At 72.4% G+C, this 115,343-nt stretch carries 87 protein-coding genes, 1 tRNA gene and 1 pseudogene (2 of these 89 running past the window's edge); 35 read left to right on the plus strand and 54 right to left on the minus strand.

Translation table 11 applies throughout. The features are described from left to right. The 5 genes from QUY26_RS06265 to QUY26_RS06285 all read right to left on the minus strand — a co-directional run. Positions 1-1,461: the 5' portion of a tetratricopeptide repeat protein gene (locus tag QUY26_RS06265; RefSeq protein WP_289944118.1), read on the minus strand. 801 nt of this gene lie to the left of the window's left edge; the window shows 1,461 of its 2,262 coding nt (coding positions 1-1,461); it begins with the start codon at positions 1,459-1,461; the stop codon falls past the left edge of the window. Positions 1,462-1,564: 103 nt separating this feature from the next. Further along, on the minus strand, positions 1,565-3,208 hold the full coding sequence (gene qcrB / locus QUY26_RS06270) for a cytochrome bc1 complex cytochrome b subunit (protein WP_289944119.1): 1,644 nt from the start codon (positions 3,206-3,208) through the stop codon (positions 1,565-1,567). A 102-nt stretch (positions 3,209-3,310) separates the two neighbouring features. After that, entirely contained in the window at positions 3,311-4,456 is a 1,146-nt protein-coding gene (gene dgoD / locus QUY26_RS06275) for a galactonate dehydratase (protein ID WP_289944120.1), read from the minus strand. A gap of 96 nt (positions 4,457-4,552) precedes the next feature. Next, entirely contained in the window at positions 4,553-5,344 is a 792-nt protein-coding gene (locus tag QUY26_RS06280) for an SDR family NAD(P)-dependent oxidoreductase (protein ID WP_289944121.1), read from the minus strand. Positions 5,345-5,732: 388 nt separating this feature from the next. Beyond that, complete coding sequence (locus QUY26_RS06285; RefSeq protein ID WP_289944122.1) at positions 5,733-6,602, minus strand: metallophosphoesterase family protein; 870 nt, start codon at positions 6,600-6,602, stop codon at positions 5,733-5,735. Between the two features lie 132 nt (positions 6,603-6,734). Between QUY26_RS06285 and QUY26_RS06290 the strand changes: the two genes are divergently transcribed. From QUY26_RS06290 to QUY26_RS06325, 8 genes are all read left to right on the plus strand, one after another. After that, on the plus strand, positions 6,735-9,965 hold the full coding sequence (locus tag QUY26_RS06290) for an NACHT domain-containing protein (RefSeq protein ID WP_289944123.1): 3,231 nt from the start codon (positions 6,735-6,737) through the stop codon (positions 9,963-9,965). Between the two features lie 506 nt (positions 9,966-10,471). Continuing rightward, positions 10,472-12,556 (plus strand): ATP-binding protein, encoded by a 2,085-nt coding sequence (locus QUY26_RS06295; RefSeq protein WP_289944124.1) that lies wholly within the window; start codon positions 10,472-10,474, stop codon positions 12,554-12,556. A gap of 6 nt (positions 12,557-12,562) precedes the next feature. Beyond that, the gene (locus QUY26_RS06300; protein ID WP_289944125.1) at positions 12,563-14,182 is read left to right on the plus strand and encodes an ABC transporter substrate-binding protein; all 1,620 of its coding nucleotides are present in this window, start codon (positions 12,563-12,565) and stop codon (positions 14,180-14,182) included. 325 nt (positions 14,183-14,507) lie between these two features. Then, complete coding sequence (locus tag QUY26_RS06305) at positions 14,508-15,608, plus strand: radical SAM protein (RefSeq protein WP_289944126.1); 1,101 nt, start codon at positions 14,508-14,510, stop codon at positions 15,606-15,608. A gap of 270 nt (positions 15,609-15,878) precedes the next feature. Beyond that, on the plus strand, positions 15,879-18,386 hold the full coding sequence (locus QUY26_RS06310) for a DegT/DnrJ/EryC1/StrS family aminotransferase (protein WP_289944127.1): 2,508 nt from the start codon (positions 15,879-15,881) through the stop codon (positions 18,384-18,386). Then, positions 18,383-19,714 carry a hypothetical protein gene (locus QUY26_RS06315; protein ID WP_289944128.1) on the plus strand — a complete coding sequence of 444 codons (1,332 nt, stop codon included), beginning with the start codon at positions 18,383-18,385 and terminating at the stop codon, positions 19,712-19,714. The genes QUY26_RS06310 and QUY26_RS06315 overlap by 4 nt, the downstream gene beginning before the upstream one ends. Next, positions 19,711-20,859, plus strand: a complete 1,149-nt coding sequence (locus QUY26_RS06320) for a hypothetical protein (RefSeq protein WP_289944129.1) — start codon at positions 19,711-19,713, stop codon at positions 20,857-20,859. The genes QUY26_RS06315 and QUY26_RS06320 overlap by 4 nt, the downstream gene beginning before the upstream one ends. Before the next feature lie 168 nt (positions 20,860-21,027). After that, on the plus strand, positions 21,028-21,885 hold the full coding sequence (locus tag QUY26_RS06325) for a phytanoyl-CoA dioxygenase family protein (RefSeq protein WP_289944130.1): 858 nt from the start codon (positions 21,028-21,030) through the stop codon (positions 21,883-21,885). Here QUY26_RS06325 and QUY26_RS06330 read toward each other — a convergent pair. Both QUY26_RS06330 and QUY26_RS06335 read right to left on the minus strand, forming a co-directional pair. Then, positions 21,825-22,904 (minus strand): Gfo/Idh/MocA family protein, encoded by a 1,080-nt coding sequence (locus QUY26_RS06330; RefSeq protein WP_289944131.1) that lies wholly within the window; start codon positions 22,902-22,904, stop codon positions 21,825-21,827. The genes QUY26_RS06325 and QUY26_RS06330 overlap by 61 nt on opposite strands. Positions 22,905-22,926: 22 nt before the next feature. Beyond that, a complete protein-coding gene (locus QUY26_RS06335; RefSeq protein WP_289944132.1) occupies positions 22,927-23,949 on the minus strand; it encodes a zinc-dependent alcohol dehydrogenase in 1,023 nt (340 codons plus the stop codon). Between the two features lie 389 nt (positions 23,950-24,338). On the opposite strand from QUY26_RS06335, the gene QUY26_RS06340 reads away from it, so the two are divergent. Both QUY26_RS06340 and QUY26_RS06345 read left to right on the plus strand, forming a co-directional pair. After that, positions 24,339-25,898 (plus strand): glycoside hydrolase family 3 protein, encoded by a 1,560-nt coding sequence (locus QUY26_RS06340; RefSeq protein ID WP_289944133.1) that lies wholly within the window; start codon positions 24,339-24,341, stop codon positions 25,896-25,898. 740 nt (positions 25,899-26,638) lie between these two features. Then, positions 26,639-27,862, plus strand: a complete 1,224-nt coding sequence (locus QUY26_RS06345; RefSeq protein WP_289944134.1) for a cytochrome P450 — start codon at positions 26,639-26,641, stop codon at positions 27,860-27,862. A 209-nt stretch (positions 27,863-28,071) separates the two neighbouring features. On the opposite strand, the gene QUY26_RS06350 is transcribed toward QUY26_RS06345, so the two are convergent. Then, positions 28,072-28,156 (minus strand) — tRNA-Leu (locus QUY26_RS06350). Positions 28,157-28,304: 148 nt separating this feature from the next. Here QUY26_RS06350 and QUY26_RS06355 point away from each other — a divergent pair. After that, positions 28,305-29,639: a DUF2254 domain-containing protein gene (locus QUY26_RS06355; RefSeq protein WP_289944135.1), complete on the plus strand. Its 1,335-nt coding sequence runs from the start codon at positions 28,305-28,307 to the stop codon at positions 29,637-29,639. A 102-nt stretch (positions 29,640-29,741) separates the two neighbouring features. Here the strand turns inward: QUY26_RS06355 and QUY26_RS06360 are convergent, their stop codons facing one another. The 3 genes from QUY26_RS06360 to sucC form a co-directional block, all read right to left on the minus strand. After that, entirely contained in the window at positions 29,742-31,367 is a 1,626-nt protein-coding gene (locus tag QUY26_RS06360; RefSeq protein WP_289944136.1) for an aldehyde dehydrogenase family protein, read from the minus strand. 133 nt (positions 31,368-31,500) lie between these two features. Then, positions 31,501-32,415 carry a succinate--CoA ligase subunit alpha gene (gene sucD / locus QUY26_RS06365; RefSeq protein ID WP_289944137.1) on the minus strand — a complete coding sequence of 305 codons (915 nt, stop codon included), beginning with the start codon at positions 32,413-32,415 and terminating at the stop codon, positions 31,501-31,503. 11 nt (positions 32,416-32,426) lie between these two features. Then, positions 32,427-33,566, minus strand: a complete 1,140-nt coding sequence (sucC, locus tag QUY26_RS06370; protein WP_289944138.1) for an ADP-forming succinate--CoA ligase subunit beta — start codon at positions 33,564-33,566, stop codon at positions 32,427-32,429. A gap of 167 nt (positions 33,567-33,733) precedes the next feature. On the opposite strand from sucC, the gene QUY26_RS06375 reads away from it, so the two are divergent. From QUY26_RS06375 to QUY26_RS06395, 5 genes are all read left to right on the plus strand, one after another. Beyond that, a complete protein-coding gene (locus QUY26_RS06375) occupies positions 33,734-35,425 on the plus strand; it encodes a thiamine pyrophosphate-binding protein (RefSeq protein ID WP_289944139.1) in 1,692 nt (563 codons plus the stop codon). 12 nt (positions 35,426-35,437) lie between these two features. Further along, the gene (frc, locus tag QUY26_RS06380; protein WP_289944140.1) at positions 35,438-36,667 is read left to right on the plus strand and encodes a formyl-CoA transferase; all 1,230 of its coding nucleotides are present in this window, start codon (positions 35,438-35,440) and stop codon (positions 36,665-36,667) included. Further along, positions 36,668-38,824, plus strand: coding sequence for an acetate--CoA ligase family protein (locus QUY26_RS06385; protein WP_289944141.1), 2,157 nt, complete (start codon positions 36,668-36,670; stop codon positions 38,822-38,824). 122 nt (positions 38,825-38,946) lie between these two features. After that, positions 38,947-40,335 carry an OFA family MFS transporter gene (locus QUY26_RS06390; protein ID WP_289944142.1) on the plus strand — a complete coding sequence of 463 codons (1,389 nt, stop codon included), beginning with the start codon at positions 38,947-38,949 and terminating at the stop codon, positions 40,333-40,335. 1 nt (position 40,336) lies between these two features. Then, entirely contained in the window at positions 40,337-41,725 is a 1,389-nt protein-coding gene (locus QUY26_RS06395) for an OFA family MFS transporter (protein ID WP_289944143.1), read from the plus strand. A gap of 80 nt (positions 41,726-41,805) precedes the next feature. On the opposite strand, the gene QUY26_RS06400 is transcribed toward QUY26_RS06395, so the two are convergent. From QUY26_RS06400 to QUY26_RS06495, 21 genes are all read right to left on the minus strand, one after another. Beyond that, positions 41,806-42,870, minus strand: a complete 1,065-nt coding sequence (locus tag QUY26_RS06400; protein ID WP_289944144.1) for a sugar phosphate isomerase/epimerase family protein — start codon at positions 42,868-42,870, stop codon at positions 41,806-41,808. Positions 42,871-43,040: 170 nt separating this feature from the next. Continuing rightward, positions 43,041-44,441, minus strand: coding sequence for a nucleotide pyrophosphatase/phosphodiesterase family protein (locus QUY26_RS06405; protein WP_289944145.1), 1,401 nt, complete (start codon positions 44,439-44,441; stop codon positions 43,041-43,043). Next, complete coding sequence (eboE, locus tag QUY26_RS06410) at positions 44,438-45,646, minus strand: metabolite traffic protein EboE (RefSeq protein ID WP_289944146.1); 1,209 nt, start codon at positions 45,644-45,646, stop codon at positions 44,438-44,440. The genes QUY26_RS06405 and eboE overlap by 4 nt, the downstream gene beginning before the upstream one ends. 3 nt (positions 45,647-45,649) lie before the next feature. Then, entirely contained in the window at positions 45,650-46,498 is an 849-nt protein-coding gene (locus QUY26_RS06415; RefSeq protein WP_289944147.1) for a TatD family hydrolase, read from the minus strand. Continuing rightward, positions 46,498-47,352: an EboA domain-containing protein gene (locus QUY26_RS06420; RefSeq protein ID WP_289944148.1), complete on the minus strand. Its 855-nt coding sequence runs from the start codon at positions 47,350-47,352 to the stop codon at positions 46,498-46,500. The genes QUY26_RS06415 and QUY26_RS06420 overlap by 1 nt, the downstream gene beginning before the upstream one ends. Further along, positions 47,349-48,290, minus strand: a complete 942-nt coding sequence (locus QUY26_RS06425) for a sugar phosphate isomerase/epimerase family protein (RefSeq protein WP_289944149.1) — start codon at positions 48,288-48,290, stop codon at positions 47,349-47,351. Before QUY26_RS06425 ends, QUY26_RS06420 begins: the two co-directional genes overlap by 4 nt. Continuing rightward, positions 48,287-49,735, minus strand: a complete 1,449-nt coding sequence (locus QUY26_RS06430) for a UbiA family prenyltransferase (protein WP_289944150.1) — start codon at positions 49,733-49,735, stop codon at positions 48,287-48,289. Before QUY26_RS06430 ends, QUY26_RS06425 begins: the two co-directional genes overlap by 4 nt. Before the next feature lie 316 nt (positions 49,736-50,051). Next, a complete protein-coding gene (locus tag QUY26_RS06435; RefSeq protein ID WP_436840491.1) occupies positions 50,052-51,347 on the minus strand; it encodes an inositol-3-phosphate synthase in 1,296 nt (431 codons plus the stop codon). Positions 51,348-51,996: 649 nt separating this feature from the next. Beyond that, entirely contained in the window at positions 51,997-53,517 is a 1,521-nt protein-coding gene (locus QUY26_RS06440) for a ThuA domain-containing protein (protein ID WP_289944151.1), read from the minus strand. A gap of 15 nt (positions 53,518-53,532) precedes the next feature. Beyond that, positions 53,533-55,992, minus strand: a complete 2,460-nt coding sequence (locus tag QUY26_RS06445) for a PQQ-dependent sugar dehydrogenase (RefSeq protein WP_289944152.1) — start codon at positions 55,990-55,992, stop codon at positions 53,533-53,535. Between the two features lie 243 nt (positions 55,993-56,235). Further along, the gene (locus tag QUY26_RS06450; protein ID WP_289944153.1) at positions 56,236-57,240 is read right to left on the minus strand and encodes a sugar phosphate isomerase/epimerase family protein; all 1,005 of its coding nucleotides are present in this window, start codon (positions 57,238-57,240) and stop codon (positions 56,236-56,238) included. A gap of 12 nt (positions 57,241-57,252) precedes the next feature. After that, positions 57,253-58,668, minus strand: coding sequence for a Gfo/Idh/MocA family protein (locus QUY26_RS06455; protein ID WP_289944154.1), 1,416 nt, complete (start codon positions 58,666-58,668; stop codon positions 57,253-57,255). Positions 58,669-58,788: 120 nt separating this feature from the next. Next, positions 58,789-59,832, minus strand: a complete 1,044-nt coding sequence (locus QUY26_RS06460; protein ID WP_289944155.1) for a substrate-binding domain-containing protein — start codon at positions 59,830-59,832, stop codon at positions 58,789-58,791. Positions 59,833-59,845: 13 nt separating this feature from the next. After that, positions 59,846-60,865 (minus strand): ABC transporter permease, encoded by a 1,020-nt coding sequence (locus tag QUY26_RS06465; protein ID WP_289944156.1) that lies wholly within the window; start codon positions 60,863-60,865, stop codon positions 59,846-59,848. Then, a complete protein-coding gene (locus QUY26_RS06470) occupies positions 60,862-62,448 on the minus strand; it encodes a sugar ABC transporter ATP-binding protein (protein ID WP_289944157.1) in 1,587 nt (528 codons plus the stop codon). The genes QUY26_RS06465 and QUY26_RS06470 overlap by 4 nt, the downstream gene beginning before the upstream one ends. A gap of 136 nt (positions 62,449-62,584) precedes the next feature. Continuing rightward, positions 62,585-63,766, minus strand: a complete 1,182-nt coding sequence (locus QUY26_RS06475; protein WP_289944158.1) for an ROK family transcriptional regulator — start codon at positions 63,764-63,766, stop codon at positions 62,585-62,587. Positions 63,767-64,153: 387 nt separating this feature from the next. Next, the gene (locus tag QUY26_RS06480; RefSeq protein WP_289944159.1) at positions 64,154-64,831 is read right to left on the minus strand and encodes a GntR family transcriptional regulator; all 678 of its coding nucleotides are present in this window, start codon (positions 64,829-64,831) and stop codon (positions 64,154-64,156) included. Between the two features lie 123 nt (positions 64,832-64,954). Continuing rightward, positions 64,955-65,902 (minus strand): beta-ketoacyl-ACP synthase III, encoded by a 948-nt coding sequence (locus QUY26_RS06485; protein WP_289944160.1) that lies wholly within the window; start codon positions 65,900-65,902, stop codon positions 64,955-64,957. 141 nt (positions 65,903-66,043) lie between these two features. Continuing rightward, positions 66,044-66,208: an MFS transporter small subunit gene (locus tag QUY26_RS41120; protein WP_436840274.1), complete on the minus strand. Its 165-nt coding sequence runs from the start codon at positions 66,206-66,208 to the stop codon at positions 66,044-66,046. Beyond that, complete coding sequence (locus tag QUY26_RS06490) at positions 66,159-67,511, minus strand: OFA family MFS transporter (RefSeq protein ID WP_289944161.1); 1,353 nt, start codon at positions 67,509-67,511, stop codon at positions 66,159-66,161. The genes QUY26_RS41120 and QUY26_RS06490 overlap by 50 nt, the downstream gene beginning before the upstream one ends. Before the next feature lie 90 nt (positions 67,512-67,601). Beyond that, a complete protein-coding gene (locus QUY26_RS06495; protein WP_289944162.1) occupies positions 67,602-68,531 on the minus strand; it encodes a LysR family transcriptional regulator in 930 nt (309 codons plus the stop codon). An 84-nt stretch (positions 68,532-68,615) separates the two neighbouring features. On the opposite strand from QUY26_RS06495, the gene QUY26_RS06500 reads away from it, so the two are divergent. From QUY26_RS06500 to fdhD, 8 genes are all read left to right on the plus strand, one after another. Continuing rightward, positions 68,616-69,368, plus strand: coding sequence for a sulfite exporter TauE/SafE family protein (locus QUY26_RS06500; protein ID WP_289944163.1), 753 nt, complete (start codon positions 68,616-68,618; stop codon positions 69,366-69,368). A 4-nt stretch (positions 69,369-69,372) separates the two neighbouring features. Continuing rightward, entirely contained in the window at positions 69,373-69,660 is a 288-nt protein-coding gene (locus QUY26_RS06505) for a hypothetical protein (RefSeq protein ID WP_289944164.1), read from the plus strand. Positions 69,661-69,853: 193 nt separating this feature from the next. Then, entirely contained in the window at positions 69,854-71,281 is a 1,428-nt protein-coding gene (gene rox / locus QUY26_RS06510) for a rifampin monooxygenase (protein ID WP_289955519.1), read from the plus strand. 165 nt (positions 71,282-71,446) lie between these two features. Continuing rightward, entirely contained in the window at positions 71,447-72,427 is a 981-nt protein-coding gene (locus tag QUY26_RS06515; protein WP_289944165.1) for a 2-dehydropantoate 2-reductase, read from the plus strand. Then, positions 72,424-74,403 (plus strand): molybdopterin oxidoreductase family protein, encoded by a 1,980-nt coding sequence (locus QUY26_RS06520; protein ID WP_436840275.1) that lies wholly within the window; start codon positions 72,424-72,426, stop codon positions 74,401-74,403. The genes QUY26_RS06515 and QUY26_RS06520 overlap by 4 nt, the downstream gene beginning before the upstream one ends. 6 nt (positions 74,404-74,409) lie before the next feature. Next, positions 74,410-76,269, plus strand: coding sequence for an NADH-ubiquinone oxidoreductase-F iron-sulfur binding region domain-containing protein (locus QUY26_RS06525; protein ID WP_289944166.1), 1,860 nt, complete (start codon positions 74,410-74,412; stop codon positions 76,267-76,269). Then, the gene (locus QUY26_RS06530; protein ID WP_289944167.1) at positions 76,266-77,126 is read left to right on the plus strand and encodes a 2Fe-2S iron-sulfur cluster-binding protein; all 861 of its coding nucleotides are present in this window, start codon (positions 76,266-76,268) and stop codon (positions 77,124-77,126) included. The genes QUY26_RS06525 and QUY26_RS06530 overlap by 4 nt, the downstream gene beginning before the upstream one ends. A 5-nt stretch (positions 77,127-77,131) precedes the next feature. Continuing rightward, positions 77,132-77,992 carry a formate dehydrogenase accessory sulfurtransferase FdhD gene (gene fdhD / locus QUY26_RS06535; protein WP_289944168.1) on the plus strand — a complete coding sequence of 287 codons (861 nt, stop codon included), beginning with the start codon at positions 77,132-77,134 and terminating at the stop codon, positions 77,990-77,992. A gap of 149 nt (positions 77,993-78,141) precedes the next feature. Here the strand turns inward: fdhD and QUY26_RS06540 are convergent, their stop codons facing one another. Continuing rightward, positions 78,142-78,630: a MarR family winged helix-turn-helix transcriptional regulator gene (locus tag QUY26_RS06540; protein ID WP_289944169.1), complete on the minus strand. Its 489-nt coding sequence runs from the start codon at positions 78,628-78,630 to the stop codon at positions 78,142-78,144. Positions 78,631-78,725: 95 nt separating this feature from the next. Here QUY26_RS06540 and QUY26_RS06545 point away from each other — a divergent pair, with 95 nt between their 5' ends. The 3 genes from QUY26_RS06545 (at position 78,726) to QUY26_RS06555 (ending at position 83,090) form a co-directional block, all read left to right on the plus strand. Continuing rightward, positions 78,726-79,649: a quinone oxidoreductase family protein gene (locus tag QUY26_RS06545; protein WP_289944170.1), complete on the plus strand. Its 924-nt coding sequence runs from the start codon at positions 78,726-78,728 to the stop codon at positions 79,647-79,649. A 146-nt stretch (positions 79,650-79,795) separates the two neighbouring features. Further along, entirely contained in the window at positions 79,796-81,748 is a 1,953-nt protein-coding gene (locus QUY26_RS06550; RefSeq protein WP_436840276.1) for an exo-alpha-sialidase, read from the plus strand. Positions 81,749-81,758: 10 nt separating this feature from the next. Continuing rightward, positions 81,759-83,090 (plus strand): hypothetical protein, encoded by a 1,332-nt coding sequence (locus QUY26_RS06555; protein WP_436840277.1) that lies wholly within the window; start codon positions 81,759-81,761, stop codon positions 83,088-83,090. On the opposite strand, the gene QUY26_RS06560 is transcribed toward QUY26_RS06555, so the two are convergent. After that, positions 83,026-84,099, minus strand: a complete 1,074-nt coding sequence (locus tag QUY26_RS06560) for a bile acid:sodium symporter family protein (protein WP_289944172.1) — start codon at positions 84,097-84,099, stop codon at positions 83,026-83,028. The two genes, QUY26_RS06555 and QUY26_RS06560, sit on opposite strands and share 65 nt — an antisense overlap. A gap of 171 nt (positions 84,100-84,270) precedes the next feature. Here QUY26_RS06560 and QUY26_RS06565 point away from each other — a divergent pair, with 171 nt between their 5' ends. Further along, positions 84,271-85,161 carry a LysR substrate-binding domain-containing protein gene (locus QUY26_RS06565; protein ID WP_289944173.1) on the plus strand — a complete coding sequence of 297 codons (891 nt, stop codon included), beginning with the start codon at positions 84,271-84,273 and terminating at the stop codon, positions 85,159-85,161. Here the strand turns inward: QUY26_RS06565 and QUY26_RS06570 are convergent. Continuing rightward, a complete protein-coding gene (locus QUY26_RS06570) occupies positions 85,130-86,113 on the minus strand; it encodes an Lrp/AsnC family transcriptional regulator (protein ID WP_289944174.1) in 984 nt (327 codons plus the stop codon). The genes QUY26_RS06565 and QUY26_RS06570 overlap by 32 nt on opposite strands. Before the next feature lie 124 nt (positions 86,114-86,237). On the opposite strand from QUY26_RS06570, the gene QUY26_RS06575 reads away from it, so the two are divergent. Beyond that, positions 86,238-87,743, plus strand: a complete 1,506-nt coding sequence (locus tag QUY26_RS06575) for an MFS transporter (RefSeq protein WP_289944175.1) — start codon at positions 86,238-86,240, stop codon at positions 87,741-87,743. 204 nt (positions 87,744-87,947) lie between these two features. Next, positions 87,948-89,771 carry an AMP-dependent synthetase/ligase gene (locus tag QUY26_RS06580; RefSeq protein WP_289944176.1) on the plus strand — a complete coding sequence of 608 codons (1,824 nt, stop codon included), beginning with the start codon at positions 87,948-87,950 and terminating at the stop codon, positions 89,769-89,771. Positions 89,772-89,858: 87 nt separating this feature from the next. On the opposite strand, the gene QUY26_RS06585 is transcribed toward QUY26_RS06580, so the two are convergent. The 10 genes from QUY26_RS06585 to pqqA all read right to left on the minus strand — a co-directional run bounded on the left by QUY26_RS06585 (position 89,859) and on the right by pqqA (position 98,476). Further along, positions 89,859-91,445 carry a glycoside hydrolase family 28 protein gene (locus QUY26_RS06585; protein ID WP_289944177.1) on the minus strand — a complete coding sequence of 529 codons (1,587 nt, stop codon included), beginning with the start codon at positions 91,443-91,445 and terminating at the stop codon, positions 89,859-89,861. 154 nt (positions 91,446-91,599) lie between these two features. Continuing rightward, on the minus strand, positions 91,600-92,724 hold the full coding sequence (locus QUY26_RS06590; protein ID WP_436840278.1) for a PQQ-dependent sugar dehydrogenase: 1,125 nt from the start codon (positions 92,722-92,724) through the stop codon (positions 91,600-91,602). Between the two features lie 257 nt (positions 92,725-92,981). Then, positions 92,982-93,116 (minus strand): hypothetical protein, encoded by a 135-nt coding sequence (locus tag QUY26_RS06595; RefSeq protein ID WP_289944179.1) that lies wholly within the window; start codon positions 93,114-93,116, stop codon positions 92,982-92,984. A 14-nt stretch (positions 93,117-93,130) separates the two neighbouring features. Then, positions 93,131-93,925 carry a Tat pathway signal sequence domain protein gene (locus QUY26_RS06600; RefSeq protein WP_289944180.1) on the minus strand — a complete coding sequence of 265 codons (795 nt, stop codon included), beginning with the start codon at positions 93,923-93,925 and terminating at the stop codon, positions 93,131-93,133. 7 nt (positions 93,926-93,932) lie between these two features. After that, complete coding sequence (locus QUY26_RS06605; protein WP_289944181.1) at positions 93,933-95,186, minus strand: glycoside hydrolase family 88/105 protein; 1,254 nt, start codon at positions 95,184-95,186, stop codon at positions 93,933-93,935. Beyond that, complete coding sequence (gene pqqE, locus QUY26_RS06610; RefSeq protein WP_289944182.1) at positions 95,186-96,280, minus strand: pyrroloquinoline quinone biosynthesis protein PqqE; 1,095 nt, start codon at positions 96,278-96,280, stop codon at positions 95,186-95,188. The genes QUY26_RS06605 and pqqE overlap by 1 nt, the downstream gene beginning before the upstream one ends. After that, a complete protein-coding gene (gene pqqD, locus QUY26_RS41125) occupies positions 96,277-96,660 on the minus strand; it encodes a pyrroloquinoline quinone biosynthesis peptide chaperone PqqD (protein WP_436840279.1) in 384 nt (127 codons plus the stop codon). Before pqqD ends, pqqE begins: the two co-directional genes overlap by 4 nt. Next, entirely contained in the window at positions 96,653-97,420 is a 768-nt protein-coding gene (gene pqqC / locus QUY26_RS06620) for a pyrroloquinoline-quinone synthase PqqC (RefSeq protein ID WP_289944183.1), read from the minus strand. The genes pqqD and pqqC overlap by 8 nt, the downstream gene beginning before the upstream one ends. Then, positions 97,417-98,328 carry a pyrroloquinoline quinone biosynthesis protein PqqB gene (gene pqqB, locus QUY26_RS06625; RefSeq protein WP_289944184.1) on the minus strand — a complete coding sequence of 304 codons (912 nt, stop codon included), beginning with the start codon at positions 98,326-98,328 and terminating at the stop codon, positions 97,417-97,419. Before pqqB ends, pqqC begins: the two co-directional genes overlap by 4 nt. 10 nt (positions 98,329-98,338) lie before the next feature. Continuing rightward, positions 98,339-98,476, minus strand: coding sequence for a pyrroloquinoline quinone precursor peptide PqqA (gene pqqA / locus QUY26_RS06630; RefSeq protein WP_289944185.1), 138 nt, complete (start codon positions 98,474-98,476; stop codon positions 98,339-98,341). Positions 98,477-98,801: 325 nt separating this feature from the next. Here pqqA and QUY26_RS06635 point away from each other — a divergent pair, with 325 nt between their 5' ends. Further along, positions 98,802-99,584 carry an aldo/keto reductase gene (locus tag QUY26_RS06635; RefSeq protein WP_289955527.1) on the plus strand — a complete coding sequence of 261 codons (783 nt, stop codon included), beginning with the start codon at positions 98,802-98,804 and terminating at the stop codon, positions 99,582-99,584. A gap of 333 nt (positions 99,585-99,917) precedes the next feature. Here QUY26_RS06635 and QUY26_RS40905 read toward each other — a convergent pair. Next, positions 99,918-100,499 (minus strand): annotated as a pseudogene (locus QUY26_RS40905) (tetratricopeptide repeat protein); the annotation flags it as partial. 285 nt (positions 100,500-100,784) lie between these two features. Continuing rightward, positions 100,785-101,123 carry a CU044_2847 family protein gene (locus QUY26_RS06640; protein WP_289944186.1) on the minus strand — a complete coding sequence of 113 codons (339 nt, stop codon included), beginning with the start codon at positions 101,121-101,123 and terminating at the stop codon, positions 100,785-100,787. 192 nt (positions 101,124-101,315) lie between these two features. Here QUY26_RS06640 and QUY26_RS06645 point away from each other — a divergent pair, with 192 nt between their 5' ends. Further along, positions 101,316-102,017 (plus strand): bleomycin resistance protein, encoded by a 702-nt coding sequence (locus tag QUY26_RS06645; RefSeq protein ID WP_289944187.1) that lies wholly within the window; start codon positions 101,316-101,318, stop codon positions 102,015-102,017. Positions 102,018-102,094: 77 nt separating this feature from the next. Here the strand turns inward: QUY26_RS06645 and QUY26_RS06650 are convergent, their stop codons facing one another. The 4 genes from QUY26_RS06650 to QUY26_RS06665 form a co-directional block, all read right to left on the minus strand. Further along, positions 102,095-103,006 (minus strand): class I SAM-dependent methyltransferase, encoded by a 912-nt coding sequence (locus QUY26_RS06650; RefSeq protein ID WP_289944188.1) that lies wholly within the window; start codon positions 103,004-103,006, stop codon positions 102,095-102,097. Positions 103,007-103,372: 366 nt separating this feature from the next. Then, a complete protein-coding gene (locus tag QUY26_RS06655; protein WP_289944189.1) occupies positions 103,373-104,116 on the minus strand; it encodes a class I SAM-dependent methyltransferase in 744 nt (247 codons plus the stop codon). Between the two features lie 232 nt (positions 104,117-104,348). Next, positions 104,349-104,708 (minus strand): 4a-hydroxytetrahydrobiopterin dehydratase, encoded by a 360-nt coding sequence (locus QUY26_RS06660; protein ID WP_289944190.1) that lies wholly within the window; start codon positions 104,706-104,708, stop codon positions 104,349-104,351. 167 nt (positions 104,709-104,875) lie between these two features. Then, complete coding sequence (locus QUY26_RS06665; RefSeq protein ID WP_289955530.1) at positions 104,876-105,991, minus strand: ADP-ribosylglycohydrolase family protein; 1,116 nt, start codon at positions 105,989-105,991, stop codon at positions 104,876-104,878. Between the two features lie 28 nt (positions 105,992-106,019). Between QUY26_RS06665 and QUY26_RS06670 the strand changes: the two genes are divergently transcribed. Then, positions 106,020-106,907, plus strand: coding sequence for a helix-turn-helix domain-containing protein (locus QUY26_RS06670; RefSeq protein WP_289944191.1), 888 nt, complete (start codon positions 106,020-106,022; stop codon positions 106,905-106,907). Positions 106,908-106,967: 60 nt separating this feature from the next. On the opposite strand, the gene dnaK is transcribed toward QUY26_RS06670, so the two are convergent. Together dnaK and QUY26_RS06680 are read right to left on the minus strand one after the other, a co-directional pair. Next, a complete protein-coding gene (gene dnaK, locus QUY26_RS06675; protein WP_289944192.1) occupies positions 106,968-108,956 on the minus strand; it encodes a molecular chaperone DnaK in 1,989 nt (662 codons plus the stop codon). A 322-nt stretch (positions 108,957-109,278) separates the two neighbouring features. Beyond that, positions 109,279-109,704, minus strand: a complete 426-nt coding sequence (locus QUY26_RS06680; protein ID WP_289944193.1) for an OsmC family protein — start codon at positions 109,702-109,704, stop codon at positions 109,279-109,281. A gap of 348 nt (positions 109,705-110,052) precedes the next feature. On the opposite strand from QUY26_RS06680, the gene QUY26_RS06685 reads away from it, so the two are divergent. Beyond that, positions 110,053-113,352 carry a S8 family peptidase gene (locus QUY26_RS06685; protein WP_289955531.1) on the plus strand — a complete coding sequence of 1,100 codons (3,300 nt, stop codon included), beginning with the start codon at positions 110,053-110,055 and terminating at the stop codon, positions 113,350-113,352. 313 nt (positions 113,353-113,665) lie between these two features. Next, complete coding sequence (locus QUY26_RS06690; RefSeq protein WP_289944194.1) at positions 113,666-115,306, plus strand: DUF6345 domain-containing protein; 1,641 nt, start codon at positions 113,666-113,668, stop codon at positions 115,304-115,306. A 15-nt stretch (positions 115,307-115,321) separates the two neighbouring features. On the opposite strand, the gene QUY26_RS06695 is transcribed toward QUY26_RS06690, so the two are convergent. Further along, positions 115,322-115,343: the final stretch of an amino acid permease gene (locus QUY26_RS06695; protein ID WP_289944195.1), read on the minus strand. The gene runs 1,364 nt beyond the window's last position; 22 of the gene's 1,386 nt are visible here — the last part of the coding sequence; its start codon lies beyond the right edge, outside the window — the gene reads right to left on this strand; it ends in the stop codon at positions 115,322-115,324.

Below are 115,343 nucleotides of genomic sequence, written 5' to 3' on the forward strand. Positions count from 1 at the left end.
CCTCACGGCCCGCTCCGCCACCTCCACCCACAGCGTGTGGTGCTTGCGGCGGAAGAAGAAGCCGCGCAGGGCCTCCGCGAGGTCGCAGACGGTGCGGTCGTGGCCGCGGGCGTACTCGAGGCCGGTGAGGGCCGCGGCGTTCTCGCGGTCCGGTTCCAGGGCGTCCAGGGCCTCGGTCTCGTCGGCGAACACGCCTTCCAGGAAGGCGGGTCGGCGAAAGATCTCGGCGCGGCGCCAGCGGCCCGACACCAGGTGCTCGGCCGCCGCGGCCCGCCGCAGGTACCAGCCGGTGATGCGGGCCGCCACCGCGGCGGCCTCGTCGGTGTCCGTGCGGGCGAGGGCGCCCGCGTACTCGTGGAGGAGGCCGTTCATGCGGCAGCGGCCGGGGGCGGGGCGTTCGAGGAGGTTGCCGTTGAGGAGGGTGCGCCGCGCCCGCGCGCCCGCGTCGGGGCCACCCGCCAGCTCGTCGACGAGGGCGTCGGCGAACTCGGGCGTCGGGTTCAGGCCGAGGCCGCGGAAGACGGCGGCGCTCGCGGGATCGAGGGCCGCGTAGGAGTCCTCGAAGACGGACCGCAGGGAGTACGTGTGCGGGTCGTCGGGCACGGTCAGCGCCTCCTGGAAGGTGGGCAGGGCCAGGAGTCGGCGGACGAACTCCTCGACGCCGCCCTCCAGCGGGTCCGCGGCGCGCGCCCCGGCGAGCCGGGCGGCGGCGGGCAGGCCCGCGAAGGCGGGGATGACGGACCGGAGCAACTCCTTTCCCTGAGTCGTGAGTTCGGCGGTCACGGCGCGGCCCGCCGTGTCCAGGAACAGCTCCTGGCAGGACGCGTCGTCGAGCCCCGCGAGGCGCACGTACACCGGTTCGGACCCCGGCAGGACGGTGCGCAGGCCGTTGAGCAGCAGGCGGCTGGTGAGGACGACCATGCTCCCGGGGTGCCCGGGGAGCAGCGGCGGGACCTGACCGGCCGTCACGACGTCGTCGAGCAGCACCAGGCAGGGTTCGTGCGCGGTGAGGTGGCGGTAGTACGCGGCGAGCGGCGCGGGCTCCGCGGGCATCTCGGCGCGCGGGGTGCCGAGCGCGGCGACGAACGACTCCAGGACGGAACGGGTGTCGGCGGGGTCCAGGGCGCCGCGCGGGCTCATGTCGGCGTAGAGGACACCGCCGGGGAAGTCCCCGCGCCGCAGCGCCGACCAGTGCAGGACGGCGCCGCTCTTGCCGATGCCGGGCGGCCCCGTCACCACGACGACCTCGGCGGCGGCGCGGTCGGCCCCGGCGTCGGCGAGGCGGTCGAGGGCGGCGCGCACCGGCAGCCGGTCCACGAGCCGTCCGGGTGCCGCGGGCGCCATGAACGGAACGCGCGGGGCGCGAACTTGACCGCTCACGCAGCCTCGGACCGTGACGTGCTCCGCCTGGATGACGTCACGGAAGGTCCCGCCCGAGATGTTGTTGGCCACCGAATCCACGCGGGCAGTCTTCCAGGGCACGGCGCCTGACGGAACGCCACCTCGCTTTCCCCGGGCGGTCCGTCCGACCGGCGCGTCCCGGTGGCGCCCGCCCCGAAGCGCCTCAGGGGTGCCCGTCGCCGCTGTGGATCCGCCGGTACTCCTCCGCCGTGGCCTTCGGCACCTGGGCGCCGGGGCCGTACATCGCCCGGGAGAGCCGTGTCCGCAGCCGCTCCGAGCGGGGCACCTTGCGGGCCACGCCGTTCGCGTCGACCAGGGGCTCCACCTCGTGGGGCCGGGGCTGTTCGTGCGCGGTGAGCCGGTACCGCTCGGCCTGGCTGAGGGGCTCGTGGACCTCCACGTACTCGCCGTGCGGGAGGCGTTTGATGCGGCCGCTCTCGCGTCCGTGCAGGACCTTGTCGCGGTCGCGGCGCTGCAGCCCCAGACAGATCCGGTGGGTGACGACGAAGGCGAGCGGCGGGGCGACGAAGAAGGCGACGCGCACGAACCAGGTGATGGCGTTGATGGAGAGGTGGAAGTGCGTGGCCCACAGGTCGTTGCCGCCGCCGACCATCAGCACGCCGTACAGCGTCAGCCAGGCCACGCCGAGGCCCGTGCGGACGGGGGCGTTGCGCGGGCGCTCGGCGATGTGGTGCTCGCGTCTGTCCTTGGTGATCCAGGCCTCGATGAACGGATACGCCCCGATCGCCGCCATGATGAGCGGGAACAGCGCGAAGGGAATGAAGACGCCCAGTTGCAGGGTGTGGCCCCAGGCGTTGATCTCCCAGCCGGGCATCACCCGGATCAGCCCTTCGGAGAAGCCGAGGTACCAGTCGGGCTGGGCGCCGGTGCCGACGAGGTCGGGCCGGTAGGGTCCGAGGGCCCATACGGGGTTGATGGTGGCGATGGCGCCCATCAGCGCGAGGACGCCGAAGACGAGGAAGAAGAAGCCGCCCGCCTTGGCGACGTAGACGGGCAGGAAGGGCGCGCCGACCACGTTCTTCTCGGTCCGCCCCGGCCCGGCGAACTGGGTGTGCTTGTGGTAGAAGACCAGGATCAGATGGGCGACGACCAGGCCCAGCATGATGCCGGGAAGCAGCAGGACGTGCACGGCGAAGAGTCTCGGGATGATGTCGTGTCCCGGGAACTCCCCTCCGAAGAGGAAGAAGGAGAGGTACGTGCCGACGACCGGGATCGACAGGATGGCGCCCTGCGCGAAGCGGATGCCGGTGCCCGACAGCAGGTCGTCGGGGAGCGAGTAGCCGGTCAGGCCGGTGATGAGGCCGAGCATCAACAGGGTCCAGCCGAACACCCAGTTGATCTCGCGCGGCTTGCGGTACGCGCCGGTGAAGAACACCCGCATCATGTGCACGAGCATCCCGGCGACGAACACGAGGGCCGCCCAGTGGTGGATCTGCCGGATGAGCAGTCCGCCGCGCACCTCCATGCTGATGTCGACGGTCGACTCGAAGGCGCGGGTCATCAGCACGCCCTTGAGCGGTTCGTAACTGCCGTTGTACTCGACCTCGATGCCGCTCGGCTCGAAGAACAGGGTGAGCCAGACGCCGGTGAGGATCAGGATCAGGAAGCTGTAGAGACAGATCTCGCCGAACATGAAGGACCAGTGGTCCGGGAACACCTTGCGCATCTGGGTCCTGGCGAGGGTGTGCACGCCGAGGCGGCCGTCCGCCCAGTCGGCGACGCGTTCACCCTTGCCGGGACCGGCGTCCCGTTTGCCGGGGCCGGTGCTGCGGGCACGTTCGCTCATGCGGCTCCCCCCTCGGGCGGCTATCCAGGGTAGGTGTGCCGCGCGCTCACGCAACAGGGCCGTGCGGCGCCCCGGGACGAGCCCGCTGTCGACCCCCGGGCCTCACCATTCGGCGAACGATCCGTCCGGGTGCCGCCACACGGGGTTGCGCCAGGCGTGCCCGCTCCGGTCGGCCGCCCGCACCGCCGCCTCGTCGACCGTGACGCCGAGCCCGGGCAGGTCCGTGCGGTGGGCGTGCCCGTCGGTGAAGCGGAACGGCTCGGTGTCCACGACGTACGACAGGAGGTCGGCGCTCTTGTTGTAGTGGATGCCGCGGCTCTGCTCCTGGATGAGGAAGTTCGGGGTGGTGAAGGCCAGTTGGAGGCTCGCGGCGAGCGCGATCGGACCGAGCGGGCAGTGCGGGGCGAGCAGCGCGCCGTGGGTCTCCGCGAGGGCGGCGATGCGCTGGACCTCGGTGATGCCGCCCGCGTGCGACAGGTCGGGCTGGGCGACGGCGATGCCCGCGGTGAGGGCGGGCAGGAACTCGGCGCGGCTGTAGAGGCGTTCGCCGGTGGCGACGGGGACGGGGCTGGCAGCGACCAGGGCGGGCAGCAGGTGGCTCTGGTCGGGCAGGAGCGGCTCCTCCGCGAACAGCGGGTGCAGCGGGGCGAGTTCGGCGAGGGCGCGGCGGGCGCTCGCGGGGGTGAAGCGGCCGTGGAAGTCGACGGCCACGTCCCGATCGGGCCCGAGGGCCTCGCGGGCGACGGCGACGCGGTCGACGACGGCGGCGGTCTCGGCGGGCGTGGTGAGCGGCGAGGTCGCTCCGGCCGCGTTCATCTTCACGGCGGTGAAGCCCGCCTCGACCTGCTCGGCGATGTGCTCGGCGAGCACGGCGGGCTCGTCGCCGCCGACCCACGCGTACACCCGCGCCCGGTCCCGCACGGGCCCGCCGAGCAGGGCGTGCACGGGGGCGCCGTACGTCTTGCCCGCGATGTCCCACAGGGCCTGGTCGATGCCCGCGACGGCGCTGGAGAGGACGGGGCCGCCGCGGTAGAAGCCGCCTTTGGTGAGCACTTGCCAGTGGTCCTGGATCCGCAGCGGGTCCTTGCCGATCAGGTACTCGGCGAGTACGTCCACGGCGGCGCGCACCACCTCGGCGCGGCCCTCGACGACGGGTTCGCCCCAGCCGATCACGCCGTCGTCGGTCTGCACCCGGCAGAACAGCCAGCGGGGCGGGACGAGGAAGGTCTCCACGCGGTCGATCTTCATGGTGTGTCGGTCTCTCCTCGCTCGGTGCGGCGGGCGGTGGCGGACGCGGGGGGCGCCGAGGGCGGGATCGGGCGGGTCCGGCGCGTGGCGGACCGCTCAGGCGGAGTCCTTGACCACGCTCCAGCCGCCGTCCACGGTCAGGCTCGTCCCGGTGACGTACGACGCCTCGTCGGCGGCGAGGAACGCGATGGCCGCCGCGACCTCTCCCGGTGCGCCGAACCGCCCGGCCGCCGTCCCCTCGACGCTGCGCGCCCGGTCCGCCTCGCCCACGTCCCCCCACGCGGGCGTGAGGATCGGCCCCGGGACGACGGCGTTGACCCGCACCTCGGGGCCGTAGTCGACGGCGAGCTGTCCGCACAGGGAGAGCAGGGCGCCTTTGCTCGCCGCGTAGGCGGGGCGGCCCGGGATGCCGGTGTGGGCGTGCACCGAGGAGGTGAGGACGACGGCGCCGCGGTGGGCGCGCAGGTCGGGCAGGACGGCCTTGAAGCCGAGGAACGCGCCGGTGAGGTTCACCGCGAGCTGGTGCTCCCAGGAGGCCCGGGTCATGGCGTGGGCCGGGGCGACCTCGCAGGCGTAAGCGTTGCTGGAGAGGACGCCGACGGGGCCGAAGCCGTGCGCGGCCGCGACGACCTGCTCCCAGTCGCCGGCCTCGGCGACGTCCGCGCGGACGAACACCGCGCTGCCGCCCTTGGCCCGGATGCCCTCCGCGACCGGCTCACCCCGGCCCGCGTCCACGTCGCAGACGACGACGGCCGCGCCCTCGGCGGCGAGGCGCACGGCCGTGGCGGCGCCGATGCCGGAGGCGCCGCCGGTGACCACGGCGACCCTGCCGGTGAAGCGGGCGCCGGACGGGGCGGCGGGGCGCTCCGCGTGTGCGCTTGGGTTCACGGGCTGCGTCCCCTCGTGCGGGTGGGCGGCGCGACCGCTCCCCGGGGCCGTGCCACACGTCCGTACCGCGCGGACGGCCCGCCGGGGAGCGGCGACCGCTGATGGCATGCGCCATCCACTGTATGTCCGGTCCTGCGTCCGGACACCTGCCGACTCCGCCGTCAACGCACGCGCCTCCGCGCGCGTACGTACCCCCATGAACGTGAGTGACCGCGTGAACCTTCGTATCGGACCGCATCAAGCCGCTCCCCTGTCGCATCCCTCGGTCTGGGCACTCGGTCCGCAGTGGGCTCAGACTCGGCGAGGGACGCCGACAGCCCCCTGACGCACACGACGCGGATCGCCGGAGGCGACGGGTGGTGCGGGGAGGGTGGGGAGAGGGGCGCGGTCAGCTCCCGGCGGGGCGCGGTGCGGGCAGGATCTGGCGCAGCCGCGGCGAGGGGTGGCGCTCGCGCTGCCACTCGCGCGGATAGCCGACGGAGACCTCCACGTGCGGAACGCCCTCGTGCCAGATGGTGCGCGGGATGTGCAGGTGGCCGTAGACGACGGCCGCGGCGCGGTAGCGCACGGGCCAGTCGGCGGTCGCCTCGGTGCCGCACCACAGGGCGAACTCGGGGTAGTGCAGGATGCGCGTGGGTTCGCGGACGACCGGCCAGTGGTTGATGAGGACGGTCGGCAGTTCGGGGTCGAGGGCGTCGAGCCGGTCCTTGGTGAGCGCGACGCGGGCGCGGCACCAGTCCTCGCGGGTCGCGTACGGATCCGGGTGCAGGAGCACCTCGTCCGTGCAGACCACGCCGGTCTCGTACGCGTACGCGAGCGCGTCCTTCTTGGTGTGCTTGCCGGCGGGCCGGAACGTGTAGTCGTACAGCAGGAACAGCGGGGCGAGCACCGCGGGGCCGCCCTCGCCGCGCCACACCGGGAACGGGTCCTCGGGGGTGTGCACGCCGAGGCCCCGGCAGAGTTCCACGAGGTGGCGGTAGCGGGCCTCGCCGCGCAGTTGGTTCGGGTCGTCGCGGGGCGTCCACAGCTCGTGGTTGCCGGGCGACCAGATCACGGTGTCGAAGCGGTCGGTGAGGGTGCGCAGCGCCCACTCGATGTCGCTCATCATCTCGCCGATGTCACCGGCGACTATCAGCCAGTCGCCCTCGTGTTCCGGCCAGAGCTCGTCGACGAACTTCCGGTTCTCGGCATAGGCGATGTGCAGGTCACTGATGCCGAACAGCCTCGGCGTCCGTCGGGATGCGGCAGATGTCGTCACCACGTGAGGCTAACCGACGCGCGCCGTCGCCCCGCAGTCGCGCCCCGGGTGCTCCGCGCGACCTCGGTGCGCGGTCGGCGACCACGGTCTAAGGTGCCCGAAGGGCGGTTCTGGTCATGGACGGGGGCTTGAGTGGACGCCGGCACGGTGGGGCTGCGGATCGCGTCGTCGGTGATGGTGCCGCTCGTGAAACGGTTGCTGCTGCCGCCCAAGAGCCTGCCGGGAGCCGAGTTCGGCGAGCGGCCGGTGCGCATCGGGCGGCTCCTGTCCTTCACCGGCGACAGACGCGTCCTCAGCGAGGCCGATCTCTACCAGCTCGCCCGGGAGTTGGTGCGCCGCGCGATGCGCGCCGCGGGCCCGCACGACCCGCCCATCGCGCCCGACGAGCAGAACGCCGTCGGCTACGCCCTCGGCCACACCCTGCGCGCCCTCGGCGAACTCGACATGGACGACGTGCAGGCCTACGACCTCGGCCCGGAGAAGCTCGCCGCCGCCCTGGTCCGTGCCAGCGCCCCGGAGACCCGCGCCCTGCTCAGCACCGACGCCGCCCGCCTGCACGACCGGCTGCTCGTCACCGCCTGTCTGCACCTGGTCCACCAGTTCAGCAAGCGCCCCGGCTTCGAGGCCCGCACCCAGGTCGAGCTGCGCCGCAGCATCAGCGAGCAGAAGGAGCAACTGCGGCTGCTGCTCGAGCGGCTGCCCGCGACCCTCGCGGAGGACACCGACTTCGAGCAGACCTACGCCGACTACGTGGTCCGCAGGCACAGCAGCCTCACCATCCACGGCGTCGACCTGCACGACCCGCAGAGCCAGGCCTGGCCGCTGGAGACCGCCTATCTGAGCCTGGAGGCCGCGCCCGCCCGCGACCCCGCCGAACAGGTCCCCGGCGCGGGCAACGGCGACCCCGACGGCCGCGGCGCCGACCCGGACCCGGAGTCCGAGCGCACCGCGGGCCCCGTGGAGGCGGCCCTGGCCGCGCACGACCGGGTGCTGCTGCGCGGCGTCGCCGGGACCGGCAAGACCACGCTGGTGCAGTGGATCGCCATCACCACCGCCCAGCAGGACCGGGTGCCGGGTCATCTGCCGCAGCTCCTCGGCCGGGTGCCGTTCGTGCTCCCGCTGCGCACGCTGGCCCGCGAGGACACCGAACTGCCCATGCCGGACGGCTTCCTGAAGTGGATCGACTGCCCCCTGACCGGCAGCGAACCCAAGGGCTGGGCGGTGCGGGTCCTGCAGGCGGGGCGCGGCATGCTCCTGATCGACGGGGTCGACGAGATCCCGGAGGCGGAGCGGCCCCGCGCGCGTGCCTGGCTCGCGAAGCTGCACTCCGCCTTCCCCGGCAATCTGTGGCTGGTCACGACGCGGCCCTCCGCGCTGCCCAGGGACTGGCTCGGGCGCGAGGGCTTCCGCGAGTTCACGCTCACCCCGATGCGGCCGGGCGACGTACGCAGGTTCGTGCGGCGCTGGCACGAGGCGGCGGGCGCGGGCGAGGAACTCGCGGGCAAGCTGCTTCCGCTGCTGCGGGCCTCGCCGGAGCTGAGCCGTCTCTCCACCAACCCGCTGCTGTGCTCCCTGATGTGCGCGCTGCACCGTGAGCGCCGCGGCTTCCTGCCGCCGGGCCGGATCGCGTTGTACGAGGCGGCCCTTTCGATGCTCCTGGAGCGCCGCGACCGCGAGCGCGACCTGTACGGCCGCAAGCCGCCGCCACTGGACCAGATGTCCGCGACGGAGCCCCTGAAGCGCCTCGCGTACTGGCTGATCCGCAACGAACGCACCATCCTGCGGCGGCAGGACGCCGTCGACCTGATCGAGCGGCTTCGCCCGTCCGTGCCGCAGCTCGCCACCGTCGGCACGTCCGACGACGTGCTGCGGCTGCTCCTGGTGCGCACCGGCCTGCTGCGTGAACCGGCCGAGGGCGCCGTGGACTTCATCCACCGCACCTTCCAGGACTTCCTCGGCGCGAAGGCCGCTCTGGAGGAGCACGACATCGGCGTCCTGGTCGCGCACGCGCACGTCGACCAGTGGGAGGACGTCCTGCAGATGGCCGTCGCCCAGGCCCGGCCCGACGAGCGCGCCGACCTCCTGACCCGGCTCACGGGCCGCGCCGACCGCGAGGAGGACGACACGGTGCGCGCCCGGCTCCGGCTGCTCGCCCTCGCCTCCCTCGGCCAGGCCACCCGCCTCGACCCGGAGGTCCGCAGGACCGTCGAGGAGCGCGCCGCGCAGCTCCTGCCGCCGCGCAGCATGCGCGAGGCCAGGGCTCTCGCGGAGACCGGGGCGCTGCTGCTCGGCCTGCTGCCCGGGGCCGACACGCTCACGGGCGACGCCGAGGTCACGACGGTCCACGCGATCTGCCGCATCGGCGGCGACGCGGCCCTGACCCGGCTGCGCGAGTTCGTGACCACACGGCAGCCCGCGGTGCGCTCCCAGCTCCTCGCCCACTGGGACCGGTTCGACACCGACATGTACGCCGAGGAGATCATCAAGCCGCTGCTCGCGGCCGGCGCGGGCGAGGCCGTCACGGTGCGCTCGGCGGCGGAGCTGAAGGCGCTCAGCGCGATGTCCGGGTACGAACGCGTGGTGCTCCAGGGCGACTTCACCGATCAGGAGATCCTCGGCGCGCTCGACACGGACCGGCTGCGCGAGCTGCGCCTGCGCGGCAACATGCGGCTGACCTCGCTCGGCTTCCTGTCGGCGTTCCCCGCCCTGGAGGCCCTGGCCCTGCACGGCTGCCGCGCCATCAGCGACACGGCGCCGCTGACCCGGCTGCCCCTGCTGCGCCGCCTCACCCTCACCGACCTGCCCCAGCTGGAGCCCCTCGCCCGGCTCTCGGCGTGCCCGCGCCTCGACTCGCTGCTCCTGGGGGCCGCCGTGCCCTGGCGGGGCCTGCGGGACCTGCCGCGGCCGAGTGCGCTGCGGCTGCTCGCGCTGCCGCCGGACGCCGTCGAACTGAACGCCATCACCGCCCTCACGGAACTGCGCGAGCTACGGCTGCACAACGCCAGCGACCGGCTCCGCCCGGACGACTGGGACGCGCTGCTCGCCGAGTTGCCCGCGCTGCGCACCCTGCGCCTGTCGCACGAGCAGCTGAGCATGATGCTGTTCCCTCCGGGTGCCCGCATTCCGCAGCTCACCGGCCTCGACGTGCGTTCGCGGCCCGGCGCGGCGGTGTCGCTGCGGCGGATCGCGCGCCGCCTGCCGGGCCTGGAGGAGGTCCACCTCTCTCTGTTCGACACGGTCGACCTGGTGCATCTGGCGGGGCTCCCGGCACTGCGGCGGGTGCGGCTCGACTATCCGGGCGAGGTGCACCACGCGGACGAGTTGCCGGCGCGGGTGGAACTGACGGTGCGACCGCGGCACTGAGGAGCACACGCACGGCTTGGTGTGCGCCCTCGCTGCTCCGCGCGTGCGCCCCCGCTGCTCGGTGCGTGCGCCCCTGCGCGCGACCCGAGTCCACGCCCCTCCGCGCGCCCGTTCCGGAGCCGTTCCTGACCGCTGCCGACCCGCATCCAACGACAACTGGGCGACTCCTGACCGAAAACCCATCGGAATCAAGCCGTCCGCAGCCCGCCGTCCGACCGCCCTCCACCCTCCGTACGACCTCGGCCCGACCGGCCCTCGCCCCGCTCCGCCGCGAGCCCGCGATCGCACGGCGCACCGTGTCACGGATCCGCCGTAATATGCCCGATCAGCTCGCCCGTAAGCCCTGGCCAGGGGATAGTGGGAGGTGTAACTTCTTTCACCCTCAATGCAGTTGACTGTGGCAAGGAGCGACGAAGGAGCAGCGAAGAGGGCGCGGCGCAGGACCGCCGAACCTGCGAGAAAGCGACCCCGGCGGGCGGCCAAGGACGGGAGCGGAATCCGGCGAGATGCACACATCCGAAACGCCTCGGCTGTACGCACGCGATCCGCTCCTCCACTCCCTCCTCCCACGCCTCACCGGCCTCGCCTATGCCGAACGCGCCCGCGTGCCCTGGGAGCACGACAAGGACCTGCCGGTCGTCCTCCTGACCGGACGCCACGGCATGGGGCGCACCGCCGTCCTGCGCGCCCTGGAGCGGCACTACTCCGGGCGCCTTCCGCTCGCCCTCGTCGACACCGCGGCCTGCGCGCTCGTCGTGGAGCTCCTGGAGGAGCTGGTGTGCTCGCTCGCGCCCGCCCTCGGCAGGCGCTTCCCACTGCTCCTGCCGGGCCTGATCTCCGTGTTCGCGAGCCACGGCGGGACGCCGGACGACCGGACCCGCGCCACCACGCGCGTCGCCCGCCTCCTGATCGCCTGCCACCTGGAGTCGGGCACCGAGGCGAACGTCGCCCAGCGCTGGGCGGTCCGGCTGCGCGCCCGCCTGGACGACGCGCCCGGCGCGGGAGCCGACGGTTCCGGGTCCCGGCCCGGCGCGCACGCGGTCACGCAGGCGGCGCTCACGGAGTACTTCGAGCGGTACACACGTTCGCGCGCCGCGGCACCGCTGCGCCAGTGGTACCAGGAGCGGTACGCGGAGTCCGATTCCGCCGCCGCGGGCTCGGCGGCGGACGGCCAGGACGGGCTCGTGCGCCTCGCCGACTGGTTCCGCCGCGGCGGCGACTACCGGCACGCGGCCGAGCAGACCCTCGTGCACGCCTTCCTGGAGGACATCGCCGCCGCCCGCAGCAAGTGGCAGCGCCTGAACCGCGACCCGCGCCCGCTGATCCTGCTCGACAACACCCACTCCCCCGCGGGCGCCCGCCTGGTCGACCTCATCCTCGAATACCGCGCCCGGCCCGGCGCCGCCCACCACGACCCGCTGGTCGTCGTCGCCACCCGGCTCGGCGACGCGCCACCGGACGCCACCGAGGCGGCGCACCACGAACTGCCGGACCTGGTGGCCTCCACGCGCTGGCGGCGCACCGGTCACGCCCCGTCGGCGGGACTGCTCGTCGTACCGCTCACGCCGCTCAGCCGGGACGACGTCCTGCTGATGCTGGACGCCGCGTCCGCGCCGCTGCACCCGTATCTGGCGTCCGCGCTGCACACCCTCACCGGCGGACACCCGCTGGCGAGCGGCGTGCTGTGCGACGCCGTCCTGGAGCACACCCGCGCCACCGCGTCCCGAGGCGCCGCCCCGCGCCCGCCGGAAGGACCCCTCGGCCCGCGCAACCTCCTCGAACTGACCACGCCCGACGGCCACCCGGTGACCCAGGCGATCCTGGAGCGGCTGCTTCCCTCACCGCAGCAGCGGTCCCGTCTGGTGCCGCTGTCCCTGGCCCGCGACAGCACGGCCGCGCAGGCCCTTGCCGCCCATCTGCGTCTGGAGGGCCCCGAGCAGCTGCCCGCGAACGCGGCCGCCGACTATCTGGAGGCCGAGCACTGGCAGCACGACACCCCGCAGGACCGCCCGCTGGCCGCCGACCCGCTGCTGCACACCCTCCTGGTGCACGAGGCACGCCGGACCTCGCACGGCGCCGACTCGCGCCGCGGCTGGCAGGAGATCCACGGCTTCCTGCGCCGCCACCACACCACGCGCGGCGAGGACAGCGAGGCCGACGCGCTGCGCCACACGCTGGCGGCCGGTGACGCCAAGACGGTGGTGGCCGCGCTGTCCGAGGAGTTCCAGTCGGAGCAGGACCGGCAGAGCGCGCTGCGCTGGCTGAACTGCCTGAGCTACGCGGCGACGGCTCCGGCGCCGCCGTCGGCGGACTGGGACGACGAGCGGGCCGCGATGGCCGCGGGCGCCCACGACGACCGCTACCACGACATAGACGAGATCGACCGCTGCATCAACAGGCTGCTGCACGGTCTGTGGTACCTCTCCGACGCGCTGGCCGAGCCGGAGGCCGACCTGTGCGAAGACATCGGAGCCGAGCTGGCCTTCCTGTCGCTGCGGCACCAGACGTGGCGGGCGGTGCTCAGCCAGGCCGCCCGCACCTGGCCTGCCGCCGCCCGAGACAAGCGCCCCCTCCCGCTGCCCGAACTGTGAGGAAGCATGCTCCTGAGCCGTCGCAACGGGTTCGGTCCCCTCGACAAGGCCATCGCCGTCCTGGTGCCGCTGGTCCTGATCGCCGTGGGCGTGGTCGTGTATCTGGCGACCCGGCCCGAGGACTGCGCGGGCGGACTCACCAAACGTGACGGCCAGTGCGTGGGCGTCACGGAATCGGCGTTCGACGCGAACGACGACATCAAGGGACTGATCCGGGCCGTCGCCGACGAGAACGCCCGGGTGAAGAAGGCCTGGGAGTCGCCGAGGAAGGGCCAGACCCGGATACCGTACGGCCGGATCGCGCTCATGATGCCGTTCACCTCGGACGATTCGAGCGCCATGACCGCGCCGATGATCCGCCGCGCACTCGCCGGGGCGCACGCGGCCCAGCTGCGCGCCAACAGCGGCGGCGGGCCGCACTATCAGCTCCTGATGGCGCCCGACGGCAAGGACCTCGACAAGTGGCGGCCGGTGGTCGACGACCTGGAGGACCTGACGGACGACCGGGAGTCGCCGCTCGTCGGCGTGACGGGCCTGCCGAGCAGCACGCCCGAGACCCGGGAAGCGATGCAGGAGCTGAGCGACCGCCGTATCGCGACCGTCGGCCCCGTCATCACCTCCGCCGACATGAACGCCCCCTACTTCTTCAAGACCTCACCGAACAACGATCTCCTCGCGGACGCACTCGGTCAGTACCTGAAGAAGAACCGGGGCGAGGGGAAAGGCTTCCTCGTCTTCGACAGCCGCCCCGACGACGTGTACTCCCGCAATCTGCAGAAGCTGATCGAGAAGAAATTCGGCGCGGCCTACGGACTGCGCAAGCGCTCGGCGTCGTTCCTCGGCTCGACGGGCCCGGACGCCGGTATCCCGCAGCGATTCCAGTCCGCCGCGCAGAAGATCTGTGTCACCGATTCGGACACGGTGTTCTTCGCGGGCCGCGACCAGGATCTCCCGGCACTTGTGAAACGCCTGTCACAGGAGCCTTCTTGTGACCGCAGCAGCCCCGTGCGCATCCTGAAAGTGGGAATCGGTCTCGACCCGACGCTCACCACCCCCGAACTCACGCGGATGCTGCGCGAGACGAAGACCACGATGGTGGCCGCCGCTTCCGTGACGAGCGAGTGGTGGCAGAAGAAGAGCACCGCCCCCGACGGCCTCGGCGGCTTCCTCTCGGTCTTCGACAAGCTGAAGGAGTCGCACAGCCTCGGCGCCAAACCCCTCGACGACGGTTACGCGATCATGTACCACGACGCGTTCATGCTCCTGGCCAACGCCTTCGACCGCTCGTACTCGGAGGCGAACGAGCCCACCGGTGGCTCCACCAGGACACCGGAACCGGCGCGCACGCCGACCAAGGACGACGTGTACAACACGCTGATCGACGCGAGCATCGTCGACACCGGCGACTCCACGCGCTGCATCGGCTGCCTCCAGGGCGCCGCGGGCACGTACGGCTTCGAGAAGTCCTCCGAGACCGACGACACCGATCAGTGGCCGGTATGCAAGCCCGTGCCGGTGATCGAGTACCCGGCCGTGCGGGGCCGCAAGGCGCAGGACACCTTCCGGACGTTCGAGAAGACGTTCAAGCATCCGTGTCCCGACAACGTGACCCGCGACGATTCCTGATCAGCCCTCCGGCGAATCCCGTGGTGAACGGCGTCCGACGCGCTGCGGCACGTGACAAGAACACGTGCCCGGCACATTTGGCCTGATCCCGTGGCGCGGTAGATGTTTACTCAACTTCCGGGTTGTCTAGACCCATTGACACTCCAGGAAGCGCTCTCCTACTGTCGCGAACGTCGATCGGACAACGCAAAACGTCGCCAAAAAGCGCGTGGAGGAGTTCGTGAACAGCACTGAAGGTGCCCGCGACATCACCATGGCAGCGCCCCGGAACGGCGAAGGCCTCCCGGACGTGAGTCTCGATCAAGCACACTCTCCCCAGAAAGTCATGGCGCACGGTGATCTCCTCCGACGATTCGTCGCCGGCGAGGAGATCAAACCGGTCCACATGCGGATCGGCATCATGGGCGCCTGCAATATGCGTTGCAACTTCTGCAACTTCCATTCACCGAACGAGGAACAGTTCTACGACCTGTTCTCGTTCAAGGACTCCCTCACCACCGACAAGGCGATCACGCTTCTCAAGGAGTTCGCCGAGAACGACGGCCGCGCCGTGACCTTCTGCGGCAGCGGCGAGTGCACCATCCACCCGGGCTACGCCGACATCTGCTACGCCGGGCACGACAGCGGCCTGCACATCGGCCTGATCACCAACGGCTCCCGGCTCGGCCGCCCCAAGGTCGCCGACTGCGTCACGGCGACGCACACCTGGGTGCGCGTCGGCATGAACGCCGGCACGGAGGCGACGTTCAACGACATCACGCGCGACCGCGAGCAGACGTTCTCCAAGTTCATCGGGACGATCGGCAAGTTGCGCGACAACGCCGTGGCGCCGGACTTCCGCATCGGCTTCAACTACGTGATCACGATGCAGAACTACCGCGAGATCGTCGAGGCCGCCCGCATCGCCCACGAGTCCGGCGCGCACTATGTGCGCTTCGAGCCGGAGTTCTACAGCGCGATGGGCCACGAGACCATCGAGACCGTCATGGCGGAGATCTCCGCCTCCCTCGTGGAGGCCGCCGCGATGTCCACGGAGGCCTTCGAGGTGTCGGTGCCCAAGCTGGACCGAGGCCCCATGGACCAGGTGGAGGAGGTCGAGGGCGACTTCGAGCGCTGCCACTACAGCCGCTTCGTGACGGCCGTCGGCGCCGACGGGCACCTCTACCCGTGCCCGCAGGTCCACCTCAACAGCCGCTACCGCATCGGCGACGTGGTCGACCTCGGCTACCCCACCGTCCTCGACGGCGGCCCGCGCGCCGAGTGGGAGGCCACCAACCCCAACCGCACCGACCTGTGCAAGTCCTGCTTCTACCGTCCGCAGAACGAGCTGCTCGAACTGCTCAAACGCGGCCAGATCAAACTCGACGAGGCCTTGGACGCGTATGCGCTCGAGGTGCCCAGCACGTTGCACGCCGACTTCGTGTAGCCGCGGCACAGCGCGTACGGGCGTGCCCTGCCCCGCCCCGTCTCTCCCACCCGTCCCGCCCTTCTCGACTCGCGTCGGCCAGTTGTCAGCCCGTCCGGCGTTTGAGGACGAGCCGCGAAGCGGCGATCGGCGGGGGCCCAGGGGGGCGGCAGCCCCTGGTTACGGAAAGGGGCGGGCCTGGGGCGCCCCGCGAGGGCCCCCACCCACCCACCCGCGCCGAAACCGCACCCACCCGCACCCACCCGCACCCACAGGAGCGTTAGCCCCCGCATGCAGACCACCCACGTGCGCCGACTCCTGCGAGCCGACCCGACGCTGCGCTTCACCCCCGCACTCTCCGACCCCACCGCACACGCGGCCTGGTCCCGCAGGATCCGGGCGATCGTGGCGCGCCTGGCCCGCGTCGACCACGCCCCACTCGACATCACGGCCGTCGACACGACCGTCGACGCCACCGCAAGGTCCGGCGACAGGGCGGACGACGGGACCGCAGGCCGTCCGGGCGCGACCAACGGCGCTCCGGGCAGGACCGGCGACGGCCCCGGTGAGACCGGCGGCGCCCCGGGCAGGACTGGCGACGGTCCCGGCGAGGCCGGCGACGGTCCGGGCGACGGGATCGGCCTGCGGCGCGAGCACCTGACCCTCAACTCCCCCGTACGCGGCGCCTTCCAGGCCACGCTCCTGTCCCCGGCGACCCGCACGGAGGCCTCCCCCGGCCCCGCCGTCCTGGTGTTCGGCGGCAAGAACGCCCGCCTGGAGCACCTCACCGGCGAGCGCCCACCGGACTTCCCCGACCGCAACATCGCCGAGCACCTGGCCCGCGCCGGCTTCGTCACGCTGACCTTCGAGCACGGCATCGGCGGCCTCGACGAGGAGCGCCGCGCCGGCCGCGAGGAGGGCGCCCTCCTCGCGCACGCCTTCGCGCTCACGGGCCGCTCCCTGCTCGGCGCACTCGTCGGCGACACCCTCGGCGCCCTGGACGTCCTCACCGCGCACCCGCTGGTCGACGCCGACCGCGTCGGCCTGTTCGGGCACAGCCTGGGCGCGGCAGTCGCCCTGCACACCGCGCTGCTGGCACCGCACCCGCTGCCGGTGTGCGCGGCCAGCCATCTCGGCACCTATCCGGCACTGTACGAGCGCCTGTTGACGGGGTACGAGGGCGCGGTCCTGCCGGGGATCCTGGAGTACGCCGACCTCGGCGACCTCTACGCCGCGCTTGCCCCGGCCCCACTGCACCTTCAGTTCGGCACCGCCGACTCCTACCTGGAACCGGCCGACGCCCGCGCCGCCGCGGCCACCGTCCGGCGCGGCTACGCGGCGGCGGACGCCGTGGACCACCTCGACGTGCACGAGCTGCCCATGGGCCACGGCACCCACGTACAGCACGCGGTCGACTTCTTCACGCGCACCCTGTCGGGGCCCGCTCCCGCCCCCGGCGACGTGCCCGCGCAGCGCGTCCACTTCGGTGTGGCCGAGCGCCGCGCGGTCCTTGACCGGGTCGACACCGCGCTCGCCTCCGGTCACCTCACGCAGGGCCCGGGGCTCGCCCGGTTCGAGGAGCTGTGCCGCTCCTGGACGGGCCGCGAAGGGGTCGCGGTCGCGTCCGGCGCGGCTGCCCTGGAGATCGCCCTGCGCATCGTCGGCGTGGCCGGGCGGACGGTGCTCGTGCCGGTGAACACGTTCTTCGCGACGGCGGCGGCCGCGGTGCGCGCGGGTGCGCGGGTGCGGTTCGTCGACATCGAGCTGGACGGCCTCGGCCTCGATCCGGACGCGCTGCGCGCCGCGCTCGACCGTCATCCGGACACGGCGGCCGTGCTGCCGGTGCACATCGGCGGCATCGTCTCGCCCGCCCTCGACGACGTGCTCGCGCTGTGCGAGCGCCGGGGTGTGGCCGTCGTGGAGGACGCCGCGCACGCGCTGGGGGCGACGCTCGGCGGCCGGTACGCGGGGGCCTTCGGCCGGTTCGGCGCGTTCTCGTTCTTCCCCACGAAGGTCGCGGTGAGCGGTGAGGGCGGCCTGGTGACGTGCGCGAACGCCGAGGACACGGAGCAGGTGCGGCGCTGGCGCGACCACGGCAAGAGCGCGCAGGGATCCACGCTGCACGACCGGCCCGGCGGCAACTGGCGGCTGAGCGAACTGCACGCCGCCGTGGGCACGGTCGACCTGGAGCGGTTCGACGACACGCTGGCGGCGCGCCGTGAGCTCGCCCTCGGCTACGACGAGTTGCTGACCGACGTGCCCGGCGTCCGCCCCCACGCGGTGCCCGCGGCGGCGCACAGCAACTACTACAAGTACCTCGCCTACTTGGAGGCGCCCGTGGACCGGGCGCTCCTGAAGAAGCGCCTGCGCGAACGGCATGGCGTGTCGCTCGCGGGCGAGGTGTACGACCATCTGCTGTGCGACCAGCCGTACTTCGCGGCGTCGGCGGATCCGGAAGCGGGGGTCGCGGCTTCCGGGACGGGAGTGGAGACCTCCCGAGCGGGGGTGGAGGCCTCCCGAGCGGGGGTGGAGACCTTCGGCGCGGGAGTGGGGGCCTCCGGGACGACGGTGGATGCCTCCGGGTCGGCGGCTGGAGCGCCCGGTGCGGGAGCGGGAACTCCTGGGGCTGTGGTCGGAACGCCCGGTGCGGGGGCGGGAGTTCCCGGTGCGGCGGCCGACGGCCCCTTCGAGCAGGCCCGCTGGTTCGCCCGCCACCACATCGCGCTTCCGCTCTATCCAACGCTCACCCGGGCCGAGCAGTTCCGGGTGGTCGAGGCCTTGCGCGGCGAGTTGTCGTGACGGGGCCGGACGACGAGGCTCCGGTCCTCTCCGCGTACCGCAGGGGCGACTGGCAGCCGTCCCTGGACACAGCCCCGCTGCCCGGCGCGAGCCGCACCCGCCTCGCCCTCGTCCCGCACATCGTCGCCCACTCCGACCGCCGCTGGTGGGACGGCGTCCGCGCGGACCTGGCCCCGCTGTCGGGCCGCCGCGAACTCGTCCTTTCCGCCCTGGAGTTGTTCCGGCACGGCACCGTCACCATCGGCGGCATCGGGCCGCAGAGCGCGGACGCCTTCCGGGCGGCCCTGTGGGACACCGCCGGACTGCCGGGGCCGCTGGTCGAGCGGTGGGGGGCGATGCTGTACGAGGGGGCCGCGCGCCGCGAGGCCACCGCCCCGGACGACGCGCTCGCGCTGGTGGCGCTGCCCGGCAACACCTTCACCTGCCTGGACTCCGTCCTGGAGCAGGCCGAACGGTCCGCGTGTGTCTGGGTGCGCCCGAGCCGCCGCGAACCGCTGTCCGCGGCCAGGCTGCTCGCGGCGCTCCTCGCCGTCGGCTGGCCGCCCCCGCGCCTCGGCCTGTACCCCACCGAACAGCACACCCTGCACGGCCTGTTGAAACTCACCGACCGGCACATCGTGTACGGCGGCGCGGGGCTCGCCGCGTCGGTGCGGGAGTCGCCCGCGCTGACGCTGCACGGACCCGGCCGGGGCTGCGCACTCGTGTCACCAGGCACTCCCGCCGGACCCGCCGGTTCCACTGACACCCTTGCCCCTCATGATTCCGTCGACTGTGTTGACGGCTCTGTTGACAGCGCTGTCGACAGCTCTGTTGACGACACGGTGGCCTGGTTGCTCCCGTTGATCGCCGCGGATTCGGGCCGCTTCTGCAGCAACGTGCGCACGGTCGTGTGCGTGGATCACGACCCGGAGCCCCTGGCCAAGGCCCTCGCGACCGCGCTCGACGCGCTCCATCCGGGTCCCGCGCCCGACCCGACCGATCCTCAGTGGCCGCTGACCGCCTTCCGGGAGGCCGGTGAGGCCGACCGCGCCGCCGCGTCCGTACGCGACCGCCTGCGCCCCGGCGACCGCCTGCTCACCCGCGAGCCGACGGTGGTCACAGGCACCGGCGCCGGCCCAGGTGCCGCCACCGGCGCCGACGCCTACGTACGCCCTCAACTGGCCCTGCTCCAGGACGACCCCGCGGCACCGTCGCACCCGCTCATCGGCCACGAGGTCCCCTTCCCCTTCGCCGCCGTGCTCCGTGCCACCGCCGACGCCGCGCGTGCCCTCGCCGACGAAGCCCTGTTCGTGTACCGACCGCCGGCGACACCAGGAGGAGCCCCATGACGACCGCGGCCCGCCGAGAACACGCCCCGCAGGTCACCTTCGACGGCCTGTACGACACGTTGCGCGAGCGCGTGCCCGAGCTGGCCGTGGACATCGACGTGTGGACGCGCCGCATGATGCGCTGGCACTTCCACCCGGACACCGGCTCCCCGTTCTGGGTCGGGCGCCGGGACCGACTCGGCTTCGACCCGCTCACGGACGTCGACGGCTTCGCGGCACTGGAGCTGTTCGGGCTCTTCGACAAGGGCGAGCTGCGCGCGGCGAGCGCCCTGGACCTGCGCCCGCGCGGCTATCGCGACCGGCCGTTCCGGGTCTTCGAGACAGGCGGCACCACCGGAGCGCCCTGCCGGATCGTGAACGTCACACGCCTCGCGTACGACGTGGAGGTCTACCGGACCGTCCTGGAGGCGCGCGGCGTCGCGGGCGGTGACATCCTCGCGATGACGCCGAGCGGTCCGCACGCGTACGGGCACTTCGTGGAGGGTCTCGCGGACAGTTGGCGGGGCGCCGTGTTCGCCATCGACTTCGACCCGCGCTGGGTGAAGGCGTCGCTGCGCGCGGGCGGCGAGGCGGACTCCTACACCGCGCACCTGGTGGAGCAGACCCTGACCCTGCTGGCCGCCGAGCGGCCCACGCTCCTGTTCACCACGTCCCGGCTGCTCCTCGAACTGGCCATGCGGCTGCCGCGCCCCCTGCACAGCTACGGCATCCGCGCGGTGTGCACCGGCGGCACCACGTGCAGCGCCGCCGAGGCCGCGTTCCTGCGCCAGGAACACCTGGACGGCGTGCAGTGGATCGACACGTACGGCAACACACTGGCGGGCCACGCGCTGCAGGCCGACGCGGTGCCGGGCGCTCCCGCGCTGCCCGGCGGCACCGGGCACTCGTACCACCTGCCGCCGCCCTTCGCGGTGCTCCAGGTCGTCGACCCCGCCGATCCCTGGCGCGAGGTGCCCGTGGGCGAGCGCGGGCGGGTGCGGGTCACCACGCTCCTGGAGGACCTGTTCCTGCCGAATCTCCTCGAACGGGACAGCGCGATCCGGACCGGTCCGCACCCGTGGTTCCCGTGGGACGGAGTGGCGGCGGTGCAGGCGTTCCACGACGGTCCGACGGGCCCCGGGGAGGCGGTCGAGGGCGTCTACTGACCCGCCTCTCCGCTTCCTTGACGACCCATCAACCATGGACGGACTCGACGACGCATTGACCGTCCTTCCACCTCTTGACTGCTGAGCCCACGCATGGACGGGACAGTCAACTGTTGACGACCTGCGCACTGGTGATCTGACGACGACCCGCTGACGTAAGGACTCCTCGTGAATCTCTCGTCGAACGGCGTGCCCATACCCTTCTCCCCCGAGTTGTTCGGCCCGCTGCGCGCCACCGACCCGGATCGGATGCCGGACCCCGTCGCTCTGCGGGCACGGCTGCACGCGGACGGATATCTGTATCTGCCGGACTTCCTCGACCGCGAGCAGGTGCTGCGACTGCGCGCCAGGTACTTCTCCCAGCTGCCCGCGGGCTATCTCGCGCCGGGCACCAGCGCGCGCGAGGGCGTGTTCTCGGGGCGGGTGCCGGAGGGGCTGCCGGAGTACGGTGTGGCGGGGCATCCCGCGCACGCCTTCGTCCGCTCGGAGACCTTCGACCGGTTCCTCGACGACCCGCGGCTGCGCAAGCTGGCGGCCGACCTGCTCGACGGCGACGCCCGGATGCTGCCGCGCCGCATCCTGCGCCACTTCCACCGCGGGGTGCGCCGGGCCTCGCGTGCCCATGTCGACTTCGACTACATGGACGAGGGTTCGCCGCAGGTCGTCACGACCTGGATCCCGGTCGGCGACTGCCCGCCGCAGTCGGGGGCGCTGGTGTACCTGGAGGGTTCGCACACGCTGCCTCCGGAGGCATACGAGTCGCTGCGGGACACCACGGACCGGCCGGACGACCGCCGTCAGATCTGCCACGACCTGGAGTTCACCGCGCGCAGCCTGGGGCGGCGCTGGCTGTGGACGGACTTCGCGGCGGGTGACGTCATGGTGCACGTGCCGCACATCATCCATGCCTCGCTGGACGCGACGACGGACGCGATGCGGCTGTCCATCGACACGCGCTTCATCCGTCAGTCGGACACGCCGGACCCACGGTGGCTGAAGGCCTGGTCGGCGGACGACGGCGCCTGAGCCCCGGCCCGGCCCGCGGGCGCGCCGTCGGCGGGGAGCGGCAGCCGCACCGGGTCACCACCGGCAGCGTCGGAGCGTGCCGCGGCCACGAGTACGTCGTCGACCAGGTGGGCCTGCGCGAAGGGGCACACCGGCGGCCGGCCTGCCACGACGGCGGCGACGAAGTCGGCGATGAGCGGCTGATGGGGGTTCGGGGCGGGTGGCAAGGTCACCTCCCGCTCTCCCTCGGCCCCCTGGCGGCGCAGACGGCCCGAGTCCAGCGGGTCGAGGGTGAGCGTCCGCCCGGACCCGCTCACCTCGAAGCGATCCTCGGGCGGCTCCCCGCTCCACTCCGCGCGCACCCGCGCCCGAAGCCCCGCGTCCCAGCGCAGCTCCACCTCGGCCAGGCGCTCTGCGCCCTCCGGGAACCGGCGGTCGAGGCGGGCCCGCACCTCGTCGGGGCGCCCGAACAGGAGGTGGAGCACGTCGAGCCGGTGGCTCCCCGCGTCGGCGAGCACCCCGCCGCCGGACAGGGCGGGGTCGGTCCGCCACCGCATCGGATGCCCGGGCCCGGGGTCGAACGCGCACCGGAACCGCACCTCCACCCGTTCCGGCGACCACCCCCGCAGTTCCTCGCGCAGACGGCGCACGGCGGGGGCGAGCCTGCGGTAGTACGCGACACCCGCGCACGGCAGAGCGTCGCCACCCCGCCGGACACCGGCATCGGTACCACTCCTGGCGCCCGGCCACAGCCCTCCGGCCAGCGGCTTCTCGACCAGTACAGGGAGACCGCCGCTCAACACCCGCCCGGCCAGCGGTACATGGTGGACGACGGGAGTGGCGACGTACACAGCGTCCACATCGCGGATCAACATGTCCTCGTCGTCGCCGCCGACCGGCACCCCGTGGCGGGCGGCGACGCGGGCGGCCCGCTCGGCGTCGCGGCCCCAGAGGTGCACCGGTTCCTCCCCGAGCGCCCGGAGCGCGGGCAGCACACGCCGCTCCACGACGTCGCCGTACCCGGCGACCGCCCACCTCACCTGGCCCGCCTCCCTGTGCGGGTCACGGCACGATCGCCACCTTCAGGGTCTCGGGCGGCGGTCCGTCGAAGGGGGCCCGGTCCGCGTCCGGGTAGAGGGACCTGCTGGCGGACAACTGCTCCATGGCCTTGGGGAGTTCGTCGAGGGGGTAGGTATGGGTGTGCAGGTCGGGCAGGCGCAGCGCCTCGTGGCCGTGGCGCAGGAGGCGTTCGGCGACGGCGAGGGCGTCGGCGCGCGCGGTGTCCACGGGTTCGGCGGAGCTGTGGACGCGCAGGCCCTTGCGTTCCCAGGTCACGAGGTCGACGGTGACGTGCGTGTCCACGTGGTGCGTGCCGAGCATGACGACCAGGCCGTTCTGGCGCACGAGGCCGACGCAGGCGTTGAGGGTGGTGGGGGTGCCGACGGCGTCGATGGCGACGTCGAACTCCTCCCCTCGCGCAGCGAAGCCCGCTCCGACGGCGGCGAGTTGCGCGGAGCTGCCGTCGACCCGGTGCACCGCGTCCGCGCCCGCGCGCCGGGACCGCTCCAGACGCCAGTCGTCGAGGTCGGCGACGGCCACGTGGGCGGCGCCGCGCCGGACGGCCATGCGCAGCGCCATCTGGCCGACGGGCCCCTGGCCGAGGACGGCGACCCGGTCGCCGAGCCGGATGCCACGCGTGGCGTGCACGGCCAGCGGCAGGAGCTGGAGGATGGAGCCCTGCTCGAAGGGGATGCCGTCGGGCAGCGCGCCGACGGCTATCTCGCGCGCGAGGGCGTACTCGGCGTACCCGCTCGTCAGCGGTGTGCGTACGAAGACGCGCTGCCCGGCCGTGACGCGCGTGACGCCGGGCCCTGTCGCCTCGACGACTCCGGCGATCTCGTGGCCGTAGCACCCGGTCGCGCAGTGCTCCCTGAGGCCGTAGTAGTGGTAGTACGCGAGGTCGCTGCGGTTGCAGACGCTGCACGACCGGACCCGCACGAGGACCTGGCCGGGTCCCGGCTCGGGCACCGGGGCGTCGGTGACCAGTCTGATGTCCCGCCTGCCGACGAGTTCGTACCGCCGCACGGTGTGCCTCCTTCGCCCGTGGCCCTCGTCGGGCCGTGCCGCCGTCGCGGAAACGGCAGTCCGGTGCCGTCCCGCTCCCGGGAATTCCACCGCGCGGACGGGCGTCCTACAAGGTGGCCTGCCTCGGCCGGTGAGGCACCCGGCCTGATCGGTGCAGGCCCGGACCCCACCCGGCTCGCCTTGCTCGGCTCCTCCAGAACGCCTCTCCCATCTGCCGGTTCACCTTCCGTTTCCTGCGGGTTCGCACTCCTTGACAGCTCCAATTGGCCTGAGCCAACATCCGATTGGCCTGTACCAAGCCGCCCGGCGACCCGACCATCGCCACCTGCGCGCTCTCGTCCACCGGCCGGCCGCCGACCGGTCAGCCATCCGCCCCCGGAGGTCCCGGCATGGTTTCGAGCAGTCACCCGAAGCTGGAGCAGCTCGCCAACTCCGTCCTCCAGCCGGGATTCGTGGGCACCACCGAGGCTCCGGACTGGCTGCGCCGCAGGATCGCCGACGGGCTCGGCGCCGTGGTGCTGTTCGGCCGGAACATCGTCGAGCCCGCGCAGGTCGCCGCCCTCACCACGTCGTTGCGCGCCGAGAACCCCGATCTGATCGTCGCCATCGACGAGGAGGCGGGCGATGTCACACGCATGGAGGCGTGGACGGGGGCCTCACGCCCGGGCAACCTCGCGCTCGGGGCCGTCGACGACGTCGACCTCACCGAGAGCGTCGCCCGCGACATCGGCCGGGAACTCCACGCGGCGGGTGTCTCGTTGAACTACGCACCGAGCGCCGACGTGAACTCCAACCCGCTCAACCCCGTGATCGGCGTGCGCTCCTTCGGCGCCCGCACCGACGTCGTCTCCCGTCACACCGCCGCCTGGATCCGTGGTCTGCAGGCGGCCGGTGTCGCCGCGTGCGCCAAGCACTTCCCCGGTCACGGCGACACCTCCGTCGACCCGCACTTCGGCCTGCCCCAGGTGCGGGGCACCGCAGCGGAGATCGCCCGCACGGCCCTGCCGCCGTTCATCGCGGCGACGGAGGCGGGCGTGCGCGCCATCATGACCGCCCACCTGGTGGTGCCCGCCTACGACCCCGGGCTGCCCGCGACACTCAGCCCCCGCGTCCTGAACGATCTGCTGCGCGGCGAACTCGGCTTCGACGGCATGGTGGTCACGGACGGTATCGAGATGGGTGCGGTCACCGACCGGTACGGCATCGACGGGGCGACGGTCCGGGCCCTCGCGGGCGGCGTGGACGCGGTGTGCGTGGGCGGCGACAGCGCCGAGCAGTCCACCGTCGAGCTGCTCGCGGGAGCGCTCGTCAAGGCCGTGCTCGACGGACGCCTGCCCGAGGAGCGGCTCACGGAGGCGAGCGGGCGGGTCCGGGATTTCGCCGCCTGGTCGGGCGAGCGGTCACGGGCCGTGGCCCGGGCGGGGAACGGGACACGGGCGGCGGCCGGGGCAGGCGGCCGTTCGGACATCGGCCTGGTCGCGGCACGCCGCGCGGTGCGGGTGCACCGTCGCGCCGACGGCTCGGAAGATCTGCTCCCGCTTTCCCGGGCGCCCCATGTCGTGGAGCTGTCGCCGGTGATGAACCCTGCCGTCGACGGCGGCACCCCCTGGGGCGTCGCCGCCCCACTGCGCGACCTGCGCCCCGACACCACGTCCGTGCGCCTCACCCAGTCCGAGCTCGACCGCCACGACGACACGGACGAGGTCCTCGACCGCGCGGCCCTGACCCCCGCGGCCGGGCGCGCCCTGGTGGTCGTCGTGCGCGACGCGGCCCGCCACCGCTGGATGTCGGACACCCTGACCCGACTCCTGCGCACCCGCCCGGACGCGCTGGTCGTGGAGATGGGCGTGCCCACGGGCGCCGGGCTCGGGGCCGTGCACATGATCACCCACGGCGCGACCAGGGCGTCGGGCATCGCGGTCGCCGAGATGCTCGCGGGCAGCGCCTGACCCGGGGAAGCGCCCGACCGGGAAGCGCCCGACCGGGAAGCGCCCGACAATACGGGCCCTCACGGCAGGTCGTCCGTAAATTCGCACACCCCACTCATCTCGCCCGGAGCGGTCCTCAAACATTTCCGCAGAACTCCCGGCGACAGGATTCCGTCAAGGGCAATGAAAGCCTCATTCGGGCGCGTCCCGGCGACCGGACAGCCTTTTATGGATCCTTAACAGGCAAGGTCAATAGGACGGCGAATCGGTCGCGCATTAGGAACGCGTTAGAAATTCCGACCGCGCCACCGTACGCCACACATCGACCGGACCGCGCCGCGCGTTCCTGGAAATAGGGCATTACCCCCTTCGCCCCGCACCGTGAACTGCCGTTCCACCCTTGCGCGGCCTGCTTCGCACAAGGAGGCAACCCCCTCGCACAGCACTGCGCCCTCACCCTGGCCCTCCGGCCAACCCACCCCTGTGGCACCCCAGTTACCAGGCCGACGGAACCGGAAGCGGCCCTGGATATTCATCTCCACGCTGCTATGTTCTGGTTCCGCATTGACGGACCGAGAGGGAGTTGACGGCGAACCGGTCGCCGTGCGCCCATACTCTCGGCTGCGAGCCGGCGACTGCCCGGTTGAAATCAACCGCAGGCTCATCTGTGCCCTCGCGCCAAAAACCCGCCGGTCCGGCCCGGACGCGAACCGCAACCGCCAGGGCGGGGTTTTCCGCAGACCTAAGGAGATGGATTCATCATGTCGGAGCCACTCGTCAGCCTGGCGCCCGAAACCATTAGCGACCCGACGAAATACGCGGAACTGCGCGAGAAGGGCCCGCTCGTCCATGTCTCCCTGCCCGGCCTGGAGACCCCGGTCTGGCTGGTCACGGGTTATGAGGACGCCAAGGACGCCCTGACCGACCCGCGTTTCGTACGTGACGCCACCAAGCTGACCGGCCAGGAGGGCCCCAGCATCGCGGACCAGATGATCGCGGCCTACGGCCTGCCCGCCGAGTACGCGCAGTACCTGGGCATCCTCGTACTGTCCGACGGCGACGAGCACGCCCGTGTCCGCAACCTGCTCGTGCGCTCCTTCACAGCCAAGCGCGTCAACGCGCTGCGCCCGCAGCTGGAGCAGGCCACCGAGGCCATTCACGAGGGCCTCAAGGCCAAGGGCGAGGCCGACCTCGTCAGTGAGCTGGGATACGCGATCGCCGCCACGGCGATCTGTGAGCTGATGGGCGTGGAGGCGGCCGACCAGCCGACCGTCCAGGGCTTCATCCAGGGCTACGCCTCCGGTGACCCGGAGCACTTCATCCCCGCCGTCCAGGGCATCGTCGCGTACGGCAAGGCGCTGATCGAGAAGCGCCGCGCCGAGCCCGGCGACGACCCGGTCTCCGGCCTGCTGCAGGACGAGGGTGACGACAAGCTCACCGAGACCGAGATCATCGCGGTCTTCCTGCTCCTGATCAACACGGGCATCGCGCCGCCCGCGCACTTCCTGAGCGAGGCCGTGCTCGCGCTGTTCGACCACCCGGAGGAGCTGGCCAAGCTGCGCGCGCAGCCGGAGCTCCTCTCCACCACGGCCGTCCCTGAGCTGCTGCGCTTCGCCAGCGCCGTGCCCATGGGCGCGCCGCTGTACGCGACCGAGGACCTGGAGTTCAAGGGCTGCCCGATCAAACAGGGCGAGGTCGTCAACGCCTCACTCCTCGGCGCCAACCACGACCCGGCGGAGTACACCGAGCCCACCGAGCTCGACATCTCCCGCAAGCTCGGCGCCGGCGTGGGCCACATCGCTCTCGGCCACGGCCCGCACTACTGCATCGGCGCCTCGCTCGCGAAGCTGGAGACGGAGATCGTCCTCAACCAGCTCCTGCTCGAGCACGAGGGCCTGCGGCTCGCGGTGGACCGCAAGGACCTGCAGTACGCGCCGGTCCCGGGTGAGGGCATGCACCTCACCAGCCTGCCGGTGAAGTTCTGACACCTTCTGACACCTTCTGACACCTGAGGCACATCTGACGGCCGCCGACCGTCGATCATTCCGACACCTCCCCGGGGGAGGGCTCCCGGCGAGCCCTCCCCCGGGGTTCTCGCTTCGCGGGCGCCGCGTTGCGGGGCTGCAGGTCACGGGCGTCAGGCTCCTGAACGCGAAACATCCCCTGCGGGAGAATCCGCAGAGGATGTCGTCTGTGTCCGAGGGGGGACTTGAACCCCCACGCCCGATAAAGGGCACTAGCACCTCAAGCTAGCGCGTCTGCCATTCCGCCACCCGGACTAGGTGTCTGTCGCTCCGGGGTGTTTCCCTCGGCGACGAAGACAACAATACCAAGGTTTCGGAGTGCCTTTCACCTGCGTATCCGTGACGTCCGCCGGGTGGCCGCGCGGCGCGCGGCACGGCGCGCCGAGGCACCTAAGGTTTCACCATGAGTGACGGATTGCTTACCGGTTCTCCGAGTGAGGCGCGGGTCCGGCGGCCTCGGGTCCTCTCGCCGCTGCGGGAGCATCTGCGGGACACGATGTGGTTCGCGCCCACGGTGGGGCTCGTCGGCTCCCTGCTGCTGTGGTGGGCGGCCTCGGCGGTGGATACGGAGCTGGTTCGGATCCTCCAGGACGACGAGGACTACGACACTCTCAAGGATCTGAACCGGCTCGCCGAGGACGCCAAGACGGTCATCAGCACCATCAGCTCGGCGATGATGACCTTCATCGGTGTCGTCTTCAGCATCTCGCTGGTGGCCGTGCAGATGGCCAGCGGCCAGTTCAGCCCCCGGGTAGTGCGGCTCTACGTCCGGTCCCGGATCACGAAGATCACCCTGACGGTCTTCCTCGCGACGTTCCTGTTCTCCCTGATGACGCTGACGTCCTTCGACAGCGAGCAGGACCCTCGCCTGCTCACGAACGTGCCGCTGGTCGAGGGCCTGCTCGCGTTCCTCCTGGTGCTGCTCAGCCTGCTCCTGTTCATCGCGTACGTGAACGGCACCCTGCGCATGATGCGCATCGGCTTCGTGATCGACCGGATCGCGCGCGAGGCGTTCCGCGTGGCCGTGCGGCATCCGACGGAGGGGGAGTTCGACGACGACCGCCTCGGCCCCGAGACAGCCCGGATCACCCATGACGGCCGGGCCGGGGTCCTGCGGGACGTGCACATCGCACGGGTGGTGCGGGCGGCACGGCGCCAGGGAGTGGTGCTGCGGCTGCTGCCGCGCATCGGGGACTTCATGGTGCCGGGCACACCCGTGTTCGCGGTGTACGGCGGCCCCGCACCCGGCCGTCGCGCCCTGCGCTACGCGGTGTCGGTCGGGGTGGAGCGAACCTTCCACCAGGACCTCGGCTTCGGGCTCCGGCAGTTGTCCGACATCGCGCTGCGGGCCCTGTCCCCGGCGGTGAACGACCCGACGACCGCCGTGCAGGCCCTGGACCGGATCGTGCAGTTCCTCGCATCGGTCGCCCGCTATCCGCTGGGCGCGCTGCGCCATCGCGACCGGCGCGGGGCGGTGCGGCTCGTGCAGCCGGTACCCGACTGGCAGGACCTGGTGGACCTCGGTCTCACCGAGATCCGTGGCTGCGCGGCCGGGCATCCCCAGGTCACCCGGCGCATGCTGGCCGGGATCGACGATCTGCTCCTGCTCGCGCCCGAAGGCCGCAGGGCACCGCTCCTCCGGCACCGGGCGCTCCTGGAGCAGTCCGTGGAACGACTGGTGCCGGAGGCCGCGGACCGCGACTTCGCGCTGCTGCCCGACCGGCAGGGCATCGGGTAGCGAACGGGCTCCGGGACGGGCACCGCCCCAACGGCGGCCGAGCCACGGCGGCCTTGCCGACGCGGTGGGGTACGGGGCGTAGCGCCCGTACCCCACCCCGACTCAGGCCATCAGGTGGTAGCTGGGGAAGTTCCCCGGCGCCCGCTCCCCCGCCGCGCCCTGTGTGACGGCTCGTACAAGCAGCTCCCCGCCGACGAACGCGCCGCGCCAGGACGCGCCGAAGCCGCCGAACAGCTCGTCGCGGTCCCCGCGTGAACGGGGCTTGCCCCAGCCGGTCTTGAACGCCCGGATCTGCGGCGCCAGCCGGTCGAAGGTCTGCGGGTCGTCGGTGGACAGCGTGGCGACCAGCGCGCCGTTGGAGGCGTTCATGGCGGCGAGCAGCTCCGCCTCGGTGTCGACGAGCACGATCGTGTCGACCGGGCCGAACGGCTCCGCGTGGTGCAGCGGGGACGACGGCGGCGGCGCCAGGAGCGTGACCGGCTGGACGTACGCGGAGGTGTCCTGGCCGGGCAGAAAGCGGTCGGCGTCGAAGGCGCCGCGGTACAGCGGCACGGCGCCGCGGTCGACGGCTTCCGCGACCTGGTCGGTCAGCTCCTTGGCCTTGGCCGCGTTGATCAGCGGGCCGAAGTCGAGGTCAGGGAACGGGTCCTCGGGCCCGGCGACGGCGAGCGGGTGGCCGACGCGCACGGTCCGTACGGCGGGCAGGTACGCGGCCAGGAAGGAGTCGAACAGCTCGCGCTGGACGACGAAGCGGGGGTAGGCCGTGCAGCGCTGCTTGCCGTAGTCGAAGAGCTTGGGGATGACCCCGCCGAGCGCGTCCCAGTCGCTGTGGTTCCAGATGCCCCAGGTGTTCAGTCCCTCCTGTTCGAGGATGTGGCGTTTGCCGAGGTCGGCGACTGCCGTGGCGACCGCGGCGCCCGTGTCCCGGCCGCCGACGAAGGACACGCAGCCGATCTCGGGGGCGCGCACGAGTGCTTCGGACAGCTCACCGCCGCTGCCGCTGACGAGGGTGATGGGAATCCCTTCGCGGGCGGCGAGCGCACAGGCCAGGGTGAGACAGGAGACGCCGCCGTCGGTCGGGGTCTTGGCGATGACCGCGTTGCCTGCCAGTGCCTGTACCAGCATTGCGTGAACGAGCACGCTCATCGGATAGTTCCAGCTCGCGATGTTCGAGACGGGCCCGTCCAGCGGGGTCCTGCCCTCGACCATCGGCTCGATGCCCTCGACGTACCAGCGGACGCCGTCGATGGCCCGGTCCACGTCGGCCTGCGCGAGCCGCCAGGGCTTGCCGATCTCCCAGACGAGCAACAGGGCCAGGAGTTCCCGGTGTTCGGTGAGGCTCTCGAGGGTGGCGGCGACGCGGGCGCGGCGCTCGGACAGCGGGACGTGGAGCCAGGCCCGGTGCTGGTCGAGCGAGGCGCGCACGGCCCGCCGCGCGGCGTCGGTGTCGAGTCGGGGCGGGCCCGCGATGGGGCTCGCGTCGACGGGGCTGGTAGCGGGCAGGGGGCGGCCGTCGGGGCGCCAGCCGCCGTGCCACAGGTTCAGTACGCGATCGTCCCTGAAGGCTTCGGGGGCGGCGGCGAGGCAGCGCCCCCAGGCTTGCTCCCAGGCCGTTCCGGCCTTGAGGACGCGAGGGGCACGAGGGGCACGAGGTATGTGAGGTGCGCTGGGGGCATGGGAGGTACGGGGGTCCTCGGGGACGGAGGGGGTGTCGAGGGTGGGTGCCATTGGGTTCTCTCCGCTCACGGTGCACAGTCGGGGCGGGGGTGCATGGCCACGCGTACGGGGCGGCGGTGGCCGCGGTCCTCGTACGTCGTTCGGGGACGCTAGTGGAGTCGCGGCCAGTCACCTATGAGTGACGTCACTCCCGGCGGGTTCGAGGTGTCAGCGGGGGACCGACCGCGGCGAGGGTCGTCAGCACCAACTGGGCGGCTTCCGTCGGGGTGTTGCCGACCTGGACGCCGACGGCCTCCAGCGCGGCCTTCTTCGCCTGTGCGGTACCGGACGTGCCGGAGACGATGGCGCCCGCGTGCCCCATGGTCCGGCCCTCGGGTGCGGTGAACCCTGCGATGTAGGCGACGACGGGCTTGGTGACGGAGTCCTTGATGAAGGCCGCCGCGCGCTCTTCCGCGTCGCCGCCGATCTCGCCGATGAGGACGATCAGTTCGGTGTCGGGGTCGGCTTCGAAGGCGGCGAGGCAGTCGATGTGGGTGGTGCCGACGACGGGGTCGCCGCCGATGCCCACGCAGGTGGAGAAGCCCGTGTCGCGAAGTTCGTACATGAGCTGGTAGGTGAGGGTCCCGGACTTGGAGACCAGGCCGACGCGGCCCGGCTTGGTGATGTCGGCGGGGATGATGCCCGCGTTGCTCTGGCCCGGTGAGATCAGGCCGGGACAGTTGGGTCCGATGACGCGGGTGCCGTGTCGCCGGGCGTACGCGTGGAAGGCCACCGAGTCGTGGACGGGGATGCCCTCGGTGATGACGACGGCGAGGCCGATGCCGGCGTCCGCCGCCTCCATGACCGCGGCCTTGCTGAAGGCCGGCGGCACGAACACGACGGTGACGTCCGCGCCGGTGGCGTCCATGCCCGCGCGCACGGAGCCGAACACGGGCACCGCGCGGTCGTCGAAGTCGACGCTGCGGCCCGCTTTGCGCGGGTTGACGCCGCCGACCACGTCCGTGCCTGCCGCGAGCATGCGCCGGGTGTGCTTCATGCCCTCGCTCCCGGTCATGCCCTGGACGAGGACCTTGCTCTCCTTGGTCAGATAGATGGCCATGGCCGGGCTCCTCAGGCTGCGTGGGCGAGTTCGGCGGCGCGGCGCGCGGCGCCGTCCATGGTGGTGGCCTGCTCGACCAGCGGGTGGCCGCGTTCGTCGAGGATGGCGCGCCCGCGCGCGGCGTTGTTGCCGTCGAGGCGGACGACGAGGGGCTTGGTGAGGCGTACGGACTCCAGGGCCCGCACGATGCCGTCGGCGACCGCGTCGCAGGCGGTGATGCCGCCGAAGACGTTCACGAACACGGCGGTGACGGACGGGTCGGAGAGGATGACCGAGAGGCCGTCCGCCATGATCTGCGCGGAGGCGCCGCCGCCGATGTCCAGGAAGTTGGCGGGCCGGGCACCGCAGTCGGCCACGACGTCGAGGGTGGACATGACGAGGCCCGCGCCGTTGCCGATGACGCCGACCTCGCCGTCGAGCTTCACGTAGTTGAGTCCCTTGGCGGCCGCGGCCGCCTCCAGTTCGTCTCTCTCCTGGTCGTGTACCGCGCCCTGGGCGCCCCAGCGGGTCTGCCGGAAACGGGCGTTGTCGTCGAGGGTCACTTTTCCGTCAAGTGCGAGGATCTGTCCCTGTGTGGTGCGCACGAGCGGGTTCACCTCGACGAGCAGCGCGTCTTCCCTGATCAGTACGTTCCACAGGGCGGTCAGGGTGTCGGCGGCGGCGTCGGGAAGACCGGCGGCCGCGGCGATCTCCGCGGCCTTCGCCCGGGGCACCCCGTCGAAGGGGTCGATGGGCGTCCTCAGGACGGCCTCGGGCCGGGTCGCGGCCACCTCTTCGATGTCCATGCCGCCCTCGGCGGAGGCGATCGCGAGGAAGCGCCCCTGGGAGCGGTCGAGTACGTAGGAGACGTAGAACTCGCTGTCGATGTCGACGGGTTGGGCGAGCATCACCGTGCGGACCGGATGGCCCTTGATGTCCATGCCCAGGATCTGCCGGGCGGTCAGCTCGGCGGCGGCCGGGTCGCGGGCGAACTTCACGCCGCCTGCCTTGCCCCGTCCTCCGGTCTTGACCTGCGCCTTCACGACGACGCGGCCGCCCAGGCGCTCGGCGCTCGCGCGGGCCAGCTCGGCCGAGTCGGCGACTTCGGCGCGCGGCACCAAGATGCCGTATTCCTCGAAGAGTTCCCTTGCCTGGTGTTCGTACAGGTCCATTGCCGGCTCCTGTCTGGAAAGTGCCGCACGCCCCCTGGACACCACCCACCGGATGCGGGATAACAAGCTTCATACAGTATTCGTCGACTGTATGCAATGTACTGTGAGGGCGCTCCGAGCGCGGACGAGCGCACTCCGACTCCCCTACGAAGGGACAGGACTTCGCCATGCCCGACGACAGCAGCGACAACAACACCCTCATCTCCGGAGGGCATCTGGTCGCCAAAGCACTCAAGGCGGAGGGCGTGGAGGTCATCTACACCCTCTGCGGCGGCCACATCATCGACATCTACGACGGCTGCGTCGACGAGGGGATCGACGTCGTCGACGTACGCCACGAGCAGGTCGCCGCGCACGCGGCCGACGGATACGCGCGGATCACCGGCAAGCCCGGCTGCGCCGTGGTCACGGCCGGCCCCGGCACCACGGACGCCGTCACGGGCGTCGCGAACGCCTTCCGCGCGGAGTCCCCGATGCTTCTGATCGGCGGTCAAGGAGCCCACACACAGCACAAGATGGGCTCACTGCAGGACCTGCCGCACGTCGACATGATGACGCCGATCACCAAGTTCGCCGCCACCGTGCCGGACACCGCGCGCGCGGCCGACATGGTGTCCATGGCGTTTCGCGAGTGCTACCACGGCGCTCCGGGACCCTCCTTCCTGGAGATCCCCCGCGACGTGCTCGACGCCAAGGTCCCCGCCGACAAGGCGCGCGTCCCGCGCGCGGGCCACTACCGCGCCTCGACCCGCTCGGCCGGTGACCCCGAGGCGATCGAGAAGCTCGCCGACCTCCTCGTCCACGCCGAGCGGCCCGCCATCCTCCTCGGCAGCCAGGTGTGGACGACCCGTGGGACCGCGGCGGCCACCGACCTGGTCCGCACCCTGAACGTGCCCGCCTACATGAACGGGGCGGGACGCGGCACCCTGCCCCCAGGGGACCCGCACCACTTCCAGCTGTCGCGCCGCTACGCCTTCTCCAACGCCGACCTCATCGTCATCGTCGGCACCCCCTTCGACTTCCGCATGGGGTACGGCAAGCGGCTCTCCGCCGAGGCGACGGTCGTCCAGATCGACCTCGACTACCGCACCGTGGGCAAGAACCGCGACATCGACCTCGGCATCGTGGGCGACGCGGGGCTCGTCCTGAAGTCCGTGACCGAGGCGGCGTCCGGGCGCGTCAACGGGGGCGCGTCCCGGCGCAAGGAGTGGCTCGACGAGCTGCGGGCCGCCGAGCAGACGGCGCTCGACAAGCGGCTGCCGAGCCTCAGGTCCGACGCCTCGCCCATCCATCCGTACCGCCTGGTGAGCGAGATCAACGACTTCCTCTCCGAGGACTCGATCTACATCGGCGACGGCGGCGACATCGTCACCTTCTCCGGGCAGGTCGTCCAGCCCAAGGCCCCCGGGCACTGGATGGACCCCGGCCCGCTCGGCACGCTCGGCGTCGGCATCCCCTTCGTGCTCGCCGCCAAGCAGGCGCGGCCCGACAAGGAGGTGGTCGCCCTCTTCGGAGACGGCGCTTTCAGCCTCACCGGCTGGGACTTCGAGACGCTCGTACGCTACGACCTGCCCTTCGTCGGCATCGTCGGCAACAACTCCTCCATGAACCAGATCCGTTACGGCCAGAAGGCCAAGTACGGCACGGAGCGCGAGCGGGTCGGCAACACCCTCGGAGACGTCCACTACGACAAGTTCGCCCAGATGCTCGGCGGACACGGCGAAGAGGTCCGCGACCCCGCCGACATCGGCCCCGCGCTGCGCCGCGCCCGCGAGTCCGGCAAGCCCTCCCTGATCAACGTGTGGGTCGACCCGGACGCGTACGCCCCCGGAACCATGAACCAGACGATGTACAAGTGAGGTGACACGGACGTGACCAAGGCCCTCGAAGGAATCCGCGTCCTGGACATGACGCACGTCCAGTCCGGCCCCTCCGCCACCCAGCTGCTCGCCTGGCTCGGCGCGGACGTGGTGAAGCTGGAGGCACCGACGGGCGACATCACGCGCAAGCAACTGCGTGACCTTCCGGACGTGGACTCGCTCTACTTCACGATGCTCAACTGCAACAAGCGGAGCATCACCCTCAACACCAAGACCGAACGCGGCAAGGAACTCCTCACGGAGCTGATCCGCCGCTCGGACGTGATGGTCGAGAACTTCGGCCCGGGCGCCGTCGACCGCATGGGCTTCACCTGGGAACGCATCCAGGAGATCAACCCGCGCGTCGTCTACGCCTCCATCAAGGGCTTCGGAGACGGCCCCTACACCAACTTCAAGGCCTACGAAGTCGTCGCCCAGGCCATGGGCGGCTCCATGTCGACCACCGGCTTCGAGGACGGCCCACCGCTCGCCACCGGTGCGCAGATCGGCGACTCCGGGACCGGCATCCACGCCGTCGCGGGCATTCTCGCCGCCCTCTTCCAGAGGGAGAACACCGGACGGGGACAGCGCGTGAACGTCGCCATGCAGCACGCCGTCCTCAACCTGTGCCGCGTCAAGCTGCGCGACCAGCAGCGCCTCGCGCACGGCCCCCTCGCCGAGTACCCGAACGACGACTTCGGGGACGAGGTGCCCCGCTCCGGGAACGCCTCCGGCGGCGGACAGCCCGGGTGGGCCGTCAAGTGCGCCCCGGGCGGGCCCAACGACTACGTGTACGTCATCGTGCAGCCCGTCGGCTGGAAGCCCATCACGGAGCTCATCGGGCGCCCCGAACTCGCCGACGACCCCGAGTGGGCCACGCCCGAGGCGCGGCTGCCGCAGCTCACCAAGATGTTCCAGTTGATCGAGGAGTGGTCCTCGACGCTGCCCAAGTGGCAGGTCCTCGAACGCCTCAACGCCCACAACATCCCGTGCGGCCCGATCCTGTCGACCAGGGAGATCATCGAGGACGCCTCGCTGGTCGCCAACGAGATGGTCGTCGAGGTCGCGCACCCCGAGCGGGGCGCGTTCACCACCGTCGGCTCGCCCCTCAAGCTCTCCGACTCCCCCGTGGACGTGGTCAGCTCGCCGCTGCTCGGCGAGCACAACGAAGAGGTGTTCATCGGCGAGCTCGGCCTCGGTGACGAGGAGCTGCGCCTGCTCAAGTCGAACGGAGTGATCTGATTGCCGGCCGAAGACCGCAAGGAGCGGGTGCGCGCGCTCCTGGAATCCGTGCGCGCCACGGGGCGTACGTCGCTCACGGCGCCGGAGGGCAAGGTCCTCGCGGACGCGTACGGGATCGCCGTACCCGGGGAGGAGCTGGCGCGGGACGTCGACGAGGCGGTGGCGTGCGCGGCGCGCTTCGGCGGACCGGTCGTGATGAAGATCGTGTCGCCGGACATCCCGCACAAGACCGACGCGGGCGGCGTCGTCGTGGGCGTGGAGGGCGCGGCGGCCGTACGGGAGACCTTCCACCGGATCATCGCCAACGCGCGGGCCTACGCGCCCGCGGCGCGCGTGGACGGCGTGCAGGTGCAGGAGCTGCTGCCCTCGGGTCCCGGCGTCCAGGAGGTGATCGTCGGGGCGGTCACCGATCCGACGTTCGGGAAGGTCGTCGCCTTCGGCCTGGGCGGTGTCCTGGTGGAGGTCCTCAAGGACGTCACGTTCCGCCTCGCGCCCGTCGACGCCGACGAGGCCCGCTCGATGCTCGACTCGATCCGGGCGGCCGAGGTCCTGCGCGGGGTGCGCGGTGCGCCCGGGGTGGACCGCTGGGCGCTGGCCGAGCAGATACGCCGGGTGTCGGAGCTGGTCACCGACTTCCCCGAGATCGCGGAGGTGGACCTCAACCCGGTCGTCGCGACCCCTGAGGGGGCGCTCGCCGCGGACATCCGCGTCATCCTCGCAGCAAAGGCCCCCACGGAGCGGCGCACGTACACGCGCGCACAGATGCTCGCTTCGATGCGGCGCCTCATGCAGCCCCGCTCCGTCGCCGTCATCGGCGCCTCCAACGAGCCGGGCAAGATCGGCAATTCGGTGATGCGCAACCTCATCGACGGCGGCTTCTCCGGAGAGATCCATCCGGTGAACCCCAAGGCCGATGACATTCTGGGGCGCAAGGCGTACAAGAGTGTCACGGACGTCCCTGGTGAGGTGGATGTGGCGGTCTTCGCGATCCCCGCCAAGTTCGTCGCGGCCGCTCTGGAGGAGGTGGGGAGCAAGGGCGTCCCGAACGCGGTCCTCATTCCCTCGGGGTTCGCCGAGACCGGTGAACAGGCCCTCCAGGACGAGATCGTGGCGATCGGCGAGCGGCACGGGGTGCGGCTGCTCGGTCCGAACATCTACGGCTACTACTCGACGTGGCAGGACCTGTGTGCCACGTTCTGCACGCCGTACGACGTGAAGGGCGGAGTGGCGCTCACCTCGCAGTCCGGCGGCATCGGGATGGCGATCCTGGGCTTCGCGCGCGCCACGAAGACCGGTGTCTCGGCGATCGTCGGGCTGGGCAACAAGGCGGACCTCGACGAGGACGACCTGCTGACGTGGTTCGGCGAGGACCCCCACACCCAGTGCATCGCCATGCACCTGGAGGACCTCAAGGACGGCCGGGCCTTCGTGGAGGCCGCGCGGGCCACCGTGCCGAAGAAGCCCGTCGTGGTCCTCAAGGCGGGCCGGACCGCGGCGGGGGCCAAGGCCGCCGGATCGCACACGGGCGCGCTCGCGGGCGACGACGCCGTCTACGACGACATCCTGCGGCAGGCCGGAGTCATCAGGGCCCCTGGGCTGAACGAGATGCTGGAGTACGCGCGGGCGCTGCCGGTCCTGCCCGCCCCCAAGGGCGACAAGGTCGTCATCATCACCGGGGCGGGCGGCTCGGGCGTGCTGCTGTCCGACGCGGTGACCGACAACGGCCTGACGCTGATGGACATCCCGCCCGACCTGGACGCCTCCTTCCGCGCCTTCATCCCGCCGTTCGGCGCGGCGGGCAACCCCGTCGACATCACCGGCGGCGAGCCCCCCTCGACGTACGAGGCGACGATCCGGCTCGGCCTGGAGGATCCGCGCATCCACGCGCTCGTACTGGGCTACTGGCACACCATCGTCACCCCTCCCATGGTCTTCGCCGAACTGACGGCCCGCGTGATCGCCGAGTTCCGGGAGCGGGGCATCGACAAGCCGGTCGTCGCGTCGCTCGCGGGCGACGTCGAGGTGGAGGAGGCCTGCCAGTACCTCTTCGAGCGGGGCGTCGTGGCCTACCCCTACACCACGGAGAAGCCGGTCGCCGTGCTCGGTGCGAAGTACCGCTGGGCGCGCGCCGCGGGGCTGCTGGGAGGCGATGGATGACGTGACCGGCGCACGGGGCGGCCGACGGTACGCGTGGGCCGCCCCGGAGCCCGTACGCGCACGAAAGGTAGTGGACAGGGGGCGCTGGCCAGGAACTTTCGACGCAAGGGGTGCTGAGTGAGATGACGACAACCGACATATCCAGGCCCGTCGGCTACCGGGAGGTGACGGACTCCAACGGCCGGGTGTACCGGGTCGGCGAGACCGACATCGACATCATGGGCCGCAAGCGCACGTGGATGGTCATCCTGCCGTGGGTGGGCATGATGGGCATCAGCTCGGCCGAGTACGCGTTCGCGTCCGCCGAGGACACGCTGCACACCGCGCACAGCTGGAGCAGCCTGCACATCTTCTGGATGCTGGGCGTCTGGGTCTTCTTCCAGGCGGCTGTGGCCTTCCCCGCGGGCAAGCTCCGCGAGAGCGGGAAGCTCCCGGCCCGCTGGGCGATGATGCTCGGCGCGTGCGGCACTCTCCTGGGTTATCTGTCGCTCGCCTTCGCACCGCACGTGATCGTCGCCTACATCGGATTCGGCATGTTCAGCGGCATGGGCGCCGGGATGGTGTACGCCACCTGCGTGAACATGGTCGGCAAGTGGTATCCGGAGCGCAAGGGCGGCAAGACCGGCTTCGTCAACGGCGGATTCGCCTACGGCTCGGTGCCGTTCGTCTTCATCTTCACCGGCTTCATGGACCTGTCCAACTTCCGTTGGGTGCTGGTCTCCGTGGGGCTCCTGCTGGCGGCGACGGTCGCCGTGGCCGGCTACTTCTTCCAGGACCCGCCGAAGAACTGGTGGCCCGCCGAGGTGGACCCGCTGCGCCCGCCGGACGACCCGAGGGCCCGGCGCGCCCTGCGGATGAATCCGCCCGCCGTGCGGCAGTACACCCCCAAGGAGGCCTGGCAGACGGGCCGGGTCGCTCTGATGTGGTTCTGTCTGCTGTGCACCTCGGGCGTGAACATCTTCGGTATCGCGTTCCAGGTGGACATCGGGGAGGACGCCGGTTTCGCGGGCGGCATCGTCGCCACGGCCATGTCCCTGAAGGCCATCGTCAACGGCACCGGGCGGGGCGTCATCGGCTGGCTCTCGGACCGCTACGGACGCAAACGCTGCCTGATCTTCGTCTGCGTCGTCCTCGGTCTCGCGCAGTACGGCATCCTCTGGTCCGCCGAGATCAAGAACCTGCCCCTGTTCCTGATCTTCTCCAGCATCTCCGGCTTCGGAGGCGGCGCCATCTTCCCGATGTTCGCGGCCATGACGGCGGACTACTTCGGAGAGAACAACAACGCCTCCAACTACGGCCTGGTCTACAGCTCGAAGCTGGTCTCCGGCCTGCTCGGCTCCGGCATGGGCGCCGTGGTGGTGAGCCACTGGGGCCACACCGGGGCGTTCACCCTGGCCGGATCCATATCCCTGTTCGCCGGCTTCGTCGCGCTCTTCCTGTCGCAACCCGGCAGGCCGAATCCCAAGGACATCAGCCCCAATCCACAACCCCTCGGTGAGGAGATGGCTTGATATGACGGCGGAGCCCTTCGCCGCAAGCGGCGCGTCCGGCCGCGCGGACACGTCGTACAGCGAGTTCCGTGAGGTGACGGACGCGCGCGGACGCGTCTACCGCATCGGCGAGAGCGACCGGGACATCCTCGGCCGCCCACGCTGGACCATGGTCGTCCTCCCCTGGGTGGCCATGATCGCCATCAGTGTCTTCGAGTACGCCTTCGGAGCGGCCGAGGACACCCTGTCCGCCGCGCACCACTGGACGTCGTCGAACACCTTCTGGGTGCTGAGCGTGTGGATCTTCTTCCAGGCGGGCGTCTCCTTCCCCGCCGGGAAGCTCCGCGAGAAGGGCATCCTGACCAGCCGCAAGGCCATGGTGACGGGATCGGTCCTGTCGTTGATCGGGTTCGTCAGCCTCAGCCACGCACCCAACGTGGCGGCGGCGATGGTCGGCTTCGGCCTGCTCGGCGGGGTCGGCTCCGGGCTGATCTACTCGACGTGCGTGAACATGGTCGGCAAGTGGTACCCCGAGCGGCGCGGCGGCAAGACGGGCTTCGTCAACGGAGGGTTCGCCTACGGAGCGGTGCCTTTCATCTTCCTGTTCTCCTACGGCTTCGACACCTCCAACTACCGCACGGTCCTTGACCTCGTCGGCTTCTACGTGCTCGCCGTGACACTGGTGGCGGGCCTGTTCTTCAAGGACCCGCCGAAGAACTGGTGGCCGTCCGACATCGATCCGCTGCGGCCCGCCACCGACCCGCGCACCGCCGTGGCGCTCGCCAAGAACCCCCCGGCGGCCGCGCAGTTCACCCCCGGGGAGGCGTTACGCACCGGTGTCGTGCCGCTCATGTGGGTGTGCATGCTGTGCTGCGCCGGAGTGTCGATCTTCGGGATCTCCTTCCAGGTCCCGTTCGCCAAGGACATGGGCTTCGGCCCGCTCATCGCCGCGTCGTCGATGGGTGTCATGTCGGTGATCAACGGCACGGGGCGCGGTGTGGTGGGCTGGCTCTCCGACCGTCTCGGCCGCCGGTACACCCTGACCTACGTCTGTCTGACCCTGGCTGTCGCACAGTTCGGTGTCCTGTGGGCGGGCGAGATGCACAACCAGCCGCTGTTCCTGCTCTTCGCCTTCCTGTCCGGCTTCGCCGGTGGCGCGTTCTACCCGCTGTTCGCCGCGCTCGTCCCCGACTACTTCGGAGAGAACAACAACGCGTCCAACTACGGCATGGTCTACAGCGCGAAGCTCGTCAGCGGCCTCTTCGGAGGCGGCCTCGGCGCGATGGTCGTGGACTCCTGGGGCTACGTCGGCGCCTATGTGACGGCCGGTGGTGTGTCGTTGCTCGCGGCGGCCCTGTCGTTGCTGCTGCACCAGCCCGGGGCGCCACGCGCGCGTGCTGCCACGGTGTGACGTCCAGCCGGTGCGTCAGGCCGGCGTTCCAGGGGGAGGGGGTGGTCCGCCGGACCGGCGGACCACCCCCTCCGCCTCTCTCAGTCGCCGCAGCGCTCCCGCAGGGAGTGCAGGTGCGCGCTGGACTTGCGGGCGAAGGCGTAGGACTCGGCCGGGTTGTCGTGCTCGGCCTGCCAGTGGTGGTAGCGGCGCCCCTGGTGGGTGCGGGCGGTCACCTTGGACAGGAACCTCTTGTAGTCGATGTCGCCGTCACCGACGTCCGACATGCGGTAGCCGTCCCGCGTCGAGTCGTCACGGACGCCGTCCTTGACGTGGAACAGCGGGTAGCGGTGCGGCCGCTTGAGGACGTAGTCCAGCGGGTCGAAGGGCCGCGGTGTGCCGTCCACCTGCTTGCCGAAACGGAACTGCGCGGAGTAGGCCCAGTAGATGTCCATCTCCAGGAACACATGGTCCGGGTCGGTCTCGGCCAGCAGCACGTCGTAGAGGCGCACGCTGGGCTTGTCCGTGGCGAAGGAGAACTCCTCGGCGTGGTTGTGCTGGTAGAACTTGATCCCCCGCGCGCGTGCCGCTTCTCCGTACGTGTTGAAGTCCTCCGCGGCCCGCTTCCACCCGTCGACGGTCGAGCCGTAGCGGAAGGGACCGGACGCGGTGCCGATGTGCTTCAGGCCGAGCGCCTCGGCGTCGTCGAGGACCTTGGTGAGGTTCTGCGCGAACGTGTACGCGTTCGGGTTGCCGTTGTCGTAGTAGCCGACGTGGCTGCCGATCGGGTTCAGTCCGTGGTCGTGGGCCAGCTTCTTGAGCTGCGCGAGCGTGATGGGTCCCGCCGAGCCCTGGGTGTATCCGGCGAACTCGATCTCGTCGTAGCCGTAGCGCTCCAACTCGCGGAAGACGGTAGCGAATCCGGCGGTGGAGACCCTGTCGCGCAGGCTGTAGAGCTGGATGCCGAGGCGGCCGGGCGGCAGGACGAGACGGCCGCGGCCCTTGCCCCGCGCCGCCGCCGCGGGCTCGGCAGCGGCGGCGGGTGCCGTGGCGACGACACTGCCGACGAGCGCGGCCGCGGTGGTGCCCGCGGCGACGCCGAGCATGCCGCGTCGGCTGAGTCTGTGGGCGAGTTCGGGGTCGTCCGGGGTGTGCTTGCGGCTCATGCGGTATCTCCCTGGCTGGGTTCGGGTTCAGGAGGCGGGGGCCGATCCGGGGCGAGGGCTGATCAGGGATCAGTTCGAATAACGGATCAGGGTGAGGTCGGGGGCGGACCCTGATGGCGTGGTCCGCGCCCTCTGGTTCAGTGGAGACAGATTCAGTGGAAACGGATCGCTCAGGCCAGGCCGGCGAGGCGCAGCAGGAGCGATTTCACTTCGGTGGCCTTGATGTGGCCGGTGACGGCGTGGGGGGTGGAGCAGAGGATGAGCGGTCCGGAATCGGGGGCTTCGCTCGTGGGGAGGCGGCCGTGGCTGCCGCGAATAGGTGAGGGGTCCAGGGGCACGACCGCCATGCGGTAGCGCATGCCGAGTTTCTTGCGGGCGAGGGCACCCGCGGCCTTGAGGCGGACGTAGGGGTCCTGGGGGTCCATGAACAGCTCGACGGGGTCGTAGCCGGGCTTGCGGTGGATCTCGACGAGCTGTGCGAAGTCGGGTGCGCGGGCGTCGTCGAGCCAGTAGTAGTACGTGAACCAGGCGTCGGGCTCGGCGACGGCGACGAGCTCGCCGGAGCGCGGATGGTCCAGGTGATGGGCCTTCTTGCCCTCGTCGTCGAGGAGTTGCTCGATGCCGGGCAGGTCGGCGAGGGCGGCGCGGGTGGCTTCCAGGTCCTCGGGCCGGCGGACGTAGACGTGGGCGATCTGGTGGTCGGCGACGGCGAAGGCGCGGGACGCCATCGCGTCGAGGTATTCCATGCCGTCCTGTGTGTGCACTTCCAGCAGGCCGGCGCGGCGCAGGGCGCGGTTGATGTCGACGGGGCGGCTGACGCGGGTGATGCCGTACTCGGACAGGGCGACGACGGTGCGACCTTCCGTCTGCGCCTGGTCGAGGAGCGGGGCGAGGGCGGTGTCGAGGTCGGCGGCCGCCTGGTGGGATCGGGGGTCGTCGGGGCCGAAGCGCTGCAGGTCGTAGTCGAGGTGAGGGAGGTAGCACAGGGCCAGGTCGGGGTGGCGGGTGGTGAGGATGTGGCGGGTGGCGTCGATGATCCAGCGGCTGGAGACGATGTCGGCGCCCGGGCCCCAGAAGTGGAAGAGGGGGAAGGTGCCGAGCTTGTCGGTGAGTTCGTCGTGCAGGGCCGCCGGGCGGGTGTAGCAGTCGGGTTCCTTGCGGCCGTCGGCGTAGTAGACGGGGCGGGGGGTGACGGTGAAGTCGGTGTCGGCGCCCATCGCGTACCACCAGCAGATGTTGGCGACGGTGTAGCCGGGGTGCGCGCGGCGGGCGGCGTCCCACAGCTTGTCGCCACAGACCAGGCCGTTGTGCTGGCGCCACAGCAGGACGTCGCCGAGCTCGCGGAAGTACCAGCCGTTGCCGACGATGCCGTGCTCGGCGGGCATGGTGCCGGTGAGGAAGGTCGACTGGGCGGCGCAGGTGACGGCGGGCAGGACGGTGCCCAGCGGTGCCCGGGAGCCGGACCGGGCGAGGGCCGAGAGGTGGGGCATGTGGTCGAGCAGGTGGGGGGTGAGGCCGACGACGTCCAGGACGAGCAGGGGGTTCGGCTGGGCCGGGGTGGGAGGAGTCATGGCAGTTCCTTCAGGCCGAGCTCGGTCAGCAGGTCACGGGCGAGGGTGAGTTCGGCGGCGATGCCGTCGGCGAGCTGGGGGCGGGCACGGGGGCGCAGCTCGGGCGGGAGGGCCTGCCAGGTGTAGGTCTCGACTTCGAGATGGCGGGTGCGGGGGCTCGGTCCGCCGACGAGCCGGGCGAGGGTGTCCTTCAGGACGGGGAGCGTGGAGGTGAGGGGCGCGGCGGGAGGCGCGTGCAGGGGGACGTGGAAGTGGGCGCGCCAGGGCGCCGAGTCGGGCAGGGCCTGGCGGGTGAGGGCCTCGCCGAGGTCGTCGGTGCCGCGCAGGGCGGTGGCGACGAGGGTCCCGCCGGCGGTAGCTCCGCCGGGTTCTCGGGGCAGGGTGCGGGTCTGGTGCAGGAAGCGGGGTTCGTCGAAGGCGGCGAGAGCCGCGCGGACGTCCGGCAGGTGGGGGTGTTCGGCGTGCAGGGCGGCGGAGAGCTGGGACTTGACGACGGGGATGTCGGCGGCGGCGAGGGCGTCGAGCGCGGTCCCCGGGTCTTCGAAGGAGGTGGCGAGATGACAGGTGTCGACACAGATGCCGATGCGGTCGTGGCCGATCGCGGTGAGGGGGGCGATGGCGTCGCCGGTGGTCTCCACGGTGCAGCCCGGTTCGGGTTCGAGGCCGACGCGGATGGACTTGCCGGTCAGCTCGGCGAGGGCATCCAGGCGTTGGGCGAGCGCGATCAGGGCGGTGCGGGCCTCGGCGGCGCGGGTGGCGTCGAAGGTGGTGCGCCAGGCGAGCGGAAGGGTGGAGATGGTGCCTTCGGTGATGTCGTCCGGAAGGAGTTGGGCGAGGACGCGGGCCAGGGCGGTGGTGTGGGCGAGGCGTTCGGGGTCGGCCCAGTCCGGTTTGTAGACGCGGTACTTGACCTCTTCGGCGCCGAAGCCCTCATAGGGGAAGCCGTTGAGGGTGACGACTTCCAGGCCGCGCCGGTCCAGTTCGGCGCGCAGCCCGCGCAGCGCGGCCGGGTCGGTGACCAGGGCGTGGGCGGCGTCCTTGGCGAGCCACAGGCCGATGCCGATGCGGTCACGGCCGAGGCGTCTGCGGACGGGCTCGCAGTGGTCGCGCAGCTGGGCGAGGACGCCGTCGAGGGTCTCGGCGGGGTGGACGTTCGTGCAGTAGGCGAGGTGGACGGTGGACCCGTCGGGGTGGCGGAAGCGCATGGCTCACGCACCGCCGCGCAGGATGGAGTTGCCCTCGTGGGTGGCCCCGGTGTCCGTGACGTCGAGGGCGAGGCGGCCGCTGAGCCCGTAGAAGGCCACGGGGTTGCGCCACAGCACCCGGTCCACGTCATCGGCGGAGAACCCCGCCGCGAGCATGGCGTCGCCGACCTTGCGGGTCTTGAGCGGATCGCTCTTGCCCCAGTCGGCGGCCGAGTTGACCAGCACCTGCTCGGGGCCGTACTCCTTCAGGATCGCGACCATCCGGTCCTCGTCCATCTTGGTGTCGGGATAGACGGAGAAGCCGAGCCAGCAGCCCGCGTCCTTGGCTTCCTTCACGGTGGTCTCGTTGAGGTGGTCGATCAGGACCCGGTCGAGCGCCAGCGCGGACTCCCGCACGACATCGAGGGTGCGGCGCAGGCCCGTCAGCTTGTCGCGGTGGGGGGTGTGCACCAAGGCGGGCAGTTCGTGGTCCGTGGCGAGCTGCAGCTGAGCGGCGAGGGCGGTGTCCTCGGCCGGGGTCATGGAGTCGTAGCCGATCTCACCGACGGCCACGACGTTGTCCTTGACGAGATAGCGCGGCAGCAGGCCCAGGACCGGCGTGCACCGCGGGTCGTTCGCCTCCTTGGGGTTGAGCGCGATCGTGCAGTGGTGGGCGATGCCGTACTGGGCGGCGCGGAAGGGTTCCCAGCCCAGGAGGGAGTCGAAGTAGTCCACGAAGGAGGCGGGCGAGGTGCGGGGCTGGCCGAGCCAGAACGCGGGCTCGACGACGGCGCGGACCCCGGCGGCGTGCATCGCCTCGTAGTCGTCCGTGGTGCGGGAGGTCATGTGGATGTGGGGGTCGAAGATGCGCATCAGGACTCCTGGTCCTCGCCGGTGGACGTCGAAGGGGCCGCGAAGGGCGCGGGGGCCGCCGAGTGGTCGGGGTTCGCGGCCGCCGGGTGGTCGGGGCGCGTGGCGCGGTCGTCGGGGCCGGTGGTCGCAGGGGAGCCGCCGTCGGTCGCGGCCGGCTCGTCGGTCAGGGCCAGGACGCGGTACAGATCTCCGGGGACGTCGCGGCCGGCGGCGGTGCGTTCGGCGGCGTAGTCGCCGAGCATGCGGGCGAGTTCGGCGTCGGCGCGGGCACGGTGGGCGAGCCCGGCGACGGCGGCGACGGGTACGCCGGTGAACAGGCACTTGAGGACGGCGTGACGCCAGTCGTGCGGGCCCAGGTGCACGGCGGCGTAGGGGCCGAGGGCGGCGGCGACGAGCCGGGTGTCGTTGGTGCGCAGCGCGTCCTGGACCAGAGGCAGCGCGTCGGGCCCGGACACCAGGTGCGGCAGGGCGTTCAGGACGGCGCGGCGTTCGGTGGCGGTGCCCTGTTCGTAGAGCCGGGTGAGGGTGGCGGTGTCGGCGTGGGCTGCGTGCAGGAGGACGAGCCGGGCGGCGTCGGCGTGGTCGGGCCCGCAGCGACGGCCCGCTTCGGCGAAGCGGAGCTCCCAGGCGGGGGTGGCTTGGACCGGAGAGCCCTGGGCCGGAGCGCCTTGGGCCGAAGTGGCCTGGGCCGGGGTCGCTTGTGCGGAGGCGCGGTCGACGGGGTGCGCGGCGACCGCGGTGGCGGCCCGGTCGAGCCAGGCGCGGGCCGGGTCGTCGAGGGCGGCGTCGAGGCGGGAGCGGAGGTCGGCGGCCGTAGGGAGGTCGGCCGTGAAGGCCCGTGGGCTGTGGCTCACGAGATTCCTCCCTGGGGGGCGGCCTCACGGACAGCAGGGCCTGCGGCGGCGAGCTGGTCGGCCCTGCGCAGGAACTCCAGGGAACGGGAGGCGAGTTCGGGACCCGCGTGGGAGTGGCGGGGCAGTTCGACGACGGTCAGGCCCTGGTAGCCGGTGGCGGCGAGGGCCTGCAGGACGGGCGGGAAGTCGATCTCGCCGTCACCGAACGGGAGGTGTTCGTGGACGCCGCGGCGCATGTCCTCGATCTGGACGTGCCGGAGCCAGGGCGCGGCGGCGCGGACGCAGTCGGCGGGTGACTCGGGTTCGAGGCACTGGCAGTGGCCGATGTCGAGGGTCAGGCCCAGGGGTTCGGGGTCGCCGAGCAGATGACGGAGGTGGTGGAAGTCGGCGAGCGTGGCGAGCAGATGGCCGGGTTCGGGTTCGATGGCGAGTGGCACTCCGGCGCCGGACGCGGCGGCGAGGACGGGGCCGAGGGCGTCGGTGAGGCGCTTCCAGGCGGTGGCGTCGTCGGTGCCTTCGGGGGTGATGCCGCTGAAGCAGTGGACGGCGTGGGCGTCCAGGTCCGCGGCGACCTGGACGGCGCGGACGAGCAGGCGTACGCGGTCGGCCCGGCGTTGGGGTTCGGGATCGAGAAGGGAGGGGCCGTGCTTGCGGCGCGGGTCGAGGACATAGCGGGCGCCCGTCTCGACGGTGGCGGTCAGGCCGAGGCCTCTCAGGCGCCGGGCCACACGGCGGGTGCGGGCGGCGAGGTCGGGGGCGAGGGGGTCGAGGTGCATGTGGTCGAGGGTCAGTCCGACACCGGCGTAGCCGAGGTCGGCGAGCAGGCCGAGGGCGTCGTCGAGCCGCAGGTCGGTGAGCCCGTTGGTGCCGTAGCCGAACCGGGGCCGCACGGGTGCGTCCACCGCCTTGGGCGTGATCGTGCCGCCGCCCGCGCTCACGTCACACTCACCTTTCGGGCGAACCGGCGGGCCAGCGGGGCCAGGGCTGCCGTGAACAGGGCCGTGCCGAGGGCACCGGAGCGGGCGGCGAGGGCCGCCTGGAGTGGGATCAGGGCGCGGATGCCACCGCCGACGGCGCCTTGGGTCAAGGGAGGGGAGGGGTTCAGGGCGGCGTGGAGGTAGGGCCGCGCCGCCGTGGTGGCGTAGGCCGTGCCGAGGGCGAGGGTGGTGCTCGACCGGACGGCTGCCGCGCCCGGCAGGCCGGAGGTGGCGCCCGGTGGGCCGGGGTTGGTGCCCGGCGGGCCGACGGCGGCTGCGGTCCGCCGACCCGCCGGGGGGTGCGGGGTGTACGCCACGGCGTGCCCGAGGGCGAGCGTCGTGGCGAGGGCGCCCAACGGGGCCCCGGTCGAGCCGCCCTGGGTCTCGTGCCGGGACACCGTCGTCACGGCGAGGGTGTGGGCGGCGAGGGTGGCTGCGGCGGGCAGGGCGGAGCGGGCCGCTGCCGCGGGGCCTGGGCGGTCGGCGCGAGTGGGGCGAGTAGGGCGAGTGGGACAGGTGCCTTGGGAGTGAAGGCTGATGCGGTGGGGTGTGATCGGGGATGGGGTTCGCCTCGCCCCAGGGGGCACTGGTGTGGCGGGAATGTGTGAGGTTTCCCCGGCCGCCGTCTTGGCCTCGGCAGCGGTGAAGGGAGCCGCACCGGCCCAGGTGGCGAGGGCCCTGATGGTCTTCGCCGCCTTGGCCGCCCTGGTGCCTTGCGTCGCCTCGGCAGTCTGCGTCGCCTTCACGGCCCGCGTCGCCATGGCGGTCTGCCCCGGCTTGGTGGCCCGCGTCGGTTCGCATCCGGCGATGTGCGTCGCGCCGGACCGGGTGGGGCGGGTCGTGGAGACGTCGGTGGAGCGGGCCGCACCGGATGGGGCCTGCACCGCGGCCCGCGCCGCGCCGGTGTCCGGGGCCGAGGTCGGACGTGCGCCGCCCGCGTCCGCCCGAGCGCCCGCTCCTGTCGCCGTGGCCGTGGCGCCCAGCAGCAGGTCCAGCCCTCGAGCCGCCGCCATGGCCACAGGGCCCGCGGAGGTGCGCTTGAGGCCCAGGTCGTAGGCCCAGACCGTACCGGCGAGGGCGGTGGCGGTGGCCAGGGCGGGGCGGCCCGCGCGGGAGGCCAGGGCGAGGCCGCCCGCGGTGAGCGCGACAGCGGCGGTGAACGCGGCGGTCGGGGTGACGCGGCCCGAGGGGATGGGGCGGTGGGGGCGGTCGACGGCGTCCTCGTCGCGGTCGGCCCAGTCGTTCAGGGCCATGCCGGCCTCGTACAGGCAGAGGGAGGAACCGATGGCGAGGAAGGTACCCCGGCCGGGGCGCAGGCCGGTGGCAGCGGCGCCCGCGAGGGCGTCGCCGGGGACGGTGAACAGGGCGGGCAGGCGCAGGAGTTCGGCCCAGGCGCGGAGGTTCATGAGGCCTCCTCGGCACATACGGGAAGAGGTGAGGCGGATGGGGCGGGTGCGGACCCGGATGGCGGCGTGGCGGCGGACGCGGGCATGGGCTCAGTCACGGGCGCCGACGCGGAGACGGAGACGGACGTGGAGACGGCCGCGGGCGCCGACGTGGACACGGCGGCGGACACAGATACGGCGGCGGACGCGGATACGGCGGCGACTGCCGACATGGCCCCGGTGGCGGACACGGACGTGGGCACGGCCGCGGGTGCCGACGGGGGTGGCGCCGCAGGTGCGGGGTGGGGCGGCCGATGGGGCACTGTGCGGCGGATGTTCACAGCGTGTCCCGGAGGCGGTCGGCGAAGGCGAGGAGCGCGACGTGCTGGTCGGGCAGGGCGGAGGAGGCGCCGGGGTCCGGGTCCTTGAAGTAGAAGGCGAGTTCGGGGCGGGGGCCGTCGAGCCCGGCCTCGTGGGCGCGGGCGAGGAGGCGGGCCAGGTCCAGGATCAGGGGCGCGGCCAGGGCCGAGTCGCAACCCTGCCAGGTGGTCTGGAGGGTCATCCGGGTGCCGAGGAAGCCGTCGAAGGCGATGTGGTCCCAGGCGGTCTTCCAGTCGCCGAGAGCGGGGACGTCGTCGATGTGTACCTCCCCCTCGGGGACGGTGCCGAGGGTGTCGGCGAGGACGCGTTCCTTGCCCGCGTTCTTGGCGGCGGCCGCGGCGGGGTCGGCGAGGGCGGCGCCGTCGCCGCCGCCGAGGAGGTTGGTGCCGGACCAGGCGCGGACGGCCAGGGCGCGTTGGGCGAACATCGGGCCGAGCACGGACCGGAGCAGGGTCTGCCCGGTCTTGCCGTCCCGCCCGGCGAAGGGCAGTCGGGAGGTTGCGGCCAGGTCGGTGAGGGCCGGGTGGTGCATGCCGGTCGAGGGAGTGAAGTTGACGTAGGCGGCACCGGCGCGGAGCGCGGCGGCGGCGTAGAGGGAGCTGGGCGGCAGCCGGTCGTCGGGGGTGGAGGTGACCGGGGAGGTGGACGTGGCCGAGGAGGTGGAGGTGGCCGGGAAGGTGGCCATTGAGGTGACTGTGGTCGTGGCGGGTGCTTCAGCTGAGGCGGGCGCTGATTCGGCGGAGGCGCGGGGCCGTTCGGCGGAAGCAGGTCCCACCCCGACCGACCCCACCGCAGACCCACCCGCGACGGTCTCCGCTCCCCCCAGGGCGACCGCAGGTTCCGTCGACGCCACGTTGATCACGACCACGCGGGCCAGCCGGTGGCGGTGGGCGAAGTCGCGGATGTCCGCGGCGAAGGCGGTGATCAGTTCGTCGTCGGTGCGGGAGTCGCCGGGAAGTGGCCCACCGGGGCGGATCTCGGCGTCGGCGGCGGCCAGTTCGGCGTGCACGGCGGCAGGGAGGCCGTGGGGCAGGACGCCTCCGGCGGCGAGGTGTTCGGCGCGTTTGGGCAGCGGGCACTCCATGGTGTCGTGCCCGCCGAAGACGAGGGAGGACAACGTTGGCAGTCCGGTGCCGGAGAAGGGAGGGGTCTCGGTGACCAGGCCGGTGGGCGGGTGCAGCCCCGCCGACATCGCCGCGCAGCCCGCGATGGCCGTCGTGGCGACGGAGCCGCGCGCTCCGATCAGCCACACCCCGGTCGAGCCCGAGGCGCCCACTCCCGTGGGGCCCGCGGCAGACGCCCCGGTCGAGCCCGAGGCAAACGCCCCGGTCGGCCCCGGAGCGGGAGTGGCGGCCGACCCCGGGGCGGTGGAAGCGGGCGGGCGCGCGCTGGCAGAAGGGGACTCGGTGGACACGGCTGCCTCCTGTCGTCGGACACGTACGGTCGTCACCCGCGCCTCGCGGAACGGCGCCCGCGCCTTGCGGTACATCAGCCGCGCGGCGCGGACCGGAGCCCACGTCTTGCGGTACATCACCCGCCCCACACAGGGCGAGTCCTGCCCCACACAGCGCGAGTCCCGCCCCACACGGAGCGAGTCCCGCCCCACACAGGGCGAACCCCACCCCGCGCGAGGTGAGCCCCTCACCGCGCGATACAAGCCCCGCGCCGCACAGAGCGAACTCCGCACCGCACGAAGCGGACCCCGCACCGCACGGAGCGACCCTCACCCCGCGCGAAGCGAACTCCGCACCGCACGGAACGAGCTCCACCCCGCACGCAGCGGACCCCGCCCCCTCCCTCCGGGGAACGGCCCCCGCCCCGCACGGAGCAGTACCCGCCCCACGAGCCGCGGGCCGGGCGAGACGGTGGGCGGAGGTCCGGCGTCCTCCGCCCACCGCCGTCTATCGGCTGCCCACCTCCCTGTCGGCGGGCAGGTCCGGGCCGGTGGTGAGGTCCGGGCCGGTGGTGAAGCCCTTGCCGGTGTCGGGCCCCTTGCCGGTGGTGAGGCCCGTGCCGGTCCCGGACCCCGTACCGGCGTCGGCCCCCGTGCCGGCGGGCAGTTCCTTGATCCGGATGTCGCGGAACGTGACCTGGTCGTCGGCGCCGTGGTTCTGGATGCCGATGTGGCCGTCGCGCAGGCTCCGGGCCGGGTCGGTGTTGGTGAAGTCGTTGATCTTCACGCCGTTGAGCCAGATCTGGAGGTGCTCGCCCTCGACGCGGAGTTCGTAGGTGTTCCACTCCCCCGGCGGGTTCAGGGCCCGGTCGCGGGCGGCGAGGTCGGCGGACTTGAAGCCGTAGACCGAGCCGGTGGTCTTCTCGGGGACGTCGGTGGCGTCGATCTGGATCTCGTAGCCGTTGTTGACGGCGGTCCAGGGGTCGTCGGAGGGCGGGAAGCCCACGAAGACACCGGAGTTGTCGTCCTTGTCGGCGCCGGACATCTTCCAGTCGAGCTTCAGGGAGTACGAGCCGAACTGCTGGGGTTCGTACCAGAGCAGGCCCATGCCTCCGACGGAGGTGATGGTGCCGTCGCCCTTCCGCTCGAAGGAGCCGGGACCGGCCTGCTTCCAGCGGGCGAGGGAGGTCGCGGTGCCGTCGAAGAGCGGGGTGTAGCCCTGCTCGGGACGGCAGTCGGCCTGGGCGGCGCCGACGGCGTAGCGGATGCCGCCGAGGAGGTGCCGGCGGAAGGCCGGGTCGGCGTAGGACTCCTTGGTGTGGCCGCCGCCGGTGTAGAAGGAGCGGCCGGGGGTGCCGTCGACGGACCCCTGGCACCAGGCGATGGGATGGTCGCCGCCCATGGTGCCGCCGCTGTAGGACGACTCGTCGAGGGAGGCGAGGACACGGGCCCGCTCACGCGGGTTGGCCCGGTAGTTGTACCACTCGTCGGTGCGGTCCCAGGCCGCGCCGAGGTGGGCGGTGGCCGGGTGGGCGTGGTCCTCGACCTTGATCTTCGCGGGCTGGATCGCGGGATGGGACTGGAAGTAGGCGCCCGCGAGCCGGCCGTAGAAGGGCCAGTCGTATTCGGTGTCGGCGGCGGCGTGGACGCCGACGTAGCCGCCGCCCGCGCGGATGTAGCGCTCGAAGGCGGACTGCTGTTTGCCGTTCAGGACGTCCCCGGTGGTGGAGAGCCAGATGACGGCGTCGTAGCGGGCGAGGTTCTTGGTGGTGAAGGCGCCCGCGTTCTCGGTCGCGTCGACGGTGAAGCCGCCTTCGGCGCCGAGGTCCTTGACGGCCGCGATGCCGTCGGGGATGGAGTCGTGGCGGAACCCGGCCGTCTTGGAGAAGACCAGGACCCGTTCACCCGCCTTCTTCCGCTCGCCGTCCGGGCGGGCGGAGTCCGAGTCGGACGCCGCCGGGCCCGACACGCAGCCGATCAGCAGGGCGGCGGCCGCCGTCGCGACGGTCAGGCGTACTGGTGCGCGCATGGGGTGCCCCCTTCCTCAGCTCGTGGTGATGGTGAAGTCGTCGACGTCGTAGAGCGCGCCCGTGCCCTCGCCCTTGAAGACGAGGAACAGCGTCGTCGTCCCCGCGGGTGCTCCGGCCAGGCCGGTCGACACGTCGGTGTACGTCTCCCACGACCCGGTCGGGTCGACCTTCGCGCTGCCGAGGAGGGTGCCGTCGGCGGATCCGGCGCGTATTTCGAGGGTGCCGCCGGACCCGGCGGAGGCGACGCGTGCGGTCAGCTTCGTGGCGTTGGAGAGGACGTACGGCTTGAAGGAGATCCAGTCGCCGTTGTGGATGTCGCCGACGGTCTTGCCGCCGTGGGCGGGGGTGTGGCTGACGACGGAGACGCCCTTGGAGTCGCCGTAGTGCTCGCCCTGGCGGTGCTTGGGCTGGAGGACGTTCTGGTCGTGGGTGGTGAGCGCGGGCTGGCCGTTCGCGCCCTTGTCGGTGTACTCGGCGTCGAAGACCCCGAAGATGTTCGCGTTGGGGTCGTGTTCGCCGTCGGCGGTCGTCTGCAGGGTGCCCTCGCAGCCGCCTGCGGAGGTCACGGGGTGGCCGTGGCTGTCGTGGCCGAGGATGTGGGTGACCTTGACTTTGGAGCAGTCGACGGTGCCGTCCTCCGGGTCGGTCACGGTGACCTTGAAGGGCACCTTGTCGCCGAAGGTGAACAGCTGCCCGTCCTCGGGGAGTTCCAGCTTCACGGTGGGCGCGGTGTTGCCGACGGTGATGTGCGCGCTCGCGGTGCCGGTGCGGCCCGAGGGGTCCTTGGCGGTGACGGTCGCGGTGTAGACGCCGTTCTGGGTGTACGTGTGCGAGGGGTTCTGCTCCGTGGACTTCCCGCCGTCGCCGAAGTCCCACGCGTAGGTCAGCGCGTCGCCGTCGGCGTCCGTGGCCTTCGCCGTGAACTTGGTGGCGAGGGGGGCCTGGCCGCTGGTGACGGACGCCTCGGCCTCGACGACGGGCGAGTGGCCGCCGGTGGCGTTCTCGATGCGGTAGAGGGCGGAGTGCTCGTCGCCGTTGAAGAAGCCGGTGCCGTAGTCGAGGACGTACAGGGCGCCGTCGGGGCCGAACTCCATGTCCATCACCTGAGTGCCCTTCCAGGGGAAGGCGTTGATGGACTTCACGGTGCCGTCGGCGCCCTGGTCGATGCGCTTGATCCAGCGGCGTCCGAACTCGCCAGCGAAGAAGTTCCCGTCGTACGCCTGCGGGAACTTCACGGGCGAGTCGAGCTGCGCGTCGTAGCGGTAGACCGGGCCGCCCATCGGCGACTCCGAGCCGGTGCCGAACTCGGGGACCGACCCGCCGTCGTAGGGGATCCACGCGGGCTGCGCCGGGGGCAGTGCGGTGAGGCCGGTGTTGTGCGGCGAGGTGTTCTTCGGTGCGGCGCAGTCGAAGGCCGAGCCGGAGGCGCCGGTGGCGAAGTCGTAGTCGATGTAGGGCTCGTTCTTGCCGACGCAGTACGGCCAGCCGTAGTTGCCCGGCTTGGTGACGCGGGCGAACTCGACCTGTCCCGCGGGGCCGCGCTTGGGGTCGGCCTTGCCCGCGTCGGGGCCGTAGTCACCGACGTAGACGATGCCGGTGGGCTTGTCGACGCTCATCCGGAAGGGGTTGCGGAAGCCCATGGCGTAGATCTCGGGGCGGGTCTTCTTGGTGCCCTTCTTGAAGAGGTTGCCGCTGGGCACGGAGTACGATCCGTCGCCGCGCACCTTGATCCGCAGGATCTTGCCGCGCAGGTCGTTGGTGTTCCCGGCGGAGCGCTGGGCGTCGTAGGCGGGGTTGCGGGTGGGCCGCTCGTCGATGGGGGTGTAGCCGTCGGAGGCGAAGGGGTTGGAGTCGTCGCCGGTCGACAGGTAGAGGTTGCCCTGTCGGTCGAAGTCGATGTCGCCGCCGACGTGGCAGCAGATGCCGCGGCTGGCCGGGACGTCGAGGACCTTCTTCTCGCTCTTGGTGTCCAGTGTGCCGTCGGCCTTCAGGACGAAGCGGGAAAGCCGGTTCACGCCGTCGAACTTCTTGAAGTCGGCCGCGGTGCCCTCGTTCGGGGCGTCGCCCGCGGGGGTGCTCAGGGGCGGGGCGTAGTAGAAGTAGACGGCCCTGTTCTTCTTGAAGCCCGGGTCGACGCCGACGCCCTGGAGGCCTTCTTCGTCGTGGCTGTAGACGGGGATCTTCCCGGCGACCTTGGTCTGGCCAGTGGCGTCGGTCAGGCGGACGGTGCCGTCGCGGGAGGTGTGCAGGACGGAGCGGTCGGGGAGCACGGCGAGCGTCATGGGCTCGCCCATCTCCGGCTCGCCCTTGGCGAGGGTGACCTGCTGAAAGTCCTCGGCCTTCGGCTCCGCCCGCGGCTGCGGATCCGGCTGGGCGCCCGCCTGGGGCGCGGCGAAGGTGAGGGTGGCGGCGGTGAGCAGGGTTCCGGTGAGCAGGGCGAGGCCTCTGCGGTTGCGTGGGCGGAGTCGGTGCACGGAGTCCTCCGGTCGGGGGCCGTTCGCTGTGGGGGTGCGGGTCGGGCGCCCGGGATGCGCCGTCACCCCGGGAGGGGTCTATGTCCTGTACACATCAGGGACGGTAGCCAGGTTTGTCCTCGGCGAAAAGCCTTTGCACAGCCCTTTAGTTGGACTTCTTCCCGCGCGTGGACAAACTCGGTTCCGGGCAGGGCGGTGCACCGCGGGGCCCCGCCGACGGGCCCCGCGGTCCCCCGTGGCCTGCTACTTGTCGCCGCCGAACGCCGCGTCGAACGACGCGGTCGGCGGCTCGAAGTCGTACGCCTTCAGGTGCCGCAGGGCCTCGGGAGCGCCCTGCAGCCGGTCCATCCCGGCGTCCTCCCACTCCACCGAGACGGGCCCCGCGTAGCCGATCGAGCGCAGCATGCGGAACACGTCCTCCCAGGGGACGTCCCCGTGGCCGGTGGAGACGAAGTCCCAGCCGCGCCGCGGATCGCCCCAGGGCAGATGGGAGCCGAGCCTGCCGCTGCGGCCGTCGAGGCGCTTGCGGGCCTCCTTGCAGTCGACGTGGTAGATCCGGTCGCGGAAGTCGTAGAGGAAGCCGACCGGGTCGAGGTCCTGCCACACGAAGTGGGAGGGGTCGAAGTTGAGGCCGAAGGCCGGGCGGTGGCCGATGGCGTCCAGGGCCTTGTGCGTCGTCCAGTAGTCATACGCGATCTCCGAGGGGTGGACCTCGTGCGCGAAGCGCACGCCCTCGGCGTCGAAGACGTCCAGGATCGGGTTCCAGCGCTCCGCGAAGTCCTCGTAGCCGCGCTCGATCATCGACTCCGGGGCGGGCGGGAACATCGCCACCAGGTGCCAGATCGCCGAGCCCGTGAAGCCGACGACGGTGTCCACACCGAACTTCGCCGCGGCCCGCGCGGTGTCCGCCATCTCGGCCGCGGCCCGCTGCCGAACGCCCTCGGCGTCGCCGTCGCCCCAGACGCGCCCCGGCAGGATCGCCTGGTGGCGCTCGTCGATGATCGCGTCGCAGACCGCCTGGCCGACCAGGTGGTTGGAGATGGCCCAGCACTTCAGGCCGTACTTGTCGAGCAGGGCGTGCCGTCCGTCGACGTACGAGGGGTCGGAGAGTGCCTTGTCGACCTCGAAGTGGTCCCCCCAGCAGGCGAGTTCGAGGCCGTCGTAGCCGAAGTCGCGGGCCAGGGAGCAGACCTCCTCCAGGGGCAGGTCCGCCCACTGGCCGGTGAAGAGCGTGAACGAGCGGGGCATCGGCGAGCCTCCTCAGACGAGGTTGACGTGGGCGTTGACGGGGGCGGGGGTGGGCGTGGGGCCGCTCACGGGGGTGTACACGGCGTTCTTCTCGGCGCTCTCCTCGACGGCCGCGAGGACCCGCTGCACCGAGAGGCCGTCCGCGAAGGAGGGCGCGGGCGCGGTGCCCGCCGCGATGGCGTGCAGCAGGTCGCGGGCCTGGTGCACGAAGGTGTGCTCGTAGCCGAGTCCGTGCCCGGGCGGCCACCAGGCCTCCAGGTAGGGGTGGCCGGGTTCGGTGACGAGGATGCGGCGGAAGCCCGCGGAGGCGGCGGGTTCGGTGTGGTCGTGGAAGGAGAGTTCGTTCAGGCGCTCCAGGTCGAAGGCCAGCGAGCCTTCGGAGCCGTTGAGTTCGAGCCGCAGGGCGTTCTTGCGGCCGGATGCGAACCGGGTGGCCTCGAAGGTGGCGAGGGCTCCGGAGGGGAAACGTGCCGTGAAGACGGCGGCGTCGTCGACGGTGACCTGCCCGAACCCGGGCCCGGACGCGCCGTCGGCCCCCGTCCCGGCCCCCGGATCGGCCCCGGTGCCCGCCGCCGTGATCCCGGTGGAGGAGCCCTCGGGCAGCGGCCGTTCGCGTACGAAGGTCTCCGTGAGCGCCGAGACGCCCGCGACGGCCTCGCCCGTGAGGAACTGCGCGAGGTCCACGATGTGCGCGCCGAGGTCACCGAGCGCGCCGGAGCCCGCACGGTCCTTCTGGAGCCGCCAGGTCAGCGGGAAGCCGGGGTCGACGAGCCAGTCCTGGAGGTAGGTGAGACGGACGTGCCGCAGCGCGCCGAGGCGTCCTTCGGCGACCATGCGGCGGGCGAGCGCGAGGGCCGGCACCCGGCGGTAGTTGAAGCCGACCATCGCCACCTGGCCGCGCGCGGCGGCCCGTTCGGCGGCGGCCACCATGGCCTCGGCCTCCTCGACGGTGTTGGCGAGCGGCTTCTCGCACAGCACGTGCTTGCCCGCGTCCAGCGCGGCGATGGCGATCTCCGCGTGGCTGTCGCCGGGGGTGCAGATGTCGACGACGTCGACGTCGTCGCGAGCGATCAGGGCACGCCAGTCGGTCTCGGCGGCGGCCCAGCCGAGCCGGTCGGCAGCCGCGCGCACGGCGGTGCCGTCGCGCCCGCACACGGCGGCGAGCCGCGCGCCCAGGGGCAGGTCGAAGACGTGGCCGACGGTCCGCCAGCCCTGGGAGTGGGCGGCACCCATGAAGGCGTAGCCGACCATGCCGACACCCACCCGGCGCTGCCCGGCGTCCCCCCGGCCCGCCCCCGCGTCCCCATGGCGCGGTCCGGCGCCCGGGCCCGCCGCGCCCCGCCCGTCGCGGGCGGCACCCGGATCCTGGGCGTTGCCGGAACGGGCTCCGTCCGCCCCGGGACCGGCCTCGTGCTCCGTCTCACTCATGCGGTAACTCCTCCTCGTCGACGCGTCGACTCAACTCGGCGCTCAGCTCCCGGCGTCCGGCGCGGGAGTCCCGGTGTCCGGCACGGGAGCGCTCCGGTGCCGGACACCGGCCGGGCCGCCTCACTTGAAGCCGGTGGACATGTACTGGTCGACGTTGTCCTTGTCGACGACGGCCGAGTAGAGCGTCAGGGAGGCCGGGATCTCGAACTCGGCCATGCCGCTGACGCCCTTGCCCTGGCCGAGGGCCCGCGCCAGGTCGATCGCGGACGCCGCCATCGTCGGCGGGTACAGGACGGTGGCCTTCAGCACGCCCCGGTCCTGCTTGATCTCCTGGAACGCGGACAGCGCGCCCGCACCGCCCACCATCAGGAAGTCGTCGCGCCCGGCCTGTTTGATGGCCCGCAGGGCGCCCACGCCCTGGTCGTCGTCGTGGTTCCACAGCGCGTCGAAGTTCTTCTGCGCCTGCAGCAGCTGCGACATCTTCGACTGCCCGGACTCGACGGTGAACTCGGCCGCCTGCCGTGCGACCTTCTCGATGTTCGAGTAGTTCTTCAGCGCGTCGTCGAAACCCTTGGTGCGCTGCTTGGTCAGCTCCAGGTTGTCCAGGCCCGCCAGCTCCACGACCTTGGCGTTCTTCTTGCCCTTCAGCTTCTCGCCGATGTAGTGCCCGGCGTTGAGACCCATGCCGTAGTTGTCGCCGCCGATCCAGCAGCGGTACGCCTGCGCGGACGCGAAGATCCGGTCGAGGTTGACGACGGGTATCCCGGCCTTCATGGCCTTCAGGCCGACCTGGGTGAGGGCCTTGCCGTCGGCGGGCAGGATGACGAGGACGTCGACCTTCTTGTTGATGAGGGTCTCGACCTGGCCGATCTGGGCCGCGGTGTCGTTGGAGCCCTCGGTGGCCTCCAGGGTGACGTCCTTGTACTTCTTCGCCCGCGACTTGGCGTTGTCGTTGATGGCGTTCAGCCAGCCGTGGTCGGCCTGCGGTCCCGCGAAGCCGATGGTGACTTCCTTGCCGGGCTTGTCGTCGGCGACGGCCTGGTTCTTGTCGGACGACGAGTCGTCGTCCTTGGACTCGTTGCTGGTGCAGCCGGTGAGCACGGCACCGGCCGACACGGCGGCCGCTCCGAAGAGCAGTCCTCTGCGGCTCGCGAAATCTGGCATGACAGTGAACCCCTTACGTGGTAGCCGTACGCCGCTGGACGAGGACCGCGGCCACGATGATCGCGCCCTTGGCGATCTGCTGGACGGCGGTCTCCAGGTTGTTGAGCGCGAAGATGTTCTGGATCGTGATGAAGATCAGGACGCCGAGCACGGAGCCCGTGATGGTGCCCCGGCCCCCGCTCAGCAACGTGCCGCCGATGATCGCGGCGGCGATGGCGTCCAGCTCGTACAGATTGCCGTTGGTGTTCTGGCCCGAGCCCGCGAGGACGATCAGCAGGAACGCCGCGATGCCGCAGCACAGCCCCGAGAGCAGGTAGAGGTAGAGCCGCTGCCGCCGGACGTCGATGCCCGCGAGCCGCGCCGCCTCGGCGTTGCCGCCGACCGCCACCGACCGCCGCCCGAACGTGGTCCGGTTGAGCAGCAGCCAGCCGATCACCGTCACGGCCGCGAAGACCAACACGAGCGGCGGGATGCCGAGCACGTAGGAGTCGCGCTCCCCCAGCTTCAGGACGCTGTCGACGGTGACCATCTGCGTCTTGCCGTCGGTGATCTCCAGGGCCAGACCGCGGCCCGAGGCGAGCATGGCGAGGGTGGCGATGAACGGCACCATGCGCCCGTACGCGATGAGCAGCCCGTTCACGAGACCGCACCCGAGTCCGACGGCGACGGCCGTGAAGAGGATGCCCGCGAAGCCGTACTCCTGGGTGGCGACCGTCGTGGCCCACACCGACGCCAGCGCCACGATCGCGCCGACCGACAGGTCGATGCCGCCGGAGATGATCACGAAGGTCATGCCGACGGTGACCACGCCGATGACGGACGCCTGGGTGAGGACGAGCTGCAGGTTGTCGGTGTCCAGGAACGCGTCGGGCTCCGTGACACCGCCGATCACGACGAGGACGGCGAGCACACCGAGCAGCGACAGCGTGCGCACGTCGACGCGGGCTGCGAGGGACCGCCACGGGCTCTGGGGCTCGTCCGCCGGCGGACTCTTCTCGGTGACGGGCCGGGCGGGCGATGCGGGCTGCGTCATGACGCCGGGCTTCCTTCCGTGGTGGCCGGGCCGTGGGGGCCCTTGGTGAGGGTCGGGCCGTGCGCGCTCGACGCCAGGACGAGGTCGAGTACGCGGTGTTCGTCGAGGTCCCGCGCGGGCGCGGTGTGGACGACCTGGCCCTCGCGCAGGACGAGGACGCGGTCGGCGAGGCCGAGGACCTCCGGCACCTCGCTCGACACGAGGAGGACGGCGAGGCCCTCGTCGGCGAGCCGCCGGATGACGGAGTACAGCTCGGCGCGGGCACCGACGTCGACGCCTCGGGTCGGCTCGTCGAGGAGCAGGACGCGGCAGCCGCGCAGCAGCCACCGCGCGAGGACCGCCTTCTGCTGGTTGCCGCCGGAGAGGGTGCGCACCGGGACCGAGGGGTTGTCGGGCCGCAGCGACAGTTCCCGCGTCGCGGAACGGGCGGCCTCGCGCTCCTTCGTACGGTCCAGCCAACCTCCGTACGAGAAGCGGGACATGGAGGAGACGGAGACGTTGCGGGTGACGGACTCCAGCATGAGCAGGCCCTGGGCCTTGCGCTCCTCGGGCGCGAGCCCGAGCCCGGCGCGCACGGCCGCGCGGACGCTGCCGGGCCGCAAGGCCCGTCCGTCGACGAGGACCTGACCACCCGTCGCCCTGCGGGCGCCGTAGAGGGTCTCCAGGATCTCCGAGCGTCCGGAGCCGACGAGCCCGGCGAGGCCGACGATCTCGCCGGGCCGCAGTTCGAGGTCGAGGGGCGCGAACTCGCCTTCCCTGGTGAGGCCTTGAACGACGAGGACGGGGTCGGGAAGGGCAGCGCCCTGCTGGTCGCGGGGCGCCCGCTCCGGGAAGACGTACTCGACGTTGCGGCCCGTCATCAGCGCGATGACCTCGCGGGTCGGCGTCTCCTTGGCGGGCAGGCCGACGGCGACGGCACGACCGTCCTTCAGGACGGTGACGCGGTCGCCGATGCGCCGGATCTCCTCGAGGCGGTGGGAGATGTAGACGACGGCGACGCCGTCGGCCGTCAGATCGCCGACGATGCGGAAGAGGTTGTCGACCTCGTCCGGGTCGAGGGCCGCGGACGGCTCGTCCATGACGATGAGCCGCACCTCGTGGGAGAGGGCACGGGCCATCGACACGATCTGCTGCTGGGCCGCGGACAGGTCCCCGACGAGCCGCGCCGGGTCGATCTCGCCGTGCCCGAGCCGCCGCAGCAGCGCGGCCGTCGCGGTCCGCGCGTCGCGGCCGCGCACCACGAAACCGGCGGCGGTCGGCTCGTGCCCGAGGTAGACGTTCTCGGCCACGGACAGGCCCTCCACCAGGTCGAGTTCCTGGTAGATGGTGGCGATGCCGAGGCGCATGGCGGCGATCGGCGAGCGCAGGGTGACGTTCTCGCCGCGCCAGGAGATGGTCCCGTCGTCCGGCTGGTGGGCGCCCGCGAGGACCTTGATGAGCGTGGACTTGCCGGCGCCGTTCTGGCCGAGCAGACAGTGCACCTCACCGGCCTCGACGTGCAGGTCGACGCCGTCGAGCGCGCGGACGCCCGGGAACGACTTGGTGATGCCGGACATGGTGAGCAGGGGTGGTTCTGGTGCCATGACGGTTCCCTCGGGGTGCGGCCGGACAGGCTTGTCACCGGGCAGGCTTGTAAAGGGCATGACAAGATCGATCATGGTGCCGCGGGACGCCCCGCAGGGGTGCGGGCGTCCCGGACGACCGGTCCGGCCGGGGCGGCTAGGCCGGGGAGAACAGGTGGTCGCTGATGAGGCGGGCGCCGCCGATGACTCCGGCGGTGGGGCCGAGTTCACCGAGGACGATGGGGAGGTTGCCGGTCGCGAGGGGCAGCGACTGGCGGTAGACCTGGGTGCGGATCGCGGCGAGCAGCGTGTGGCCGAGGCCGGTGACGCCGCCGCCGATCACCACGAGTCCGGGGTTGAAGAAGCTGACGAGGCCCGCGATGACCTGGCCGGTGCGGTTGCCGCCGGCGCGGATCAGGTCGAGGGCGGTGGCGTCGCCGGCGGCCGCCGCTGCGGCGACGTCGACGGCCGTGAGCGCGCCGGAGTTCTCGAAGCGGGTGCAGAGCTCGGGTGAACGCCCCTGGTGGGCGGCCTCCTCGGCGTCGCGGGCGAGCGCCGCGCCGCTGAAGTACGCCTCCAGGCAGCCCTTGTTGCCGCAGGCGCACGGGCGGCCGTCCGGCTCGACCTGGATGTGGCCGATGTCGCCCGCGCTGCCCGTCGTACCGCGGTAGACCTCGCCGCCGACGACGATTCCGCAGCCGATGCCCGTGCCGATCTTGACGCACAGGAAGTCGCCCACGGAGCGGGCCACGCCCGCGTGCTGTTCGCCCATCGCCATCAGGTTCACGTCGTTGTCGACCATGACCGGGCAGCCGAGGTCCTGGCTGAGCGCCTCCCGCACGGGGAAGCCGTCCCAGCCGGGCATGATCGGCGGCGCGACCGGGACGCCCTCCGGGAAGCGGACGGGGCCCGGTACGCCGATGCCGGCGCCGTCGAACCCCTCCGCGAGCCCCGAGGCACGCAACTTGGCCGCCATGGCGAGGACTTGCTCGAAGACCGCGACCGGTCCCTCGCGCACGTCCATGGGCTGGTTGATGTGGCCGAGCACCTCCAGCTCGGCGTTGGTGACGGCGACGTCGACCGAGGTCGCGCCGATGTCCACGCCGAGGAAGCGGAGGGCGGGGGCCAGGCGGATGTTGTGGGAGCGGCGGCCGCCCCGGGAGGCCGCGAGGCCGTCGGCGACCACGAGTCCGGTCTCCAGGAGGCGGTCCACCTCCACGGCGAGTTTGGACCGGGAGAGGTCGACCTGATCGCCCAGTTGGGCGCGGGAGTTGGGCCCTCCGTCGCGCAGCAGCCGCAGTAGCCGCGCCTGGTGCGCGTTGGCGGGTCGAGCCGTCATACGTCTCACGCGCCCCTCCCCGCCTCTTCGGCCGAATCCCGTGTGTGTTCGTTGGGCTTTCGAGGGGAACGTAGCAGCGGTTGCCGGGGCTGGGAAGAAGTTGCGAGCGAATTCCCTCTGACTTTCTCCAGTCTCAGGACAAAGGTGAGTGGGGAAGGTGGGTGGGGTGGGGCCCTGCGGAGCTTTCCCCGACCCCGCCCCTTCCCGGAACCGGAGGCTGCCGCCCCGGACCCCCCGCCCCCGGACCCCCGCTATCGGCGCTCCGCGCCACGTCCTCAAGCGGCGGGCAGGCTCAAATCCTCCGGCGCATTCCCAGCCCGTTCGGCGCTTGAGGACGGGCGCGCCGCGCGATCGGCCGTGCTCACGGGCCACCCGCGCGGGACCGGGTCAGAGCGTCTCGCGCTCGTGGTACGTCTTGCGCGTGTGCTCCGTGTGCGCCCGCATGACCTCTGTCGCCCGTGACTCGTCGCGGGCGGCGATCGCGGCGATGAGTTCGCGGTGCTCGATCCAGGACTGGCTGCCGCGCTGGCGGGCCACGGGCGTGTAGTACCAGCGGACGCGCCGGTCGACCTGACCGGCCAGTTCGGCCAGGACGGCGTTCCCGGCCAGCTCCATCACCTTGGCGTGGAACGCCGCGTTCGTGGCGACGACGAGGTCCACGTCGCCGTCCGCGACGGCCGACTCCCCCTTGGCGCACAGCTCTTCGAGGGCGGCGATCCCGGCGGAACCGGCGTTGGCTGCGGCCAGGCGCGCGGCCTCGGCCTCCAGGAGGGTGCGGACGGTGAGGAGTTGGTCGGCCTCCTCCTCCGTCGGCTCGTGCACGAACGCCCCCTGCGCGGGCCGCAGGTCCACCCACCCCTCGGTGTTGAGACGCTGCAGCGCCTCGCGCACGGGCTGCCGTGACACGCCCAGGTGTCCGGCGAGCTCGCTCTCCACGAGGTGCTGGCCGGGGCGCAGGGCGCGGGTGGTGATGAGTTCGAGCAGCGCCTCGTAGACCCGCTCGCGCAGCGGGCCCGGCCGCTCCAACTTGGGCACTGTCCCCTGTGGCAGTCCTGCGGACAACATCCCGGCCCCCTCCTGGACGACGTCTAGCCGAGTCAAGCCGAACGGATTGGCTTTTGTCTACAGTTTACCGAGCGCAGGGGCCAGTACCAGGGGCAGTCGGACCCGTCACAGCGACAGCGCGCCTCACGGACAGCGCACGACCTGCCCCGCGTACGACAGGTTCCCCCCGAACCCGAACAGCAGCACCGGGTCCCCCTTGGAGATCTCGCCGCGCTCCACCAGCTTGGACAGGGCGAGCGGCACCGACGCGGCCGAGGTGTTGCCGGAGTCCACGACATCGCGGGCGACGACCGCGTTGACCGCGCCGATCCGGTCGGCGAGGGGCTCGACGATGCGCAGGTTGGCCTGGTGCAGGACGACCGCCGCGAGGTCGGCGGGGACCAGGCCGGAGCGTTCGCAGGCCGCGCGGGCCAGCGGGGGCAGCCGCGTGGTGGCCCAGCGGTAGACGCTCTGCCCCTCCTGCGCGAACCGCGGCGGCGTGCCCTCGATGCGCACCGCGTGCCCCATCTCCGGCACCGAGCCCCACAGGACCGGACCGATCCCGGGCTCCTCCCCCTCGGCGCACGGCTCGACGACGGCCGCGCCCGCCCCGTCGCCGACGAGCACGCACGTCGTGCGGTCGGTCCAGTCCGTGACGTCGGACATCTTGTCGGCGCCGATGACGAGCGCGCGGCTCGCCGCCCCCGCCCGGACGGCGTGGTCGGCGGTGGCGAGCGCGTGCGTGAAGCCCGCGCAGACGACGTTGACGTCCATCGCGGCGGGCGAGGCGAGACCGAGGCGGGCGGCGACCCGCGCGGCCATGTTCGGCGAACGGTCGATGGCCGTGGACGTGGCGACGACGACCAGGTCCACGGACGACGGCGCGCTGCCCGCGGAGGCGAGCGCCTTGGCGGCGGCGTGCGCGGCGAGCTCGTCGACCGGCTCCTCGGGACCGCCGATGTGGCGGGTGCGGATGCCCACCCGGGAGCGGATCCACTCGTCGCTGGTGTCGACCATGCCCGTCAAGTCGTCGTTCGTGAGCACCTTGGCGGGCTGGTAGTGGCCGACGGCGGCGATGCGTGAGCCGGGCATGGGTGGATCCCCTCGTGGTGCAGGCAGTGCGGGACGTACGCGAAGTGCGTGACCGTCCAGTCTGCTCAGCGACTCACGGGTAACAGGTGACGTAATGCGACAGGAATGGGGCGTCCGCTTTGGATGCTTCGCCACATCGTGTCACCCGGTGAAGAGCTGTTTGGCCTTGTGTACGAGTTCGTAGAGGCCGTAGGCCAGGGGCAGCCCCACCCACAGCCAGGCACCGACGATCAAGGGGCGACGCCTCGGCGGGGTCTCACTTGGCCGCGGGCTCGGCGGCGTCGGCTGCGTCGGCTGCGTCGTCATCGGACGGCTCCTTCGGTGCGCTGATGTGGTGGCGGGCGTGGACCGGACGTACCAGCTCGTTGGCGACGAAGCCGATGGCGAGCAGGCCGATCATGATGGAGAGGGAAACGCCGTAGAGGCCGGGGCCGTGCTTGCCCGCCTCCTCCTGGCGGTCGGCCACCCAGTTCACGATCAGCGGGCCGAGCACCCCGGCGAGCGACCAGGCGGTGAGCAGCCTGCCGTGGATCGCGCCGACCTGGTAGGTGCCGAAGAGGTCCTTCAGGTAGGCCGGGATCGTCGCGAAGCCGCCGCCGTAGAAGGAGAGGATGACGAGGGCGCAGACGATGAACAGGGGCTTGGAGTCGTCGCCGAAGCGGGCGATGAGCAGGTACATGAGCGCACCCGCGCCCAGGTAGAGGCGGTAGACGTTCTTGCGGCCCACGAGGTCCGACGCGGACGACCAGCCGATGCGGCCCGCCATGTTCGCCGCCGAGAGCAGCGCGACGAAGCCCGCGGCTGCGGACGCCGAGACGGGCGTCGAGGTGTCCGCGAAGAAGTCGGTGATCATCGGGGCGGCCTTCTCCAGGATGCCGATGCCAGCGGTCACGTTCATGCACAGGACCACCCACAGGCACCAGAACTGCGGGGTGCGCACGGCCTGCCGCGCCGACACCTGCGGCCCCTCCAGCGGCGCCGGAGCCCCGGGGACGCGCGCGCCCCGCGACCTCGGCACCCGCACCAGGACCACACCGAGCGCCATGAACACCGCGTACGTCAGGCCGTGCACCAGGAACGCGAGCGCGATGCCGGAGGAGTCGGAGCCGAACGTCTCCAGCATCTGCGCCGACCACGGCGAGGCGATCAGCGCGCCACCGCCGAAGCCCATGATCGCGATGCCGGTGGCCATGCCAGGGCGGTCGGGGAACCACTTGATGAGCGTGGACACCGGGGAGATGTAGCCGATGCCGAGCCCGATGCCGCCGACGAAGCCGTAGCCGAGGACGATCAGCCAGTACTGGCTGATCGCGGCGCCGAGCGCGGCGATCAGGAAGCCGGAGGAGAAGCAGACGAGCGCGACGGACATCGCCCAGCGCGGCCCGTTGCGCTCCACGAGGGTGCCGCCGAACGCGGCGGACAGGCCGAGCATGACGATGCCGAGCTGGAACGGCAGCGCGCTCTGGGTGCCGCTGAGGTCGAGCGCCGACTCCAGGGGCGGTTTGAACACACTCCAGGCGTAGGCCTGGCCGATCGAGAGATGCACTGACAGAGCGGCGGGCGGCACGAGCCAGCGGGTCCAGCCGGGTGGCGCTACGGGGGGCCTCATGATCCCGAACGGTAGGAATCCAGGAGGCTGTTGGGAAGGGGGTGGACAGGGATGGGGCGGCGGCATGCCATGTTCGGGTACGCGGTCGGGCTACGGGTCCGCCTCCCCTTCATCCCCGCCGAACGCCCCCTCCGCGAGTGCCGCCCGCCGCAGGTGCTCGCCCAGCGCCAGTCCCGCCGTCGACGCGGATCCCTCCGTGACGCCCCGGGCCAGCAGGTGGCGGCGGCGCGCCCAGGGCTCCCGCAGCGCGGCCACGTCGAGGGCTTGGCGGGGGTCGACAGCGCGGCGCGGCACGACGGCGCGGCCGACGCCGGCGGCGGCGAGGGAGACGAGGACGCCGAGGTCGGACGCGGTGGTGCGGTGGCGTACGACCGGGGCGTGCGGGCCGAGGTGGCTCTCGATCCAGCGGCGCAGCGAGGAGCCCGCGTCGAGGCCGACGAGCGGGTGCTCGGCGACCTCGTCGTAGGTCAGCGCGGCGCGTCCGGCGAGCGCCCCGCCCGCCTGGCCGATGACCACCAGCGAGTCGTCCCCGAGGGGTTCGGTGACCAGGCCGCAGTCGCGGGCCTCGTCGTCGACCACGACGCCCAGGTCCGCCTCGCCGTCGGCCAGGCGCCGCAGGGTCTGCGGGGTGCGGTGCTCGGACACCCTGACGTCGACGTCCGGGTGGGCGCCGAGGAACGTGACGAGGGCCTGCGGGACGAGCCGGTAGCGCGCGGAGCCGCCGCAGAGCAGGGTCAGCGGGGCGGCCGGGGCCCGGGTGTAGCTCGCGACGGCGCTGTCGAGCCGGGCTGTCTGGGCCAGGACCTCGCGCGCGTGCCGGGCCAGGGTCGCGCCCGCGGGGGTGGGCCGCACGCCCCTTCTGCCGCGGATCAGGAGCGCCACCCCTGCGTGGTGTTCGAGGGCGCGCACCCGGGCGCTGGCCGAGGGCAGGCTCAGGTGCACACGGCGGGCGCCCGCCGTGATGGAGCCCTCCGTCACGATCCCGAGGAAGAGCCGCAGATCGTCCAGGTCGTAGCGCACTCTCGTCAGCCTATGTCAGGGCCTTAGGCTGGGTACGCGGATCACGCATTGTGGGCGGACCGCTCGGGGGCCGATGCTCGGCAGATGTCCGAGACGCTGTGGGTGCTGCTCGCCGGGGTCGCCGCCGGCGCTCTGAACGCGCTGGGCGGCGGGGGCACGTTCGTGGCGCTGCCCGCGCTGGTCGCGGCCGGGGTGACGGCGAACGCGTCCGCGACCGTCGCCCTCGTGCCGGGATCGGTGGCGGGCGCCTGGGTCTACCGGCGTGAACTCGGCCCGGTCGGAGCGGTGTCCACGCGGGCCCTCACCGGTGTGAGCCTGCTCGGCGGCGGCCTCGGCGCCGGACTCCTCCTCGGGCTGCCCGCGGCGTCGTTCGAGGCGGCGGTGCCGTGGCTCCTCGCCTTCGCCACGGTGCTCCTGGCCTGCGGCCGCCGTGTCCTCGACGGCTTGAGCAGGGGATCCGGGGGCCCGGTCGTCCTGGGCCCCCGGGCCGTGCTCGCCGCGCAGTTCGCCCTCGCGGTGTACGGCGGATACTTCGGCGGGGCCGTAGGCATCATGATGCTGGCCCTGTGGAGCGTGGGCCTGGGACTCGATGCCGCGGCGGGCAACCCGATGCGGATCGCGCAGGTCGCCGCGGTGTACCTGAGCGCTACGGCGCTGTTCCTCGTGGCCTCGGACGCCCTGGACACCCCGCTGATCCTCGGCGCCCTCCTGACCGGCGCGGTGGCCGGGGGCTTCGGGGGCGCCCACCTGGCGCGGCGCCTTCCGGCACGGCTGCTGCGCGGCATCGTGCTGACCACGGCGGTGACGATGACGGTCCTGTACTTCGTCCGGGGGTGACGTCATGAGCGCGTGCGACCCGGCGGCCGCCGCACCGTGGACACCGGCGGCCCGCGCCCGTCTGGCCCTGGCCTACGAGGCGTACGAACTGGCCGAACTCGCCTGCGGCGACGTGTCCGACCCGGCGCTCCGCGAACCCGACGGGTGGCGGTCGTACCTGCTCAGGGAGCCGTTGGAGGCGGCGCAGGACCTCGACGACTGGGTTCTGCGGCATCAGGACGGCGACGGCGACCTCGAAGACGCGCCGGTGTCCGGCCCCCTGCTCCGGCCCGCGCCCGACGGCCGGCCGTAAGAGCCGCAAAAACAAGAGGGCAAGGAGAGAAACGCCTCCTTGCCACTCTCAAGGTATAGCGGACGAGGGGGCTTGCGGCAAGGCCCTGGTCGTGGCGCACAATGACCGGCCCAGGCCAGGACCTGCGGAAATCAAGAGTTCACGGCATACGCATGCCTTTGTTTGTTTCATGGGGGATTTCATGGGGAGTTCCATGTTCGACGTGATCGTCGCCGGTGGCGGGCCGACCGGTCTGATGCTGGCCGCTGAACTGCGGCTGCACGGGGTGCGGGTGGCCGTCCTGGAGAAGGAGACGGAGCCGACCCCGCAGTCCCGTGCTCAGGGGCTGCACGTGCGCAGCATCGAGCTGATGGACCAGCGCGGCCTCCTGGAGAAGTTCCTGCCGCTCGGGAAGCGGGTCACGGTCGGCGGCTTCTTCGCGGGTCTCGGCACGGTGTGGCCCGAGGACCTCGACACCGCGCACTCGTACGTCCTCGGCATCCCGCAGGAGATCACCGAGCGGATCCTCACCGAGCGCGCCACCGAGTCGGGCGCGGAGATCCGGCGCGGCTGCGAGGTGGTGGGCCTGAGCCAGGACGAGGACGGGGTGGACGTCGAGCTGGCCGACGGCACGCGGCTGCGCTCGCGCTATCTGGTGGGCTGCGACGGCGGTCGCAGCACGGTGCGCAAACTGCTCGGCGTCGGCTTCCCCGGTGAGCCCGCGCGGGTCGAGACCCTGCTCGGCGCGATGGAGCTCGGCGTGTCGCAGGAGACGCTGACGGAGGTGGTGGCCGAGGTCCGCAAGACCCAGCAGCGGTTCGGCGCGATGCCCATGGGGGACGGCGTGTACCGCGTGATCGTGCCCGCCGACGGGGTGTCCGAGGACCGTACGACTCCGCCGACCCTGGAGGAGTTCAAGCGGCAGCTGCGGGCGTTCGCCGGGACCGACCTGGGGGTGCACTCGCCGCGCTGGCTGTCCCGCTTCGGCGACGCCACGCGGCAGGCCGAGCGCTACCGGGTCGGCCGGGCGCTGCTCGCGGGCGACGCGGCGCACATCCACCCGCCGACCGGCGGGCAGGGCCTCAACCTCGGCATCCAGGACGCGGTCAACCTCGGCTGGAAGCTGGCCGCGGCCGTGCTCGGCTGGGCGCCGGAGGGGCTGCTCGACAGCTACGAAGCCGAACGGCACCCCGTCGCCGCGGACGTCCTCGACAACACCCGCGCGCAGATCCACCTGATGTCCGACGACCCGGGCGCCCTCGCGGTGCGCCGGCTGCTCGCGGAGCTGACGGAGTTCGACGACGTGAACCGGCACCTGATCGAGAAGATCACCGCGATCGGGATCCGCTACGACTTCGGCGCGGGGCACGAGCTGCTCGGCCGGCGGCTGCGGGACGTGGAGTTGAAGCGCGGCCGGCTGTACGGGCTCCTGCACGGCGGCCGCGGGCTGCTGCTCGACCAGACCGGCCGGCTCTCGGTGGCGGGCTGGGCGGACCGGGTCGACCACGTCGTCGACACGAGCGAGGAACTGGACGCCCCCGCCGTGCTGTTGCGTCCGGACGGGCACGTGGCGTGGGCCGGCGAGGACCAGCGGGAACTGGAGCGTCAGTTGCCCACATGGTTCGGGGCCGCCGCGAGCTGACGTCCCCCCGGCGAGAGAGGGCTCGCCCAACCCCTTGCTGCCCCAACTTCCATACTGTAGACAATATTCCATCTACCGTGTGTGGCTTCTCGGCCACGCACGACCAGCGCAGCCTGAGAGCGCTGCCGGTCCGTCGGAACCCTCAACCGAACGGAGCGCGCCATCGTGAAAGTCGCAGTCCTGGGCGCCGGTGCCATCGGCGCCTACGTCGGAGCCGCCCTGCACCGCGCGGGAGCGGACGTCCATCTCGTGGCCCGCGGACCGCACTTGGCGGCCATGCGGCAGTACGGCGTCCGGGTGCTCAGCCCGCGCGGTGACTTCACCGCGCGGGCCCACGCCACCGCCGACCCGGCCGACATCGGCCCCGTCGACTTCGTCTTCCTCGGTCTGAAGGCCACTTCGTACGCGGCGTGCGGGCCGCTCATCGAACCGCTGCTGCACGACCGGACGGCCGTGGTCGCCGCCCAGAACGGCATCCCCTGGTGGTACTTCCACCGCCACGGCGGGCCGCACGACGGGCACCGTCTGGAGAGCGTGGACCCGGGCGGCGCCGTCAGCGCGGTGCTCGCGCCGCGGCGCGCCGTCGGCTGCGTGGTGTACGCGGCGACGGAACTCGCCGAGCCCGGTGTCGTACGGCACTTGGAAGGGACCCGCTTCTCCGTCGGCGAGCCCGACCGCACCCGGTCGGCGCGCTGTCTCGACTTCAGCGCGGCGATGCGCGCGGGCGGCCTGAAGTGCCCGGTGGAGCCGGACGTGCGCGGCGACATCTGGATCAAGCTGCTCGGCAACATCTCCTTCAACCCGATCAGCGCGCTCGCCCGCGCCACCATGCGCGAGATGTGTCTGCACGGCGGCACCCGGCGCGTCATCGAGATCATGATGGCCGAGACCCTGGCCGTCGCCGCGGCCCTCGGCTGCGAGCCGGACATCTCCATCGAGCGGCGGCTCGCGGGCGCCGAGCGCGTCGGCGACCACCGCACCTCCACGCTCCAGGACCTGGAACGCGGCAGACCGCTCGAACTCGACGTGCTGCTCGCCGCCGTCGTGGAACTCGCGGAGATCACCGGCGTGCGCGTGCCCACCCTGCGCACCGTGCACGCCCTCTCGGACCTGCTCGCCCACGGCATGAGGAGCGCCGTAGCGTGACCCAGCCAGACCGCACCCGAACCCGGCCGGACCGTGCCGGGGGCAGCCGCAGGGGCGAGAGCGCCCGCAAGTCGTACACCCGCCTGACACAGCCGCTCGTCCGCGACCGCCGCGACGCCCCGCTGCGCCCCGCCACCTGGGACGAGGCCCTGGCCCGTGCCGCCGACGGCTTCCGGCGCGCCCGCGCCGACCACGGCCCCGACGCCTTCGCGATGCTCTCCTGCGCCCGCGCCACCAACGAGATGAACTACGTGGCGCAGAAGTTCACGCGCGTCGTCATGGGCACCAACAACGTCGACTCCTGCAACCGCACCTGCCACGCCCCGAGCGTCGCGGGCCTGTCCGCCGCCTTCGGCTCCGGCGGCGGCACCTCGTCCTACGAGGAGGTCGAGCACACCGACCTCATCGTGATGTGGGGCTCCAACGCCCGCTTCGCGCACCCGATCTTCTTCCAGCACGTCCTGAAGGGCATCCGGGGCGGCGCGCGGATGTACGCCGTCGACCCGCGCCGCACCTCCACCGCCGAGTGGGCCGAGAGCTGGCTCGGCCCGAACGTGGGCACGGACATCGCCCTCGCGCACGCCGTCGGCCGCGAGATCATCCACGCGGGCCTGCACAACAGGGTCTTCATCGAGCGCGCCACCTCGGGCTTCGACGAGTACGCCGCGCTGGTCGAGCCCTGGACCCTCACCCTCGCCGAGAAGGTCACGGGCGTGCCCGCCGCCGCCGTCCGCGACCTCGCGCACGCCTACGCCACCGCCGAGCGCGCCCAGCTGTGCTGGACGCTCGGCATCACCGAGCACCACAACGGCACCGACAACGTCCGGGCGCTCATCAACCTGGCGCTGCTCACCGGGCACGTGGGCCGCTACGGCTCCGGGGTGCAGCCGCTGCGCGGGCAGAACAACGTGCAGGGCGGCGGCGACATGGGCGCCATCCCCAACCGCCTTCCCGGCTTCCAGGACATCCTCGACGACGGGCACCGGCAGAAGTTCGAACGGGCCTGGGACACCGTCATCCAGCCGCGCTACGGCATGACGCTCACCGACATGTTCGAGGCCATGGAGAGCGGCGAACTGCGCGCGGTGTACTGCATCGGCGAGAACCCCGCCCAGTCGGAGGCCGACAGCGAGCAGGCGGCGCGGCGGCTCGCCGCCCTCGACCACCTGGTGGTGCAGGACATCTTCCTGACGAGGACCGCCGAGATGGCCGACGTGGTGCTGCCCGCCACCGCCGCCTGGGCGGAGACCGACGGCACGACCACCAACAGCGAACGGCGGGTGCAGCGCGTGCGGGCCGCGCTCACGCCGCCCGGCGCGGCCCGCGAGGACATCGACATCATCTGCGAGGTCGCCGCCCGCCTCGGCCACGACTGGAAGTTCGCCGGCGCCCAGGCCGTCTGGGACGAGCTGCGGTCGCTCTCGCCGGACCACTTCGGCATGACGTACGACCGCCTGGACGAGCACCACGGCCTGCAGTGGCCCTGCCCCGACCTCGACCGCCTGCCCGCCGGCTTCCTGCACGGGCGGCTGTGGGAGGCCGACCCGGCCCGGCGCGGGCCGCGCGCCCCCTTCGGAATCGTGCACGACGACCCGCCCGTCGACCTCACCGACGAGTCGTTCCCGCTGCGCCTCACCACGGGCCGGCGCCTCGACTCCTACAACACCGGTGTGCAGAGCGGGAGTTTCGCCTCCCCGCTGCGGCGCGGCGAGTACGTCGAGCTGTGCCCCGAGGACGCCGAACGGTACGGGGTCGTGGTCGGCGAGGAGGTGCGGGTGTCCTCGCGGCGCGGTGCCGTCGTCGCGCCGGTGTGGGTCGACCCCGGCCTGCGGCCCGGGCTCGCCTTCATGACCATGCACTTTCCCGACGAGGTGGACACCAACCAGCTGACGATCGAGGCCCATTGCCCGATCGCGGGGACCGCCGAGTTCAAGGCGTCCGCCATCCGCATCGAGAAGCTGACTGTGGGGAGTTGACGGTACGTGGACCTGCGCTTCGGCGACAGCAAACCGACCGACGAGGAACGGGACGCCGTGGACGCGCTCCTCGGGCCGCCCGAGTCCGCCTGGGAAGGCGCCGACGACCGCTCCGACGCCGATCTTCGCTGGGCCCGGGGCGGGCGGGCCGCCCGGGACCGGCGGGATCTCCTGCTGCCCGGACTGCACGCGCTCAACGACCGCGTGGGGTGGATCAGCGAGGGCGGCCTGGACTACCTGTGCCGACGGCTCACCGTGCCGCCCGCCGAGGCGTACGGGGTCGCCACGTTCTACTCCATGTTCTCGCTGAAGCCGCGGGAGCGGACCGTGGTGCGGGTCTGTACGGATCTCGCGTGTGCGGTACGCGGCGCTGTGCCTTCGGCGGAACGGGGCGGCGCCGTCGCAGGGGTGACCGTCGAGGACAGTCCGTGCCTGGGGCTGTGCGAGCGGGCACCGGCGGTCCTGACGATACGGGCCGGGGCCCCCGGGGCTCCGCCCCGGACCCCGAATCGGCGCTCCGCGCCTCGTCCTCAAGCGCCGGACGGGCTCTCTCCCGCCCACCCCGCCCCGGCGGAGATTTCAGCCCGTCCGGCGTTTGAGGACGAGGCCGAAGGCCGACGGGGGGAGGCCGTTCCCCAAGCGGGCGACCCCGCCCTCATCCTGCTGCGCCGCGTCGGCGTCGTCGACCCGGCCTCCCTGGACGACTACCGCGCCCACGGCGGCTACACGGCGCTGCGCCGAGCGTTCGCGCTCGGCCCGGCGGCCGTGATCCGCGAGGTCACGGACGCGGGCCTGGTGGGCCGGGGCGGCGCCGCGTTCCCGACGGGACGGAAGTGGCAGGCGACGGCGGCGCAGCCGGACCACCCGCACTATCTGGTGTGCAACGCGGACGAGTCGGAGCCGGGCACGTTCAAGGACCGGGTCCTCATGGAGGGCGACCCGTACGCGCTGGTGGAGTCGATGACGATCGCGGCGTACGCGGTGGGGGCCAGGCACGGGTACCTGTACCTGCGCGGCGAGTACCCCCGGGCACGGCGCACCCTGGAGCACGCCATCGGCGAGGCCCGCGCGCGGGGCCTCCTCGGGGAGGACATCCTCGGGCAGGGGTTCTCGTTCGACATCGAGATCCGGCGCGGCGCGGGGGCGTACATCTGCGGTGAGGAGACGGCGCTGTTCAACTCCATCGAGGGGTACCGGGGCGAGCCGCGCTCCAAGCCGCCGTTCCCCGTGGAGAAGGGGCTGTTCGGCAAGCCGACGGCAGAGAACAACGTCGAGACGCTCGTGAACGTGCTGCCCGTCCTCACCCTGGGCGCGGCGGCGTACGCGGCGATCGGCACCCCGAAGTCCACCGGCCCCAAGCTGTTCTGCGTGTCGGGGGCCGTGTCCCGCCCGGGGCTCTACGAGCTGCCGTTCGGCGCCACGCTCGGCGACCTCCTTGGCCTCGCGGGCACGCCGGACACGCTGCGGGCGATCCTGCTCGGCGGCGCGGCGGGCGGCTTCGTGCGGCCCGACGAGCTGGACATCCCGCTGACGTTCGAGGGCACGCGGGAGGCGGGGACGACACTCGGCTCGGGGGTCGTGCTCGCGATCGACGACTCCGTGCCGCTGCCCCGGCTGCTGCTGCGCGTCGCCGAGTTCTTCCGCGACGAGTCCTGCGGGCAGTGCGTGCCGTGCCGGGTGGGCACGGTCCGGCAGGAGGAGGCCCTGCACCGCATCGCCGACCGCAGGGGCGCGGCCGCGGCCGCCGACATCGCGCTCCTGCGCGACGTCGGGCGGGCCATGCGGGACGCCTCGATCTGCGGCCTCGGCCAGGCCGCGTGGAACGCCGTGGAATCCGCCATCGACCGTCTGGGGGCGTACGCATGACCGCCATCCCGCTGCAACCGCCGCGCCGTCTGGTCGAGTTCACGCTCGACGGCGAGCCCGTGCGCGTGCCCGAGGGCGGCACGGTCCTCGACGCCTGCCGGGCGGCGGGCAAGGACGTGCCGACGCTGTGCGAGGGCGACACACTGAAGCCGAAGAACGCCTGCCGGGTGTGCGTCGTGGAGGTCGAGGGGGCCCGTACGCTCGCCCCGGCCTGTTCGCGGCGCGCCGAGCCCGGCATGGAGGTGCGCACGGACACCGAGCGGACCCGGCACAGCCGCCGCCTCGTCCTCGAACTCCTGGCCTCGTCCGTCGACTTGTCGACCACGCCCCGCGTGGCGGCGTGGCTGAAGGAGTACGAGGCGGAGCCGGACCGGTTCGGCCCGGACGCGGCCCGTCTGGGCGAGTCCCCCAGGGTCGACAACGATCTGTACGTGCGCGACTACGACAAGTGCATCCTCTGCTACAAGTGCGTGGACGCGTGCGGCGAGCAGTGGCAGAACAGCTTCGCGATCTCCGTCGTGGGGCGCGGCTTCGACGCCCGCATCGCCGTCGAGCACGACGCGCCGCTGACCGACTCGGCGTGCGTGTACTGCGGCAACTGCGTGGAGGTGTGCCCGACGGGCGCCCTCAGCTTCAAGAGCGAGTTCGACATGCGGGCCGCCGGGACCTGGGACGAGGCCGCGCAGACGCGCACGACGACCGTGTGCGCGTACTGCGGAGTCGGCTGCAACCTCACCCTGCACGTGCAGGACAATGAGATCGTGAAGGTCACCTCGCCGCACGACAGCCCGGTGACCCACGGCAACCTCTGCATCAAGGGCCGCTTCGGCTACCAGCACGTACAGAACCGGGACTGATCGACATGGGACGAGTCACGGAACGCCGCCGCGTCATCCGCATCCGCGACGGCGCGGTCAGCGAGCGGCCGGACACGCTCGTCGCCGAGGAGCCCCTGGAGATCCGCCTCGACGGCAAGCCGCTCGCCATCACGATGCGCACCCCCGGCGACGACTTCGCGCTCGCGGCCGGGTTCCTCGTCAGCGAGGGCGTGCTCGGCTCGGCGGACGAGCTGCGGAACATCGTGTACTGCGCGGGGGCGACGGCGGACGGCGTCAATACGTACAACGTGGTGGACGTGTCGACCGCTCCCGGTGTCGTCCTCCCGGACATCACCCTGGAGCGCAACGTCTACACGACCTCGTCCTGCGGCCTGTGCGGCAAGGCGAGCCTCGACGCGGTGCGCACCACGGCCCGCTGGCCCATCGACGACGAGACCGCGGGCGCTCCCCCGGTCCGGCTGACGCCCGAGCTGCTCGCCCGCCTCCCCGACCGGCTGCGCGCGGCCCAGCGGGTCTTCGACCGGACCGGGGGGCTGCACGCGGCGGCGCTGTTCACCGAGGACGGCGAGCTGATCGACGTGCGTGAGGACGTGGGCCGCCACAACGCCGTCGACAAGCTGGTGGGGCGGGCCCTTCAGGACGGACGGCTGCCGCTGTCCCGCACCGTCCTGATGGTGTCGGGGCGCGCCTCCTTCGAGCTGGCGCAGAAGGCCGTGATGGCGGGCGTCCCGGTGCTCGCCGCGGTGTCCGCGCCGTCGTCGCTCGCCGTCGACCTCGCCGCCGAGACCGGCCTGACCCTGGTCGGCTTCCTGCGCGGCTCCTCCATGAACGTGTACGCGGGCGAGCACCGCCTGGCCCTGCGGACCGCGGCCGCCCGGACCTGACCGGCGCTCCCGCCGCGACACGGCGACGGGGTCCCGGTCCGGCGGGGAGCGCCCCCTGCGCCGGCCGGGCCCCAGCGCCGCCCCGTCCCCGTCCTTTTGCCCCTGCCTCCCGGGCCCACCCGTCGAGCCGGGCAGCCCTCCCCGGCAGCTCACCCGTCGACCCGCGCCACCCTCTCCAGCATGTCCAGGAACGCCTCGCGCTCGGCCGCCGACAGGGGCGCGAGCAGGTCGGCGTTGGCGGCCCGCGCCGCCGTGGCGCACCGGCGGAGCAGGGCGCGCCCTTCGGCGGTGAGGGTGACGGCGTTCTTGCGGCGGTCCCTCGGGTCGGGCGTGCGTTCCACGAGCCCGGCCCCTTGCAGGTCGTTCAGGACGCCGACCAGGTCCTTGGGGTCGAGCTGGATGCCCCGGCCGAGGTCGGCCTGGGCCACCGGGCCGAGGTCGGCGACGGCGGCGAGCACGACGTGGTGCCACATCTTCAGGCCCTCGGCGGCGAGCGCGTCGGCGACCAGCGCGCGGCCGCGGGCGGCGGCCCGGCCGAGCAGCCAGCTGGGGAGGGCGCGGATGGCGGCGGGCGCGGTGGGCGCGGCAGGGGAAGCGGCGGGCGCCGGGGCCGCGGACGTCGGCTGGGTCTCTGGCATGACGTGAGCCTATCCAAGAATCGTTGGACTTCCCCATGAGTTTGCGATTACCGTTGGGACTCCCAACGATTTCACACGACTGCGTGGAGGTGCGGATGCGTCGCGTCCGGTACGAGCGGCAAGGCGGCCCCGAGGTCCTGTTCGTCGAGGAGGCACCGGTCCCCGAGCCAGGCCCGGGCGAACTCCTCGTCCGGGTCGCGGCCGTCGGCGTGACCCTGCCCGTCGTCCGCAAGGTGCGCGAGTGCGCCGCGCCCGTCCCGCTCGGCGGCGAGATCGCGGGCGACGTGGTCCGCACGGGCGACGGCGTGACCGGCTTCGCGCCCGGCGACCGGGTCACGGGCCTGGTCTTCGGACACGGCTACGCGGACTACGCCCTGCTGCACACCGCGATGGCCTCCCCCGTCCCCGACGGCGCGAGCGCGGTCGACGCCGTGGCCCTGGTCCGCAGCGGACTCGTCGCCCGCGGCGCCCTCGATGCCGCCCGCCCCGCCGCGGGCGAGACCGCGCTCATCACGGCGGCGGCGAGCGGCGTCGGCCACCTGGCGGTGCGCCTCGCCGGGCTCCACGGCGCGGCGCGCGTCGTGGGCGCGGTCTCGGATCTCGCGAAGGCCGACTTCGTGCGCGGCCTCGGCGCCGACGACGTCGTCCCTTACGACGCGCCGGACTGGGGCGAGCCCGCCGACTACTGCCTGGACGGGGTGGGCGGGGACCTGCTCGGCCCCGCCGTGGCCGCGCTCGCGCCGCACGGCAGGCTGGTGGCGTACGGCTCGGGCGGCGGCACCCTGTCGGCCTACGATCTCCTCGTCGGGGCCAAGTCGGTGACGGGCTTTCAGACGGGCCTGATCGCGCGGGGCCGGCCCGGGCTGTACGAGCAGTGGCGCCGGGACCTGTGGCGGCTCTTCCACTCGGGTGAGCTGCGGCCCGTCGTGCACGCCGAGTTCGACCTGACGGACGCGGCCGCGGCACACGCGGCAATCGAGTCGCGCGTCAACACCGGAAAAATCGTACTTACCCCGTAATCTGACGCCATCCGCGCCCGGCACCCCGCCGGGATTCCGTTACGCGCACGCTTCTTGTGTTGCTCCAAGGCCCCCAAGTAGCTTCAGTGACGCGCACGTTGGACGTGGGATGTCCGAATGTCCGGTCGACATGAAGGGCCCGCACCATGCCGTCGAGACTCCGTGTACGCCTCAGACCACCCTGGTCCCCCCGGTTGCCCCAGCTCCTGCGATCCCCCAGGCGGCGTACGGTCGCCGCGCTGACCGCCACCGCGCTCACCGCCCTGGCACTGCCGCCCGCGCTCGGCGGCGCGGCGCGGGCCGCGGGCGAGGTGCGGGCTCCGTTCGAGCAGCAGATCCTGTTCAAGGCTTCCCAGGATCCCGGCTACACCTGCTTCCGGATACCAGCGATCGTGAAGACGACGAAGGGAACGCTGCTCGCCTTCGCCGAGGGACGCGTCAACGACTGCAGCGACGCCGGTGACATCGACCTGGTCCTCAAGCGCAGCCACGACGGCGGCAGGACCTGGGGCCCGATGCGGGTCATCAACGAGGGCGGCGGCGACACGCACGGCAACCCCGCGCCCGTCGTCGACCGCGAGACGGGCCGCATCGTGCTCGCCGAGACGTACAACCCGGGCCGCACGGACGGCAAGAACTGCGAGGTGCCGTGCGAGCGCACGCCCCATATGCAGTACAGCGACGACGACGGCCAGACCTGGTCCACGCCGCGGGACCTGAGCGACGAGATCCTGCCCGATTCCTGGAACTCCTGGTACGCCACAGGACCCGTGCACGGCATCCAGCTCAGCAGCGGCCGGCACAAGGGCCGCCTCGTCCTGACCGTCAACGCCGAGTCGTGGAACGGCAGCCGCGTCACCGAGAACCACGCCTCGCTGGTCGTCAGCGACGACGGCGGCGACACCTGGCGCATCGGCGCCACGGACTCGTACCCGATCTCCGCGAGCGACGGCACCTTCCGGCAGAAGCCGTCGGAGATGACCCTCACGGAGCGCGCGGACGGCACGATCTACGTCTCCGGGCGCGAGCAGGACGGCACCGACCTCGGCCACCGCGACCACGTCGTGAGCCGGGACGGCGGTGAGAGCTTCACCGGCTCCTTCGAGGCGAGCCCCGACCTGTACACCCCGCAGGTGCAGGGCTCCACGCTCCGCTTCGGCGGCCGGCTGCTGCTCGCCGCCCCCGGCGACCCGGACCGGCGCCGCACCATGACGGTCCGCTCCTCCTACGACGGCGGCCGCACCTGGGACAGCTTCGACCGCTCCACCGTCGTCACCACCGACTGGTCCGGCTACTCGGACATGGTGGCCGTCGACGACGAGCGGGTGGGCCTGATGTACGAGGGCGGTGCGGTCGACGCCCGCGACGAGATCCGCTTCGCGCGCTTCACCGAGGAGTGGCTGAAGCCGCGCCGCGGCCCCGACCCGCGCACCAGCGACTGGGCGCCGGGCGCCCGGGACGCGGCGGTGCTCGGTGGCGCCCGCCCCACGGAGGGCGTGTTCGGCGGCCAGGCGCTCGCCTTCGACGGCGTCGACGACGCCGTACGGCTGCCGTACAGCCCCCGGCTCCCGCTGCACAGCCGCGACTTCACGGCCTCGCTGTGGTTCCGCTACTCGGCGACGAGCGGTGAGCAGCCGCTGTTGTGGATGGGCGGTGTCGGCACCGGCCAGCCGCAGGTGTGGCTGCGCGGCGAGCCCGCGAACAACCGCGTCACGGGCCTCATCACCACCCGCGACGGCGGCAGCCCGCCCCGCTCGGTGTCCCTGAGCACCGAGGGCGCCCACAACGACGGCCAGTGGCACCACATCGCCCTGCGCCGCGGCGGCGGGGAGCTGTCCCTGTTCCTCGACGGCAAGCGTCTGTCCCGGCCCGACATCCCGGGCAGCGTCAGCCGCAACTCGCCGTTCGGCGTGCACATCGGGCAGCGCATGGACAGCCGGGCCCACTTCACCGGCGCCATCGACCAAGTGGGCGTGTTCGAGCGGGCGCTGAGCGACGAGGAGGTGACGCGGCTCGGCTCCGACCGGGCCCCGTCCGCCGCTGTGAGGTGGAACACCGTGGCCTGGCTGCCCATGGACCGGGTGCGTCCGGGGAACTAGCGTCCCGGGGGTGTCCGCAGCCACACAGCCGCACGCCGCGCCGCCCGCCCCGGGCGGGCCACCGCCGGGCCGGGGCGCGCGCAGGACCTGGATCGTCCTGCTGCTCGCCCTGGCCTGCGCCGCCGTGCTCCTGACCGCTCTCCCGGACGGCGAGGACGACCGGAGGAGCGGTCCGGCGTGCGCGGCCACCACCGTCGCGTCGGCCACGCCCGAGCGGAGGCTCACCGGCGCGTTCGCCTCGTACGGCGACGACGGCGCCCGCACCGACGACTGGACGGGCGGCGACGGCACGCACTCGGTGGAGCTGCCGGACGGGCGGGTGCTCTGGCTGTTCTCCGACACCTTCCTCGGGCAGGTGCACGCGCCGCCCAACCCGCAGGGGCAGCCGCACGCGTGGCGCGACACGAGCGCCCCGATGGTGCGCAACTCCGGTGTGGTGACGGACCGTTCGGGCGCCCTGGAGCGCACGCTCACGACCCCGATGTTCGCCGATCCGGCGCCGGGACAGTGGCGCTGGCCGGTCGCCGCGAAGGTCGAGCCGCGCTCGCCGGGCGCCGACGAGGACGTCCTGCGGGTGCTGCTGTGGACCCGCGCGTCGGGCTCGGGCCCGTGGATCTACGGGGTGCCCGCCGCCACGGAGGTCGCCACGCTGTCCCTGCCGGACCTGCGGGTCGAGAACATCACGCAGATCTCGGACCAGCGGGGCGTCGCCGACCCCGAGAAGCGGGTCCTCTACGGCACGACGGCCGTCGACGACGGCGACTGGACGTACGTCTTCGGCGGCACCGACGCGCAGGCCAACGCCCGCCCCTCCTCGCACGCCTACGTCGCCCGCGTCCGCCACGGCGCCCTCGCCGACCCCACCGCCTGGGAGTACTGGGACGGCTCGGACTTCACCCGCGCCGGCAAGCCGCGCCCGGTGCTCGGCAACGGCGACCACAAGGGCGTGGGCAGCGCGTTCACCGTGGTCCGCCGCCAGGGGACGTACGTCCTGCTCACCATGGCCGCGGGCACCGAGGGCCTGAGACACGTCACGTCGTACTGGTCGTGCTCCCCCACCGGACCCTGGCACGGGCCCGCCAAGGCGTTCGCGCCGCCGCTGCCGAAGGACAGCGCGGGCGCCGGGGGCGGCGGCAGCGGCGCGGGCGCGCCGGACACGGCGGCCGCGGCGCCCTACAACCCGCAGGCCCACCCGGCCGTGAGCGGTGCCGGGCGCCTAGTGGTGAGCTACGACGTCAACTGGCTGGACCCGGCGGCGGCGAACGCGCAGGCCCACGTCAACCGGAACGTGGAGCTGTACCGGCCGCGGTTCGTGTCGCTGCGCTTCCAGCGCGAGAGCTGACCGGCCCGGCCCCGGCGTCCACGGCGCGCGCCTCGACGGCCTCCGGGTCGTGGGAGCGGCGCTTGGCGATCACCGCGCCGACCATGAGCTGCATCTGGTGGAAGAGCATCAGCGGCAGGACCGCGAGCGAGGCCTGGGCGCCGAACAGCACGCTGGCCATGGGCAGCCCGGCGGCCAGGGACTTCTTCGACCCCGCGAACTGGATCGCGATCCGGTCGGCCCGCCCGAACCCGAGCCTCTTCGCGCCGTACCAGGTCAGCGAGAGCATCACGGCGAGCAGGACCGCCTCGACACCGAGCAGCGCGCCGAGCCGGGCCGGGGTGATCTGGTTCCAGACGCCCTCGACCATGCCCTGGCTGAACGCGGTGTAGACGACGAGCAGGATCGAGCCGCGGTCGACGAAGGAGAGCACCTTCTTGTTGCGGGCGATGAAGGAGCCCACCCAGCGGCGCAGCGACTGACCCGCGAGGAACGGCACGAGCAGTTGCAGCACGATCTTCAGGAGCGAGTCCGCGGAGAACCCGCCCGCGCTGTTCCCGAGCAGCCAGGCCGCGAGCAGGGGCGTGAGCACGATGCCGGCGAGCGAGGAGAACGAGCCCGCGCAGATGGCCGCGGGGACGTTGCCGCGTGCCATCGACGTGAACGCGATGGACGACTGGATCGTCGAGGGCACCAGCGTCAGGAACAGCAGGCCGCTGTAGAGCGCGGGCGTCAGGACGTACGGGACCAGGCCCTTGGCGGCCAGGCCGAGCAGCGGGAAGGCCGCGAACGTGCAGAGCAGCACGGTGAGGTGGAGCCGCCAGTGGCGCAGGCCGTCCATCGCCTCACGGGTGGAGAGCCGGGCTCCGTACAGGAAGAACAGCAGCGCGACGGCGGCGGTCGAGACGCCCGAGGCGACGTCGGCGGCGGTGCCGCGGGCGGGCAGGAGCGCGGCGAGTCCCACGGTGCCGAGCAGTGCCGCGATGTACGGGTCGATCGGCATCCAGGACGGCCAGGACGGGCGTTTCACAGTGCTCCATGCGCTCGGGTCCGCACGGGGCGGTGCGGCCCCCGTGCTCTTCGTCGTACGCCCCGCCCGCTCGGGGCGGCACGTGCCCTCTCCATGCTCCTCCACCCGGCCGCGATCGGGAATCCCGTACACCGCTCTGACTGTCATCACGTTCCGCGATAGCCTGGAGGGGTGTACGACCCCGTTCAGCTGCGTACGTTCCTCGCGGTGGCCCAGACGCTCAGCTTCACGCAGGCCGCGCGCCGTCTCGGCCTGCGCCAGTCGACGGTGAGCCAGCACGTGCGGCGCCTGGAGGACGCGACGGGGCGGCCGCTGTTCACGCGGGACACCCACAGCGTGGAGCTGACGGAGGCCGGTGAGGCGATGCTCGGCTTCGCCCGCCGCATCCTGGAGGCACACGAGCGGGCCGCCGCGTACTTCACCGGGGCGCGCCCCGGCGGGCGGCTGCGCTTCGGCGCGTCGGAGGACTTCGTCCTGACCCGGCTCACCGACATCCTGGAGTCCTTCCGGCGCGGGCACCCGGAGGTCGACCTGGAGCTGACCGTCGAACTGTCCGGCACGCTGCACGAGCGCCTCGACGCGGGCAAGCTCGACCTGGTCCTCGCCAAGCGCCGCCCCGGTGACCCGCGCGGCGAACTGGTCTGGCACGACGACCTGGTGTGGATCGGCGCGCCCCGGCTCCGCCTCGACCCCGGCCTGCCGGTGCCCCTCATCGTGTACCCGCCACCGGGCATCACCCGCGCTCTCGCCCTGGAGTCCCTGGAGCGCAGCGGCCGCCCCTGGCGCGTGGCCTGCACCAGCGGCAGCCTCAACGGCCTGGTGGCGGCGGCCCGCGCGGGCCTCGGCGTGATGGCCCACTCCCGCGGCCTGATCCCCCAGGGCCTGACCCGGCTCCCGGACCGGGCGGGCCTGCCCGAGCTGGGCGCGGTGGACTTCGTGCTGCGGCACGGCGAGCGGGGAGCGGCTGCGCGGGGGGCGGCGGACGCGTTGGCGGCGGCGATCCTGGCGGGCGGGACGTTGCGGACCAGGCCTAGCGGCCCGGGCGGTACGTCAGCTGCTTGACGCGGCGCAGGAACGGCGCCGTCTCCACGTGCTGGACGCCGTCCAACTGCCCCAGCCTGCCGCTGATGTAGCCGTAGAGACCCGCCGTGTCAGGGGCGACGGCTGTCGCGACCAGGTTCGAGGGTCCCGCCGTCGCCGAGGCGAAGGCGATCTCGAAGTGACCGGCGAGCGCCTCCCCCACGGAGTGCAGCGCGCCGGGCGCTGCGGTGATCCACAGGATCGCGGCCGTGTGGAAGCCCAGCATCTCCGGGCTGTACTCGATGTCGACAAAGACACCTCCCGAGTCCAGGAGCGCCGCGAGCCGCCGCTTCACGGCCGACTCGGACAGGCCGGTGGCGCGCTGGAGTTGGGGACAGGTGGCGCGCCCGTCCGCTTCGAGGGCCTTCACCAGGGCTTCGTCCTGCGGTGCGATGCGCGCCGGGCCCCGGCCGGGCCGTGGGTGGTCCGGGGTGAGGGCGGCGCGCTGCTCCTCGGTCAGCGGCGCGAGCTTGCCGAGCCAGCCGCGCGGGCCCCCGAAGAAGCTGTGCAGGAGCTGGTGCGCGCGGATCTCGACGATGCTCGGGGTGCGCGGCAACTTGCCGAGCAGCAGGTCCTCGCGGTCGCCGGGGGTACGCGGCCGGGTCAGGCAGACCACCTCGGTGCCGCCGGAGGTCAGGCCCACCCAGAAGGTGTCCGGGCGCCGGGCCAGCGCGTTCGCGATGGTGGTGGCGCCGTCGGGGGCGCAGCGCAGGCGCAGGATCCAGTGGTCGCGGCCCAGGCGTTCGGCGTTGCGCATGCCGACCACGCGCAGGCCGCCGTCGGCGGTCAGCCGCCGGTAGCGGCGGGCGATGGTCTGGTCGGAGACGCCGAGCACCTTCGCGATCTTGCTGAAGGACGCCCGGCCGTCGGTCTCCAGGGCCTGGAGCAGCTTCAGGTCCAGCTCGTCCACGGAGCCCGGGGTGTGGCTTTCCATCCGCTGCCGCCTCTTCGATGTCGGATTCGGACGCCCCACGTCTGACAGCCACCGCGATAGTCCGCTCGCGGTGGATCGTACGACGTCGAACGAAGCACCTCACAACGTTGCTGGGAGAACGAAGATGCGCGCATGGGGGCCGCTGACCGCGGTGTGCCTGGGCACATTCATGCTGTTGCTGGACGTGACGATCGTGGTGGTGGCGCTGCCCGACATGGCGCGGGCGCTCGACGCGTCGCTGAGCGATCTGCAGTGGGTCATCGACGGCTACGCGCTCGCGCTCGCCGCGCTGCTGCTCGGCGTCGGCGCCGCCGCCGACGTCCTGGGGCACCGACGGACACAGGTCGCGGGCACCGTCGTGTTCGCCCTCGCCTCGCTGGGCTGCGGGCTGGCGTCGAACGCGGAGGTCCTGGTGGCGGCGCGGGCCGTGCAGGGGCTCGGCGCCGCGGCGATGTTCGCGACGACGCTGCCGCTGCTCGGGGCCGCCTACCAGGGCAAGCGGCGCTCGATGGCGCTCGGCGTGTGGGGCGCGGTCAGCGGCGGTGCCGCAGCGCTCGGGCCGGTCTTCGGCGGGCTGCTCACGGAGGGCCCCGGCTGGCGGTGGATCTTCTTCGTGAACCTGCCGGTGAGCGTGGCCGCGGTGTGGCTGACCCTGCGGATGGTGCCGGAGTCGGCCCGGTCGAAGGGGTCCGCGACTCGCCGCGTGGACTGGGCGGGCACGGTGACCTTCGCGCTGTTCGCGGGGGCGCTCACGTTCGGGGCGGTGCGGGCCTCCGCCGAGGGCTGGACGTCGGCGCGCACCGGTGCGACCTTCGCGGTGGCGGCGCTCGCGCTGATCGCGTTCGTGGCCGTCGAGCGCCGCGTCGCGCACCCGCTGATCGACCTGCGGCTGCTGCGCAAGCCCGCGTTCACGGGCGTCCTGATCGGCGCGATCGGCTACAACGCGGCGGCGTTCGGCGTCATCCCCTACCTCTCGATCTGGCTGCAGACGGTGCTCGGCATGAGCCCGGTGCGCGGCAGCCTGGTCCTGCTCCCGCTCGCTGCCACGTCGTTCGTGGTGGCGGCCCTCGGCGGCCGGCTGCTGCACGGCGCGCCCGCGCGGTACGTCATCGGCTGCGGGCTGCTTCTGATCGGCGCGGGCGGCCTGGCGATGGCCGTGCTCGACGCCGGGTCGTCGTGGCGCGCCCTGGTGCCGGGGCTGACGCTGGCGGGCATCGGGACGGGCCTGGTCTCGCCGGGGCTCGCGGGGGCGGCGCTCGCCGCGGTGCCGCAGCGGAACGCGGGGATGGCCGGTGGCGCGGTGAACACGTTCCGGCAGCTCGGGTACGCCCTCGGCGTGGCGGTGTTCGGCACGGTCCTGACGTCCCGGATGGGGGACGCGATCGGGCAGGACGCGGCGCACACGGCCGCCGGGGGCGGCGCGTCCGCGCTGACCGGCCGGGTGGCCGCGCACGACGTACGGGAGGCCTTCGCCGCCGGGCTCAACGGGGCGTCCCTGACGGCCGGTGCGGTGGGGGTCGCGGCGGGCCTCGCGGTCCTCCTCATGGTCCGGACCAAACCCGGACGCCCCGCAGGTCAGGCCCTGTCGGCGGCCGCGGAGCCCGCTCCCGTGAAGCAGCTCCAGGGGTAATCGCCCGGTACAGATTCGGTGGAGATTACGCCACCGAAACTTACTCAGCCGTAAGTAATCTGTCCCGCCCTTACCCTTGTGGCCGCATTTCACCTGCTGACCTGTGACGATCGTGCGCCTATGGGCGCTTCCCACCCCCCTCCCGGAAGGGATCGGGGTGGGGTACCGTCACCGGCGCTGTGCGGAGCGCCACAAGGAGCACCATTGCGCGAGTTCACGAACCCTCCCATGGCGTCGGCGCCACGGGTGGGCGGCCTTGCCGACGCCGTGTTCGACCATGCCCTTGAGGATCCGGTCCGCGTCGTCCTCGGCCGCAAGCGTGACGGGGTCTGGGAGGACGTGACGTCGGCGGAGTTCCGCGACGAGGTCCTCGCGCTCGCCAAGGGGCTGCTCGCGCAAGGCGTGCGGTTCGGCGACCGGGTCGCCATCATGTGCCGCACCCGCTACGAGTGGACGCTGTTCGACTTCGCCCTGTGGACCGTGGGCGCGCAGGTCGTCCCGGTGTATCCGACGTCGTCGGCCGAGCAGGTCTTCTGGATGCTGCACGACGCGCAGGTCTCGGCGGCGATGGTCGAGCACGAGGACCACGCCATGACCATCGGCTCGGTCGTGGACCGGCTGCCGCAGCTGCGCCGTCTGTGGCAGCTCGACGGTGACGCGGTACGGGCCCTCACCGAGGCCGGGCGCGCCATGGACGACGAGGTGGTGCACCGCCACCGGCGCGCCGTCACGCCGGACTCCGTGGCCACCGTGATCTACACCTCCGGCACCACCGGCCGCCCCAAGGGCTGCGTCCTGACCCACGCGAACTTCATGTTCGAGGTGGACACGCTCATCGAGCGCTGGGAGCCGGTGTTCCGCGGCAAGCGCGGCGACGAGCCCTCGACCCTCCTCTTCCTGCCGCTCGCGCACGTCTTCGGGCGCATGGTGCAGGTCGCCGCGGTGCGCGCCCGCGTCAAGTTCGGCCACCAACCGAGCCTGAACGCCGCCGCCCTGATCCCCGACCTCGCCGTGTTCCGGCCGACGTTCATCCTGGCCGTGCCGTACATCTTCGAGAAGGTCTTCAACGCGGCCCGCCGCAAGGCCGAGCGGGAGGGCAGGGCGGGCCCGTTCGACAAGGCGGTGGAGGCGGCGGTGCGGTACGCCGACGCGATGGAGGCCAAGGCCTTCGGCACCGGACCGGGGCCCTCGGCGACGCTGCGGATGCAGCACCAGGTCTTCGACAAGCTCGTCTACGCCAAGGTCCGCGACGCCATGGGCGGCAGGGTGCGGCACGCGATGTCCGGCGGCTCCGCGATGGACCGGCGCCTCGGCCTGTTCTTCGCGGGCGCGGGCGTGCAGGTCTTCGAGGGGTACGGCCTGACCGAGTCCACGGCCGCCGCGACCGCCAACCCGCCCGAGCGCACCCGCTACGGCACGGTCGGCCAGGCCATCCCCGGCACCACCGTGCACATCGCCGAGGACGGCGAGGTGTGGCTGCGCGGCGGCCATGTCTTCCAGGGCTACCTCAACGACCCCAAGGCCACCGACGCGACCCTGCACGACGGCTGGCTCGCCACCGGCGACCTGGGCTCCCTCGACGACGACGGCTACCTCACCATCACCGGCCGCAAGAAGGAGATCCTGGTGACCTCCGGCGGCAAGAGCGTCTCGCCCGCCCAGCTGGAGGAACGCGTACGCGACCACCCCCTGGTCGCCCAGTGCATCGTCGTCGGCAACGACCGCCCCTACATCGCCGCCCTCGTCACCCTCGACGCGGAAGCCGTCGAGCACTGGCTGTCCATGCGCGACAAACCCCCGATGCCCCCCGGCGACCTGGTCCGCGACCCCGACCTGGAGACCGAGGTGCGGCGGGCCGTGGTGGCCGCCAACACCCTGGTCTCGCAGGCCGAGTCGATCCGCACCTTCCGGATCCTCGCCCACCAGTTCAGCGAGGAGCACGGTCTGCTCACGCCCTCGCTGAAGCTCAAGCGCAAGGCCATCGAGCAGGCGTACGCGGACGAGGTGGAGGCGCTCTACCACTCCTGACCGGCGGCACGCCTGACCGGCAGCACTCCTGACCGGCGCCGCTCCTGACCGGCGCCGCTCGTGGGGCGCCGGTCCTGGGGGCGCGGGTCAGCCGCAGTCCTGGCTCGACCCGCTCTGGCTGATCCGCAGGGCGCCGCCGCCGGTGTCGGCGCTGTCGCGGACGCAGTAGCCACGGGTCTTCTGGAAGACGAGGTCGGCCGGGCTCGACGAACCGCGTTGTGCGGTGAGGCCGGTGAAGTGGATGCCCGTGCTCTCGTTGGCGATGACGGCCGGGCGGCCGTCGTCCGACCCGAAGCGGACCTCGCTGTCGACGAAGGTGATCCGGTCGGCGCGGCGGATGTACCAGCCGTACGCGGGCCGGGTGCCGATGCTCTTCGGGTTGTAGTCGGTGGACTTGTTGCTGGGCACGTCCGTCGGCATGGTGCCGTTGCCGCCGGGCACCGTGAGGTCGACGTCGGTGAAGGTGACGTCCTTGATGCGGCTGTGCCCGGACTCGCCCCACAGGGTCGGCGAGAAGGACGGGCTCGCCCCGGTCGCCTTGACGTTCGTGTAGGTGATGTCGCTGATCGAGCCGACGCCGGGGTTGTTGCCGCAGCGTTTGCGGTTGCCGATCTTCTGCATGATCGGTGAGCGCACGCCGGTCATGGTGATGTCCTTGTAGTGGACGTCGGAGATCTTCGAGCCGTCCATGGACACCATGCCGAGGCCGGATTTCTCCGAGCCCTCGATCCTGATCCGCTCGAAGCGGTAGTCGGTGAAGTCGCCGCAGGTCTCCGAGCCGAACATGAGCGCGTTGCAGCATCCGGCGGAGAGGTAGGAATCGCTCACGCGCACCCGGCCGTTGGACAGCTTCGCGCCGAGCGCGTAGTCGCTCTTGAACGCGAGCGCGTCGTCGTTGGCGTCCAGGTGGGCGCCTGTGATGGTCACGTCGGTGGTGTTGATGATGTTCCAGCCGTCGCGGTCCATCGCGGTGTCGATGGTGAGGCGGTCGGAGACCACGTCGTCGCAGCCGTTGATGAGCGCCGCGAAGTGGCCGCCCTCGCGCAGCGTGAGCCCGTCGCCGATGCGCAGGCCCTTGCACCGCGTCAGCGAGATGATCTTGTCGGCCTCGCCGGACTTCGGGTCGCCGGTGATCAGGGCGCCGTCGCCGTCGATGACGCCCTCGCCGACGAAGCCGATGTCGGTCAGCCGGTCGCCGTGGATCATCGCGTTGCGGAAGTGGCTGTGGCCGTAGTCCTGGTAGTCGTCCCACTCGTTGGGCTCGGGCGGGTCGTAGTCGTCGGCGCCGTTGCCGGAGAGGGTCGCGCCCTTGTCGATCCGGAGCGTCACGCCGCTCTTCATGTGCAGGGTGTTCTTGGACTCGTACGTCGCCCTGCCGTCCCCGGGCAGGCGCACGGTGCCGCCGCCCGCGGCGTTGGCCGCGTCGACGGCCTTCTGGATGGCGGGGGTGTCGTTGCTGGAGCCGTCGCCTTTGGCGCCGTAGTCACGGACGTCGAACTCGGCTGCGGGCAAGGGCGGCGAGGGCACGGACGTGGGGGGCGTCGTGCTTGCTCCGGCGGGGAACTGCGCGGCTCCGGCGGGCCGGCCGTCGAAGACCGCGAGCACCGCGAGCGCGGCGAGGCCCGCGGCCAGGGCTCCGGTCCATGTGCGTGATCTGATCGGTGGTCTGCTCATGTCCCGTCCCCTCGCTGTGCGTCGGCGGTCCGGGGCCGGTGCGGCCCCGGACCGTTCCCGTCCCGGCCGGGCCGGACGGCGACCGCGCGCCCCACGGCGCGCGGCCACCGCCCGCCCGGCCGGTGGTCGTGCGACCGGCCGGGGTCCCTTCCGGCTAGCCGATGGTGACGCGGAAGATCTTGTCCGCGCCGTCCGGCTGTCCGCCGTTGCCGTCCGCGTTGGTCGTGGACAGCCACAGCGCCTTCGCGCCCGGCACGGTGGTCACCGAGCGCAGACGGCCGTACTGGCCGACGTAGAAGGCCTTGGCCGTGCCGACGTTCTCGTTGTCGGCGTTGATGGGGATGCGCCACATGCGCCGGCCCTTGAGGGCCGCCATGTAGACCGCGCCGTCGACGATCGCCACGCCGCTCGGCGAGGCTTCCGCGACGCCCCAGGTCTTCTTGGGGTTGGTCATGCCGGAGACGTTGCAGTTGCCCTCGCAGGTGGGCCAGCCGTAGTTCTTGCCCGGCTTGATGAGGTTCAGCTCGTCCTTGCTCGCGTCGCCGAGCTCGGCCTCCCACAGGCGGCCCTGCGGGTCGAAGGCGATGCCCTGCGGGTTGCGGTGGCCGAGGCTGTACACGTAAGTGCCGAAGGGGTTGCCGGGGGCGGGCTTGCCGTCCCTGGTCATCCGCAGGATCTTGCCGTTGAGCGAGTTCTTGTCCTGCGCGAGCGGCTTGTTCTGGGCGTCGCCGGTGGTGGCGTACAGATAGCCGTCGGGGCCGAAGGCGAGGCGGCCGCCGTTGTGGTACTTGGCCTTCTTGATGCCCTTGAGCAGCACGGTGTAGCCGCTGAGCGAGGAGCCGTCGTACGTCATGCGCGCGACGCGGTTGCCCTCGGACGAGGTGTGCATGAAGTACACGTAGTGGTTCGTCGCCCACTGGGGGTCCACGGCGACGCCCATGAGGCCGCCCTCGCCGCCCGTCGTCTGTGACTCGGGCACCGTGCCGACCTGCTTCTTCGCCGAGCCGTCGGCCGAGATCGACCAGACCCGGAAGTCGTCGCGCTCGGTGACAAGCGCCGACTTGCCGTCGGGCAGCCAGGACGTGCCCCAGGGTATGGTCCAGCCGCTGGAGACGGTCTTGATGTCGGTGGGCTCGCCGGCGGGCGCGGCCGGGGCGGCCGACACCGACGGGACGTACACCACGAGTCCCGCCGTCAGCGCGGCCGTCGCGGCGAGCGCCACCTTCCGGGCCAGACGGCTCCTGCTCCTGCTCCTGCTGTCGTGCACGAGAACCTCCATGGGGGGTGTGGGCGTGGGGGGGGGTGAGAGGGTGACCGGCGCTCGATATGACGCAGCGTCAGCCACCGTACCGAGCAACGATCTTGGCGAACGCGTACGGCTGCTGGCCGATGCCGCCGCACGAGTCGCCCGGATGGACTCGATGGCGGACTCGTCGGAGCCGCCCTTGAGCGGTCTGCCGCCGTCCCAGGCCGGGTCGCAGCCGCCGTCGGACAGGACGAACGCGAGCGTGAACCACTTCACGCCGGTCGCGGCCATCACGTCGGTGGGCCTCTGCGGGTTGCCCCGGCCCAGGCACTCGTAAGGAGCGGCGTGGATCGTGCCGGCAGCGGGGCGATGCCGAGGGCGGCCGTGAGGGCGAGGCCGCCCAGGACGCCGATCTTGCGACGCATCGTGGTCGTTCTCCTCAGACGAGTTGGTAGCCGCGCATGCCCGTCAGGAGCATGTACGTGTTCTGCAGCGAGCCCGAACTGTCGCCGAGGGAGCGGTAGATGCCCCACTTGGGCCGCACCCGGTCGGCGAGGAAGGTGTCGATGCCGGACTTCGACTTGTCGATGACGGTGGTGGTGCCGCTCTTGAGGATCCACCGCACGGAACCCGACGAGCCGTCGCCGATCTTGATCTGGAAGTCGACGTCGGTCCACTTGTCGTGCAGCGGCGCCAGGTCGGTGCGGCCGACGAGGATGTCCTGCTCGAAGATCTTCAGCTCGATGGTCTGCTTGCCGTCGACCCGGCGCAGGGACTGCACGACGATCGGCGCGCTGCCCGCGCCGGGCTGCTTCATCTGCATGATGTGCGTGAAGCTCGTCGTCGCCCTGAGCGTGGCGGGCAGGAACATGCGGTACGTGACGCGCCAGGTCTGGCCCTTCTGCCACTTCAGGAACGAGTCGCCGTTGCGGCAGCCGGTGACCTCGTGGCGCTGCCGGTCGTCGCTGGTGTCGCGGTCGACGGTGTGCATGGTGAAGCGGAAGTTGTCGCCCTCGGCGAAGATGTGCGGTTTCGCGGCCGGGTGCGAGTTCGCGCGGTCGTCCTCCAGCGTCTCGAAGGCGCGCAGACCGACGTCGCGGGCGGACGGGGACCAGCGCAACCGCCAGTCCGCGGCGGGCGCGGCGGCGGCCGGCGACAGACCCGCCGCCGTGGCGGCCGCGCCCGCGCCGGTGCCGAGCGCCGCGGCGAGCAGGGCTCTGCGGGAGGGGGTCATGAGGGGGTCACCTCTTCTTCCTGAGTTGCTCGTTCATGATCAGAAAGGCCCCGAGACCGTGGAAGTCGTTGGTCTGCCGGGGCCGGGCTATGTAGAAGGCGTAGTCGCCGACGTTGGTGCCGATGGAGATGTCCGTGAGGTCGGTCAGACCGTCGGATCCGAGTGAGATCTTCTTCAGGACTCCGGCGTACCCGCGGCGTGCGACGCTCTGGTACGACGGCGCCACGTACCCCTTCTCGGCGGCGCGGGACAGCGCGAAGGTGAACATGCTCGAGCAGGACGTCTCCGTCCAATTACCTTCCCGCGTCCCCTTGTTGACGACCTGGAACCAGCGTCCGGTGGCGGGGTCCTGGGCCCGCGCGATCCCCGCCGCCAGCGTGCGCACGTGCCCGAGCAGCTCCGGGCGGCCCGGGTCGCTGCGCGCGGTGGCGTCCAGGACGTTGACGGCGGCCATGGAGTACCAGCCGATCGCCCGGCACCACTGCTCCGGTGCGCGCCCGGTGTCCTTGTCGGCCCAGGTCGCGGTGCGCGACTCGTCGTAGGCGTGCTGGAACAGGCCGTTGTCGGCCTGGAGGTGGCGCGCGTACACGTTCAGCTGCTCGACGGCCTCGCGGTCGGTGTACGCCTCGTCGCCGAACTCCTTGCCGTACTCGACGAGGAACGGCGTGACCATGTAGACGCCGTCCGACCAGAGTTGGTGCGCGCGGCTCGCGGTGTCGGCGTGCCAGAAGCCGCCGTCCCGGGTGCGCGGGTAGGTCTTCAGGCGGTCGCGGATCTTCCGGGCGGCGACGCGGTAGCGGTCCTCGCCGGTCTCGTGGTGCAGGATCACCAGGAGCCGCCCGGCCTGGATGCTGTCGAGGTTGTTGAACTTCTGCCCGATGTTCCCCTCGGCGTCGACGAAGCGGTCCACGTAGCTCTTGATGTACGTCAAGTAGCGCGCGTCGTGGGTGCGTTGGTACGTCTGGTACTGGCCGAAGAGGTAGAGGCCGACGGGGTAGGACCAGCCGCCGATGGTGGTGGGCGTGAACCGGGTCGTCGTCGACTCGACCATGGCGACGGACCAGTCCGTCGCCTGGGGCCGCGCGGTGGGCGCCCGATCCGCGCCGGGTGCGCCCTGCGCCGACGCGGGCGCCGCCTGCGCGGTGAGGGCGGCGGACCCGGCGAGGACCGCGGCGAGGACGGCGCGGGCGGCCCTGCGGCGCGGGCGGGCGGGTTGCGGTGGGCGCGGTGTCGGTGAGGTGGGTGAGCTGTGACGGCGCATCAGGTTCCTCCCTCGCGGTAGGCGTAGCCGGGGTGGTCCGGTGCGGGCCCGCGCGCCGCGTCGACCAGGGCGCGCACCACGCCGTGGTCGGGTGAGCGGTGGCAGGCGGGGTCCGTGCGGGCGGCGTCGCCGGTCAGGGCGTACGCCTGGCAGCGGCAGCCGCCGAAGTCGACGGTGCGCAGCTCGCAGGAGCGGCAGGGCTCACGCATCCAGTCCTCGCCCCGGTAGCGGGTGAACGCGGGCGACTCCCGCCAGATCCAGTCCAGCGGCCGGTCCCGCACGTTGGGGGCGTCCGCGCCGAGCAGCTCCGCCGCGGCCGGGCAGGGCAGCACCGTGCCGTCGGGCGTGACGGTCAGGGACACCGCGCCCCAGCCGCCCATGCAGGGCTTGGCGGTGGCGTCCACGTAGTCGGGCGCGACCCACACCAGCTCCATCCGGCCGCCGAGCCGTACCCGCCAGCGCTCCAGGGTCGCCCGGGCGCGGGCCACCTGCTCCGGGTCGGGCAGGAGCGCGTCGCGGTTGCGCAGCGCCCACCCGTAGAACTGGGTGTTGGCCAGCTCGATCCGGTCGGCGCCCCAGGCGAGGCCCAGCTCCACGAGGGCGTCGAGGGCGTCGAGGTTGGCGCGGTGCAGGACGGCGTTCAGGCCGAGCGGCAGGCCGGCCTCGCGGACGAGGCGGGCGGCGCGCTCCTTCGCGCCGGTGGCCCGGGCCCCGGCGATGAGGTCGGCGCGGGCGGGGTCGGCGTGCTGCACGGACAGCTGGACGCTGCGCAGGCCCGCGTCGACGAGCCCGGCGAGGCGCGCCTCGTGCAGGCCGACGCCGCTGGTGACGAGCTGGGTGTGGATGCCCGCCGCGTCGGCCGCCGCGACGATGTCCCGCAGATCGCGGCGCAGCAGCGGCTCGCCACCCGACAGATGCGTCTGGACGACGCCCAGGTCGGCGGCCTGACGCAGCACGTCGCCCCACTCGTCGCCGGACAGTTCAGCTGACCGACTGTTCAGTTTGACCGGGTTGGAGCAATAGGCGCAGCGGAGCGGGCAGCCGTGGGTCAGCTCGGCGAGGAGGGCCCAGGGCGGCTCGGGCGCGGGGGTCATCGCAGCCACCTCTGCGCCCGCAACCGGCCCAGGAACACCGGGACTTCGGCGCCGACCGGCGCGCCCGGGTGGCGCCGCTCGAGCTCCGCGACGATCCCGGCCACGTCGCGCTCCCCGTCGCACAGCGCCAGGATGCTCGCGGCCGCGCCCCGCAGCACCACGACGCGCTCGGGCAGGAGCAGCAGGTCGCCACCGCGTACCCGGTCGTGGCGCAGGACGACGGAACGGGCGAGGACGGGGCGCCAGTCGGGGCGTACCGGCTCGTCCTCGGCGGCGCCCGGACCCTCGGCTCCGACCGGGTCTTCGGCGGCGCCCGGCCTGTACGCGCCGACCGGGCCCTCGGCGACCGGCGCGTGACCGTTCACGAAGGTCTCACGCACGGCCGCCCTCCTCCCTCAGACCCTCGCTGCCGCCGGCCCCGTCCACCGCGTCGAGCAGCGACCACAGCACGTCGCACTTGAAGGCGAGCGCCGCCACGGCCCGCTCCTGCTCCTCGCGGGTGCGGGCCCAGGCGCGCACCAGGCCGAGCGCCTCCTGGCCGTCACGGCCGCCCTGGCCGACCCGGCCCCGGAAGTAGGTGAGGCCCTCGGTGTCGATCCACGGATAGTGCCGCTCGAACGCGGCGATGCGGGTGCGCATCAGGTCGGGCGCGGACAGCTCGGTGAGCGAGGCGGCGACGGCGTCGAGCGCGGGCCGCAGGCGGCAGAAGTTGACGTACCCGTCGACGGCGAGCCGCACCCCGGGCAGCACCCGGGAGGTGTCCCACAACTCCTCGCGCGCGATGCCCGCGGCCTCGCCGAGCCTGAGCCACCGCTCGATGCCGCCCTCGCCGGGGCGCTCCCCGTCGTGGTCCCTGATCCGCCGCGACCAGCCCCGGCGCAGCGCGGGGTCGTCGAACTTGGCGAGGATCAGGGCGTCCTTGACGGGGATGTGCCGTTGGTAGTGGAAGCGGTTGGCGATCCAGCGGCGCAACTCGGCCCGGGTCAGGGTGCCTTCGTGCATGCGGACGTTGAAGGGGTGGCGGTCGTGGTAGCGCGCGGCGGAGACGGCGCGCAGCCGCTCGGTGAGTTCGTCGGGGGTCCAGGGCGCCCGGCCGGAGTCCGCTCCGGGGCCCGTCTCGGTCTTGACGGTCGTGGTCACAGCTCGATCACCATCCGGTCCTGCGCGACTTCGAGCCCCCAGTCGGCGAGTTGCTCGTGCTGCTCGGCGCCCGGGTCGCCGAGCGGGTTGGTGTTGTTCAGGTGCGTGTAGAGGCAGCGTCCGGGCAGCCCGGCGAGCCGGTGGGCGGTGCCGCCGGGCCCGGCGACGGGCAGATGGCCCATGCCGGTGGCCGTGCGGTCGCTGAATCCGGCCCGCCGGGGTTCCTCCTCGTCCCAGAAGGTGCCGTCGACGAGGACGACGTCCGCTTCGCGGGCGGCCTCCTCGAAGGCGTCGGTCCAGGCGGCGAGCGCCGGGGCGTACAGGACGGTGCGGCCCGTCCCGGTGTCGGTGAGGCGCAGGGCGACGGACCAGGGGCCGTCGTCCGGGCCGAGGTCGGCGGCGTAGCGCGGCCGCTTGGCCGAAACCCGCACCGCGGCGACCCGCACTCCTGAATGGCGGTTCAGTCGCTGCCCGGATTCCGTGAGTTCGTTCCAGCGCGCCTCGGTGTACGGGCCGAGCACGGCGCCGAGCCCGAGGCGGTCCCGGACGGCGCCGAGCACGGGCGCGGTGGCGAGCACGTCGACGCCGTCGCGGGCCTCCCGCAGCCGGGCGATGCCGAGGGTGTGGTCGAGTTCGGCGTCGGTGAGGACGACGCCGGCGAGCGGGGAGAGGCGGGTGTCGGCCCCCGGCCCCGCGTCGGGGAGCAGGCCGGGGCAGGACTCGATCTGCTCGCCGATGTCGGGGGTGGCGTTGACGAGGTACCAGCGGCCCGGGCTCGCGCGCAGGGCGAGCGAGGCGTGCAGGCGGCGGCGTTCCGGGTGGGCGCGTGCCCCGGCACAGCCGGGGCACGCGCAGTTCCACTGGGGGAGTCCGCCGCCCGCCGCGGTGCCGAGCACCTGGAGCAGCATCGGTGCGGGTCTACCGGTCGGCGAGGCGGTACGCGGTGACCTCGAGCGAGGTCTCGACGACCGTGAACTCGGGGGTCTGCCAGCCGGTGGGCCCGGTCTCGGGAGAGACGGCGGTGACCTCCGACGTCTCCATCTCGTGAGTGTTCATGTGCGTGTTCCTACCCTTCCTGAAAAGTGGGGGTTCAGGAGTCACTGGGACAAAATGCCGTGCACGCGCCCAGGGTGTTCACATGGATGGCCTGTGTTCAGCGACGTGCAACAGAGTTGCGTCATGACGGGACGCGGTCAATGGTTCGGACCGATAAGGTCGGAGCTATATCTAGCCATTCTCAGGGCGCCGGAGAGCGGCAACGCCACGCCAGGAATGCGACACGGGCCCTGATCGTTGACCATGGACGTACCACCCGACGACGTATAAGGATCGAGAGCTCGTGAGCAAGGTCCCCCCGATCATCCTGAACAACGGCATCGAGATGCCGCAGCTGGGCTTCGGTGTCTGGCAGGTGCCGGACGACGAGGCGGAGCGGGCCGTGGCGACGGCGCTGGAGTCCGGGTACCGCAGCATCGACACGGCGGCCGTCTACGAGAACGAAGTGGGCACCGGCAAGGGCATCGCCGCCTCCGGAATCGACCGCGACAAGCTCTTCGTCACGACGAAGCTCTGGAACGACCAACAGGGGTACGACTCGGCGCTGCGCGCCTTCGACGCGTCCCTGGAGCGGCTGGGCCTGGACTACGTCGATCTGTACCTGATCCACTGGCCCGTGCCGTCCGCGGACACGTACATCGACACGTACAAGGCCTTCGAGAAGATCCTCGCCGACGGTCGCGCCAAGTCCATCGGCGTCTCCAACTTCCTTCCGGAGCACCTGGAGCGCCTCATCGACGCCACGTCGGTGATCCCGGCGGTCAACCAGATCGAGCTGCACCCCCACCTCCAGCAGCGCGCCTCCCGCGAGTTCCACGCCCAGCAGGGCATCGCCACGGAGGCCTGGTCCCCGCTCGGCCAGGGCAAGGGCCTCCTGGAGGTCCCGGCGATCATCGCCATCGCCCAGAAGCACGGGCGCACGCCCGCGCAGATCGTGCTCCGCTGGCACATCCAGCTCGGGAACGTCGTCATCCCCAAGTCGGTGACGCCCTCCCGCATCAAGGAGAACATCGACGTGTTCGGCTTCGAGCTGGACCCGGAGGACATGGCGGCGATCAGCGCCCTGAACGAGGACCGGCGGCTCGGGCCGGACCCGGCGGAGATGTAGCCCTGGAAGTCCGTGCCGGTCCGCACGGACGGGTGAGTTCCGTGGACCACCCGCGTCGGCCCTTCGGGGTCTGCGCAGGTGGTCCAGTTCTTCGCGGACCCTGAGGGATTCGGGGTGGTCGGGGCCGAGTGCGGGGGCGACGTGCCGGGCGGCCCACTCCAGGAGGGCGACCGCCTGCGGGACATCGCCCACGACGGCACAGCGGTCCACCGCCCTGCGGTACGTCACGACGGCGCCCTGCGGGTCGCCGGCCTCCACGGACAGCGAGGCGACACGGCGGACGGCGGCGAGCGTGTCGGGGTGCAGCTCGCCCGCCGCGCCGCGCCGCAGCTCCAGTGCCCGCGCGTACGCGTCGAGGGCCAGGTCCAGATCGTCGGCGTCCAGGTGGACGCGGGCCAGGGCCTCCAGGGTCGCCACGCTGTCGGGGTGGTGTCCGCCCAGCGCCGCCGTCCTGAAATCCAGCACCGTCTCGTACAGCGCCAACGCGCCCCCTACGTCGCCGACCTCGCGCAGGGCGCCCGCGAGCCGGTCGTACGACAGCCAGGTGCCGACGTGCCCGTCCCCGAGGGATCTGATCCAGGCGTCGAGGACGCGTTCGCGCAGCGCGATGGCCCTGGTCCAGAATCCCGCGGAGCTGAGCGCGTCCGCGAGGCGTTCCATCGTGAGCAGGGTCTGCGGGTGGTCGTCGCCCAGCTCGGCGGTCCAGCCGGCGAGCGACTCCTCGTACAGCGCGATCGCCTGCTGCCAGTTCTCGCCCGCCACGTGCACCGCCGCCAGCCGGTCCCGCAGGCCCAGGGTCTCCGGATGCGTCTCGCCGCGCACCGCCGTGCTGTGCGCCAGCGCCTCCTCGTACGCATCGATCGCCCGGGGCCGGCCGGGCTCGGAGCCTTCGTACACGGACGCGAGATCGCTCATGGCCTCGATGGTCCGCGGATGGTCGTCCCCGAACGCCAGCGCGGAGGCGGCCAGCGCCGACTCCGCCTCGCTCTGCGCCCGCTCCTGGTCGCCCGCCCCGCGCGCGGCGGCGGCGAGCCTGCCGCGTACGTCGATGGTGAGCGGATGCCCTTCGCCCAGCGCCCTGCGGCACTCCGCCAGGGTTTCCTCGTACCGGGACACCGCCTTTACCGGGTCGTCCTCCAGCACGGTGCCGGCGAGGCCCGCGCGGGCGGCCAGCGCGTGCCGGTCGTTGCATGTCCGCCATTATTCGCCTTGCGCGCCCTCGCGGGACCAGGTCAGCTTGACGGTCAAGTGCCCCTCGGCGGCGGTCTTGGCGATGACGGCGCCCGCGGCGGCGCTCAGCTTGACGCCGAACTCCAGGGATATCTCATCGGGGTCGAGCGCCTGCGTGCGGAAGGTCCGCAGGGCCGAGAGGGCGGCACCGCGCACGTTGTCGAGCGCCGACTCGAACCGGCCCTCCACGTCGTGGATCTCGCCGTTGCCGTCCCGCCGCGACACGGACCTGTACCCCGGATCCTTGGAGTCCACCTCCACGACGACCGGCCCCTCGTCCGACTCCCACCGCATCAGCTCGTTCGCCATGCGCCCCCCTGGGTCAGGTGTCCTGCTCCCCTGCCTCCACGATCCCTCAACACGTGCGCCGATACGCGAGAGTGGGCAAATGCGTCCGCCATTCGTCCCGGGCGAGACCGCCTCCGGCGCGTTCACAGGCCCGGTCGGCGCTCGGACAGCAATCCTCACGCAGCCTATTCAACTTTGACTAGACTGTCCGGCATGGCCGAGAAAACCATCCCTCTCCTGCCCTGCGTGACCGTCCAGCCGATCGTCGACTTCTACACCGCCCTCGGGTTCGAGACGACCTACCTCCAGAAGAGCCCCTACGCGTACGCCGTCGTCGAACGCGGCACCGTGGAGCTGCAGTTCTTCGGCATGAAGCAGTACGACCCGGCCGAGTCGATCTCGGGCTGCTACATCCTCACGGACGACGTGGAATCCCTGCACGCCGCGTTCCGCGCGGGGCTCAAGGCCGCGTACGGGAAGATCCCCAGTCGTGGGCTGCCGCGCATCGGGCCGCTCAAGGACATGTCGTACGGGGTGCGGCAGTTCCTGATGACCGACCCGGCGGGGAACAGCATCCGCGTCGGCCGGCAGATCAGCGAGGATCAGTCGCACCGGCCCGCGCCGAAGGAGACATTCGCGCGGGCCCTGCACATCGCGGACGTCTTCGCCGACTCCAAGGAGGACCTCGCGGGCGCCGCGAAGGTCATCGACCGCGCCCTCGCCCTGACCGACGAACGGCCCACCCCCGCGCAGCTTCTGCGGCTGCTCGTGCTGCGCGGGGACATCGCCCAGCGGCTCGGCGAGGACGCGCTCGCGGGGCAGTTCCTGGAGCGGGCCGCCGGGGTCGACCTCACGGAGGAGGAGCGGGCGGAGGTGCGGGACGCGTTGGTGCGGTTGGAGGAGTTGCGGGGGTGAGGGCGTGAGGGCGGCTGGGGGGTGAGGGGGCGGTGACGGGGCGCGGGCCTCGATCTCGCCCGCCCCCGGCCCCGGCCTCACGCCTCCCGGACCGCGACGTGCACCGTGTGCGCCGTCAGCAGGAACAGGTCGGCGCGCCGGTGCAGGCTCTCGGGGTCCTGCGGGTCGAGGAGGCGGTCGAGGGTGGCGCGGTCGTCGGAGTCGAGGATCGGGTTCTCGGAGTCGGCGGCGAAGTCGCGGTAGCGGCCGAACGTGGTGATGATGTGGTCCCGGGCCGCGTCCGGCAGCGGCGCGGGCAGGTCGACTAGGAAGCTGCGCGTCGCCACGTGACGCAGGCCGGCCGCCGTGAGCAGCGCGGCCCAGTCCTCCGTCGCCTCCTTCGCGCCCGGCAGGTCGGCCCGCATCCGCGCGAACCACTCCTCGTTGGCCGCGTCCAGGCGGGCCTGGAGCCCGGGGCGGCCGATGCCGAAGTCGCGCGGCAGGCTGCGCGGCGCGAGGCCCCCTTCGAGGATCGCGAGCGTGCCGCCGGGCGCGAGCCGGTCCGCGAGCGCCGCGAGTGCGGCCACCTGGTCGCCGACATGGTGCACGGAACGCGCCGCCCAGATGAGGTCGGCGGGCGGCAACTCGCCGAGGCCGTTGGGGAGTTCCGCGCGGTGCGTACGCACCCGGTCCGCCAGGCCGAGGCGCGCCGCGCGCTCCACCGTGCGCGCGAGCAGCGCCTCCTCGGGGTCCGCCGCGATCACCTGGGCCTGCGGGAACACCTCGGCGAACAGGCAGGCGACGACGCCGGGGCCGCTGCCCGCGTCGACGATCAGGGACGGGTCGCCGTCGGCGGAACCCTCGTCGGCGCGACCTCCCTCACCAGCAGCGGCCCCGTCACCAGCGGGGCGCTCACCCTCGCGTACCGCGCGCAGGTCCCGCAGCCAGGCCGCCACCTCGCGGTACACGGGGGCCGTGACCTCCGCGTTCTGCTCCAGAACGGGGGCCATGACGGCCCAGTCGATGTCGGCGTGCCCGTGGCTGTGCCCGTGACCTGCCCCCTGCCCATGACCGGTCCCGTGGCTGTGCCCAGGACCGGCTCCATGACCGTGCCCGGCCCCGAGGCCGTGCCCATGACCGGCCCCATGGTCACGGGCGGTCTCACGCCCATCCCCGTGGCCGTCCTCATGCCTCTGCGCCACGCCCTCACGCTCCGCCACCGTCACCGCCGCCTCTCCTGCGTTCTCGGCGCTTCCGCACCCTTCGTGGTTACGACGCCAGCCTGCTCCCCGTGCGCCGGTTCCGGCCAGTCGCGTTGCCGTTTCGGCAAATGGTGGAAGAAGCGTCCGGGAGGGGCCGTCGCCGGTGCCTCAGCCTCAGCCCGGCGACTTGCGGAACGCCTGGAGTGTGAACTGCGGGTCGGGGCGCCGGGCTCCCTGGTCCGGTAGCTCCGCGAGGCGGCGCTCGAAGCGGGCTGCCAGCGGGCTGTCCGGCGGGACGCTGGTGAACCAGCCCCGGCGCAGGTCCTCGATCGTGCTGCGGGGGCTGCGGCCCTGGCCGTGGCCGAGGAAGCGGGTCCGGCCCGCGCGGGTGAGGCCGTACGCGGCCGCGTACTGCTCGACGCGGGCCGCGCCGTCCACCGGTGCCCTGACGGGGCGGCCCGCGAGCACCGCGTCGATGTCGCTGCCCACGTCGTGCGCCGCGGCCTTGTCGACGGTGGTGACGAGGACCCCGCCGGGCCGCAGGACCCGCGCGCACTCGCCCACGACGGCCGCCGCCTCGTCCGGGTCGGGCAGCAGGTGCAGCAGCCACACCGCCGACGCCGCGTCGAACGTCCCGTCGCGGAACGGCAGGCTGCGGCTGTCCCCGAGCACGATGCCGCCGGGCACGCGGTCTGCCGCCATCCGCGCCATGGCGTACGCCGCGTCCACACCCACCACCCGCAGCCCCGGCCGCGCCACGAGCCGCCGCGTGACCAGGCCCGTGCCGCAGGCCACGTCGAGCAGCGCGCCCGTCCCCGCCGGCAGCAGCGAGCACACCGCCTCGGCGGCGGCCACGGCCCGTGGCTCACCCCCGCGCGACGCGTCGTACCGCACCGCCTCCTTGCCGTAGTCGAGCATCAGGCACCCGCTCCGTTCCCCGCGCGGCCCCGGCCGGGCCCCGGTCCGGGCGGAAGGCTTCCCGCGGGCCGCGAACCGGGTGGGCGCCGCATGGCCGTGACCGGACCCGACGAGCGCCGCACGGCCACGCCGGGACGTACCCCCGGCCCTCCGGGAAGCGTCCCTGGCGGCAGTGCGCGTCCTGCCGCGGCGGCGCGCGCCTGCCCGCCCCGCCGCCCCGTTCCGTACCGCATCATTCCGCTCCGTGGCCCGTCGCCAGCGCCTCGACCCTGCGGGCCAGTTCGAAGTCGAGGTCGGTGAGGGCGCCGCCCGCGCTGTGGGTGTTCACGGCAAGCGCCACGGTGTTGTAGCCGAGGGTCACTTCGGCGTGGTGGCCCAGTTCCTCCTGGACCTGGGAGACGTGCACGACGAACGCGGTGGCCGCGAAGTGCGAGGGGAGGCGGTAGGCGCGGGTGAGCTTCACCTCGGCGGCACCGGATCCGGCGGAGGCGGCAGCAGCACCGGCCTCCGCGTGGCCCGATGCGAGCGACCAGCCGGGAAGCTCGGCGAGCCGGTCCTCGATCTCCTTCTGCGAGAGCGGTTCGAGAGGCATGGCCGCGCTCCTTCCTGCGTTTGTGCGGGTGGGGACCTTGTCGTGCCAGCGTGCCACAGCACCTGCCGGGCGGAGCGGCGCCAGCACGCCCCCGCGGGCCGCCGCCGCACACATCCGGCCGCGGCACCGAAGCCCCCGCCGCGCGACCGCTCCCGCCCAGCGGGCCCTCAGCGCCGCACGCACTCCCCCGCCAAGTCGTCCGCCACCGCCGCGATCACCGCGCGCCCCTCGGTCAACCGCACCCACTCCTGGGGCAGTTCGTGGTCGCCGCGCAGCGCACCGACGAGGTTGCCGCAGACGGAGCCGGTGGAGTCGCTGTCGCCCGAGTGGTTCACGGCCAGGAGCAGCGCGTCCTCGACGACGGGGGTGACGAGGGCGGCGTACACGCCGATGGCCAGGGCCTCCTCGGCGATCCAGCCCTCGCCCAGGGACGCCACGCGCTCGGCGCTCGGCTCGCCCGCGGCGGCCAGGTCGACGGCGGCAGTGAGGGCGGTGGACGTCTCCTCGTGCCCGGCGTACCGGGCGAGCAGCCGCAGGGTGCGCAAGGCGGCGCCTTCCAGCGAGTCGCCCTCGACGAGATGCGCGACGATCGCGGCGAGCGCGCCCGCCGCGTAGTAGCCGGTCGGGTGGCCGTGGGTGATCTGGGCGCAGCGCGCGGCGAGTTCGAAGGCGCGGTCGGCGGGTGCGCGCGTGAGGCCGAAGGGCGCGGAGCGCATGACGGTGCCGCAGCCCTTGGAATCGGGGTTGACGCGGCCGCGCGGGCCGAGTTCGAGGGCGGGGTCGGGCACGTACCCCTGAGCCAGGCCGCTCAGGCAGGCGTTGCCGGGGGCGCGCCGGGCGTACAGCCAGGCCTGGGAGCTGAGGTCGGCGGGGTCCGGTGGCCCTGGCGGGGTGTCCGGCCGCGCGTCCTGCGTCGGCCCGGGGCGCGGGTCGGGGCCCGGCTTGTGCTGGGTGTCCAGCCAGCGCAGATACGCCTGTTGGACCAGCGCGGGCGCCGCGCCCCCGATGCCCTTGCGGCGCTCGCGGGCGTGCGCGGTCCGCAGGGCCTCCGCGGTGAACAGCGTCATCTGGGTGTCGTCGCTGATCCGGCTGAGGCCCACAGCGTTGACCACCGGCCCCCGCAGGCCGCGCGGTCCGTGCGCGGCGCGGATGGCGTCGAGGGAACTGAACTCGACCGCGTACCCGAGCGCGTCACCGACCGCGCCGCCGAGCAGACAGCCGCGCACCCGGGCCCGGTACGCGGCGGTTGCCTCCCACGACAGCGGGTCCCACGGATTCGTCATGTGCTCCTCCTCGATTACCGTCTGTGCCATGCCAACTGTCGCGCCTCGCCGTCGGAACAGTGAAGTCGGTCCCCAGAACGCGGGCACCGGCCGCGCCAAGGGCCCGCGCAAGCCCGCGCCGTCAGGGGCGGCCGAGCCGTCCGAGGTGGGCGCGCTGCTGCGCGCCTGGCGCGAGGAGCGGCGCGTCAGCCAGCTGGACCTCGCCCTGCGCGCGGACTCCTCCGCGCGCCACATCAGCTTCGTCGAGACGGGCCGCGCCAGGCCCAGCGAGGACTTCGTCCTGAAGCTCGCCGAGCACCTGGACGTGCCCGTGCGCGAGCGCAACGCGCTGCTGCTCGCCGCCGGGTACGCGCCCCGCTTCAAGCAGACCCCCCTCGACGACCCGTCGATGGCCACGCTGCGCGCCGGTCTGGAACAGCTGCTCCAGGGCTACGAGCCGTATCCGGCGCTGGTCGTCGACGCGACGTACCAGGTGGTCGCCGCGAACAGCGGCATCGCGATGCTCCTCGACGGGATCCCCGATGACCTGCTCCAACAGCCGCCCAACGCGATGCGCCTCGTGCTGCACCCGCGCGGCCTCGCGCCGAGGATCCGCAATCTGCGGGAGTGGCGCGAGCATCTGCTGCACCAGATGGGGCGGCAGATCGCCCTGCACCGGTCGGCGGAGCTGAAGGCGCTGTACGAGGAGGTGGCGGCGTACCCCGTGGCCGATCCCGGCGAGGACACGGCTGCCGACGGGCAGGTGGTGCCCTTCGCGCTGCCGCTCAGGATCGAGCACGAGGGCCGGGTGCTCTCCTTCGTGTCGTCGATCTCCACGTTCAACACGCCGATGGACGTGACCGTCGCCGAGCTGGCCATCGAGACCCTGCTTCCGGCCGATCCGGCGACGGTCAAGTACCTCCAGTCGAAGGCGTAGCGGGGCGCCGGGCACCCGCGGGAGCGGCGGCCGGGGCGGCCTTTCGGGTGCCGGCCTTCGTCAGGTCCGGGGCGGCCGGTCGTCCTTGCCGCCGCCCCGCCCGGGTCCACCGCCCGGGCCCGTGCCGTCGTCCGCCCCCTTGCCGCCCTCCGGTTCGTCCTCCACGATCTCCGCCTCGACGACGCCCTCGTCGGCGCCGCCCCGGGCCCCGGCGCCGTCCCCCTGCGGCGGGGCGTCCTGCGCGCCGCCGCCCTCCGGGCCGGGCTGACCGGGGGGCTGGTTCGCCTGCGCGGCCGCGTACATCGCCTGCCCCATGCGCTGGCTGACGGCGGCGAGCTTCTCCGCCGCGGCCCGGATGGCGAGGGTGTCGTCGCCGGTGAGCAGCGGCTTCAACTCGGCTACCGCGGACTCCACTTCGGCCTTGGTGTCGGCGGGGATGCGGCCGTCCTCGCCGCCGTTGTCCCGCAGGAACCGCTCGGTCTGGTAGAGGAGCTGCTCGGCCTGGTTGCGGGTCTCGGCGGCCTCGCGGCGCTTGCGATCGTCCTCGGCGTGCGCCTCCGCCTCACGGACCATGCGGTCGATGTCGTCCTTGGGCAGCGCCGAACCGCCGGTGACGGTCATGCGCTGCTCGCGTCCGGTGGCCTCGTCCTTGGCGGAGACGTGCATGATGCCGTTGGCGTCGATGTCGAAGGTGACCTCGATCTTCGGCACCCCCCGGGGCGCGGGCGGAAGCCCGGTGAGGTCGAAGACGCCGAGCTTCTTGTTGTACGCGGCGATCTCGCGCTCGCCCTGGAAGACCTGGATGCCGACCGAGGGCTGGTTGTCCTCGGCGGTGGAGAAGGTCTCCGAACGGCGGGTGGGGATGGTGGTGTTGCGTTCGATGAGCTTGGTCATGATGCCGCCCTTGGTCTCGATGCCGAGGGACAGCGGCGTCACGTCGAGCAGCAGGACGTCCTTCACGTCGCCGCGGATCACGCCCGCCTGGAGGGTCGCGCCGAGGGCCACGACCTCGTCGGGGTTGACGCCCTTGTGGGGGTCCCTGCCGGTGAGATCCCGCACCAGGTCGCCGACGGCCGGCATGCGCGTGGAGCCGCCGACGAGGATGACGTGGTCGACCTCGGCGAGCTCGACGCCCGCGTCCTTGACGGCCTGGTCGAAGGGGCGCCTGCAGCGGTCGAGGAGGTCGGCGGTCAGCTCCTGGAACTGGGCCCGGGTGAGCTTCTCGGTGAGATGCAGGGGGCCCTCCGCGGACGCGGTGACGTAGGGCAGGTTGATGTCGGTCTCACTGGACGAGGACAGCTCGATCTTCGCCTTCTCGGCGCCTTCGCGCAGGCGCTGCAGGGCCATCTTGTCCTTGCCGAGGTCGATGCCGTGCGCGTTCTTGAACTGCCGCACGAGGTACTCGACGATCCGCTCGTCCCAGTCGTCGCCGCCGAGCTGGGTGTCACCGTTGGTGGCCTTGACCTCGATGACCCCGTCGCCCATCTCCAGGAGCGACACGTCGAAGGTGCCGCCGCCGAGGTCGAAGACGAGGACGGTCTGGTCGTCGCCCTTGTCGAGGCCGTAGGCGAGGGCGGCGGCCGTCGGTTCGTTGATGATCCGCAGGACCTTCAGGCCCGCGATCTCCCCGGCCTCCTTGGTGGCCTGGCGCTGGGCGTCGTCGAAGTACGCGGGCACGGTGATCACCGCGTCGGTGACGTCCTCGCCGAGGTAGGACTCGGCGTCCCGCTTGAGTTTCTGCAGCACGCGGGCGGAGAGTTCCTGGGCGGTGTAGCGGGAGCCCTCGATGGTGCCGGACCCGCTGTCCGGGAAGCGCCAGCTCCCGTCGCCCATGTGGCGTTTGACGGAGCGGGCGGTGCGCTCCACGTTGGTGACCGCCTGGCGCTTGGCGACCTCACCGACGAGGACGTCCCCGCTCTTGGCGAAGGCGACGACCGACGGAGTGGTGCGGGCGCCCTCCGCGTTCGCGATGACGGTGGGCTCACCGCCCTCCAGGACAGCCACCACCGAGTTCGTCGTCCCGAGATCGATCCCGACCGCACGTGCCATGTCCAACAACCCCTTCCGACGCGGCGCTACTTCGCCCTCCAGCACAAAACTTGAGCGGGCTCTTGTCAATGCCGCGTACGGGGGCGGGGTGTGCGGGCGGAGCGCCGGGCCCGGCTGGGGCGGGCAGGCCCGGGCGGGTCGAGGCGGGTCGAGGGGAGTCGGGGCAGGGCAGGTGCGGGCAGGGCGGGCAGAGCCGGGCGGGGCGGGGCGGGTCGAGCCGGCCGGAGTGCCGGGTCCCGGTTCCCGCGCGTCCGGCGCCGGACATGGCGAAGCCGCCGGCCGGTGGCTCCGGTCGGCGGCTTCGCGGCGGTCGTGCGGGGGCTCAGGCCAGCTTGGCCGAGAGCGTGATCGTCGTGCCCGTGAGCGCCTGGCTGACCGGGCAGTTGGCCTTGGCGTCCTCGGCGGCCGAGACGAAGGCGGCCTCGTCGAGGCCCGGCACCTCGCCCTCGACGGTGAGGTGGATGCCGGTGATGCCGGTGCCCGGCTGGAAGGTCACGTCGGCGGACGTGACGAGCTTGGTGGGCGGGGTGCCCGCGCCGGTGAGGCCGTGGGAGAGGGCCATGGAGAAGCAGCTGGAGTGCGCGGCGGCGATGAGCTCCTCCGGGCTGGTCTTGCCGTTCGCCTGCTCGGCGCGGGACGGCCAGGAGACGGCCTGCTGCCCGATGCCCGAGGAGTCGAAGGTCACGGTGCCTGAGCCCTCGGTCAGGCTGCCTTCCCAGACCGTGTGTGCGGAGCGCGTGGTAGCCACGATGCCAAATCCCTTCGGTGAAGTTCCTTGGGGTCCATCCGATCACACTCCGGGGCCGGTCCGCGCGCCGGGCGGCCGCGCACGGCCGAAGGGGGGACCGGCCGCCGCGGGGCCGCCCCGCACGTCCCGGGCACGCCATGCAACGCGATGCCCTCAACCGTGCGTCTGAAGAGGTGAGTTGAGGCGCACGACCGAGCGCCTCGGCCGGACGCGACGATCGTGAGGGACACGTTGCACCAGCACACTGAGGGAACGACAGCTGGACGCGGGGCGGGCGGGGCGCCCCGGCGGCGAAGAGCGTACGCGGCGACCGTCGCCGCGGCGGCGGCCGTGGCGCTGGTGACGGGCATGACGGGCCCGGCGGCGGACCCGCAGGGCGCGCCGGACGGCCGGGCCACCGGCACGACCGCCTCCGGCCCGGGCCCGGGCTCGGCCTCCCCGCGCTCGACCGCCGGGAAGCCGGGCTCCGGCCACCGCCTCACCCTGGTCACCGGTGACCGCGTCACCGTCGACGCCAAGGGGCGGGTCACCGGGTTCCGGCCCGCGAAGGGGCGCGAGCACATACCCGTGCGCACCCGCTCCTTCGACGGGCACACGCTGGTCCTGCCCTACGACGCGCAGCGGCTCATCCGCGCGGGCAAGGTGGACCAGCGCCTGTTCGACGTCACGGAGCTGAGCCGGAAGGCACACCGCGAGGCGCGGAAGAACGGCCTGAAGCTCATCGTCGGCTACCGGGGCACCGCGGCCCGCGACGCCCGCGCCGACGTGCGCGCGGCAGGTGACACGGCGGTGCGCCGCACCTTCACGTCCCTGAACGCGGACGCCGTGACGACGCCGGAGCGGGACGCGGCCGCGCTGTGGAAGGCGCTCACCGACGAGCGAGGCACCACGGCCGCCGGGGTCGGTCGGCTGTGGCTGGACGGCATCCGGCGGGTGAGCCTGGACAAGTCCGTCAAGCAGGTCGGCGTGCCGAAGGCGTGGGAGGCCGGGTACGACGGCAAGGGCGTCAGGATCGCCGTCCTGGACACCGGCGTCGACGCCACCCACCCCGATCTGAAGGAGCAGGTCGTCGGGGCGAAGAACTTCACGCCGTCGCCGGACGCCGATGACCGGTACGGGCACGGCACCCACGTGGCGTCGATCGCGGCGGGCACCGGCGCCAAGAACCCGGCGTACAAGGGCGTCGCGCCCGGCGCCAAGGTCCTCAGCGGCAAGGTCCTCGGCGACGACGGCCGGGGCAGCGACTCGGGGATCATCGCGGGCATCGACTGGGCCGCCGCGCAGGGCGCCGACGTGGTGAACATGAGCCTCGGCGGCGGTGACACCCCGGGTGTCGACCCGGTGGAGGCCGCGATCAACAAGGTCTCCGCCGAGAAGGGCATCCTGTTCGCGGTCGCGGCGGGCAACGCCGGCGATCCGGGCTCCCTGAACTCCCCGGGCAGCGCGGACGCGGCGCTGACCGTGGGCGCGGTCGACGACAACGACAAGCTGGCGCCCTTCTCCAGCCAGGGCCCGCGCGTCGGCGACGGCGCGATCAAGCCGGACGTGACCGCGCCCGGCGTCGGCATCACCGCGGCCGCCGCCCCCGGCAGCGAGATCGAGAAGGAGGTCGGCCAGAAGCCCGAGGGCTATCTGACGATCTCCGGTACGTCGATGGCCACCCCGCACGCCGCGGGCGCCGCCGCCCTCCTCAAGCAGCAGCACCCCGACTGGAAGCAGCCGGAACTGAAAGGCGCGCTGACCGCGTCCACCAAGGCCGGCACGTACACGGCGTTCCAGCAGGGTTCGGGCCGCATCGCCGTGGACCGGGCCATCAAGCAGACGGTGATCGCCGACCCGGTGTCCCTCAACTACGGCACCCAGCTGTGGCCGCACACCGACGACAAGCCCGTCACCAAGAAGGTGACGTACAAGAACCTCGGCACGAAGGACGTCACCCTCGACCTGACCGTGTCGGCCCTCGACCCCAAGGGGCGTCCGGCGCCCACTGGGTTCTTCACGCTCGGTGCGAAGAAGGTCACCGTCCCGGCGGGCGGCACGGCCTCCGTCGACCTCACGGCCGACACGCGCCTCGGCGGCACGGTCGACGGCTCCTACTCCGCGTACATCGTGGCGAACGGCGGCGGCCAGAGCGTGCGCACGGCCGCGGCGGTCGACCGCGAGGTCGAGTCGTACGACGTGACGCTGAAGTCGATCGGCCGTGACGGGCGGCCCACGCCGCACCACGAGACGATGCTGTCGGCGATCACCGGCGCCGGCACCGGCACGAACCTCTTCCCGCACGACCCGTCCGGCACTGTCACGGTGCGCGTGACCAAGGGGAGTTACCTCCTGGACTCCGCGGTCTACGTCGATCCGCAGAACGGGGACAAGGGCATCGACTGGCTGGTCCGGCCCGAGCTGACCGTCGACAGGAAGCTGACGGTCACGCTCGACGCCCGCAAGGCCAGGCCGGTCGACATCACCGTCCCGGACCGCGGTGCGAAGCTCGCCTTCATGGACGCCCGCTACACCTACCAGGGCTACGAGATGGGCGCCCTGCGCGTCAGCGCCTTCCAGAACATGCGCACCGCCCACCTCGGCCCCGCCGTGCCCGACGGCCTCGGCCAGCAGTGGCTCGGCACCTGGCGCAAGGGCGCCGACACCGCGTACGAGATGTTCCTCGGCGGCGAGGTGACCAAGCTCGCCACCGGCTTCGTCAAGCACCTCAAGCCCACTGACTTCGCGACCGTGAAGGTGAGGATGGGTGCGTCGTCGGCGAACAAGAAGGGCATCCTGAGCGCGGCGGGCTATCTCCCGGATGTGGGCGGCATCTCCATGGTCCCGCCGGTGCAGAAGCTGCCGCGCACCAAGACGCTGCATCTGTCGGCGCTCGGCAAGGTGACGTGGGGTCTCAACTTCGAGCAGTACGGAGGCGTCGACGAAGAGGGCAACCCGCTCGTCGACGCCTACTACTGGTTCAAGGAGCCGCGCGCCTACAAGGCGGGGCGCAGCTATCAGGAGTCGTTCGGCGTCGGCGTGTTCGGCCCGCGTGTCGGTGCGGGTGAGGGCGTGTTCCGGGACGGCTCGAAGCTGTACGGGGACCTGCCGCTGTTCGCCGACGGGAAGGGCAATGCCGGCTGGACGGACCTCACGTCGGTGAAGACGGAGCTGTACCGCGACGGCAGGAAGGTCGGCGCGAACGAGGACCCGCTCTCCGGCGAGGACGGAGCCTTCGACGTTCCGGACGCGGACGCCGCATACCGGCTGACCACCTCCGTGAAGCGCTCGGCGGCCCTCTCGGCGGCCTCCACGCGTGTCGACGCGAGCTGGACGTTCCGCTCCGAGCGGGGCGGACCGAAGCAACTGCCCGTGTCCACCGCCCGGTTCGCTCCCCGGCTCGACCTGACCAGCCGGGCGCCCGCGGGCCGGACGCAGCGGATGCCGGTGACCGTGCAGGGCGCGGCGGCCGGGGCGAACCTGAAGTCGCTTCATGTGTGGGCCAGTTACGACTCGGGACGCACCTGGAAGGAGCTCAAGGTCACCGATGGCCGCGTCACGGTGAAGAACCCCGCCGCGGGCAAGGGCATCTCGTTCCGCGCCAAGATCACCGACAGGAAGGGCAACGAGTCGACCTTGTCGGTCCTGCACGCGTACTACGGCACGTAGCACCCAGGGTGTTCGAGGGGGCCGCGCTGGTGCGCGGGGTGCGGTACGAACGGTGAGACACCGTGGCGTGTTCCGTGCGGTGCGCCGGTCCCCCTCGGACACCCGGCCCTGTACCCCCCCACGCGCCCCGCCACCGGGGCGTGTGGGGCACGCGGCATGCGCGGTACGGGGTGCCAATGGCCGGAATGGCAACTGGGCAAGGCCCCCGCCTGGTGACACTTTTAGGCCCCTCGACCGTGCGGACTCAGCCATGTGACGGCTGCGCGGCGCCATGCCCGGGCGCGCGTCGGGGAGACCATCCAGGGGGTTAGGCATGCGCATGATCTACAGGGACCGGGGTCCGTCGCCGCTCGAACCCGAGAAGCCCGGCGCCGCCGGGGAACGGGACTCGACGTTCGGCTGGTGGGGCGCGTTCAGCATCGAGAAGTTCGCCGACGCGTCGCCGCTGTTCTACACCCACGAGGACGCCACCGGCTGGCTGGCGTACCTCCAGCAGTTCTACGACCGGAACTTCTGGTTCGCCGACGGGGGCGTCCAGGTCTGGGCGTACGAGGAGACCTACGACAACTGGCAGGACCGCTACGGGATGGACGCGGTGTGCGCCGTGTACCACTCGGGCCACGGCGACATGGACGGCAACGGCGTGTTCTACGCGCCGCTCGGTGCCGCCTGGGACGGGCGCACCACGGCGACCTCCCACCGGATGGCGCTCGGCAACGAGAAGTGCCGCTACATCTTCTGGTCGACCTGCTTCTCGCTGCGGGTCCTCGCCGGGCACTCCCCGATCCGCACCTGGGCCGGGCCGAACCTCGGCTTCCGGATGCTCTTCGGCTTCGAGACCACCAGCATCGACCACCCGGACTACGGCAGGAAGTTCTGGGACAAGTGGCGGTCCGGGCAGACGTACTGCGACGCCTGGCTGAACGCGAGCTGGGACATCCACAAGAACCAGGCCCCGTCCGTGTGCGCGGTCGGCGCCACCCAGGCCGAGGCCGTGAACCGCCTCAACACGGAGCGGAACTTCTACCGCGACGCCGTGTCGGACAACTGGTACGCGTGGCGCTGGTACAACGCACGGGAGGCGTCGCTCTCCGAGCAGCTGACCACGCTGCCCGAGGGCACCCAGACCGTCGAGCTCGCGCCGCGCGACCCGAGCGCCGAGCTGGCCCGGGCGGGGCAGATCGCGTCGTTCCCGAGCGCGGCCCTCGAAGAGGTGGAGGTCGACCGCCAGGGCGTGCTCAGCGCAGGCTCCGGCGACCGCGTCGTCTCCACGGGCCCGCTCGCGGTGCGCTGGGTGCGCCTTGCCGAGCCCAACACGCGCAACACCACGCCGCTGCCCACCGAGCCGGCGATCGACCGGGCCCGCGCCTTCGCCGAGGAGCACGCCGACGGCGCCGAGCTGATCCTCGACAGCGTGCACGACCTGATGCAGAACTCCGGCACCAAGGACGGCTCGGAGATCGGCACCGACACCACGATCGCGACCCACGTCACGTTCCGGCAGGCCTTCGACGGCGTCTCCGTCATCACGCCGGACCGCGGCCTGATCCGGGTCGCTCTCGACAACGACGGCACGGTCGTGCAGGCGCAGCTGTCCACCCGGGCGGTCGCGAGCGCCCGGCGTGAGCCGAGCAGCCAGGTCGCGCCGCCGCAGGCCGGGGGCGGCGGGGCGGCCGCTGCCCCCGCGCCCAGGGACCCGGACGAGGCGCTGGCCGCCGCGCAGGAGCGGCTGCTCGCGGAGCTGGCGGTCCGCGGCGCCGAGCCCGGCGCCGACTACCCCTCGGCCGTGGCGCGGGAGCAGCGGCCCGAGGTCAGGGACGTGCCGGGCACGTTCCAGGTGGGCTACGAGATCGAGGGCAACGAGGCCTACCCGGCCGCCCGCAAGCTGATCGAAATCGGCCCTGAGGACGGCGTCAGGACGCAGCGCTGGGTGATGGCCCCGCTGGCACGGTAACGGCCGGGGAGGCGCTCACCGGACGGCGGTCCGCTTC

The organism is Streptomyces flavofungini (assembly GCF_030388665.1).
Taxonomy (GTDB): domain Bacteria; phylum Actinomycetota; class Actinomycetes; order Streptomycetales; family Streptomycetaceae; genus Streptomyces; species Streptomyces flavofungini_A.

Coding starts and splice junctions, on each gene's coding strand:
- qcrB (WP_289944119.1), bottom strand. CDS start 3,208: ATGAGCGAACGTGCCCGCAGCACCGGCCCCGGCAAACGGGACGCCGGT.
- dgoD (WP_289944120.1), bottom strand. CDS start 4,456: ATGAAGATCGACCGCGTGGAGACCTTCCTCGTCCCGCCCCGCTGGCTG.
- QUY26_RS06295 (WP_289944124.1), top strand. CDS start 10,472: ATGCACACATCCGAAACGCCTCGGCTGTACGCACGCGATCCGCTCCTC.
- QUY26_RS06300 (WP_289944125.1), top strand. CDS start 12,563: ATGCTCCTGAGCCGTCGCAACGGGTTCGGTCCCCTCGACAAGGCCATC.
- QUY26_RS06305 (WP_289944126.1), top strand. CDS start 14,508: ATGGCGCACGGTGATCTCCTCCGACGATTCGTCGCCGGCGAGGAGATC.
- QUY26_RS06310 (WP_289944127.1), top strand. CDS start 15,879: ATGCAGACCACCCACGTGCGCCGACTCCTGCGAGCCGACCCGACGCTG.
- QUY26_RS06320 (WP_289944129.1), top strand. CDS start 19,711: ATGACGACCGCGGCCCGCCGAGAACACGCCCCGCAGGTCACCTTCGAC.
- QUY26_RS06340 (WP_289944133.1), top strand. CDS start 24,339: ATGGTTTCGAGCAGTCACCCGAAGCTGGAGCAGCTCGCCAACTCCGTC.
- QUY26_RS06345 (WP_289944134.1), top strand. CDS start 26,639: ATGTCGGAGCCACTCGTCAGCCTGGCGCCCGAAACCATTAGCGACCCG.
- QUY26_RS06355 (WP_289944135.1), top strand. CDS start 28,305: ATGAGTGACGGATTGCTTACCGGTTCTCCGAGTGAGGCGCGGGTCCGG.
- QUY26_RS06360 (WP_289944136.1), bottom strand. CDS start 31,367: ATGGCACCCACCCTCGACACCCCCTCCGTCCCCGAGGACCCCCGTACC.
- sucD (WP_289944137.1), bottom strand. CDS start 32,415: ATGGCCATCTATCTGACCAAGGAGAGCAAGGTCCTCGTCCAGGGCATG.
- sucC (WP_289944138.1), bottom strand. CDS start 33,566: ATGGACCTGTACGAACACCAGGCAAGGGAACTCTTCGAGGAATACGGC.
- QUY26_RS06375 (WP_289944139.1), top strand. CDS start 33,734: ATGCCCGACGACAGCAGCGACAACAACACCCTCATCTCCGGAGGGCAT.
- QUY26_RS06390 (WP_289944142.1), top strand. CDS start 38,947: ATGACGACAACCGACATATCCAGGCCCGTCGGCTACCGGGAGGTGACG.
- QUY26_RS06395 (WP_289944143.1), top strand. CDS start 40,337: ATGACGGCGGAGCCCTTCGCCGCAAGCGGCGCGTCCGGCCGCGCGGAC.
- QUY26_RS06400 (WP_289944144.1), bottom strand. CDS start 42,870: ATGAGCCGCAAGCACACCCCGGACGACCCCGAACTCGCCCACAGACTC.
- QUY26_RS06405 (WP_289944145.1), bottom strand. CDS start 44,441: ATGACTCCTCCCACCCCGGCCCAGCCGAACCCCCTGCTCGTCCTGGAC.
- eboE (WP_289944146.1), bottom strand. CDS start 45,646: ATGCGCTTCCGCCACCCCGACGGGTCCACCGTCCACCTCGCCTACTGC.
- QUY26_RS06415 (WP_289944147.1), bottom strand. CDS start 46,498: ATGCGCATCTTCGACCCCCACATCCACATGACCTCCCGCACCACGGAC.
- QUY26_RS06430 (WP_289944150.1), bottom strand. CDS start 49,735: ATGAACCTCCGCGCCTGGGCCGAACTCCTGCGCCTGCCCGCCCTGTTC.
- QUY26_RS06440 (WP_289944151.1), bottom strand. CDS start 53,517: ATGCGCGCACCAGTACGCCTGACCGTCGCGACGGCGGCCGCCGCCCTG.
- QUY26_RS06450 (WP_289944153.1), bottom strand. CDS start 57,240: ATGCCCCGCTCGTTCACGCTCTTCACCGGCCAGTGGGCGGACCTGCCC.
- QUY26_RS06455 (WP_289944154.1), bottom strand. CDS start 58,668: ATGAGTGAGACGGAGCACGAGGCCGGTCCCGGGGCGGACGGAGCCCGT.
- QUY26_RS06460 (WP_289944155.1), bottom strand. CDS start 59,832: ATGCCAGATTTCGCGAGCCGCAGAGGACTGCTCTTCGGAGCGGCCGCC.
- QUY26_RS06465 (WP_289944156.1), bottom strand. CDS start 60,865: ATGACGCAGCCCGCATCGCCCGCCCGGCCCGTCACCGAGAAGAGTCCG.
- QUY26_RS06470 (WP_289944157.1), bottom strand. CDS start 62,448: ATGGCACCAGAACCACCCCTGCTCACCATGTCCGGCATCACCAAGTCG.
- QUY26_RS06475 (WP_289944158.1), bottom strand. CDS start 63,766: ATGACGGCTCGACCCGCCAACGCGCACCAGGCGCGGCTACTGCGGCTG.
- QUY26_RS06480 (WP_289944159.1), bottom strand. CDS start 64,831: ATGTTGTCCGCAGGACTGCCACAGGGGACAGTGCCCAAGTTGGAGCGG.
- QUY26_RS06485 (WP_289944160.1), bottom strand. CDS start 65,902: ATGCCCGGCTCACGCATCGCCGCCGTCGGCCACTACCAGCCCGCCAAG.
- QUY26_RS41120 (WP_436840274.1), bottom strand. CDS start 66,208: ATGACGACGCAGCCGACGCAGCCGACGCCGCCGAGCCCGCGGCCAAGT.
- QUY26_RS06490 (WP_289944161.1), bottom strand. CDS start 67,511: ATGAGGCCCCCCGTAGCGCCACCCGGCTGGACCCGCTGGCTCGTGCCG.
- QUY26_RS06500 (WP_289944163.1), top strand. CDS start 68,616: ATGTCCGAGACGCTGTGGGTGCTGCTCGCCGGGGTCGCCGCCGGCGCT.
- QUY26_RS06505 (WP_289944164.1), top strand. CDS start 69,373: ATGAGCGCGTGCGACCCGGCGGCCGCCGCACCGTGGACACCGGCGGCC.
- rox (WP_289955519.1), top strand. CDS start 69,854: ATGTTCGACGTGATCGTCGCCGGTGGCGGGCCGACCGGTCTGATGCTG.
- QUY26_RS06530 (WP_289944167.1), top strand. CDS start 76,266: ATGACCGCCATCCCGCTGCAACCGCCGCGCCGTCTGGTCGAGTTCACG.
- fdhD (WP_289944168.1), top strand. CDS start 77,132: ATGGGACGAGTCACGGAACGCCGCCGCGTCATCCGCATCCGCGACGGC.
- QUY26_RS06540 (WP_289944169.1), bottom strand. CDS start 78,630: ATGCCAGAGACCCAGCCGACGTCCGCGGCCCCGGCGCCCGCCGCTTCC.
- QUY26_RS06545 (WP_289944170.1), top strand. CDS start 78,726: ATGCGTCGCGTCCGGTACGAGCGGCAAGGCGGCCCCGAGGTCCTGTTC.
- QUY26_RS06550 (WP_436840276.1), top strand. CDS start 79,796: ATGCCGTCGAGACTCCGTGTACGCCTCAGACCACCCTGGTCCCCCCGG.
- QUY26_RS06570 (WP_289944174.1), bottom strand. CDS start 86,113: ATGGAAAGCCACACCCCGGGCTCCGTGGACGAGCTGGACCTGAAGCTG.
- QUY26_RS06575 (WP_289944175.1), top strand. CDS start 86,238: ATGCGCGCATGGGGGCCGCTGACCGCGGTGTGCCTGGGCACATTCATG.
- QUY26_RS06585 (WP_289944177.1), bottom strand. CDS start 91,445: ATGAGCAGACCACCGATCAGATCACGCACATGGACCGGAGCCCTGGCC.
- QUY26_RS06590 (WP_436840278.1), bottom strand. CDS start 92,724: ATGGAGGTTCTCGTGCACGACAGCAGGAGCAGGAGCAGGAGCCGTCTG.
- QUY26_RS06595 (WP_289944179.1), bottom strand. CDS start 93,116: ATGCGTCGCAAGATCGGCGTCCTGGGCGGCCTCGCCCTCACGGCCGCC.
- QUY26_RS06600 (WP_289944180.1), bottom strand. CDS start 93,925: ATGACCCCCTCCCGCAGAGCCCTGCTCGCCGCGGCGCTCGGCACCGGC.
- QUY26_RS06605 (WP_289944181.1), bottom strand. CDS start 95,186: ATGCGCCGTCACAGCTCACCCACCTCACCGACACCGCGCCCACCGCAA.
- pqqE (WP_289944182.1), bottom strand. CDS start 96,280: ATGACCCCCGCGCCCGAGCCGCCCTGGGCCCTCCTCGCCGAGCTGACC.
- pqqB (WP_289944184.1), bottom strand. CDS start 98,328: ATGCTGCTCCAGGTGCTCGGCACCGCGGCGGGCGGCGGACTCCCCCAG.
- pqqA (WP_289944185.1), bottom strand. CDS start 98,476: ATGAACACTCACGAGATGGAGACGTCGGAGGTCACCGCCGTCTCTCCC.
- QUY26_RS06635 (WP_289955527.1), top strand. CDS start 98,802: ATGCCGCAGCTGGGCTTCGGTGTCTGGCAGGTGCCGGACGACGAGGCG.
- QUY26_RS06640 (WP_289944186.1), bottom strand. CDS start 101,123: ATGGCGAACGAGCTGATGCGGTGGGAGTCGGACGAGGGGCCGGTCGTC.
- QUY26_RS06645 (WP_289944187.1), top strand. CDS start 101,316: ATGGCCGAGAAAACCATCCCTCTCCTGCCCTGCGTGACCGTCCAGCCG.
- QUY26_RS06650 (WP_289944188.1), bottom strand. CDS start 103,006: ATGGCCCCCGTTCTGGAGCAGAACGCGGAGGTCACGGCCCCCGTGTAC.
- QUY26_RS06655 (WP_289944189.1), bottom strand. CDS start 104,116: ATGCTCGACTACGGCAAGGAGGCGGTGCGGTACGACGCGTCGCGCGGG.
- QUY26_RS06660 (WP_289944190.1), bottom strand. CDS start 104,708: ATGCCTCTCGAACCGCTCTCGCAGAAGGAGATCGAGGACCGGCTCGCC.
- QUY26_RS06665 (WP_289955530.1), bottom strand. CDS start 105,991: ATGACGAATCCGTGGGACCCGCTGTCGTGGGAGGCAACCGCCGCGTAC.
- QUY26_RS06670 (WP_289944191.1), top strand. CDS start 106,020: ATGCCAACTGTCGCGCCTCGCCGTCGGAACAGTGAAGTCGGTCCCCAG.
- dnaK (WP_289944192.1), bottom strand. CDS start 108,956: ATGGCACGTGCGGTCGGGATCGATCTCGGGACGACGAACTCGGTGGTG.
- QUY26_RS06685 (WP_289955531.1), top strand. CDS start 110,053: ATGACGGGCCCGGCGGCGGACCCGCAGGGCGCGCCGGACGGCCGGGCC.
- QUY26_RS06690 (WP_289944194.1), top strand. CDS start 113,666: ATGCGCATGATCTACAGGGACCGGGGTCCGTCGCCGCTCGAACCCGAG.